The sequence below is a fragment of the Streptomyces sp. NPDC048416 genome (assembly GCF_043200435.1).
In the GTDB taxonomy this organism is placed as follows: Bacteria; Actinomycetota; Actinomycetes; order Streptomycetales; family Streptomycetaceae; genus Streptomyces.
In genome coordinates, this window is the sequence record NZ_JBICXU010000007.1 from 224,964 (window position 1) to 306,663 (window position 81,700).

Sequence of the window (81,700 nt, forward strand, 5' to 3'; positions counted from 1 at the left end):
GGGTGCTGTTCGACAACTCCAAGGCGGAGACCGCAGGCAACGCCGACTGGATCATCAGCACGAGCCAGCCGGACCCGCTGGCGCAGAATCCGTCCCCCGGCGCCGAGAAGGACTGGACCGGCGCCCTCTCCTCCTGGGGCGTGGCGCTCCACAAGACGGGCGCCTACGCCCTGAAGACGCTGCCCTCGGGCAACACCATCACCTACGGCACGTCGTCCGCGCTCGACCTGAAGAACTTCGACACGTTCGTCATGCCCGAGCCGAACGTGCTGCTCAGCGCGGCCGAGAAGACCGCGGTGATGCAGTTCGTGAAGAACGGCGGCGGCCTCTTCCTCATCTCCGACCACACCGGTTCCGACCGCAACAACGACGGCGCCGACGCGGTGAAGGTCATCAACGACCTGATGTCCAACAACAGCGTCGACAGCACCGACCCGTTCGGGTTCTCGGTCGACTCGCTCAACATCGCCACCGACAACCCCCGGGCCGTCAGCAACACCCAGGACCCGGTCCTGAACGGCTCGTTCGGCAAGGTGACCGGAAGCATCATCCGCAACGGCACGACCGTGACCCTCAAGCCGGCCGACAACGCGGCCGTCAAGGGCGAGGTCTACCGCACCGGATCGTCCGGGAACACCGGCGCCTTCTTCGCCACCAGCACCTTCGGCAGCGGCCGCGTCGCCTTCTGGGGCGACAGCTCGCCCATCGACGACGGTACGGGCCAGTCCGGCAACACCCTCTACGACGGCTGGAACGACCCGGCGGGCACCGATGCCGCGCTGGCGCTCAACGCCACCGAGTGGCTGTCCGGCGCGGCCGGCGACGGTGGCACCACGTCGTGCACCGCCGCCCAGCTGCTCAGCGATCCCGGCTTCGAGTCCGGTGGTTCGGGCTGGGCGGCCACGAGCGGCATCATCAACACCGGCGCCGGTGAACCCGCCCGCACCGGCGCGTACAAGGCGTGGCTCGGCGGCAAGGGGACCGCGCACACCGACACCCTCGCCCAGACGGTCACGATCCCCGCGGGCTGCGCCGCCTCGCTCGGCTTCCAGCTGCACATCGACACCGCAGAGACGACCACGAGCACGGCGTACGACAGCCTCAAGGTCCAGGTCGTGAACGGCAGCGGAACGGTCCTTTCCACCCTCGCCACGTACTCCAACCTGAACGCCGCGAGCGGCTACGCGCCACGCACCTTCGACCTCGGTGCCTACGCGGGACAGCAGGTGACGCTCAAGTTCACCGCCACGGAGGGCTCCAAGCTCCAGACGTCGTTCGTCCTCGACGACACCGCTCTGACGGTGAGCTGACCCGGCGCGCCGCCCGGGTCACGGCCCGGGCGGATGCGGTCAGGCCCGCAGGCGCACCGGCAGCGACTCGACTCCGTACACGATCGACAGCTTGCGGAAGGCCAGTTCCTCGGCCGGTACGGCGAGCCGCAGGTCGGGGAAGCGGCGGACCAGGGCGGGGAAGGCGGCGCGCAGTTCCATCCGGGCCAGTTCGGCGCCGATGCAGCGGTGGATGCCGTAGCCGAAGGCGAGATGGCCGCTCGCCTTGCGGTGCGGGTCGAAGCGGCCGCCGTCCGCGGTGAAGGAGGCGTCACGGTTGGCGCCACTGAGCGAGCACAGCACCATGTCGCCCTTGGGGATGCGCACGCCCGCGATCTCGACGTCCTCGCGGGCGAAGCGCGGGAAGGCCAGCTGCACGACGGTGAGGTAGCGCAGCGCCTCCTCGACGAAGGTGGCGGCGGCCGCCTCGTCGTGGGCTATTCGCGCGAAGGCGTCCGGGTCCTGGAGCAGGACGAGGGAGCCGAGCGCCAGCATGCTCGCGGTGGTCTCGAACCCGCCGGTGAGCACGCCGTCGGCGAGGCCCGCGAGCTCGTCGTCGCCGACGCTGTCGCCATGCTCCTTGACGATCATGCCGATGAGACCGTCGCCCGGGGTCTCACGCTGCTTCTTGACCACATCGCGGAAATAGGACAGCGAGGCGGACATCGCGCCCAGCGGTGCCGTGGCCCCGGCGAACAGGTCGAAGCGCTCCATGGCGAGCTGCTGGAAGTCGTGGCGGTCCTCGTAGGGCACGCCGAGCAGCTCGCATATGGTCAGCGACGGGATGGGCAGCGCGAACGCCTCGACCAGGTCGACGACGCCGCCCGCCGCCTCCATCGCGTCGAGCCGTTCCTCGACGAGGGCGTCGATGCGCGGGGTCAGGCGGCGCAGCCGGCGCATCGTGAACTCGGGTGTCAGGATGCGGCGCAGCCGGGTGTGCACCGGCGGGTCGCTGAACCCCAGGCCGCCGGGGTGCTGCTCCTCGACGACGCCCGCGTTGCCCGCGAGGTGGGTGAAGTCGTTGCTGAACCCGTCGGCGGAGCCGAGGACGGCCTTGACGGCGTCGTGGCCGGTGACCACCCAGGCGTCCATGCCGAACGGCAACGGCACCTTGCTGACCGGCTCGTCGGTCTGTCGCGCGGTCAGCTCGGGAACCGGGTCGAGCCCGTCCCGGCGAAGCGGCATGAGCAGTGCGTCGGGCAGCAGCGAGATCGTGGCGGGGCCGATACCACGCTTCTGGATCCTGGCAAGGTAGGTGCGCCCGAGCCACATCGTGACGCGGGAACGGAGATTTACCCTCAAGGCGGACTCCAAGGACAGGTTGTGCGGCCAGGACACCGAGTACGGACCGGGTCGCTCAGGATAAGTGGCCCGGGGCCGCTCGCGATCCGGCAGGGGCGCAGCTCACATGCGCTTCGCGCCAGTGACGGCCGCGTTCCGCTCCGGCGCGTGGCCGGCGGACGTCCGGATGGAGGTCGATCCGGCCCTTCGCGGAGTGCGACCGTGGAGGACGGCAGGAGTCAACTCGTCCGGCACACAAGCCGATTGACCCTGCCGGAGCCTCCGCCCGCCGCGGGAGGAACCGTGCCGCGCGCCGCCTCTACGCGCCGGCGGTCCGGCTGCCGCGTCACGTCCGGCGCTCCCGGCAGGTGCTGCGAAGCTGCCCGGCCCCACGCACCGGCCCGGCTTCCACAGGACCAGCGCGTCCCGCGGTGTATTCCTTCAGATATGGCACGTTTCCGACCGGGCACACACGTCGTACGCCGGCTCATCTCGCTCGCGCTGATCCTGCTGGCCGCCGTCGTGGGGGTGTTGCTCTACTACAACGAGCGCGATGTCCGCCAGCAGGAGTACACCGTGGGCGAGGCAGGGGCGGCGAACGGCGTGCTCATCGACACCAGCATCCAGAAGGTCGATCCCGTCGCAAGGGAGCTGACCCTGCGGGTCCTGGTGCTCCCGCAGGGCACGCTGCGGGAGCAGGGCGATCCGTACACGCCTGCCCTCGACCTGACGGTGGAGACGTCTTCGCTGATCCGCGCCGGCCTGGACTTCAAGGCCGGCCGGCCGGTCGCGTACGAGGACGTGAAGGTCAGCCTGGACGGCGGTTCCGTCTCGGACTACCCCTTCGACCGGTACGCGACGACCATCGGCTTCGCCGCCGAGGCAGCGGGGAAACAGGTGCCGGTCGCCGTCTCGCTGCGTGATGTCGACGCGTTCTTCAAGCCGAGCGTCGTCAGCCGCACCCAGGAGCACGGGCTCGCCTCGTTCGAGATCCGGGTCAGCCGCTCCCGGGCGACCTTCATCCTGGCCTGGTTCATGATGTTCATCATGTGGGGGCTCGCGCTCGCGGTGCTCGGCGCCACCTGGGTGATCATCGAGCAGCGCCGAGGGCTCGTGTGGCCCGCGATGGGCTGGATGGCGGCGACCCTGTTCGCCCTCGTCGGATTTCGCAACGCGGCCCCCGGCGACCCGCCGGTGGGCTGTCTGCTCGACTACGCGGCGTTCCTGTGGGCCGAGGCGATCATCTCCGCCTGCCTGGTGGCGGTCGCGGTCACCGGGATCCTCGCCGAGACGCGCCGCGGCACGGACGACGTCCTTGAGGTACAGGCCGACGACCACACCGACAGCCACGCTGCGGGCGACGGCGGGGACACCTCGGGCCACTGAGCGGCGGACGCCGACGGGGACACCTCGGGCCACTGAGCGGCGGACGCCGACGGCACGGAGCGTTCGGACCGGGGGTGCGGCGGCACCGAGCGTTCGGACCGGGGTGCGGCGGCACGGGCCTGCGGCCGCACCGGGCGGGTCCGCGCCCGCTCGGCGCATGCGCGGCCCGGACTGGAACCGCCCCGGCCGGAAGGAATCCGGCCGGGGCGGCTCGTTGCTCAACCAGGCTCCCGCACAGGGGAGTTGGACGTTACGCCAGCGTGGCGACGGCCTTGTTGAAGGTCGCGGAAGGACGCATGACCGCCGTGGCCTTGTCGGCGTCGGGCTGGTAGTAGCCGCCGATCTCGACCGGCGAGCCCTGCACCGCGATGAGCTCGTCGACGATGACCGACTCCTGCTCGCCCAGCGTCTTGGCCAGGGCCGCGAACGCCTCCGCGAGCTGCGTGTCCTCGGTCTGCTTGGCCAGCTCCTGCGCCCAGTACAGGGCCAGGTAGAAGTGGCTGCCGCGGTTGTCGATGCCGCCGAGCTTGCGGCTCGGCGACTTGTCCTCGTTGAGGAAGGTGCCGGTGGCGCGGTCCAGGGTGTCGGCGAGGATCTGGGCGCGCGCGTTGCCGGTGGTGGTCGCGAGGTGCTCGAAGCTGACCGCGAGGGCGAGGAACTCACCCAGGCTGTCCCAGCGCAGGTAGTTCTCCTTGACCAGCTGCTGGACGTGCTTGGGGGCCGAGCCGCCCGCGCCCGTCTCGAACAGGCCGCCGCCGTTCATCAGCGGGACCACCGAGAGCATCTTGGCGCTGGTGCCCAGCTCCAGGATCGGGAACAGGTCGGTGAGGTAGTCGCGCAGCACGTTGCCGGTGACGGAGATGGTGTCCTCGCCGCGGCGGATGCGCTCCAGGGAGAACGCGGTCGCCTCGACCGGGGACATGATCTCGATGCGCAGGCCCTCGGTGTCGTGCTCGGCGAGGTAGGTGCGGACCTTCTCGATGAGGGTGGCGTCGTGCGCGCGGCTCTCGTCCAGCCAGAACACGGCCGGGCTGCCGGTCGCGCGGGCGCGGGTGACGGCGAGCTTGACCCAGTCCTGGATGGGCAGGTCCTTGGTCTGGCAGGCGCGGAAGATGTCGCCCTCGGCGACCTCCTGCTCCAGGACCACGGCGCCCGCGGCGTCCACGAGGCGGACGGTGCCCGCGGTCTGGATCTCGAAGGTCTTGTCGTGGCTGCCGTACTCCTCGGCCTTCTGCGCCATCAGGCCGACGTTGGGCACCGAGCCCATCGTCGACGGGTCGAAGGCGCCGTGCGCACGGCAGTCCTCGATGACGGCCTGGTACACACCGGAGTAGCTGCTGTCCGGCAGGACCGCGAGGGTGTCGGCCTCCTGGCCGTCGGGGCCCCACATGTGACCGGAGGTGCGGATCATGGCCGGCATGGAGGCGTCGACGATCACGTCGGACGGCACGTGCAGGTTGGTGATGCCGCGGTCGGAGTCGACCATCGCGAGGGCGGGGCCTTCGGCGAGCTCGGCCTCGAAGGCCGCCTTGATCTCCGCGCCGATGTGCGGCACGTTGTCGAGGCCCTTGAGGATGCCACCGAGACCGTCGTTGGGGGACAGACCGGCGGCGGCCAGCACGTCACCGTACTTGTCGAACGTCTTCGGGAAGAAGGCGCGCACCACGTGACCGAAGACGATGGGGTCGGAGACCTTCATCATCGTGGCCTTGAGGTGCACCGAGAACAGCACGCCCTCGGCCTTGGCACGGGCGATCTGCGCGGTGAGGAACTGGCGCAGCTCGGCCACGCGCATCACGGACGCGTCGACGACCTCGCCGGCCAGGACCGGTACGGACTCGCGCAGCACGGTGGTGGTGCCGTCGGCGGCCGCCAGCTCGATGCGCAGCGAGCCGTCCTCCGCGATCACCACGGACTTCTCGGTGGACCGGAAGTCGTTGGCGCCCATGGTGGCGACGTTCGTCTTCGAGTCGGCGGACCACTTGCCCATGCGGTGCGGGTGGGCCTTGGCGTAGTTCTTGACCGACGCGGGGGCTCGGCGGTCGGAGTTGCCCTCGCGCAGCACGGGGTTGACGGCGCTGCCCTTGATCTTGTCGTAGCGCGCGCGGACATCCTTGTCCTGGTCGCTCTTCGGGTCGTCCGGGTAGTCCGGCAGCGCGTAACCCTGCCCCTGGAGCTCGGCGACGGCGGCCTTGAGCTGGGGGATGGAGGCCGACACGTTCGGCAGCTTGATGATGTTCGCGCCGGGCGTCTTGGCCAGCTCGCCGAGCTCGGCGAGCGCGTCGTCGATCCGCTGGCTCTCCTCAAGGAACTCGGGGAAGCTCGCGATGATGCGCCCCGCGAGCGAGATGTCACGGGTCTCCACAGTGACACCGGCGGTCGAGGCGTACGCCTGGATCACGGGCAGGAACGAATGCGTCGCCAGGGCCGGCGCCTCGTCAGTGTGGGTGTAGATGATGGTCGAGTCAGTCACCGGGTGCTCCGCTCCACGTCTGCAACATTGCTCGACATCAAGATATCTCGTGATCGCACCGGGCCACGACGGGACCCCGACCGGATCGCGATCCGCCACGTGGGACCGGCCGGCCGGCCCGGGGGCGCGTGGCCGGAGGCGGTGGGGGCGTCCGGCCACGCGACCGTGGGCGCCCCGCGGACGCGTGACCCCAGGCGGTGGGGCGTCCGGGCCCCTCCAGCCCCGGCGGTTCACGGACGCACGGCACGCGCCTCGAAGCGGCCGACGCCGAGCTCGATGACGAAGGAGACCTGCTGCCCCTCGGACAGCGTCTGCGTCTCGCCCTCTATGTCCTCGCGGCGCACATGAATGGCGTCGTGCTGCCCGAACGGCACGACGAAGCCGTAGCCCTTCTCACGGTCGAAGTACTGAACGATCCCCTCAGACCTCTCGCCCATTGCCTCACTCCTCGCGTGATCGTCGCTGTCCCGGCCGGTCGGGGGCCAGAGGCCGGGAACCGCGGAAAATCGGCCGGTTCACGGCGGTCCGGGACGGGCACGGCCCACCGCACCCGTGCGGCTCCTGCCCGCTACGAGGCTCCCGCCGCCCAGGAGGCCGCCCGGGGCACCGGCCAGCAAGGGCACACCGACGAAGCGGACAAGTGCCTCACTGGTAGGTATACCGTCGCGCCCTGCATTTGATGCCTCCACGGGCGTATGGGGAACGGGGCGGGGGCCGGTCGGCGACGGTGCGGCCGGGGTGGGGGGAGTGAGGCGCTGCGTCACGGGGGGGGGCAGCGGGCCGGGCGCCGGCCGGCGCCCGGCCGGGTGGTCAGGGGGTGGCCGCGGGACGGTGACCGGCGCCGGGCCGGGCTGTCAGGGCGGGTGTCCGACGGGGCAGTGGCCGAAGCCGGGCCGGGTGGCCGTCGGGGCGGCGGCCGGAGCCGGGCTGCCGACGGGCGGGCGGCTCGCGAGGGCCCCTGCCCAGCTGCGGGAGCTGGGCCGCAGCCGGAGCCCGGCCGCCGACGGACGGGCGGCCCACGAGGGTCCCTGCCCAGCTACGGGAGCGCTCGCGCCATGGGGCAGGATGGCAGCCCGTTCCGAGTGGTGCCTCGGCCAACGGGGCTCCACGCAAGACGATCTGACAGGTGACAAGGTGACGACACATCACACACGGCGAACGACGGCGCCCTCCGTTCATCCCTCGCTCCCCTTCCCCCGCCGCCCGGAGGGTGTGCGTTGAACCGAGGCGTTGTCCTGCACGACTGGGTCGCGGCGTCCATAGCGATGGCCGCCGGCATCGCGGCCGGCCTGCTCCTGCGCGTCCTGCTGAAGTGGCTCGGCAAGCACGCGCTGAGGACCCGCTGGAGCGGGGACGACATCATCGTCGATGCCCTGCGCACCATCGCGCCGTGGGCGGCCGTCGTGGCGGGCACGGCAGCGGCCGCCTCGGCGCTGCCGCTGACCACACGGGTATCGGGGATCGCCAACCACACCCTGACCGCCCTGTTCATCCTGATCACCACCTTCACCGTGGCCCGGGTCGTCGCGGGGCTCGTGCAGTCCCTTGCGCAGTCACGGACCGGGGTGGCCGGCTCGGCCACGATCTTCGTCAACATCACCCGCGTCGTGGTGGTCGCGATGGGCATCCTGGTCGCGCTCGAAACCGTCGGCGTGTCCATAGCGCCGCTGCTCACCGCGCTCGGGGTCGGTGGTCTCGCGGTCGCCCTCGCGCTCCAGGACACCCTCGCCAATCTCTTCGCGGGTGTGCACATCCTCGCGTCGAAGACCGTGCAGCCCGGTGACTACATCCGGCTCAGCGGGGGCGAGGAGGGATACGTCGTCGACATCAACTGGCGCAACACCGTGGTGCGCAACCTGTCGAACAACCTCGTGATCATTCCCAACGCCCGGCTCGCGCGTACCAACATGACCAACTACACGCGCCCGGAACAGGAGTTGTCGATCGTGGTGCAGGTGGGCGTCGGGTACGACAGCGACCTGGAACACGTCGAGCGGGTGACCCTGGACGTCGTCGACAGCGTGATGACGGACATCTCCGGAGCACTGCCCGGCCACGAGGCCGCGGTCCGCTTCCACACGTTCGCGGAGTCCAGGATCAACTTCTCGGTGATCCTGGGTGTCGGTGAGTTCAGCGACCAGTACCGGATCAAGCACGAGTTCATCAAGCGCCTGCACCGCAGGTACCGGGCCGAGGGCATCTCGATCCCCGCTCCGGCCCGTTCCGTCTCCTTCCAGCGCGACCTGCCCGACGCGTCGCACTTCCCCCACCAGCGCGAGGCCCCGCCCGCGCGCCTGCCGGACACCCAGCACTGAGACGCCCCGGCCACGACCGCCTTGATCGCCCGTACGGGACGAGGACCCGGTCGTGGCCGGGGCTCGCGGGGGCCGGCCCGGCCGCAGTTCCGTTGGTGCGTCGGCCCGGCCGCCGCCCCCGGGGCCCGGTGGTAGCGTCGTGACATGACCCCGGAAGACCTCGCCAACCTCGTGCACCTGCGCCGGGCGCGGGATCTCATCGACCGGGAGTACGCCAGACCCCTGGACGTGCCGACCATGGCCCGGCACGCGCTCATGTCGCCGGCCCACTTCTCCCGGCAGTTCCGTGCCGCCTATGGCGAGACCCCTTACAGCTACCTCATGACCCGCCGGATCGAGCGCGCGATGGCGCTGCTGCGCGGGGGCATGAGCGTGACCGACGCGTGCATGGCGGTCGGATGTACCTCGCTCGGCTCGTTCAGTTCCCGGTTCACCGAAATCGTGGGCCGGACGCCGAGTGCGTACCGTGGCCAGGACCACGAGGCCGTGGCGGCGATGCCCGCGTGCGTGGCCAAGGTGCACACCCGGCCGATGCGCAACCCGCCGGGCAGAATCCGAGAAGCGGACGACAATCCCGCCGCCTAACGTGGACGGCATGAACATCGCACTCCAGTACTGCCACGTCACCGTCAACGACCCGGACGAATCGCTCGGCTTCTACCGCGACGCCCTCGGGCTCGACGTGCGCAACGACGTCGCCTCCGGCGGCTTCCGCTGGGTCACCCTCGGCAGCGCGAGCCAGCCCGGCCTCGAAATCGTCCTGTCCGAGCCACACGCCGGCCGTTCCCAGACGGACGGCGACACCCTTCAGGAACTGCTCGTCAAGGGCGTCATGCCCTCGCTCGTCTTCAGGACGGACGATCTCGACGCGACGTTCGAGAAGGTGCGGGCCTCGGGCGCGGAGGTCCTTCAGGAGCCCATCGACCAGCCGTGGGGGCCCCGCGACTGCGCCTTCCGCGACCCCTCCGGCAACATGGTCCGCATCCAGCAGCAGGCCACCGCGTAGCGGCGTAGCGGCGTGAAGCGGTGACGGCGTGGGAAGCGCCCGCTGCCTCGTGGCCGGAGCATGCTCACTACGGGCGCCTGTGGGCCACCTGTGGGCGGCCGTCGGTCGCTCAGGACAACGAGCCCGGCGAGTGGGCGGCGACCGCGTCGAGCAGTTGCCTCTTCGACGGGTTCACCATCGGGCGCCCGGCGACCGTCACGGTGGGTACGGTCTCGTTCCCGCCGGCGACCGAGCGGACGAACGCCGCCGCGTCGGGGTCCCTCCAGATGTTCACCTTGACGTACCGCAGCCGTGTGAAAAGCAGGCGAAGCCGGAGTTTTATGCAGTACGCGCACATGGGGCGCCAGTACAGGACCACGCCACCCTGATCGTCAGGCACGAAACGCCCCCTTTGTTGCCGTACACCGTGATCAGAGCGTAGACGACGCCAAGGTCGCAGGGCCGGGGCGCGGCGGGCCGGGGGCGATGCCGATGCCGGTGCCCCCTAGGTCGGGTCGCCGGCGTTCAGGACGGCGAACAGACCGCGCGTCATGGTGCCGTCCGACAGGCGCCAGGAACCCGAGATGTGGCCGGTCACGTCTTCCGCGAGGGGCGAGGGGACGTCCTGGGCGGGCCGCAGAACGCGGCGCAGGCGGAGTACCCCGCCCTGCGGGAGTCCGAGCGCGGTGCCTTCCCGGTCGTCGATGACGGAGTCGGTGGCCTTGGCTGCGGCGGCTGCGGCCGCGACGGCGGATCCGTCGCCGGCGCGGGAGCATACGAGGTCATGGTCGGGGGTGTCGCTGATGTTCTGGTCCTGGGCCTGGACCCGGCCTTCGATCAGGGCGAACAACTGGGCCACGGCCACCGGGTCGTGGCACGCGTCGTAGGCCCAGCGCCGTCCCAGTACCCCGTGCTCCATGGTGCCGACGAGGGCGTGCTCCGCCCCGTCGAGGGGGGCGCCGCGATAGGTGAGCGGGACCAGGTAAGTGACGGGCTGCGCACCGGAGTTGTCGGTGGTCACGATGAACTCGATGCCCACCTCGCCCCGCGGGTCGTCCAGCCGGAAGCCGCCCGCCTTGGCCAGATCGGGTTCCCCCGCGCCGTGGAACCACGGGCGCGTGGGGAGCCAGGGGGTGAGGAGTTCCAGCTTGGTCGGGTTCAGGGACGTCGGATGGATGACGGACATGCTGGCGACCTTTCGCGGCGGGCGACTTCGGGCGCTGTCCACCTTGCCATCCCGCCGGCCGCCGGACCGGTCGCGTCCACGCGGCGGGCACCACGGCCGGCCTTTGCAGGGACGCGCGCTGTCAGTCCCCCGTGCCGCCCTGGTCGGGGATCCGGCCGCAGAGCCAGTTACCGGGCTCTGCGGGTTCGTCACTGATCCAGAACTGACGCCACAGGAGCGCGAACTCCGTACGGTCGAGGTGGCCGTCGCCGTTCAGGTCCAGCAGCGCGAAGACACCTGTCATGTCCACGGGGCGGCCGTTCCATGTCTCGACGAGCATGCGGTGTTCGTCGGCGGAGATCTGTCCGTCCCCGTTGGCGTCGACGGCGTCGAACAGCGTGTCCGCCGTCGCGGTGACCTCCGCGACCCGCTCGGGCAGCCTGTCCACCAGGCTCAGGAACTCCGCCATGTCGACCGTGCCGTCCCCCCTGGCGTTCCCCGCCTCAAGGAGCGCCGCCCACCAGCCCATCAACAGCGCCTCGACCCTGGCGTGCAGCGCCGTTCCGGGGGCCACCGCGGGCAGCCGGCGCCAGCGGGCGACGAGCGCGGTGAAGTCCTCCTCGCGCAGGCAACCGTCGCCGTCCGCGTCGAACGCGGCGAACATTCCTCTGAGCTTGCGCTGCTGAAACACGCTGGCCATGTGCGGGCCCCCTCGACGCCGAACCGGCGGACAGCGGCAACTATAGGGCGGGGCCCCACATCCGCCCCACGGGCACATGTGCGCGAAGAACACCCCGACGACCCACCGCCCTGGGCGACCGCGGCCATCCGCGACTGTCGTGCGGCTGGGCTGCGGCGGTCGGCGGCGGTCGTCGGACGCAAGGAGGCCGGGGCACCCGGGGCCGGAGCGGCCACCCCCGCCCGGGCCTCCACGGGCCCGAGAACACGCCCCTCCCCCGGCGTCCACGAGCCCGACGACGCGCCCCTCCCCCGGCGCGGCACGCAGGGCGGTCCCGGGACTGCGCCAATCGGCTGTGCCCTCGCTCACACCGCCAAAGCACGCACTTCACGCCCCCAACTCGTGGGTAATGTAGCCGTGTTGTGGCCCACAACTACTACCCACGGAGGACAATCGTGTCCGGTTCCGTCATCCTGGCTGGGGCACGTACCCCCACCGGTCGTCTGCTCGGGGCTCTGAAGGACTTCTCCGGTGCCCAGCTCGGGGGCATCGCGATCAAGGCGGCCCTTGAGAAGGCCGGGGTGGCGCCCGAGCAGGTGGAGTACACGATCATGGGGCAGGTGCTCACGGCGGGCGCCGGCCAGATCCCGGCCCGCCAGGCCGCGGTGGCCGCCGGCATCCCGATGAGCGTCCCCGCGCTGACCGTGAACAAGGTGTGCCTCTCCGGCCTCGACGCGATCGCACTGGCCGACCAGCTGATCAGGGCGGGTGAGTTCGACCTCGTCGTGGCGGGCGGCCAGGAGTCCATGTCACAGGCCCCGCACGTGCTGCCCAAGTCGCGTGCGGGCTTCAAGGCCGGCGACGTACCGCTGATCGACCACATGATCCACGACGGCCTCTTCTGCGCCTTCGACCAGGTGGGCATGGGCGTCTCGACCGAGAAGTACAACAGCCGCTATGCCGGTGTGACCCGGGAGAAGCAGGACGCGTTCGCCGCGGCCTCGCACCAGCGGGCCGCCGCCGCGGCGGCCGAGGGGCGGTTCGCCGAGGAGATGGCGCCCGTGACGGTCCCGCAACGCAAGGGCGACCCCGTGGTGTGCGAGACCGACGAGGGAGTGCGCCCCGACACCACGGCGGAGGTCCTGGCCAAGCTGCGTCCCGTGTACAGCGCCGACGGCACCATCACGGCGGGGACGGCGTCCCAGATCTCCGACGGCGCGGCGGCCGTGGTGGTGGCGAGCAAGGCCAAGGCCGAGGAGCTGGGCCTGCCCTGGATCGCCGAGATCGGCGCGCACGGCGTGGTGGCCGGGCCGGACGCGAGCCTGCACGAGCAGCCGTCGAACGCGATCGCGGCGGCACTGACCAAGGCCAAGCTGCGGGCGTCCGACCTGGATCTGGTAGAGATCAACGAGGCGTTCTCCGCGGTCGGCATCGTCTCCACCGAACAGCTCGGCCTCAGCTCGGACATCGTGAACGTCGACGGCGGCGCCATCGCGCTCGGCCACCCCATCGGCGCCTCCGGCGCCCGGCTCATCGTCCACCTGGCCTATGAACTGCGCCGCCGCGGCGGCGGTCTCGGCGCGGCGGCGCTGTGCGGCGGCGGCGGACAGGGCGACGCCCTGTTGATCCGCGTACCGTCCGCCTGACACCCGCCGTCCGTCCGCCACTTCGGCCCGTCCGCAGCTCGGCCGGCCGGGCCGGCGCGGGCGCGAGCGGGAGGAACCACGAGGCCCCTTGGGGCGGCCCATGATGGCCGCGCCAGGGGGCCGTTCACGATCCGCCGCCCGGCGGGCCGCGTGGCGTCCCGGCCGGAGATCACGGGGCGGGCGTGACCCGGTCCTGTTGCGTCTGCCCGGCGGAGGAGACCGGCACGGCCTTCGCCCGCAGCGCCCGCCCGGCGGCCCGGCTCGGCCCGTCGGCACACGCCGCCGAACTGCACGCGAACTGGCGTGGCTCCACCATGCAACTCGTCGAGGACGCGGGCCACTTCGACATCGTGGAGTCGCCCGAGGTTCAAAAATCATCTCCGCGTACCTGCGGAGGGTGGAAGAGACAGAGTTAAGGGGCATTCAATTGGACACCGACACGACGGAGAAGCTGCGCCGGCTGGCCTTCACGCCGATGCGGACGCAGCCTCCGAACGCCACCCGGCCGATCCTTGACCAGGCCGCCAAGGAGGTCGAGGTCGTCGACGGCGGCAAGGTGGTCCACTACCTCTGGGGCGAGGGAGAGCGGCGGGTCCTGCTGGTCCACGGCTGGGCCGGCAACGCCGGGCACCTCACCGTCCTTGCGGACGCTCTGGCCGAGGCGGGCTGCTCGGTGGTCGTCGCCGATCTGCCCGGCCACGGCGAGTCGGAGGGAGCGGAGTCCTCGGTCATCCACTTCGCCCGGGCGATCGAGGCGGCGAACGAACGGTTCGGCCCCTTCCACGCCGTCGTCGCCCACTCGATGGGCGCCGCGGCCACGACGTATGCCATGGCCCGCGGGGTCGCGCTGGAGCGCGCCGTGTTTGTGAACCCCATCAGCAGCTACACCAGCCTGTGGCGCCGCTCCGGCGAGGTGATGCAGGTGTCGCCCGAGGCCATCGGGCTGGTCCGCTCGCGTGCGGAGCAGTGGCTCGGGGTCTCCTTCGACGCCATCGAACCGGCGCTGGCGGCACCGGAGTTCACGGCCGGGTTGCTGGTCGTCCACGACGAGAACGACCCCGAGTCCCCCATCACCGACAGCGAGGCACTGGTGGCGGCCTGGGGCCGGGCGGAGCTGATGCGTGTCCAGGACCTGGGCCACACGAAGGTGCTGCGTGACGAGGCCGTGGTCCGGCGCGCCGTCGCCTTCGTGACGGCGGACGGCGCGGGCGGGCGTGCGGGAGCGGCGGGAGCGGGAGCGGGAGCGGGAGCGGCGGGGCACTGACGCACCCGGGACCGCGAACGCGTCCGAGACCGCGGGCTCTCCCGGGGCCGCGGACGCGTCCAAGGCCGCGGGCTCTCCCAAGACCGCGGACGCCCCCGGGGCCGCACACAGGTGGGCCCCACACCCTTTCCTGCGGTGTGGGGCCCACCCGTCGTCATACGTTGACGACCGGCCTGCGGCTACCAGCGATACCAGCGGCCGCTTCCACCCTTGGGACGGGCAATGAACCCGACCAGCCATACGACCAGCACAATGACGGCGATCCACCACAGTGCCTTCAGAGCGAAACCCGCACCGAAGAGAATCAGAGCCAGCAGAAGAACGAGAAGCAGGGGAACCATAGTTATCAACCTCCAAGCCACCGAATGCCCCGCGCTCACCGGCCCACACACCCGCAACGGGTCTGTTTGTGAACCCCTTCTGCGGGAAGTCTCAGCCGCGCGAGCCGCAGCCGGTCACCGTCGACCGCGGTGACCCGGGTGCCGTGGCCGCCGCCGACGACGTGACGGCTGTCGCCGTTGGCGGGCAGGACCCAGTGGGAGGTGAGGCTCGTCCAGGTTCAAGCCTTCGCACGTCGTCGGCGGCCGTGGTCAAGCGACCAGTTCGGCGGCCGCGGGCAGGGCAGTTCGGCCGCCGAGGGCTTCGGAGAACTGGTCGACGACCTGTGCCAGGGCCTCGGCGGGGCCGGGCGCGACGATCAGTGCGCCGTCAGCGCCCACCGCGAGGTCCTTGTCGAGCGTGAACCAGCCCTGGACGATGTGCGCGGCGCCCATGGAACTGAGCACCGGGCGCAGCGCGTAGTCGATCGCCAGGACGTGCGCGGTGCTCCCGCCGGTCGCCAGCGGCAGGACCGTCTTGCCGACGAGGCCGTACTGCGGCAGGAGGTCCAGGAGCGACTTCAGCAGCCCGGAATAGGCGGCCTTGTAGACGGGCGTGCCGATCACGACGCCGTCAGCCCGGGCGAACAGTTCGGTCGCCTCGACGATCGCCGGGTGCCGGAAGTCGGCGCCGAGCAAGGCCTCGGCGGGGATGTCGCGGATGTCCAGGGGGATCACATCGTGTCCCTGTGCCGTGAGCCGCGCGTCCAGGTGGCGCAGCAGGCGAGCGGTACGAGAGGTGATGGAGGGGCTTCCGGAGACAGACAGGACGGTGGCCATTGCGGATCCTTCGGGAGCGTGCGGGCGTGAGGTAGGTGTGGGACTGGTTCGGGGCCACGTACTGCGGCGTACCGCGGCCCGGCGTCCTCGGCGGCTACGTACTGGTCTTGGACAGTCCACGCGGGCTGATCCCGGCCTCGGTCACGGCCTCGTCGGATGAACCTCCAGCGCTTCAGCACCTTGTGATGTGTGCCGTTGTCGATGTCGAGGCAGAGGCAGTGCAGAGGCAGAGGTCGATACCGAGCACCGGTGGCCCTGGGAGCAGCCGGGGGTGACGGCGCTTCAGGGTGCTGGGAACCAGGTGGTCAGCAGGTGTGATGACGCCGGGGCGGGGACGGGGCGGGGCGGGGCGGCGGCAGCGCGCGTCAGGTCTCTCAGAACCGTTCGTACGCGCATCGGCGGGCACTCGGTGTGCGTTCAGCGCCCGCCTACGACGGCGCCGCAAAGGGTGGACCTCGGCCCCGACGGGGTCACCGAGAGAGGGACGGGCCGGTCAGACGGCCCGCTGCCGCGTCAGGCGCAACACGCCGCGGACCACACCCGACCGAAGTCGATGTGGTCACGGGTGACCAGGCGCTGCTCGGCATTCATGCGGCTAATTGAGCAGCACATCCCGCTTCTCGTCAACTACGGCCCGGATGCCGGACCAGCACCCCAGCAGGTCCTGCGCGCGGTCGCCCCATGCGTGTGGATGCCCCATGCGTGTGGTGCGTGTGGTGCGCCCATACGGTCGCTAACGGATGCTCCGCCACGCCTCCCTGCATTTCCCATCAATTTACTAGGGAAGCATTGACGGGCCGCCCATCGGGTGCGCAGGATGATGCACATGGCCCACACACAGCAACGACTCGTTCGTCGTCGGCATGTCGACTTTGGTCACGTCGTCAGCGCCGCCTGCTGTCGCGCGTAGAGGGCACGCCGCTCACACGGTGCGCGTGCCGCTCCGCTCCTTCTCTCCCACCCCAGGCGATCAGGCACAGCCACCCGTGCGCCCGATGGCCCGACGCACCCCTGAAGGACGACCGCCATGACCACGGCACTTCCCACCCCCGCCACAGCCCTGCCTGCGCCACTCCCCGACATGCGCCATCTCCGCCTCGTGGGCGACACCGCGCAGTTCGGCGACGAGGAAAACGGTTCCGCTCCCCTGGTCGGCTACCTCGTGCTCGTCCCCGAGGGCACCGATCCCGCCCAGCTCTTCGCGAAGGGCGTGACACGACCGGACATCCGGCCGCTCGCCCATACCGACGCACCTGTCGTGCGGCGGACGGGAGTCGGCCACGTGCGCATCGATCCCGCGCGACATGCCGCAGAGCTCGACGGACGTGAACTCGACCTCACCTACCTGGAGTTCGGCCTGCTGGCCCATCTCGTCCGGCATCCCCACCAGGTGCATTCACGCGAGCAGTTGATGGCCGACATCTGGGGCTACGACCACATCGGCGACGGCCGCACCGTGGACGTCCACGTCGCGCGGCTGCGCCGCAAGCTGGGCACAGCCCACCGGCACCGGATCGTCACCGTACGGCGCGTGGGCTACAAGTACGTGCCCGATCGGCAAGAGGACTCCACCACCGCACCCTGCCACCGACCTTGAGGAGACAGCCATCATGGGCGTTGCCACTGCGCCGTCCGGACCCGCCTCGGATTCCGACCGGATCGGGCCCGGCCGTGCGCACTGGCTGCGGGTGGCCCGTGAGACGGCGGACGACCTGGCCACGGACGCGGTGGCCAGGGAGCAGGCGGGCAAGGCCCCGTTCGACGAGGTGGGCGGGTTGCGCGAGGCGGGGTTGCTGACGCTCCTCATACCGGCCGGGCTCGGGGGAGGCGGCGCGGACTGGCCGACGGCCTACGCCGTCGTCCGGGAGATAGCGGCCGCCGACGGCGCGATCGGTCAACTGCTCGGCTGTCACTACTTCTTGTCGTGGAGCGCCCGGTTGTTCGCCGAGCCCGCCCTGGCCGCTCAGGTCGAGCGGAAGTTCGCGGCGGAGCAGTGGTGCTGGGGTGGTGGTTTCGCCCGTCAGGAGCTGCCGCTGACGCTGGTCAGGAAGGGCAGTGGCCATGTGCTCGACGGCCGGCAGAGCTACGCCACGGGGGTTCTGGTCGCCGACCGTCTCGCCGTACGGGCCGAGCGGGCCGACACCGGCGAACCAGTCGCGGTCGTCGTCGATTCCGTCCGCCGCGGCGTGCGGATCAACGGCGACACAGACACCTTTGGCCAGCGCCTCGCGGCCGGCGGGAGCGTGGAGTTCGAAGCCGTTCCGGTCGCCGCCGACGACGTACTCGGCTCCCTGTCCGCGGACGACGACGTTCTGTCGCCGCTGTCTGCTCTGGCATCGCCGGTCGGACGTCTTCTCTCGGCGCAGCTTCTCCTCGGCATGGCTGAGGGGGTGCTCGCCGAAGCCCGCGAGTACAGCAGGGCGGGCCACGCACCCTGGCACCCGGACTGGCCGTCCGGCTCCCCCCAGGATCCCCAGGTGCTGACCGCCTACGGAGAACTCACCCTCCTCACCCGATCCGCGTCGGCGCTCGCCGATCAGGCAGTGGACGGCGTGGAAGGCGGGCTGGCACGAGGCGAAGACCTCAGCTACGACGAGTACGCGGAGATCTCCGTCCTCGTGGCCATGGCCGAAGCCGCCGCTTCCAGGGCAGCGCAGGAGTCCACCGCGCGCGCCCTCGACATCATCGGCGCCCGCTCCGCGTCCTCGCGGCTGGGCTTCGACCGCTTCTGGCGCAATGTCCGGACGCACACCTTGTACGAGCCCGTCGCCCACCGGCTCCGCGACGTCGGTGACTACTTCCTCAACGGTGCGCACCCCCCCTTCGTCCTGCCTTTCCGACCTTGAGGTCCCGGGGGCCCGCATCTGCGGCGAGGCGCCCTCTCCAAAAAGCCCAGAAAGCCCGCCCCAAGGGCGAATTGGCTCGATTTTTCGCGGCCGGACTCGGTGTGATCGTGATCCGTCAGCACTCTGACATCCACGCCCATGTGAACGCCGCATTTCACTTGCATGGCAGTCGGTTCAGGATATGAGACATACCTGCTCGCGACGTTGACCTGGCCGGATTTCGCTGCAACTCTCTTAGCTGTGAGCAACTTCGGGAATCTCGCCGCGCGCCTGCACGTCGATCTGCGACGTCAAGCCAGCGCCATCTGTGCCGTCGGCCGCTGAACCGCTGACGAGCGCCCCTTTCTCCCGCTCCTTTTCGGAGTCGGCTGCTACGACCATGCCACTTCCGTCGTAGATCACTTAGATCACCGATTTCTCGCAGGCGTTCCTTACGAGGTCTCCTTCCAGCCGGTTTCCTGCTTGCCGTGCTCAACTGCCGAGCGCTCCTTTCGGCTGTGAATTCTTCCTGCCGAAGAACCCCTACAGGCATCACTTCTCACCGTTTCGGGCAGCACGTCCGCCGGTTCCGCAGTCAGTCCCCATTCGTTTGAACAGGACCTTTCCATGGCCACTACGGCATCGACCCGACGCCAGTTCCTCTCTTTGCTCGGACTTTCAGCGGTGGCCGTGAGCTGCGGCACCGCAACCGGAGCGACCTCCGGCAAGGGACAGACCAGAACGCTCCGGTACCAAGGCTGGGCGGGTCAGGTCACGCTGCCGGAACTGGCCGAAAATCTCGGCTATCTGGAGGACGTGAAACTGAAGTGGGTCGGCAACACCATCAGCGGGCCACAGGACATCCAGTCCGCGGCCACGGGCCAGATCGACTTCGGAGGCGCCTTCAACGGCGCAGTTGTCAAACTGGCCGCGAACAACGCCCCCATCAAGGCGGTCATCAGCTACTACGGCTCCGACAAGTACGCCTACAACGGCTTCTACGTCCTCAAGGACAGCCCCATCCGCTCGGCCCGTGACCTGGTCGGCAAGAAAGTCGGGATGAACACCCTGGGAGCCCACTCCGAGGCCATGCTCGACATCTATCTACAGCGGGGCGGTCTCTCCCGGGCGCAGATCGGCAAGGTCGAGCCCCTTGTGGTGCCTCCGGTCAACACGGAGCAGTCGCTGCGTCAGAAGCAGATCGAGGTGGCCGTGCTCGGCGGCATTCTGCGCGACAAGGCCCTGGCAACCGGGGGCGTCCGTCCGCTGTTCACCGACCATGAACTGCTCGGGTCATTCAGCGCCGGCACCTATGTGATGACGGACCGCTTCCTGAAGCAGAACCCCGAAACGGCCCGGATTTTCGTCACCGCCGTGGGGCGGGCCATCGAGTGGTCCCGTTCCACTCCGCGCGAAGAGGTCATCGCCCGGATGACGGACATCGTGAAGAAGCGCGGCCGCAATGAGGAGACCGCACCCCTGAAGTACTGGTGGTCCTACGGCGTCGCCGAAACGGCGGGCCGGATCACCGGCGCGGAACTCCAACTGTGGATCGACTGGCTGGTCGGGCGCGGGGACATCCAGAAGGGCCAGGTCACGTTGTCGGACCTCTTCACCAACGAGTTCAACGGCAACCAGAAGTCCACCGCCACTGCGCAGAGCGGGAGTTGACCCCATGCCCGAATCCACCACGGAACCCCTCACACCCAAGATCGTGTTCGAGAACGTCCGGAAGGACTTCACCCTCAAGGACCGCACGGGGGCTCGGCGGACAAGCCGGTTCACCGCCCTCGACGGCATCGATCTGGAGATAGCGGCCGGCGAGTTCATCGTCCTGGTCGGCCCCAGCGGCTGCGGGAAGTCGACGCTGCTGGACCTGCTCCGCGGCCTGACCAGGCCCACCGGCGGACGCATCCTGCTGGACGGCGAACCCATCACAGGACCCGGCCTCGACCGAGGCGTCGTGTTCCAGCAGTACGCGCTGCTGCCGTGGCGCACGGCCCAGGGCAATGTCGAGTTCGGCCTTGAGGCCATCGGCGTCCCGCGGCGTCAACGCGCCGCACAGGCCCGGGAGTTCCTGGACCTGGTTGGTCTGTCCGGGTTCGAGGAGCGCCATCCGCATGAGCTGTCGGGCGGGATGCGACAGCGGGTGGCGATCGCCCGCAGCCTCGCCTACGACCCCGATGTGCTCCTGATGGACGAGCCGTTCGCCGCGCTGGACGCGCAGACCCGGGAATCGTTGCAGGACGAACTGGTGCGCATCTGGCAGCGAACCGGCAAGACCGTCGTCTTCATCACGCACGGCATCGACGAGGCCGTCTACCTGGGCCAGCGCGTCGCCGTCATGACGTCGAGGCCGGGCCGCATCAAGCAGATCGTGCCGGTCGCCTTCGACTCCCGTACGGCGACGGCCGACCTCCGCTCAAGTCCCGAGTTCACCCGACACCGGCACGAGATCTGGTCATTGCTGCACGACGAGGTGGCCAGGGCCCAGCAGTTGGAGAAGGAGGAGGTTTCCGTATGAGCACCACAACCGGCACAGCCACCGAGAAGATCACGGCGCCGGACTCGGTGAGCGCCGCCGAGTCCGTGTCCGTCCCCGGCCCCGGTCCCGCCCCCTCCTCCGTCACGTCCGCGGCGTCCGTGCCGCATGACGCATCACAGTCGGGAGTGCGCCGAGTGCCCTCCGCGGCGGCCCGGCTCCGCTGGGCGGTCCGCCGACTGCCGCACCTGCTGCTCAGGGGGGCGACCAAGTCCGTCGCGATCGTGGCGCTGCTGCTGCTGTGGGAGACCGCACCGCGGCTGGGCCTGGTCGACCGGATCTTCCTGCCGCCGTTCAGCGGGGTCGCCCGCGCCTGGTGGGAGCTGGCGTCCGGCGGTCAGCTCGCCGACAACGCACGCGCCAGTCTGGTCCGCTCGTTCAGCGGATTCGGACTCGCGGTGGCCGTCGCCGTGCCGCTCGGCCTGCTGATCGGCTGGTACCGGCCGGTCGCCGACATCCTCGGACCGCTCCTTGAGGTGTTCCGCAACACCGCCGCCCTGGCCCTGCTGCCGGTGTTCGTACTGCTGCTGGGGATCGGCGAGACCTCGAAGATCTCCATCGTGGTGTATGCGTGCACCTGGCCGATCCTGCTGAACACCATCAGCGCGGTCCGCAACGTCGATCCGACCCTGCTGAAGCTGGCGAAGTCGATGAACTTGTCCGCGCCCCGGCTGTTCCAGAAGGTCATCCTGCCCTCCTCGGTGCCGGTGATGTTCACCGGCATCCGGCTGGCGGGATCAGTGTCCATCCTGGTGCTGGTCGCCGCGGAGATGATCGGCGCCAAGGCGGGCCTCGGCTATCTGATCAACGCCTCGCAGTACAACTTCGCGATCCCGCAGATGTACGCGGGCATCATCACGATTTCCGCCATCGGCGTGGCCTTCAACCAGTTCCTGGTGGCCGTGGAGCGGCGGCTCAGCTCCTGGCGCGTGCCCGTCGGCGGCTGACCGGGCCGCCTTCTGGTCCCGCAGCTTCCCGCGTCTCTTCGTGCCCCTTCCCCTTCCCCTTCCCCTTCCCCTTCCCCTTCGCCTTCGCCTTCACCTTCACCCGATCGTCTCGTCGGCCCTGATCCGAGGAATCCCATGACCGCGACCAGCCCCCGCCGGCTCCACCTCAACGCCTTCCTGATGAACGCCGGCCACCACGACGCCGCCTGGCGCCATCCCCGTACCCAGCCCGAACGGGTCACCGATCTGCGCTACTTCCAGCAGCTCGCGCAGACCGCCGAGCGTGGCCTGCTCGACTCGGTCTTCCTCGCCGACGGCCTCGCCCTGTGGGGAAAGGTCCGGCACAACGCCCTCGGCGGCTTCGAACCGCTCACCCTGTTGTCCGCCCTCGCCGCGGTCACCGAGCACGTCGGCCTGATCGCCACCGTCTCCACCACCTTCAACGAGCCCTTCCACACGGCCCGCAAGTTCGCCTCCCTCGACCACATCAGCGGCGGCCGGGCCGGCTGGAACATCGTGACCTCCGGCACCGTGAACGAGGCCCGCAACTTCGGGCAGGACGAGCACCTGGAGCACCGGCTGCGCTACGAGCGGGCACGGGAGTTCGTCGAGGTCGCCACCAAGCTGTGGGACAGCTGGGAGGACGAGGCGATCCTGCTCGACCGTGAACGCGGCATCTACGCCGATACCGACAGGGTGCGGGAGATCAACCACCGCGGAGAGCACTTCGGGGTGCAAGGGCCCCTCAACGTACCGCGCACCCCCCAGGGATACCCGCTGCTGGTACAGGCCGGTTCGTCGGAGGACGGCAAGGAGTTCGCCGCCCAGTACGCCGAGGCCGTCTTCACCGCGCAACAGACCCTCGCCGACGGCCAGACCTTCTACAAGGACCTCAAGTCCCGGCTCGCCCGCTACGGCCGCACCGGCAGCGAGCTGCTGGTGCTGCCCGGCATCGCCCCCGTCATCGGCTCGACGGAGGCCGAAGCCCGGGCGCTGGAACAGGAGTTGACGAACCTTCAGGTACCCGAGTACGGGCTCGCTCAGCTCTCCGGGATGCTCGGCACCGACCTGACCGGGCTTCCCTTGGACGGACCGCTTCCCGAACTGCCCGAGGAACGGGACATCAACGGCAACAAGAGCCGCTTCACGCTCGTCGCGGAACTCGCCCGCCGCGATGGCCTCACCCTGCGCGAGCTCATCGCCCGCCTCGGCGCCGGCCGCGGCCACCGCGTCTTCGCCGGCACCCCCGAGCAGGTGACCGACCAGCTCGAAGAGTGGTTCACCCAGGGCGCCGCCGACGGCTTCAACATCATGCCGCCCCATCTGCCGGGCGGCCTTGAGGACTTCGTCGACCACGTCGTCCCGATCCTGCAACGGCGCGGCCTCTTCCGCACCGAGTACACCGGCCGCACCCTGCGGGACAACTACGGCCTGGCCCGCCCCGCGAACCGGCTGGTCGCGGCCGCAGCAGCAGAAAGCCGGCCCGCATGACCGGGCTGGGCCGCGCCACGGACTGCGCAGGATGCGGATCCGCGCCCAACGGGCGGGACCCGCGCCCTCGCCACGGCTGGGGAGAAGGCCACACACCGGGCGCACTACGGACCCTCGGCCCTCGCCTCGACCGGGGAGAAGGCCACACACCGGGCGCACTACGGACCCCCGCCCCTCCCCCGCGCCCTCGCCTCGGCCGGGTACGAGGCCACGCACCGGGCGCACTACGGACCCCCGCCCCTCCCCTCGTACCGCCGGGGCCCGAAGGAACCTCCCTCCCTGCCCACCACCTCCTGATGACCCACCTGATCGCCTCTCCGCCGATCACCTCCTGAAGGGAACACCCGCACATGACCACCAGCACCCGGTTCGCCATCCGCAGGATCGCCGGCCGTATCGGCGCCGAGATCCACGGCGTGGACCTCTCCACCGACCTCGACCCCGCCCTCGTCACCGAGATCAACTCCGCGCTCCTGGAACACAAGGCGCTCATCTTCCGTGACCAGAACCTCGACGACGCGGGCCAGCTCCGCTTCGCGTCCCTCTTCGGCGACCTCACCAGCGCGCACCCCACCGTTCCCTCCGTCGACGGCCAGCCGCAGATCCTGCCCGTCGACGGCGACGAGGGGATCCGCGCCAACCAGTGGCACACGGACGTCACGTTCGTCCGTACTCCCCCGAAGGCGTCCACGCTGCGCGGCATCGTGGTCCCGCCCTACGGCGGCAACACCCTCATCGCCAACTCGGCCGCCGCGTACCAAGACCTCCCCGACCCGCTGCGCGAGCTGGCGGACAGGCTGTGGGCTGTGCACACCAACGACTACGACTACGCCGCTCCGAAGAGCGAGAAGGCGGCCGAGCACCGCAAGCGGTTCGTCTCCCGGAAGTACCGCACCGCCCACCCGGTCGTCCGCGTCCACCCCGAGACCGGGGAGCGCGGGCTGTTCATCGGTGGTTTCGCCCAGAGCATCGTCGGCCTCGGCGCATCCGACTCCCGGGACCTGCTGCGCATCTTCCAGTCGTACGTGACCCGCCCCGAGAACACCGTGCGCGTGGCCTGGACACCGGGCGACCTCGTCCTGTTCGACAACCGCATCACCCAGCACTACGCCCCCGACGACTACGGCGACCTGCCGCGCCTGCTGCACCGGGTGACCGTCGCGGGCGACGTTCCTGCCGGTGTCGACGGCACCCTCAGCCACGTCATCGAGGGCGACGACGCCGCCCACTACACGCCCGTCGCGGCCTGAGCGCCCGGGCCGCCGGGCAGGGGACGCCCGCCCCCTGCCCGGCGGCCCGCCTTCAGCGGACACCGACGGAAACCGTACGGAATAATGCACACATGAGGATTTCAGCCAGGGCGGACTACGCCGTACGTGCCGCGCTGCAGCTCGCCGCGTCACGGGATGACGGGCCACTGAAGGCCGAGGCCATCGCCGACGCCCAGGACATCCCGCACAAATTCCTCGAAGGCATCCTGAACGACATGCGCCGAGGCGGTCTCGTGCTCAGCCGGCGCGGCGGCAACGGCGGCTACCGGCTTGCCAGGCCCGCCGAGTCCATCAGCATCGCCGACGTCATCCGCACCGTGGACGGACCGCTGGTCTCGGTACGCGGGGTACGCCCCCCGGAGCTGTCCTACACCGGCCCCGCCGAGTCGCTGCTCCCCCTGTGGATCGCCCTGCGGTCCAATGTGCGCGAGATCCTGGACGGCGTGTCGCTCGCCGACGTGGCATCAGCCCAACTACCCGCCGCCGTCTCGTCGTTGAGCGATGCTCCGGACGCCTGGCTGAACCCCTGACACCTTGAACACGTACGGCCCATCTCATCGCCCATCTCATAAAGCGAGATAGCAGCGTCCGCCATACGAACACTCTCTTGGGGTCGGCGCCGCCTTCTGCCACCATCCCTAGCAACCGGGTAGGAAAACTAGGAATAAGAGGGGGCCATGGGAACGCTCGACCCCACAGGCCGGACCCTGCCCCTTCTGGCCTCGCGTCGTCACATCGACCTCGGCCGTACGTCCAGCGCCCTCTGTCGGCCTTCCTGACGCCGTGAACCCGGCTCCGCCCGGACCAGCACCGGCTTCCTCGCCCGCTCCGCCTCCGTAGGCCGGGTGCGGGACGTGCCGGATGCCCCCCGCTGACGACTCCCCCACGTTCCGCTTCCCGGCCCGCGACGGCATGTGTGCCGCCGAGGCCGTGCAGTGGAGTGCCGGCGCGTGCCGCCGAGCAGTACGCCCCACATGTTCGTACCTCTCCGATCACCCACCCCTGAGAGGACACAGCCGTGTCTGCCGCAAGACCGCTCACCACCCTGCGCACCCTCGCCGTCGTGGCCGCCCTGCCCCTCCTGCTCACCGCCTGCGGCTACGGCTCCAGCGAGGACGGCAAACAGACCGAGGTCGCGGCAGGCGCCAAGAAGCTCTCCGCCGACGAAGTGAAGATCGGCTACTTCCCCAACCTGACACACGCCACCGCTCTGGTGGGCGTCCAGGAAGGTCTGCTCCAGAAGGAGCTCGGTGGCACCAGGATCAAGACGTCCACCTTCAACGCCGGGCCCTCCGAGATCGAGGCGCTGAACGCCGGGTCCATCGACATCGGCTGGATCGGCCCCTCGCCCGGCATCAACGGCTACACCAAGTCGAACGGCAAGAACCTGCGCATCATCGGCGGTTCCGCCTCCGGGGGCGTGAAGCTCGTCGTCAACCCGGACAAGATCAAGTCCCTGGACGACGTCAAGGGCAAGAAGATCGCCACGCCGCAACTCGGCAACACCCAGGACGTCGCATTCCTCAACTGGATGGCGGACAAGGGCTGGAAGGTCGACCCGCAGAGCGGCGCGGGCGCCGTCTCCGTCGTCCGTACGGACAACAAGATCACCCCGGACGCCTACAAGACCGGCTCCATCGACGGCGCCTGGGTGCCGGAGCCGACCGCCTCCAAGCTGGTCGCGGAGGGCGGCAAGGTGCTGCTGGACGAGGCAGATCTGTGGCCGGACAAGAAGTTCGTGATCACCAACATCATCGTGTCGCAGTCCTTCCTGAAGGATCACCCGGACGTCGTCGCAGCCGTGCTGCGCGGTTCGGTGAAGACCAATGCGTGGATCAACGCCAACCCGCAGAAGGCGAAGTCCTCCGCGAACGCGGCGCTGAAGAAACTGTCGGGCAAGGCTCTGCCCGCCGAGGTCATCGACCCGGCGTGGAAGTCGATCACCTTCCTCGACGACCCGCTGGCCGCCACCCTCAACACGCAGGCGGAGCACGCGGTGAAGGCCGGCCTGCTGAAGAAGCCCGATCTGAGGGGCATCTACGACCTCGCACCGCTCAACAAGATCCTCAAGGCCGACGGCAAGAGCGCGGTCGACGACGCCGGGCTCGGCGCCGGGTGAGCGGTCCGCCCGACCTGGCTCTCAGGTCGGGCGAAGCGGCGGAGGAGGGCCTGCCCCTGGCAAGCACCTCGTCGCGCGGCCTGCCTGGCCGCCTCGCCCCACCCTGTGGTCGGCCCCCGTCCGTCAGAGCTCGGTGCCGGGTTGGAACCAGGTGGGGCTGTCCGTCCGTGCCTGGTTGATGCGGAAGAGGTCGGTCTCGCCGAGCGTCGGCAGGGCCTCCATGGCGAACCAGCCCACTTCGAGGGATTCGTCGTCGTTGACGCGGGCCTCGCCGCCGGTGGCGCGGCAGCGGAAGGCGATGTCCATGAACTGGCACTGGTCACCGTTGGGGTAGGTGATGGGGCTGCGCGCCGCCTCCACGAGGACCACCCGCTCGACGACGCACCGTACGCCGGTCTCCTCGTACACCTCGCGCGCCGCGGTGTGCGCGGGCTGCTCGCCGGGCTCGGGTATGCCGCCGATCGTCGACCACTGGCCGTTGTCCGCCCGGCGGCCGAGCAGCACCCTGCCCGCGTCGTCGAAGACGATCGCGCTCACGCCGGGCAGCAGGAGCAGCCGGTGCCCCGCGACGGCGCGGATGTCCTGGATGAAGTCGGGAGTTGCCATGCCCCGACCCTAGGGGGTGTCTGGTGGATCATGGCCGGGGGTGCGGCGCCTGGCACGGCACCTCGCGGCGTTGCCGAAACGCCCCGATAGCTCCGCTATCACGACGTTCCGGCGCCTTGCGATGCACCGCACCAGGCGCCGCACCCTGACCGACCCTGATCCACCAGAAACCCCCTAACGGCCGCACGGAGTCGGCCGTCAGCTCCGGGTGCCGCGACGTCCGCGCGCGGACTTGGTGATCGCCCAGGTCAGGCCCGCGGCGGCGAGCGCGACCAGGGCCCACTCGGGGAGCGTGCCCAGCCTGGTCGCGGGCGTCTGTGAGGAACGCAGCGGCACCTTGGCGACGAGGGAGGCCGGGGTGAACATGGCGGTCTTCTGGACGACCTTGCCGTCCGGCATGATCACGGCGCTGACGCCGCTGGTGACCGGGACGGTGACGGTCCTGCTGTGCTCGACCGCCCGCACCCGGGACATCGCGAGCTGCTGGTAGGTCATCTCGCTGCGGTCGAAGGTGGCGTTGTTGCTCGGCACCGAGATCAGCTGGGCGCCCGCGGTGACCGTGTCACGCACCGCCCAGTCGAAGGCCGCCTCGTAGCAGGTGGCGATGCCGACCTTGGTGCCCGCCATGGTGAACACGCCCGGCTTGGTCCCCCGGTCGAAGTCCTGGCGGACCATCGAGGTGTAGCCGGGGGCGAAGGTGGAGATGAAGCCGCGCAGCGGGATGTACTCACCGAACGGCTGGATCTGCCGCTTGTCGTACGTGGCGACGGGCCCCAGCTTCGGGTCCCACTGGACCTGCTCGTTGTAGAGCTTCGTGCCGTAGCCGCCGACCACCGCGCCGACGGAGATCGGCGCGCCGATGGTCTTGGCGGTCTGGTCGATGACGGCGCGCGCGTCGTCGTCCGCGAAGGGGTCGACGTCGGAGGAGTTCTCCGGCCACAGGACGAAGTCGGGCTGGGGCTCCTTGCCCGCCTTGACCTTGTCGGCCAGGCGCAGCGTCTCGCGTACGTGGTAGTCGAGCACGGCCCTGCGCTGGGAGTTGAAGTCGAGGCCGAGCCGGGGCACGTTGCCCTGGATCAGGGCTACGGTCGCGGTGCCGTCCTCGGCGGAGTCACTGACCAGGCCGCGGGCGCCGAAGGAGGCCCCGACCGGCACGACGACCGTGAGCAGTGCGGCCACCGCGGCGCCCTTGCGGACGCTTCCCGTACTCCGCAGGCGCAGCACCTGGCGCACGCATTCGTACAGGCCGAAACCGCACAGCGCCACGGCGAAGCCCAGTACGGGGGTGCCGCCCAGGGCGGCGAGCGGCAGGAAGGTGCCGTCGGCCTGCCCGAAGGCGACCTTCCCCCATGGGAAACCGCCGAAGGGGGCACGGGCGCGGGCCGCCTCGGCCGCGACCCACAGGGCGGCGGCCCACAGGGGCCACAGGGAAAGCCTGGAGACCACGGCGGTGCCGGCTCCGGCCGCGCCGATGAACAGGGCCTCGATGGCGGCGAGCCCGAGCCACGGTCCTGGGCCCACCTCCACGCCGGTCCACACCAGGAGCGGGAGCAGGAAACCGAGGCCGAAGAGGTAGCCGAGGCCGAGGCCCGCCTTCCAGCTCCGTCCGCGCAGGGCCCAGCCGAGGACGGCGAACGCGGGAAGTGCCAGCCACCACAGGGGCCTGGGCGGGAAGCTCAGATACAGGAGCACCCCGCCCAGCGCGGCCACCGCGGGCCGCACGAGGCGCTTCAGCAGGCGTCGCAGCCGTGACGTGACGGCAGGCTGCGGACCGAGCTGGTCCGGCGTGGTGGTGGGGGTTTCGGTGGTGCTCACGCCGCGGAGTCTACGGCGGGTCGCTGTGTGCGCGGGAGTCCGGCCGATGACCCGTCGCGGGGACGCGGAACGTCAGGCTCCGACGGCCTTCCCGGTGCCGAGCAGCCGCAGCCGGTCGCGGATGACCCGCACCGCCGCCTCGGCGTCGTCGACGGTGACGGTGAAGACGCGCCCGTCGCCGAGCTTGACCGCCATGCCCTCACCCCGGCGTACGACGACGGCGGTGCCGATCTCGGGCCGCCAGCGGTAGCCCCAGCCGCCCCACTGGCGCGGAGTGACCCGCGGGACGAAGTCGGCCCCGACCACATGGTCGAGGCGAATGGTGCGGCGCGGCAGTCCGATGTGGCCGCAGCGCACCTCCAGACAGTCGCCGTCGACCTTGACCGCGACATGGACGAAGGCGAGGGTGCCGAACAGCATGAGGAGCCCGGCGGCCAGACAGCCGACGACGGACATCAACAGGGCGATGACGCCCGAGGTCCAGTTCGAGTCGACGGCCAGCTCGACACCGAGCGCGATGCACGCCGCGCCGCCGCCCGCGAGGAGCCACTGGACGCGGTTGGTCGCCCGGCCGGTCCAGACCTCCGGCGGCTGCGCGGTGGCGCCGGATCCGGGGCGGGACTCGGGGGGCGTGGGGTACTCCGGGGACGGTTCCCTCATGGCTAGCAGCGTACTCAGGTTCCGCCACCACGGCACCGCTCAGCACTCAGTGAGCGGTGCTCACCGTCTGGAGCAGGCGACCCTCGGGATAGGCGAGGGCTTCATCGGGCAGGACGCCGGTGCGCCCGCTGAGCAGCACGGTCAGGCCCCCGACCTGGGCGGCACCGGGCGCCGGGGTGATCCCTGCCCGGCGCAGCGCCTGCGCGGCCACGGCCTGGGCACTGCCGAAGAACGTGAGCGGGCCGCCGTCGGGGCGCAGGGCCGTTCGGATGCGTCCGGCCACCAGCTCGTAATGGGTGCAGCCCAGCACGACGGTCCTCACGCCGGGCGGGGTGAGCGCCGCGGCCGCGGCGACCGCCCGGTCGATCGCGGTGTCGTCGGCGCGCTCCACGGCTTCGGCGAGGCCGGGGCAGGGCACCTCCGTGACGGGGACGCCGTCGGCGAACTCGCGGATCAGTCCCCGCTGGTAGGTGCTGCCGGTGGTGGCCGGGGTCGCCCAGATCGCGAAGGGCCCGCCGCCTGCCGCGGCCGGCTTGATGGCGGGCACGGTGCCGATGACCGGGATCCGCGGTTCGAGGGCGGCGCGGATCGCGGGCAGCGCGTGCACGGACGCGGTGTTGCAGGCGATGATCAGCGCGGCGGGGTCAAGGGCGGCGGCGGCCCCGGCCACGGCGAGGGCGCGCTCCGCGATGTTCTCGGGCGTGCGCGGCCCCCACGGCATGCCGTCCGGGTCGGACGAGATCACGAGTTCGGCGTCGGGGCGCAGCCGGCGCACCGCGGCGGCCGCGGCGAGCAGGCCGATTCCGGAGTCCATGAGCGCGATCTTCACCCGGTCACCATAGTCGACCGCTTCCAGGACTTCGGCGGAGGTCCGGTGCGCAGCGAGGGCCGTGGGGCAGACTGCGGCGGGTGAGCGCCCTCGTATGGATCGCCGTGGTGTCCCTGGTCGTCTGGCTCTGGCTGCTGCTCGGGCAGGGCTTCTTCTGGCGTACGGACCAGCGCCTGCCACCGCGCGCGGACCTCGTGGACTGGCCCGGCGTCGCGGTGGTGGTGCCGGCCCGCGACGAGGCGGAGATCCTGCCACTGAGCCTGCCCTCGCTGCTCGCGCAGGACTATCCCGGGCGCGCGGAGGTCTTCCTCGTGGACGACGGGAGCACGGACGGCACCGGCGCGCTGGCCCGCGCCCTCGCCGAGCGCCACGGAGGCCTCCCGCTGAGCGTCGTCTCCCCCGGGGAGCCGGAGGCGGGCTGGACCGGCAAGCTGTGGGCGCTGCGCCACGGCATGGCGCTCGCGCGAGAGCGCCGCCCGGAGTACCTGCTGCTCACCGACGCCGACATCGCGCACGCCCCGGACAGCCTGCGCGAGCTGGTCGCGGCGGCTCGCGGCGGCGGCTTCGACCTGGTGTCGCAGATGGCGCGGCTGCGGGTGGCGAGTGGCTGGGAACGGTTGATCGTCCCGGCGTTCGTCTACTTCTTCGCCCAGCTGTATCCGTTCCGCTGGATCAACGCCGCGAGGTCCCGTGCGACGGCCGCGGCGGGCGGGTGTGTGCTGCTGCGCACGGACGCCGCCGAGCGGGCGCGCATTCCGCAGGCGGTGCACCAGGCGGTGATCGACGACGTGTCGGTGGCGCGCGCGGTGCGCAGGTCGGGCGGGCGGGTCTGGCTGGGCCTCGCGGACCGGGTGGACAGCGTGCGCCCCTATCCGCGTCTGGCGGACCTGTGGCGGATGGTCTCGCGCAGCGCGTACGCACAGCTTCGGCACAACCCGGTGGTGCTGCTCGGCACGGTCGCGGGTCTCGCACTCGTCTATCTCGCGCCGCCGCTCACCTGCGTCGTGGGCCTGGCGGCCGGCAGCGCGGGGGCGGCATGGGCGGGCGGCCTCGCCTGGCTGGTGATGACCGGCACGTATCTGCCGATGCTGCGTTACTACCGCCAGCCGCTCGCGCTCGCCCCGACGCTGCCGTTCACGGCGCTGCTGTATCTCCTGATGACCGTGGATTCGGCGGTGCAGCATTACCGCGGCCGGGGCGCGGCCTGGAAGGGGCGTACCTACGCCCGGCCCGAGGCCGCTCCCGAGCAGCCCTGACCGCGGCTCAGCGGTGACCGCGGCTCAGCCCTGATAGCGGCTCATTTGCGGCCGGGCGTCCAGTTCATGCCCCAGCCGTAGGTCTGGTCCACGGTGCGCTGCGGGCTGACGCCGCGCGCGGGCACCAGATAGCGGGCCTCGCGCTGGACGATCAGATCGCCGCCGTCGTTGGTGATCAGGGCGAGCGCGCAGACCGTGGAGGGGACGGTGCACTCGTCGAGGAAGAACTCGACCGGCGCGCCGAACTGCGGCTGAAGGGTCACCGTGGCGTGCAGGTCGGCGAAGCTGCGGGCGCCCTCGTAGATGGTGACGAAGATCAGGAGGCGGCGGAACTTGTCCTTCTCGTCGAGATTGACGGTCAGGTTCTCGCCGGATTCGACGGCGCCGGTCCTGTCGTCGCCGTCGAGGTGGATGTACGGGGGCCGGTTGAGCGCGCCGAACGCGTTGCCCAGGGCTTGGACGACGCCTTTGCGGCCGTCGGAGAGCTCGTACAGGGCGCACAGGTCGAGGTCGAGATCGGAGTGGTTGGCGGTCGCACGCCCCAACTTGGCTCCCCAGCCGCTGAATTGCTTGCGCGTCTGCCAGTTGAGGTTGACGCGCATCGCCCCGGAAGTGCCGCCCTGTTTGGCGAGCGAGACCCGGGGCGCCTCTTTGGTGAGGGTGACTTTGGAGAGGCGTACGGGTGCCGGGGGCGTCGACGGCGGAGCCGTGGGCGCCGCCGGGGCCTGGGCGGTCGACGCGGGGGGCTGGAAAGACGGGCCGGAGGGAGCCGGGGGCGCGACGGGCTGGGACTGGGGCTGCCGCTCCGGCTGGGACCGGGGCTGCGGCTGGGGCTGCGGCTGGGGCTGGGGCTTGTCGACGGTGATGCCGAAGTCCGTGGCCAGACCTTCGAGTCCGCTGTCGTAGCCCTGGCCGACGGCGCGGAACTTCCAGGCGCCCTGGCGGCGGTAGAGCTCGCCGAGGATGAAGGCGGTCTCGACGGTGGCGTCCTGGCTGGAGAAGCGGGCGAGCTCCGTGCCGGTCGCGGCGTCCAGGACGCGGATGCCGAGCCCGGGGACCCGTCCGAACGTGCCGCCGTCGGCGGACGCGGCCAGCACCACGCGCTCGACGGCGGGCTCCACCTGCGCGAGATCAATGACCAGGGTGTCCGTCACCGCGTCGGGCTGCGACTTCTTGCCTTCGTGGCGTACGGCGCCCGAGGCGTGGGCCGGCTGGTTGTAGAAGACGAAGTCCGCGTCGGAGCGGACCCGGCCGCCGGCCAGCAGGAGGGCCGAGGCGTCGACGTCGGGAACGCCGGGCCCGGATCGCCAGGCGAGTTCGACGCGTACCGAGTGCGCAGGCACCGGGACATTGGCTCCTTTGAGCATGGACATGCACTCCCCCATCACTCGCCCCGGTGCTGGCGCGCCGCGGTACCGAAAGTTTTCCGCCCCGCCAACCTAATCCCCGGCCGCCCTCCCGGCACCTCTGCCGCCGCCCGCCGCCACCCCGCTCGACGTCGGCCGCCGGTATCTGATCGCCCCTGGATGCGGCCCTCGTTACCGGCCCACCGCTTTGTGTTCTCGCAGTCCATACGCGCCGCGGCCGGCCCGCCCTCGCTCGCCGGAGCGAGCCGGGCGGCGCCGGCGCGTGGGGTTCGGTGCCCCCGAACTCGCCGCGGTCAAGGCGGAGTTCGGGGCGTTCGACGCACAGGCCGACTGTCAGGCTTCGTCGGCCACGCGCGCCCGGGGCTTGCGTGTCAGTACGGTCGCGGCCAGCGCGGCGGCGATGACGGCGCACAGCACCATGAGCCGGGTGGCACCCGTGAACGAACTGCCCAGGCTGTCCCGGAGCAGGTGCACGGAGTTGAGACCCATGGCCAGGGAGTGGATCGCGACGGTGCCGACCGCGGCCGCCGCTCCCACCACCCAGGCCCACAGCGGGTCGTACAGGGGCAGCAGGCACGCCAGCGTGAGGCAGACGACCGCGATGGCCAGGGATCCGCCGGCCGCGAGATCGCCGGAGCGCAGGTCCCTCAGGTCGGTCGGCAGATGGATCGCGGCGATCACCAGGAGCGCGACGGCAGCGGGCCATCGCAGCACCGACCGCACGGCACGCGAGGCGGAAGGACCCGACGCGTCGGCCCTGGCCGCGACCGCCGCCTCGGAGGCGCGCGGCGCTCCGGCCGGGATGCGTGGGGCCGCGTCCGGGACGGGCGGCAGGGCAGTCTCCGGGCCGGAGAAGGCCCCGGCCGGCTCGGCGAAGGGCCGCTCCGGCTCGCTGAAGCGTTCGGCCGGCTCGATCGTGTCCTGCGCGGCCTGCCGTTCGGACCGCTTGGCGGACCCCGGCGCGAAGAAACGCGCGGCCGAAGTGGCCGGCGCGGCATCCTCGGCGTCCGCGACAGCATCGGACGGGACGGACGGCGCCGTGGCCACCTGCCCTTCGGCCGGCACGGTCGCGTGCAGGGGGGCCTCGCCGTCCGTCGGGGCGAAGCTGGCGATCAGCGCCGCCACCTCCTCGATGGGGCGCTCCATCGCGGCGGCGTGCAGCGCCGTACCGGCGTCCTCGGCGGTACTGGGCGGCTCCTGGAGCAACGCGATCAGCTGGTGAACCTCGTTGACGGAGCGGGAGACGGCGGCCAGACGCAGCGCCTGGTCACCGGGCCTCGGATACTCGCCCGCCTGGTTCAGGAGGTGTACGAGTGCGGCGACCTCGCGCATGGGGCGGGAAGTGGCCACCGTCCGGAGCAGCAGCAATCTGGGTTCGTCACCCGGACCTATGGGGATCTGCTCGTCCTGCGAGGGGCTGTGATCGGATGACATCACTTGGTGTCCTTTGTTGTGCCTCGACGCGACGCCAGCGACTTCCGGCTGTCACGGTGCGTCATGGGATACGCACATACAGCCTCATATGAGCCCAAAAGAGGTGGGCCCGCCATTCGGGCGGCGGATTCGGGGCCCAGTGGGGTGGTGCGTCCGGACGAAGGACCTCGCGTCCCACCGCGCGGTCCGGACGAAGGACCTCGCCTCCCACCGCGCGGTCCGGACGAAGGATTACGCGCCCCACCGCGCGCCCGTGGCCCTGAGGTTCGGGGAGTTCACAGATTTATCGGCCATACTTTCGCGCGTGGAGCAGCGATCAGAACACCAGTACATGCCCCTGGCCGGCGCCGCGACGGATCCCGCGTACGTCCCCGGCCTCGTACCGGCGCCCGCGATCGCCCCGGACGAGGGGCACGCGTCCGATGCGGGCACCGAGACGGACGCCGCACCGGAAGCGGGCGAGAACGCGGGCGACCGGAAGGCCGTCGAGCAGGAACCTGCCCAGGACGGGGCGGCGCCGGCCGACGAGGACGCGGAGCGAGCCGGCAGCGAAGCCGACGAAAACGACGGGCCCGCGTGCGAGATGTCCGATCGGCAGGGGTCGATCGTCGCCGACCGCAAGGGAGTCCGGCTTCAACTGGGCGACGAGGAGGCCGAGTTCCGATGGGACGAGGTCAGCGCGGTCGAGTACCGCGCGCCTCGGTGGTCGCGCCGCTTCGAGATCGTCGTGTACACCTCCGCACCCCGACGTTTCTCCCACGACGTCGAGGCCGCCGACCGTGCGGGACGCGCTCGGTGGGCCGAACAACTCGACGCGGTGCTCGACGCGTACTTCGAGGACTGACCGTACGTCCAGGACTGACGCGCGCGCCTCATACACGTGCTCGCCGACCGGCGACAGCGCCCTCGCACGACGTGCCTGGTGTCCGCTAGCGTGAAGTCTCTGAGCAGCCGGGGAAGCCCGGGCGTCACCGCGCTCTCTCCGATTCCGCTCGAAGGAAGGCGTACACCGATGGACAGGCTCCAGACCGCCCTGGAGAAGGCGCTGACGATCGGCGGAGCCACCGGTGTGGCGATCGTCGATTTCAAGCAGCGCAGGGTCCTCGGCTCGATGGACCGCGGCAGTGGCCTGGACATGGACAAGGTCGCCTACGGGGACAGCGACGTCATGCGCGCCAAGCTCTACACCCTGGAACTCCTCGGCTACGCCCCCGACAGCGTGGAGGACATCCTCATCACGCTCGGCACCGAGCTGCACATGATCCGCCCTCTGCCGCGCCTGCGCGAGGGCGGCCTGTTCATCTACCTCGTCCTGGACCGGGCCAAGACCCAGCCCCTGGACGAGATCCGCCGCCAATTGCACGCCCTGGCGCCCCTGTTGGAGCTGTGACCGCGAGTTCACCAAAGGACGGGAGTCGGTATCCCGCGGCCCCGCATCCCGAGTCCCGCGCCCCGCATTCCCGCATCCCGACGCCCGGGCCGGGCGGCGAAATCGCCCCCCTCGGCGCGCGCCAAAGGATGTCGCCGCTCGTAGACCTTCCGCCACTTCCCGTAAACGCGCCGCTACGGAAAGCCCCCTGCCAGTTGACGGCTCATTGATGAAGTTTCGCCAGGTCAGACAGGCAGAACCAGCATAAATCGGATCGCCCCGAGATTGGGACTCCCCAATGACCACATCGTGGGCTTAACTTATGTGCCATGACCTCCCCCCGCTCCACCTATGGCGGCGGTTACTACTCCGCGCCGTTCTTCCCCGACACCCCCATCTACGACTCCCTCGTCGCAGAACGGGGTACGCCTCAGATCGCCCCGATCCGAGTGCCTTCCCTCTACGACACCGGCAGCAACTACCTGCCGGCGCTTCCGTCGGCGCTGCCCGCCCTGCCGGCCGCCCCTTCGCAGCAAAGCCCCTCCTACGCCACGTCGTACGGGTACCCGCAGCAGATGCAGCAGCCCGTTCCGCTGCAGCACGCGGGCACGCCGTACATCCCGCAGCAGCCCTCGGCGCCTCGCGGCTACCAGGGGCAGCAGGCGATGCCGCAGCGCCCCGCGCCCGGCACCGGGTACGAGGCCATGCGGCCCGCCGCGCCCCGGCCCGCGCCCGCACCGTACGAGGATCCGTACAACCGGCCCTATCAGGGCACCGGGTACTGATCGAGCCGGGAGCGGACCGGTCCGGACACCTGTCCGAGACGGCTGGCACGATGTGTTCATGAGCAAGGGACTTGAGGCGGTCGTACGCGGGATCCACATCCATCCCGTCAAGTCGGTCGGGGGATACGACAGTACGCAGGCGGCGGTCGAGCCCTGGGGGCTCGCCGGGGACCGGCGCTGGATGCTTGTGGACGCGGACGGCACGGCCGTCACCCAGCGGGAGCAGCCCACGCTGGCCCTGAGCAGTGCCGCCACACTGCCGGGCGGGGGCGTACGTCTGTCGGCGCCCGGGCGCGGTGAACTGGTCGTGGAGCGGCCGCGGACGACGGCCGCCGAGAGTGTCACGCTCTTCGGCGGCACGTTCGAGGCCGTGGCCGCCGCCGACGAGGCGCACCAGTGGTTCAGCGCCTACCTGGGCGCCGATGTGCGCCTGATGCATCTCGACGACCCGGCGCGCCGCAGGGCCATCAATCCCGCGTACGCGCCGAACGGCGAGACGGTCAGCTTGGCCGACGGATTTCCGCTCCAGATCGCCACACGCGCCTCGCTGGACGCCCTCAACGCGTTGATCGCGCAGGGCGATCACGCGGCCGAGGGGCCGTTGCCGATGAACCGGTTCCGGCCCAATGTCGTCCTCGACGGGACCGAGCCGTGGGCCGAGGACACCTGGGAGCGGATCGCGGTGGGCGAGGTCTCCTTCCGGCTGGCGAAGCCGTGCGGGCGGTGCGTCATCACCACGACCGACCAGGCCACCGCGGAGCGCGGCAGGGAACCGCTGCGCAGTCTGGCCCGGCACCGTCGCGTCGGCAAGGCGCTGGCGTTCGGGGTGCTGGTGATCCCGGAGACCACCGGCATCCTTCGCGTGGGCGACCCGGTGAAGGTGCTCGCATAGCTCTGCGCCACGCGGGAACTCCTGTGGGTAGCAGATGCGTTGGACAGGGCAAGCCGGGTGGAGCAGGTCCCTGTTCGTGCCGTCCGGCGCATCCCGTCCTGTCGGGGCGGCTTGGAGGCGGAAGGGGGCGAGTGGCCCGTGCGAGCGGTGGCGGGAGTGTGGCGCTGGCGGCGCAATCCGCTGCGCCGCCGGACCGATTTCGTGGAGGCCTGGCTGGCACTCGCGGCGTTGCTGCTCATGGTGTTCGCCGCGCCTGCCGTGGGCGCCGTGTGCGGTTCACTCACCGATACGACGCTGCGGCGAGCCGTCGCCGAGCAGCGCAGGCACCGGCATGTGACCGCGGCCGTGGTGGTGCGCGTGGCCGAGCGCCGCGCTCCGCCCGCCGAGCCGGACGGCGCGCTGGGCCGGGCGGCCCGCGCCGGAGTGGTCGCGCGGTGGGCTGCGTTCGACGGCAGTCGGCACAGCGGCACACTGGTCGCTCCCACCCGGGCGCGGGCCGTCGGCTCCACGTTCCCGATATGGACCGATGATCACGGGCGCCCGGTGCCCCGTCCCATGGCGCTGTCGGCCGCCCGTACGCATGCCGTGTTCGCGGGGATCTGCGCGGGCGCCACGGCCCTCGGGCTCATCGAGGGCATACGGCGGCTGATCGTACGGATCCTGATACGCCGTCGGTATGAGCGGCTGGACCGGGCGTGGGCCCGATACGGTCCGGACTGGGGCCGCACGGGCGCGGGCAGCTGACCGGTCAACTCACCGGCTCCGCGCGCGCTACGGTGGACCATCAGTCGCACAGACGACGTCACGGTCGAGGCGTGTGCGAGGGCGTACGCACGAGGTGGGGGCACGACAGCACCATGGCTCAGGGCACGGTCCAGGTGACGCACACGGGCACGTCGAGGTGGCGCCGCCGCACGGGTGAGTACGCCTCCCTGGCCGCGGCCGTGGAGGCCGCGGGCGACGGCGACGTCCTGACCATCGCGCCGGGCACCTACCGGGAGAACCTGGTGTTGCAGCGCGCCGTGACGTTGCGCGGGCCCGAGGGCGCGGTCGGTTCGGTCCGGATCGCGCCGGCCGACGGGGTGGCGCTGACCGTGCGCGCGTCGGCGACCGTGCGGGATCTGTACCTGGAGGGCCAGGACGCGGCGGCGCCGGCCCTGCTCGTGGAGGACGGCACGCCCGAGCTCGTCGACCTGCGGGTGGTGACCCGCTCGGCCGTCGGCATCGAGGTGCGCGGCGGGGCGCGGCCCACGGTGCGGCGGTGCACGGTGGACAACCCGGGCGGCGTCGGGATCGGGGTGTTCGACGGCGCGGGTGGCCTGTTCGAGGAGTGCGAGGTCGTGGCGGCGGGCCAGTGGGGGGTCTCGGTGCAGGGCGCCGGCCACCCCCGGCTCGAACGGTGCCGGGTGCACCATGCCGGCGGCGCTGGTCTTGCGGTGAGCGGCGAGGGCTCGGGGCTCGAAGCGCTGGGCTGCGAGGTGTACGAGATCAAGGGCGCCGGCGTGCAGATCGCCTCGCGCGCCACCGCCCACCTCACCGACTGCACGGTGCACCGCACTTCGGCCGACGGCATCACCCTGGACACCGACGCGGTGCTCACGCTCGCCGACTGCGACATTCACGACATCCCGGAGAACGCGGTCGACCTGCGGTCGCGTTCGGTGCTCACGCTGACCCGGACCAAGGTCCGCCGCTTCGGCCGCAACGGCCTTTCGGTGTGGGATCCGGGCACCCGCGTCGACGCCAACCAGTGCGAGATCCACGACAGTACGGGCGACTATCCGGCGGTGTGGGTGAGCGACGGCGCGGCCGCGGTCCTCGACAGCTGCCGCGTCCATGACGTACCGGACGCGATCTTCGTGCTCGACCGGGGCTCGCGCGCCGATGTCGTCGACAGCGATCTCACCCAGGTGCGCAACACCGCCGTGTCGGTGAGCGACGGGGCGACCGCGCAACTCGACGACTGCCGCATCAGCCAGGCCTCCACCGGCGCCTGGTTCCGTGACCACGGCAGCGGCGGCACGCTGGCGGGCTGCACCATCGACGGCGCCCAGACCGGCGTCATCGTCACCAAGGGCGCCGACCCCCGCATCGAACGAGTCACGGTCACCTCACCCGCCGAGGCCGGTTTCTACGTGTCGGCGCAGGGCCGCGGCACCTTCCACGGCTGCCGGGTCACCGGCAGCGGCGGCTTCGGCTTCCACGTCATCGACGGCTGCCGTACGACGTTGACGCGCTGCCGCACCGAGCGGTGTGCGCGCCGGGGTTATGAGTTCTCCGAGGACGGCGCGGTCGTGGAGGACTGCACGAGCGACGAGAGCGGTGCGAAGTCCACGATGGCCGAGCCGGCCGCCGTGCAGAGCGCGACGCAGACGATGGGACTGCTCTCCGCCGTCCCCGGCCCCCGTCCCGAAGAGCCCGCGGCCACTGACCCGGTGACCGAACCCGCGCGCAGTTCGGGGGCCGTGCTCGGCGAACTGGACACGCTGGTCGGCCTGGAGAGCGTCAAGCGGGAGGTCCGGGCGCTCACCGACATGATCGAGGTCGGGCGCAGGCGGCAGCAGGCCGGGCTCAAGGCGGCCTCGGTCCGCCGCCACCTGGTCTTCACCGGCTCCCCCGGCACCGGAAAGACCACGGTGGCGCGCCTGTACGGGGAGATCCTGGCCTCCCTCGGCGTGCTGGAGCGCGGCCACCTCGTCGAGGTGTCGCGGGTGGATCTGGTCGGCGAGCACATCGGCTCCACCGCGATCCGTACCCAGGAGGCCTTCGACCGGGCGCGCGGCGGAGTGCTCTTCATCGACGAGGCGTACGCCCTGTCCCCCGAGGACTCCGGCCGCGACTTCGGGCGCGAGGCCATCGACACCCTGGTGAAGCTCATGGAGGACCACCGTGAGGCGGTGGTCGTCATCGTCGCCGGGTACACGGCGGAGATGGAGCGGTTCCTGAGCGTCAACCCCGGTGTGGCGTCCCGTTTCTCACGGACCATCAGGTTCTCGGACTACTCGGCGGAGGAGCTGCTGTGCATCGTGGAGCAGCAGGCCGACGAGCACGAGTACCGGCTCGGCTCGGGGACCGCCGAATCGCTCCTGAAGTACTTCACTGCGCTGCCCAGGGGCGCGGCGTTCGGCAATGGGCGCACCGCGCGTCAGACGTTCGAGTCGATGGTGGAGCGGCATGCGGGCAGGGTCGCTCAGCTCGCCGATGCCAGCACCGACGATCTGACCCTGCTCTACCCCGATGATCTGCCCGAACTGCTCTGATCAGTACGCTGGTTCGGTAGGGCCTGTGCCAACTCGGCCAGCAGCAGGGCCCGTTCGCGGGCGAACGCGGGATCGGCCTGGTAGTCGGAGTGGCCCAGGATGGGTGCGGGCAGCGGGTGTTCGCGGGTCCGTCCGTAGGCGACCGGGTCGAGCAGCGGGCCCTTGTCGACGTCGTCGCCGGTGCGCACGGGACCGCCGATCGGGTCGGTGGCGCGCCACAGGTTGCGCCAGCAGCGCACCTCCCGGTGCAGGGCTTCGAGCGGGGCCGGGCCGAAGTAGCCGGGGAACCAGCGTCCGTACAGTCGCTCGACGGGGCAGCCGTAGGTGAGCAGGGCGACCCGGCGCCGGGTGGCGGCGGGCAGTTGCCACACGGCGGCCGCGGCCAGCACGCTGCCCTGCGAGTGGCCGGAGATGACGAGGCGGCCGCCGGTCTGCTCGGTCCAGGTGTTCATGCGCCAGGCGAGGTCCGGGACGGCGCGCTCGGCGTAGCAGGGCGGTGCGAAGGGGTGGGCGGCGCGCGGCCAGAACGTGCCGACGTCCCACAGGATGCCGACCGTGCGCCGTGCCGCGGCGTCCTTGTAGGCGCGCCGGCCCCAGGTGACGAACAGCAGGAATCCGAAGCCGGTGAACCAGGAGCCCAACGACTGGGCGGCGTCGGCGCCGAAGGCGAGGGGGTCGGGTGCGGCGTCGGCCGCACGGGCCGGCACCTCGCTGGTCCACCAGGCGCCCGCCAGGGCCGCGGCGCCGAGCAGCAGGGACGCACCGGCGACGATGCCGAGGAAGAGCGGGGCGTGGTCGGTGAGTCCGGCCATCGCGCGGGCGGCGGCGATCGTGCGGGTGCGCACGGTGTCGGGCTGCTCGGTGGGGTAGTCGGCCATGACGCGCGGCTCGTCGGCGCGGGCGGTGCGCCAGGTGCGCACGGCGAAGAACACCACCACGGGGACGAGCAGGACGACCAGCGCGGGGATCACCGAGGCCTGCCACGTCAGCAGCGGGGGCGGCCCGTGGTAGGCGGAGCGGTTCATGCCCGGGGTGGCGCCGTGGTCCACCCAGTCGGCGACGCGTTGGGCGACACCACCGGTCATCACACCGCCGAGGGCGCAGGCGAGCATGGCGACGGCGGGTCCGCCGAGGCCGCGCAGGGCGGCGCGTTCCTCGGGCGCCCCGCGTCGCAGGCGCCGGGCCACGGCGGCGAGGGCGACCACCAGTGTTCCCTGGGCGAAGGCCAGGGCGCCGAACGCGTGGCCGCCGGGCAGGGTGCCCGCCGAGGCCCAGCCCGCACGCCCCCAGCAGGCGTACCCGAGCGCGAGCGCCAGCAGGGTGAGCGAGGAGAGCGGCAGCCAGGAGGTGAGGGCCTTGTCGAGCCGCCCGTCGGGATGGGATTCGGTGCGTCCGCGGCGGCACACCACCCACACGACGACCCCTCCCGCGAGGACGAGGGCGGCTTCCAGGAGAAGGCCCAGCGTCGCGGCGGCGCCGGTGTGGGTGCGGTCGTGGCGGGCGGTGGCGAGCGTCACGGCGGCCGCGGTGGTCAGGAACCCGGCGGCGGTGTGAGCGGCCCGCAGCCGGGCCACCAGACGCCTGCCGTACCAGAACCCGGGCCTGCTGAAGGCGGGTTGGGAAGACTGGGGGTCGTCGGCGGGCGCGGCGTCCAGCGGTCGCTGGGACTCGTACGCGCTCCAGGTGCGGTTGGAGAGGTACCAGAGCAGGGCGACGAGGGCGGTGGGCACCAGGGCGGCGACGGCCAGGCGCCGGCCCGGCTGCGACCACCAGCCGTGGTGCGCCACCGAGGTGAAGCCGAACCAGTACCACGAGCGTGAGCAGTCCACGGCTCCCGCGCACTGCCATGCGGTGAGATCGAGCGCGACTTCGCAGGCCGCGGCCACGAGCAGCACGGTGAGGCTGAGCGCGAGCAGCCGCACCAGCACCCCGTACAGCCGGATCGCCCCCAGCGGTTGCCTGGCGGGCGGCCGCATCCAGTGGGCGAGGTTGATCACCATGAAGGGCAGCAGGAGCAGCCACAGGGCGCGGGCGCTGTTGCCGGACGTCAAGTTGCACCAGACGTACGCCTCGGGCACCGGCCGGCCTCGGTAGCGCTCGGGGTGCGCCTCGGCGTCGACGTCCTCGGCGCAGCGGTGGATCGCCGCGGTGTCGTCGCCGGTGACGCGCACGGTGCGCGGGTCGCCGAGCATGGCCTGCGGTGTGGTGCCTCCGACGCCGTGGACGAGCAGTTCGAGGGCGGGCCCCGCGCCTTCGGCTGGGGCGGCGCCGGCCTGGGCGGCGGGAGTGGCACGGGACACGTGGGGGCTCGCTCTCGTGGGGCAGGATCGGCGGCGCGGGTGGCGGGCAGCATCAGGATCCCGGATGCGGGGGTCCTGGTGCAGTGCTCTCACGGAATCTCCCCGTGACAGGATGGGGTGCCGCAGCCCGGGGGCGCAGGTGTGCCCGGCGAGTGTGTTCGACGACGTGGAAGGGACCGGCCCGGCAGTGAGCGACCACCAGAATCTGCTCGCGGAGCAGCGCCGTGCGCTGATCCTCGACGAGGTCAGACGGCGCGGCGGGGTCCGGGTCAATGAACTCACCCGGAAACTCAACGTGTCGGACATGACGGTCCGCCGGGACCTGGACGCGTTGGCACGCCAGGGCATGATCGAGAAGGTGCACGGCGGCGCGGTGCCCGTCGCGGAGGCGACGGCGCACGAGCCGGGGTTCGAGGCGAAGTCGGCCCTTGAGCTGAGCGCCAAGCAGGACATCGCGCGGGAGGCGGCCCGGATGGCCGTGCCCGGCAGCGCCATCGCGCTGGCCGGCGGTACGACGGCGTACGCCCTGGCCCAGCAGCTGGTGGACGTTCCGGAGCTGACGGTGGTGACCAACTCGGTACAGGTCGCCGAGGTGTTCCACGCCGCCCAGCGCTCGACGGCAGGGTCCGGGCCCCGGCCCGGGGCGGCGACGGTGGTGCTGACGGGCGGGGTGCGCACGCTGTCCGACACGCTGGTGGGGCCGGTCGCCGACGCCGCGATCCGCTCCTTGCACTTCGATGTGCTGTTCATCGGGGTGCACGGCATCTCGGCGGAGGCCGGGCTCTCGACGCCCAACTTGGCGGAGGCGGAGACCAATCGCCGGTTCGTGCAGTCGGCCCGGCGGGTCGTGGTGATCGCCGACCACACCAAGTGGGGCACTGTGGGGCTGAGTTCGTTCGCGACGCTCGACCAGGTCGATTCCCTGGTGACGGACGCGGGCCTCACGGACCGGTCCCGCGCGGAGATGGCGGAGCATCTGCGGGATCTCGTGGTGGCGGGGGAAACCCCCGACGGCGGCGGCGCCGAAGACATCTGACGGCCCGGCAGTTATGGTGTGCGGGCTTCCCCCGCGCCGGTCCGCACGCGTCGGCAGCCGGCCGGCAGGGGCGTGCGGGACCCGGCACATCCGACCGCCAGGAGGTATGCGTCATGGCTCGCCGACTCAGGCCCGTGGAACTCGACTTCGCCGCGTCGGCGCCGGTACGCCTGGTGTTCACGGCCCGGCTCTCGGCCGGACCGGATGCCGTGTACCGCGCGCTCGCCGACGAGGTGTCGTCCACGCCCGTCTGGTTCACCTCGGTCGCCGCGGCCCGGCCCCTTCTGGGCGGAGCCGGTCGCGAGGTGCGGCTGCGGGGCGGGGTGTTCTTCCGCGAGACGATCATGGCGACGGTCCCGGGCGAGCGCTACGCCTACCGGATCGACGAGACCAACGCCCCGGGCGTGACGGCCATGCTGGAGGACTGGCGCCTCGCGGCCGCCGGCTCCGGCACGGTGGTGCGCTGGACGATGGCGAGCGAGGGGCCGACGCTGTTCCGTCTGACGATGCGGGCGGCGAGGCCGGGCGTCGGCCAGTCCTTCAGAGGCGCGATGCGCAACCTGGACCGCCTACTGACGACCGCGCCAGCGCGCTGATGTCTGTCAATTCCCGTCAGCACAAGGGGTGATGACGGTGAGTCAGCCGCCCATCTGTAGCGACCCCGCTCACCGCGCCGCTCGCGCGCACGGGGCAGTGGGGCCTGTGGAGCGCACCGGGCGCTCACTCGTCGTCGCGTACCGGGACCACCGCCACCGGGCACTCCGCGTGGTGCAGCACCGCATGGGCAACGGAGCCCATCAGGAGGGAGCCGGGCTTCAGCCGTCGACGGTGGCGGCCGACCACGATCAGGGCGGCCGATGCCGAGGCGTCGACGAGGTGGCCCGCGGCGTCGGCCGGTGCGATCACACGGTCCGTCTCGACGCCGGGGAAGCGTTCCTCGAAGGGGCCGAGCCGTTCGGCCTGCTCACGCGACTCGTCCTGTTCGACGGGTTCGTACTGGTCCCGGTCGAGCGGCGCGGGCGGGAACTCGCCCGCGACCACGAGTGCGGCAGGCGGCGGCCCCGGATAGGCCGTGAGCACCTGAAGGGGCACGCCCCGGGCCGCGGCCTCCACGAAGGCGAATTCGATCACCTCGTCGGTGGTGTCGCCCAGGTTGAGGCCGAGCACGACCCGTCCGGTCGTCGGCTCGTCCTTCCCCGTGCGGGCCAGGCGCGGCACCACGACGACGGGGCAGGGGGCACGGGTGGCCACGGCCAGGCTGTTGGAGCCGAGGAGCAGGCTGGCGAAGCCGCCGCGCCCGCGCGAGCCCATCACCAGCATCCGCGCCCCGGCGCCCAGGGCGTGGAGCGCGTCGGGCACTTCGCCCTCAAGGGAGTCGAAGCGCACGGACGGCAGACCGTCGCGGCCCGAGAGCGCGGCACGGACCCGGTCGGTCACCGGATCGTTGAGTTCCGGGCCCGGCCCCAGCGCGGACCTGCGGGCCGACCAGAGCTGCGTGTGGTCGGGCAGGACATGCGCGATCACCAGGTCCGCCGACAGTCTGAGGGCGGTGGGGACGGCCCATTCCAGGGCTCGCAGGCTGTGGTCGGATCCGTCTACCGCGACGGCTACCGGGCGCGTGTCCATGTCTCACCCTGGCACGCGCCACGGCGTCCCGCACGGGCAGGAACGCCCGGTACGGCCGGATCACCGCACTCCCCACACCCCGGTCTCCAGGAACGTGTCGAGGGTCGCGGTGTACGGGGCGATGTCGAGGCCCTGTTCGGCGAGCCAGGTGTCGGAGTAGTACTTGTCGAGGTAGCGGTCGCCCGGGTCGCAGAGCAGGGTGACGATGCTGCCGGTGCGGCCCTCGGCGACCATTTCGGCGACGATCCGCAGGGCGCTCCACAGGCCGGTGCCGGTGGAGCCGCCGGCCCTGCGGCCGATCGCCTTCTCCAGGGTGCGCACGGCCGCGACGCTCGCCGCGTCCGGCACCTTCATCATCCGATCGATGGCGCCCGGCACGAAGCTCGGTTCCATACGGGGCCTGCCGATGCCCTCGATGCGTGAGCCGCAGTCACTGGAGGCGAGCGCGTTGTTCTGGGTCCAGCCGTCGAAGAAGCAGGAGTTCTCCGGGTCGGGGACGCAGATCATCGTGTCGTGCTGCATGTAGTGCACATAGCGCGCGATGGTGGCCGAGGTGCCGCCGGTACCGGCGGTGGCGACGATCCAGGCGGGTTCCGGATAGCGCTCCAACGTCAGCTGCTGGTAGATGGATTCGGCGATGTTGTTGTTGCCGCGCCAGTCGGTGGCCCGCTCCGCGTAGGTGAACTGGTCCATGTAGTGCCCGCCGGTCTGGGCGGCGAGCGCCGCGGACTCCTCGTACATCTTCATCGAGTCGTCGACGAAGTGGCACTGGCCGCCGTGGAATTCGATCAGACGGCACTTCTCGCGGCTGGTGGTGCGGGGCATGACCGCGATGAACGGCACGCCGATCAGCTTGGCGAAATATGCCTCGGAGACGGCGGTCGAGCCGCTGGACGCCTCGATGACGGGTTTACCCGGCCGGATCCAGCCATTGCACAGGCCGTACAGGAACAGCGAGCGCGCGAGGCGGTGCTTGAGGCTGCCGGTGGGGTGCGTCGACTCGTCCTTCAGGTACAGGTCGATGCCCCATGCCTCGGGCAGCGGAAAGCGCAGGAGGTGGGTGTCGGCGGAGCGGTTGGCATCGGCCTGGACCTTGCGCACGGCTTCCTTCAGCCAGGCCCGGTACTGCGGATCGCTGCGGTCCACATCGATGGTTTCCATGCCACTCCTCATCGTGTCTGCGTGCCTCCCCCATGTCCGACAATACCCCTCTCACCTGCGCAAACGTTCCCTTTGGGTATCCATAGGAGTGGCTTGTGGGGCGGGTGGTGACCGCTGGACGACGCTGGCCCGGACCCGATCCCCTTCGCACCCTGGTGCGTAGGCTCGACGTTGTGCAGACTGCCCACCAGGAACGGTGCGAAGGGGGCCGGACGGTCATGGCGGAACCCGAGTTCAGTGCGAAGGGCGTACGGATCGAGCGATGGACGCGCTCGCTGACGAGAGCGGGCGAGGTGCTGATCAAGGACGGCCGGCTCGCGCTGCTCACCAGCAACGGGCGCGAGATCGACAGCGCACCCGTCGATTCGGTCAGCACGGGGCGGCCCTGGCTGCCCTGGCTCGCCAAGGACGACCGGACGGTGGCGCGGTTGAACGGCACGCGCTACCGGCTCACGATGGGCGGGGAGCCGGGCCGTTCACGCGGACCCGATCTGACCCAGCGGTTCCTCCAGGCCATCCGGCAGACGACGCACGGCGCGCACAGCTGAAAGGCGTGTGGCCCAGGGGGCGTGAGTTGCGGAGTGTCCCTCCCTGGTCCACGCTGGTGTCACATCACTGAGGGTTTACCGACGGTCACGCTTTGAGCAGGGCCGCCGGACCAGACAGCTACTTCCGGACCTATTCGGGGAGTCGCAACCGTGATCAGCCAGCCAAGCAGGCAGTGCACGGTGGAGCTCCAAGCCCTGCCGTCGCGGATCGGTCAGGTCCGCAGAATCGTATCGGCGCAGTTGCGCTACTGGCATCTGGATCCGTTGATAGACGAGGCGGCGCTCTGCGTCACCGAGTTGCTCACCAACGTCCACCGGCACGCCGAGCCGGACAAGATGTGCACCGTGGAGATCGAGCTGCTGCTCGACCGCCTCACCATCTCCGTGCATGACCATGATCCGACGCTTCCGGCGGTGCGCAAGGCCGATGCCCTCGCCACCAACGGCCGCGGGCTCTCCCTGATCGCCTCGGTCAGCGAGGCCTGGGGAGTGCGTCCGCTCGGTGAATCGGGCAAGACCGTGTGGTTCACGCTTGCCGCCCCCGCGCCGGCCGTGAGCCTGACGCCTTACCCGCTGTATGAGACGACGGCCGCGCCGGCCTTCAAGGAGAGCCGTCCGCGACCGGTGCGCGAGCGGGTCACGACCGTCGCACGCTCCCCCGTCGCGGGCTGACCGGGCCCGCCTTTCGGCGGGCCGAGCGGGCGGGGTCAAGCGGGCGGGGCGGGCGACGACGCAGCGCCTTTGCTGTCGGTCGCAGCGTCTTGCCGTTGGACACAGCGCCTTTGCCGTTGCGGCCTGCCATGACGCGTGGCGCGTCCGTCGGACTCGGCCGAACGCCCCGTCGCCCGGCGGCCCCGGCGACACTCAGGCCGTCCCGTTCCTTCCGGGGCCGGCGAGGTTCGCCCGGCCGAAGTGCTCCTCCAGGACCGAGACCCGGCGCCAGTACTCCTCCTCGTCGATCTCACCGGCGGCAAAGCGCCGGCCGAGTACGGCAAGGGGGGAGCGGTCGTCGAGCGGCGCCCGCCACGGTCCGCGGCGGCCCCGCCATCCGGTGCGGCGCAGCACGGTGACGACGGTGAGGATCACCGCCGCCCAGACCAGCGGGACAAAAAGGACCCAGGGTCCGGGCCCCGCAGAGGCCAGAACGTTCATCTCACTCAGCTCCTTCGGCGGTCGGTCGCTTCGATGCCTCAAGCCTTCCTCCGACACGGGTGCGTGTCGTCGTACGGGCGGCGGCAGCCTGCATACGACCGCGGGAGTAGATCGGCACGGACCTCCGCCGTGGATTCTGTACCTACTGGTATGTACACTGCCTTTATGAGCACACCGGAGCGTCTGATCGCGGCCACGCGCGAGCTGTTGTGGGAGCGCGGGTACGTCGGCACAAGCCCCAAGGCGATCCAGCAGCAGGCCGGCGCCGGTCAGGGGAGCATGTACCACCACTTCACGGGCAAGCCCGATCTGGCGCTGACCGCGATCCGGCGCACCGCGCAGGACATGCGGGCCACGGCCGAAGGTACGTTCGGCGGCGACGGCACGGCGTACGAGCGCATCGCGGCGTACCTGCTGCGCGAGCGTGATGTGTTGCGCGGCTGTCCGGTGGGCCGGCTCACGATGGACCCGGAGATCATCGCCAGTGCGGAGCTGCGCGCGCCTGTCGAGCAGACCCTCGACTGGCTGCGGGGGCGGCTCGCCGCGATCGTCCAAGAGGGCCTGGACCGGGGCGAGTTCGCCCTGCCGTTGGTGCCGGCCGAGATCGCCGCGACCGTGGTCGCGACCGTCCAGGGCGGTTACGTACTGGCTCGCGCGTCGGGCTCGCCGGACGCCTTCGACGCCGGGGTACGGGGTCTGCTCGCGTTGCTCGCCCCGCCGGCCAACGCGCGCTGAACCGACGCCCGTTGACGCCCGCCGCCTCATCCATGCCGCGCCGCCCGAGGAGTACGCGATGCACGCCCTGCAGTACGAGATGACGTTGCCCGCCGACTACGACATGGGGATCATCCGCAGACGCGTCGCCGGCCGCGGCCACCTCCTGGACGACTTCCCCGGGCTCGGCCTCAAGGCGTATCTGATCCGCGAGCGCGCCGCCGGGTCCCCGGTCAACTCCTATGCGCCGTTCTACCTCTGGACCTCGCCCGAAGGCATGAACTCCTTCCTGTGGGGCCCCGGGTTCCAGGGGATCGTCGACGACTTCGGGCGGCCTCGGGTACGGCACTGGGCGGGCGTCGCCTACGCCGAGGGCCCCGCGTCCAAGGCTTCCCCCGCCGCCGCGACCCGCCTGTGCGTCCCGGTCCCCGAGGGGGTCGAACCGGGCTCCTTCGTGGCGCGTGAGGCGGCGGTGGCACCGGAGCCCGGCATGGTGGCCTGCGCCGTAGCCATCGACCCGAGCCGCTGGGAACTGGTGCGGTTCACGCTCTGGGAACAGCCCGCCCCCGACGCGGCCGGCGACCGTTTCGAGGTGCTGCACCTGTCGGAGCCGGGGCGTGCGGGACTGCGTCCGGGACGGCACTGGTGAGCACGGTAGGCACGGCGCTCCGCGACCCGGCCCGCGTCTACGCCTGGTGAGAGAGCGCTCCCTGCGGGTCGTCAAGCACCGGCTGCCATGCCAACTCGGCCGCTCCCACCAGGCTGTTGTGGTCGAGGGAGCAGGCGAGGATCGGGACGCCGCCGCTCTGGCCCCACAGGCTGCGGTCGGCCACCACGGCGCGCAGCCGGTCCGGGTCCGCCTCCAGGAGCGCCTTGTGCAGGCCGCCGAGCACGATGCGATCGGGGTTGAGGATGTTGACGAGGCCGGCGAGGCCGAGGCCGAGCCGGTCGATCAGCTCCTCGGCGCCGCGCCGCACCGAGACGTCCGCGTACTCGTGGCGCAACAGCGCCCGTGACTGTTCGAGGAGCGAGACCTCGGGCCCGGGCGTGCGGCCCGCCGCCGTGAGGAAGGCGAGCGGGTCGGCTTCGACGTCGAGACAGCCGCGGCTGCCGCAGTAGCAGGGGCGTCCGTCCGGGTTGACGGTGAGGTGGCCCACCTCAAGGGCCAGGCCCGAACTCCCGGTGTGCAGGCGGCCGTCGAGGACGAGCGCGCCGCCGACGCCGCGGTGTCCGGTGGCCACACACAGCAGGTCCTTGGCGCCGCGGCCCGCGCCGTGGCGGTGCTCGGCGAGGGCGGCGAGGTTGACGTCATTGCCGGTGAAGGCCGGTCCTGTGATGCCGGCCGCGCGCACACGTTCGGCGAAGATCTCGCGGACCGGGGCGCCGGCCGGCCAGGCCAGGTGCAGCGGGTTGAGTGCCGTTCCCTCCGGTTCGGCGACGGCGGACGGCACGGCGAGGCCGGCGCCCACGCAGCGGCGCCCGCTTCCTTCCAGAAGGGCCGCTCCCGCCGCGACGACCTCGCCGAGCACCTGGGCCGGGTCGGCCGAGACGATGACGCACCCGGGGTCGGTGGCGACGATCTCGCCTCCGAGGCCGACGAGCGCGGCCCGGAAGCCGTCGGCGTGCACCTGGGCGGCGAGTGCGACGGGTCCCGTGTCGTGGACGGCGAGACGGTGGGAAGGACGGCCCTGGGAACCGGCCGCGGCGGGCCGGGAGTCGACCCGGATGAGGCCGAGCGCTTCGAGTTCGGCGGCGACGGCGCCGGCCGTGGCGCGGGTGACGCCGAGCTCGGCGGTGAGGACGGCGCGGGTGGGGGCGCGGCCGGTGTGCACCAGTTCCAGGGCGGGCCCGAGCGCGCCGCGGCCCCTGTCCAGCCTGCTCCGGGTGGTGGTCACCTTGCCGTTCATGGGGGCGAGTCTCCCATGATCCCGACGGACCCGGCCCCCGCTCCCGGCCCGCGCACCGCGACCGCGCGCCGCGACCGCGCGCCGATCCGTGACGGCCCGCGCTCCCCGCCGGACCCGCGCCGCTTGAAGAGCACCCCCCGCTGCCCCTATCCTGAGTTTGTGCCGCTACTAAACAAAGTACGGACGGCCGCTCCGGGGGGCCCTGGCTCACATACCGCCGCACCCACCCTGTTCCGCCTCCGCTCCGCCCTGACCATGTTCTTCGCGCTCGACGGCTTCCTGTTCGCCGGCTGGGTGGTCCGCATCCCCGCGATCAAGCAGCAGACCGGGGCCTCAGCGGGCGAGCTCGGGCTCGCCCTGCTCGGGGTCTCGGGCGGCGCGGTGGTGACGATGGTGTTCACCGGCCGCCTCTGCCGCCGCTACGGCAGCCATCCCGTGACCGTCGCGTGCGGTGGCCTGATGGCGCTGGCCATCGCGCTTCCGCCGCAGACCCACTCCGCGCTCACCCTCGGCCTGGTGCTGCTCGTGTTCGGCGCCGCGTACGGCGGTGTCAACGTGGCCATGAACAGCGCGGCCGTCGACCTGGTCGCGGCGTTGCGCCGCCCGGTGATGCCGAGTTTCCACGCGGCGTTCAGTCTGGGCGGGATGGTCGGGGCGGGTGTCGGCGCGCTGGTCGCCGGGGACCTGTCCCCCACCGCGCACCTGCTGGCCCTCACCGGGGTCGGGCTCGTGGTGACCGCGCTGGCCGGCTGGGTGCTGTTGCTCCACCCGGCGCCGGTGCACGCGAGCACACCGCACGCCCAGGGGAAGCGGCTGGACGGCCGGGCCCGGCGCCTGGTGCTGCTCTTCGGCGTGATCGCGCTCTGCACCGCGTACGGCGAGGGCGCCATGGCCGACTGGGGGGCGCTGCACCTGGAGCAGGACCTGGGCGCGGCGCCGGGCATCGCGGCGGTCGGCTACTCGCTGTTCGCCCTGGCCATGACGGCCGGCCGGCTCTCGGGCACCGCACTCCTGGAACGGCTCGGCCAGACCCGCACGCTGGTCGCGGGCGGGCTCACGGCGTGCGCCGGGATGCTGCTCGGCGCGCTCGCGCCGCATGTCTGGCTCGCCCTGGCCGGCTTCGCCGTCATGGGCCTGGGCCTTGCCAACATCTTCCCCGTCGCCGTCGCGAGGGCGGGGGCGCTGGCCGGGCCCGGCGGCGTGGCCGCCGCGTCCACCCTCGGCTACGGCGGCATGCTGCTCGGACCGCCCGCGATCGGGCTGCTCGCCGAGTGGGCATCGCTGCCGATCGCCCTGACCACGGTCGCCGCGCTCGCCGCCGGTGCCGCGCTGATCGGCTACGCCGCCCGTCACGCCACAGCCGCTCAGGCCTGAACCCGGCAGACTCCTCCCGGTCCTCGACTGGACACCGACATCAACACGACAGCATCAACTCGGCGCAGGAATGAGGGAGTTGACGCCCGTCACGGATCGGGACCCTCAGCTGGGGCAGCCCCACGGCTCCACCGAGGACCGCACCTCGGGCCTCGGTCCTGTCCGTGAGCATCCGGGGGGCATTCCGCGCTGAAGGGGCAGCACCTCGGCGTGGCGGGGGTGCGCGCACATCGCGAGAATGTCCCGCCGCCCCTGCACGACCAGAGGAGTTCGGGCTCGTCAGCCGGCGTATCGGCATACCGGCGTATCGACACGGTAGCCGAGCCGGACGCCGTCGTTACGCACGCATTGCGCCCTACATCCCATGCACGCGCGCTGTGGGGCGAGCCGAATCCCGCCACGGGAACGGAGGGCCGCCGGCCGGCGGTTGCTCCCCGGTCGCCCCTGCTGTGAAACTTCGCCCATGGGGACACGGAGCCGGGCCGAGCGGGACGCCATCACCATCGAGATCGGATACGCACTGGCCAGCGCCCTGTTCGCGGCCGCGGTGGTGTTCGGCGCGATCGCCGGATCCGGCTACGCCCTCGAACTCCCCTACCCACTGCGGCGGGTGCTGCTCCTCCTGGGCGGCGGCTGCGCCCTGATCGTGTTCGTGTGGCGGACCGTGCACGTCCTGTGGCGCTTCCCGCACGACTCGGACCGCGTGCCGCGTCAGCCCAGCCAGCCCGGGCGTACGAGCCCCGACTCGTAGGCCAGCACGACCAGTTGGGCCCGGTCCCGGGCGCCGAGCTTCACCATCGCGCGGCTGACGTGGGTCTTCGCGGTCAGCGGGCTGACGACGAGCCTGCGGGCGATCTCCCCGTTGGACAGCCCGATGCCGACCAGCGCCATCACTTCCCGCTCCCGGTCGGTGAGCGCGCCCAGGGCGCCTGCCGCGGCCGGCTCCTTCGAGCGCGCGGCGAACTCGGCGATCAGCCGCCGGGTCACCCCGGGCGAGAGCAGGGCGTCGCCGTCGACCACCGCACGGACCGCGCGCAGCAGCTCATCCGGCTCGGTGTCCTTCACCAGGAAGCCCGAGGCGCCGGCGCGGATCGCCTCGAAGACGTACTCGTCGAGCTCGAAGGTGGTGAGCATGATCACCTTCACCTCGGCCAGGTCCGCGTCCGTAGTGATCCCGCGGGTCGCGGCGAGACCGTCCAGCCGGGGCATCCGGATGTCCATCAGGACGACGTCAGGCCGCAGTTCGCGCACCAGGCCCAGGGTCTGCTTGCCGTCGGCGGCCTCCCCCACCACCTCGATGTCGCCCTGGGCGTCGAGCAGCGCCCGGAACCCCGCCCGTACCAGGAGCTGGTCGTCGGCGAGCAGCACGCGGATCACGTCGTCTCCTCGGGGTCGCCGGGCGGCGCATGCCGGGCGACGGGGTCGTTGGCCGGGGCACGCCGGGCGGCGAGGTCGTTGACCGGGGCACGCCGGGCGCCGGGGTCACGGGGTGACGAGAGCGGGGTGTCCCGAGCGACGGACAGCGGCAGCCGGGCGCTGACGCGGAAGCCGCCGTCCGGGCGCGGCCCCGCGTCGATCGTGCCACCGAGTGCGGCGGCCCGCTCGCGCATGCCGATCAGACCGTTGCCGCTGCCTCCCGCATCGCCGCCGGACGAAGGCCCCGCGTCCTCGACGCGCAGCACCAGGGCGTCCGCTTCGTAGTCGACCGCGAGGTGAGCGGTGCGCGCGGCGGAGTGGCGTACGACATTGGTCAGCGCTTCCTGGACGATCCGGAAGGCGGCCAGATCGGCGCCGGGCGGCAGCCTGCGCCGCTTCCCGCTCGTCGTGGTCTCCACGGTGAGCCCCGCGCTCTGTGCCTGCTCCACGAGTTCGGGCAGCCGGTCGAGACCCGGCGCGGGCGAACGCGGGGCCTCCCCCGGCGCGCGCAGTGTCTCCAGGACCTGGCGCACCTCGCCCAGCGCCTCCTTGCTCGCGGACTTGATGGTGGTCAGGGCGGTACGCGCCTGCTCCGGGTCGGAATCGAGCAGCGCGAGACCGACCCCGGCCTGCACGTTGATCACGGAGATGCTGTGGGCGAGCACGTCGTGCAGTTCGCGGGCCATCCGCAGCCGCTCCTCGTCCGCGCGCCGCTTGGCGGCGGCGAGCCGCGCGGCCCGCTCCTTGGCCCATTGCTCCCTGCGTACGCGCACGACTTCGGCGATCGCGACGACGGCCACCGCCCAGGCGGCGATGCCCAGTTCCTGCCCCCAGGGCGACGCGGCGTCGTCTGCCGGAGGCAGCCAGGGGTAGAGCCAGTGCGCGACCAGGAGGTGTCCCAGCCACAGCACGCCGATCGCGCCCCACGCCTGGCGGCGGCAGCCTGCGGTGACCGCGGCGAAGCAGCCGATCGCGACGGGCAGGAACACCGGTCCGTAGGGGTATCCGGCGCCGAGGTAGAGCAGGGCGGCGGCCGAGGTGGCGAAGACGGCGACGACGGGATGGCGCCGGCGCGGCAGCAGCGCCGCGCAACAGGCGACGAGCAGCACCTGCCCGTAGACGTCGAGCGGGGCGCGCTGGAGTTGCGCGCGGCCGACGACGTGGGAGCCGGCCAGCACGACCACGGTGACCACGGCCGTCGAGACCCACGGAAGCCGGCCGCCGTGGCCTTCCCCGCCGCCCGGCCCCCGCACCCAGCGCGGCGGCCCCGGCGACCCCCGCCGGGGCGACGGACCGCCGAGGCGGGAGCCCCGCTGCCACTCGCGCTGCCCGCCCGCACGCCGGGCCCGGCGCGGGAGCGGGCCACGGGCGTCCGCGCGCGGTGGCTGCTGCTGTTCCATATTGGCCACGCTAGACCCGGGCGGGCGCCCCGGGCGTCAGCCGTGCGACGTGATCACCCGTACTACGCGGGGAGTACGAGCTACGCGAAGAGCACGAGCTGAGCGGGAGCAGGAGCTGAGCGTGGAGCACGAGCTGAGCGGGGAGCACGAGCTAGGCGGGACGCACGACCGAGGCGGGGAGCACGAGCTAGGCGCGACGCATGAGCTAGGTGCGACGCATGAGCTAGGCGGGACGCACGCCAAACCAGGAGCACGAGCTACGCGGGACGCACGGGCTACGCGGGGAGTACGAGGCCGACGGCGCGGGCGAGCTCTCCTGCGGCGTGCGTGAAGAAGGCCTCGCGGTCCTCGACGACCCGGTGGAACTGGCCGAACGCCTCGAACGAGATCAGCCCGAAGAGCTGCGACCAGGCGGCGACCAGGGCCACGGCCGCCGCCGGAGGCAGGTCGGGCGCGAGGTCGGTGGCCATCCGACCGGCTTCGGCGCGCACCGGCGCGGCGAGCGGCGGCGGCGCGATGCCCTTGCTCTGGTGCGCGTCCCGGACGATGGAGAGGAGGACGAGCCCGACGCGCGATGCGGGGCCGATCGTCGCCTCGGTGGCGGTGTAACCGGGTACGGGCGTCCCGTAGATCAGAACGTACTCGTGCGGGTGGGCGAGCGCCCAGGCGCGCACCGCGTGGCAGACGGCGGTCCACCGGGTCGCGGGCGACGTGGTTCTGCGCCGCTGGGCGAGGGCCTGCTCGGCGGCGTCGCCCACGGCGTCGTAGGCGTCGACGATGAGAGCGGTGAGCAGGTCGTCCCTGCTGGGGAAGTAGCGGTAGAGCGCCGATGAGACCATGCCCAGTTCACGCGCGACCGCACGCAGCGAGAGCTTGGTCGCACCATCCGCCGCCAGCTGCTTTCTCGCCTCGTCCTTGATGGCCGCGGTGACTTCGATACGTGCCCGTGCGCGGGCTCCCTGGACGGTGCTCATGCGCCCCAGTGTGCCAGCCGGGAGAGCACTGGCCAAGAACGCGACTGGCGCACTCGAATGAGAGCGCCGAACATTAATGAGAGCAGTGCTCTTGTCGTGGAGCACGACTTCGGTGCACACTGCTCACGAACGAGAGCACCGCTCTCTCAGCCTCAGGGGAGACACCCGATGTCCGCATCCACGCATGTCCAGAAGCCCGGCTGGTTCACGGTCAACGTGCTCAACAGGACCGTCGCCTGGGTGGCCCGCCGCGGCATCAGCGTGTGGGGTTCCCGTGTTCTCGCGGTCCGCGGCCGCAAGAGCGGCGAGTGGCGGCGCACCCCCGTCAACCTGCTGACCTTCGACGGCGAGCAGTACCTGGTGGCTCCGCGCGGGCACGTCCAGTGGACACACAACATGCGGGCGGCGGGCGGTGGCGAACTGCACCTGGGCAGGAAGAGCGAGGCGTTCACCGCGGTCGAGGTCACCGACGACGACAAGCCCGCCGTGCTGCGTGCCTACCTCAAGCGCTGGAAGGCGGAGGTCGGCGTGTTCTTCAACGGCGTGGGGCCCGACTCCAGCGACGCGGAACTGCGCCGCATCGCCCCCGACCACCCCGTCTTCCGCGTCATCGTCACCCGGTGACACCGCCCGCGGGGATCTGCCGGGGCCTGTGGCCCCCAACAGATCCCCGCGGCTCGCGGGGACGCGGGGCGTCCCGAAGCCGGGCCGAACCGAAGCCGCGTCCGGTGCCGCCGGGCGACGCGGGGCGCCCCGAAGCCGGGCCGAACCGAAGCCGGGCCGAACCGAAGCCAGGGCGGAACCGGAGCGTGTCCGGTGCCGCCCGCGTCGCGCCTCAGCGGTCGACGGCATCCAGGGCGCGCCGGGCCATCGGGTGCGTACGCACCAGGCCGGCCAGTGTGGTGGCGCCGCGGGTGATGTCCGCGAACGCCTTCCACGCGGGCCGGAACCCGGTGATCGCGGCGTGCAGCAGCAGCGGGCGCTTCTCGAAAAGGGTCAGCATGCGGCGGCCCACCGCCATCTCGACACCGAGCCCGGCCTTGATGGCGAACGCGTAGTTCAGCGCCTGGCGGCGCGCGTCGACGGCGTCCTGCGACTCGGCGATGCGCACGGCCCATTCACCGGCGAGGCGACCCGAGCGCAGGGCGAAGGAGATGCCCTCCCGCGTCCACGGCTCCAGGAGACCCGCCGCGTCGCCGCAGACCAGGACCCGGCCGCGGGACAGCGGCGAGTCGTCGCTGCGGCAGCGCGTCAAGTGGCCCGAGGAGATGGCCGGTTCGAAGCCGGCGAGGCCGAGGCGTGCGATGAAGTCGTCCAAGTAACGCTTGGTGGCGGCGCCTTCGCCACGGGCCGAGATCACGCCGACGGTCAGCGTGTCGCCCTTGGGGAAGACCCAGCCGTAACTGCCGGGCATGGGGCCCCAGTCGATGAGCACCCGCCCCGCCCAGTCCTCGGCCACGCTCGGCGGGACCGGGATCTCGGCCTCAAGCCCGAGGTCGACCTGATCGGTCTTCACCCCGACATGTGCTCCTATGCGGCCCGCACTGCCGTCGGCGCCGACGACGGCGCGGGCGAGGACGGTCTCGCCTTCGGACAGGACGACGGCGACGGTGCGCCGGTCGGGAACCGCCGAACCGTGCTGCTCGACCTTCGAGACGGTCACGCCGGTGCGGACCACGGCGCCCTCCTTCTCGGCGAGCGCCACCAGGCCCGCGTCGAACTCGGGCCGGTTGATCAGACCGAACAGCATCTTCTTGGACCTGCGGGTGCGCGTCAGCTTCCCGTTCAGGGAGAAGGTGACCGCGTGCACCCGGTCCTGGAGCGGCAGTTCGAAGCCGGTAGGCAGCGCGTCGCGGGAGGGGCCGATGATGCCGCCGCCGCAGGTCTTGTAGCGGGGCAGTTCGGCCTTCTCCAGGAGCAGCACCGTGCGCCCCGCCGCGGCCGCCGCGTGAGCCGCCGATGCCCCCGCGGGCCCGGCGCCGACCACCACGACGTCCCAGACGGGTCCTGTGGCCGGTTCCGTCACCGGCTCGGCGGTGGGCTCGCCCTGGTGCTCGTCCAGGGGGCCGTCCGTCCCGGTGTCTGCGTTCTCGCTGCTCACGATGTGCCTGTGCTCCCCATCAGACCAGTTCCCGTATTGACGACCGCATCCTACGGGGCCCGGTCCCCGCCTTCCTGTCCTGGCCCGCTGTGGGAAGATCGGCCATATCTTCGCCCTACACACGTGCACCCACGTCTGTGTATCTACAACGTCGCACCCACGAGGAGCGTGCCCATGACCGCACATCCGATCGCCGAGACCATCGCCTCGCTGATGCCCCGGGCCAAGACGGAGCTGACGGAGCTGGTCGCTTTCCAGTCGGTGGCGGACGAGGCGGTGGCGCCCAGGAGCGAGTGCGAGGCGGCCGCGAACTGGGTGGCCGACGCGCTGCGCGCCGAGGGCTTCCAGGATGTGGCGCTGCTCGACACCCCCGACGGTTCGCAGTCCGTGTACGGGCTGCTGCCCGGGCCGGTGGGCGCGCCGACGGTCCTGCTGTACGCGCACTACGACGTGCAGCCGAAGCTGGACGAGTCCGCCTGGGTGACCCCGCCGTTCGAGCTGACCGAACGCGACGGCCGCTGGTACGGCCGGGGCGCGGCGGACTGCAAGGGCGGGTTCATCATGCACCTGCTCGCGCTGCGCGCCCTCAAGGCCAACGGCGGCGTCCCCGTGTCGGTCAAGGTGATCGTGGAGGGCTCCGAGGAGCAGGGCACGGGTGGTCTCGAACAGTACGCCGAGGCACACCCTGAGCTGCTGACGGCCGACGCGATCGTGATCGGCGACACCGGCAACTTCCGGGTCGGTCTGCCCACGGTGACCGCGACCCTGCGCGGCATGACGATGATCCGGCTGGGGATCGACACGCTTGAGGGCAATCTGCACTCGGGCCAGTTCGGCGGCGCCGCCCCGGACGCGCTGGCGGCGCTCATCCGCGTACTGGACTCGCTGCGCGACGAGCACGGCCAGACCGTGATCGAGGGCCTTGCTGCGGACAGCGCGTGGGACGGTCTCCAGTACCCCGAGGCGGAGTTCCGTCAGGACGCCAAGGTCCTGGAGGGTGTGTCGCTGCCCGGCACCGGCACCGTCGCGGACCGTATCTGGGCCAGGCCGGCCGTCACGGTCATCGGCATCGACTGCCACCCGGTGGCCGGTGCGACGCCGTCCATCCCGGCGACCGCGCGGGCCCAGATCAGCCTGCGGGTGCCGCCCGGTCAGGACGCGGCCGAGGCGACCAAGCTGTTGCGCGCCCACATCGAGAAGCATGTGCCGTGGAACGCCCGCGTCTCCTTCGAGCAGGTCGGCCAAGGCCAGCCGTTCCGCGCGGACATCACGAGCCCGGCGTACACCTCGATGGCCCGGGCGATGGCGGAGGCCTACCCGGGTGAGGAGATGCAGTCCTCGGGCATGGGGGGTTCGATCCCGCTGTGCAACACCCTGGCGGCGCTGTACCCGGCGGCGGAGATCCTGCTGATCGGTCTCAGCGAGCCCGAGGCGCAGATCCACGCGGTGAACGAGAGCGTGTCGCCGCAGGAGCTTGAGCGCCTTTCGGTGGCGGAGGCGCACTTCCTGCTCAACTACGCGGAGTCCAAGCGCAGTTGACGCCGACGGGGATGTCGGCCGGGCTTACGCGCTCGGCGGACATCGCCCAGAGCGAAGATCCATGCGACGGCCGGCGTCGGGGACGTACGTTCGCCGCATGGATCTCGTAGAAGTCCTTCCCCGACTGCACATGTTCCGCTTCCCCATCGGCCAGGCGTATCTGTGGCGCGACGAGGACGGGTTGACCCTCGTCGACGCGGGTGACGTGAACGCGGCGGGGCCCATCGAGGACGCGGTCCGCGGGCTCGGGCTCGACCCCGCCGCGATCAGGCGGATCGTCATCACGCACGGCCATCGCGACCACTACGGCGCGGCCGGCGAGCTCGCCGGCCGGTGCGGCGCCGAGGTGATCGCGCACCGGCTCGACGCGCCGGTGATCCGGGGCGATGTCCCGGTGCCCGAGCCGGTGCTCCTGGACTGGGAACTCCCTTTGTACGAGCATGCGTTGACGGTGCCTCAGGCGCCGCCGACGCGGGTGGTCCGCGAGGTCGGCGACGGCGACGCGCTGGGTTTTGGTGACGGAGCGGTCGTCGTCCACTCCCCCGGCCACACCGCCGGCTCGATGGCGGTCCATCTGCCGCGCCACGGCGTGCTGTTCACCGGGGACAGCGTGGCCGGGGTCGGCCGGGTGATGGTGGGTGTGTTCAACACCGACCGGGAGCAGGCGTCGGCCTCGTTCCGCCGTCTTGCCGGACTCGGCGCGGACACCGTCTGCTTCGGGCACGGTGATCCGCTGACCGAGAACGCGGCGGCGGTGATGAAGGCCTCAGCCGACCGGGACTCCGGCCTCCAGATTGAGCACGGTTGAGCGTTCGCGCGCCCGGAGCGCCCAGCGCAGCCGTTCGAAGCGGGCGGGCGGCAGCAGTGTCGCCGCCTCCTGCTCGCTGACGAAGCGCCAGCCGCGCAGTTCGGCGCCGGGCAGCAGCACCTCGCCGGCCCGCGCGCCGTCGAGCGTGCCGCCGTCGAACAGAAGCCGCAGGCCGCCGTAGCCGGGAGGTCTCGGCGGCTCCCAGTCGATCACCAGCAGCCGCGGCACCCGGTCGAGCCGGACGCCCAGCTCCTCCTCGACTTCCCGCACGCCCGCCCGTGCGGGAGCCTCGCCGCGTTCGACGACACCGCCGGGGAACTCCCAGCCGGGTTTGTAGGTGGGGTCGACCAGGAGCACCCGGTCCTGTTCGTCGAAGAGGAGCACCCCGGCGGCCAGCGTCTCCGCGCTGGGCTCCGGGGTCTGCACGATGTCGCAGACGCGGGCCGCCCCGGAGCGGACCGCGTGGGCTATGCGTTCGGCGGTCTCGCGCGGGGTGAGCGCGCTGTTGTCGACGGCGTGCGCGTCGGCGGCGATCCAGCCGAGCGCGCGCCGGAAGGGCTCGATGTGCTCGTACGCCCAGGTGCGGACCCTCTGTCCGTCGGCCTCGGGGTCGTCGGGGAACTCCACGCGGGCCTCGATCCGCGCCCGCAGGATCGTTTCCTCCTGGATCAGCACCACATGCCGTACGGGTATGCGGCGGGAAGCGAGCCCGCCGAAGATCTCATCCCGGTACTCCTGTCTCAGCAGTGTCATCGGCACCACGAGTACGCCGCCGACCTCGGCGTGCAGCGCGGCGGCGCCGTCCACCACCAGGCGCCGCCAGATCGGCAGGTCCTGGTAGTCGCTCACCTGCGCAAGGAGTTTCTGCGGCAGCAGATGCCGCAGCGCCCCGCCCATCACCTCGGGGTCGTAGAACGTGCTGTTCGGGATCAGGTCGATCAGTTCGCGCGCGGTGCTCGTCTTGCCCGCGCCGAACGCACCGTTGACCCAGACGATCACGGTTCCCCCTCTTCATAGCCCCCAGTGGACTGCCCGCAACACCCTGCCACGGAAACGCGCGCCGGTCCCGGGGCCTCCTCGGTCACATCACAACTGTGGCCGGGCTGTTGCCTGCCGGGTGCCACCAAGGGGCCCGCCGCGGCGTCCTGATGGATGAGCACCGGCCACGGGGGGCCGTGACGCCGACGGCGCGGACGTCGTTGTGCGGGTGCCTGAAGAGACAGCAAGGAGGCGCGCCGAAATGCGTCGTACGGTACTGGAACGATTTCCCGCGGGCGATCCGCGCGGGCACTGGCCCGCCGAGGCGTTCGCGCACGACCGCAGGAACGAGGGGCTGGCCGCGGAGGTCGTGATGGACCTGGAGAGCGACGCGTTCCTCGTCGTCGTCACGCATCCCGTGCCGGAACGCGTCGGCTGACGCGAGCGTCAGGTCCGGGCGTACCGCACGCTCAGAAGTCGCCGTAAGCGACCTGCCAGGTGGGCAGCCCTCTACGGCGCCACAGGGCGACGACCCGGTCGCGGTCGTCGAGGCTGACGCGCACGGTGAACCGGTGGCGGACGTGCGCGTCGAACAGATCGGCTTTCACGAGGTCGTCGCGCCGCCCGTCGCCGGCCGCCCGCATCCACAGTTCGTCGTAGGGCACGTCATGTGCGGCGAGCCAGGCCTGCGTCTTGGCGCGGAATTCCTCGCTCCGGCCGGAAAGCAGCACCACCTTGTCCCCGTGCGCCTGCCGGAAACCGATGAGGGCGTCGCGGACGGGGCTGTTGAGGCCGTCCTGTTCGCACCGGGTGAAGTCGTACGGGTTACGGCCGAGGTTGAGGGCGAGCGTGCCGTCGATGTCGCACATCACGGCGCTCGGCAGAGCCCCGTCCGGAGGTCGGGCCCCGTCCGGAGTTCGGGCCTCGTCCGGAGTTCGGTCCTCCGTCGGATCGTGGGCCTCGGCCGGATTGTGGGCTTCCGCCGGAGTTCGAGCCCCCGCCGGATCGTGGGTCTCCCCCGGAGTCCGGGCCTCCCCCGGATCCTGGGCTTCCACCGGATCGTGGGACTCCGCCAGAGTTCGGGTCTCCCCCGGAGTGCGGGCCTCCCCCAGAGTTCCGGCCTCCCCCGGATCCTGGGCCTCCCCCGGATCCTGGGCCTCCGCCGGAGTTCGACCCTCCGCCGGAGTTCCGGCCTCCCCCGGAGTTCCGGCTTCCCCCGGGTCCTGGGCTTCCACCGGATCGTGGGACTCCGCCGGAGTTCGGGTCTCCCCCGGAGTGCGGGCCTCCGCCGGAGTTCCGGCCTCCGCCGGAGTTCCGGCCTCCCCCGGAGTTCCGGCCTCCCCCGGATTGCGGGCCTCCGCCGAAGTTCCGGCCTCCGCCGAAGTTCCGGCCTCCCCCGGAGTGCGGGCCTCCCCCGGAGTGCGGGCCTCCGCCTCCGTGAGGACGACCGTGTCGTTCAGCCAGGCGTCGGTGAGCCGCCAGCCGCTCCGCAGGGCCTGGGCGTGCTTGTCCGCGAGGAGGCGGATGACCGCCTCGCCGACCGGGTCGGCGCGGGCCGCGTCGCGGCGCAGGCACTCCTCCACGGGTACACCGGTGAAGTCGTGCACGACGAACCGCGCCCGGCCCGCCACGGCGGCCTTGAGACGCCCGGGGACGTGCGGCGTCAGATGCGTGTTGTCGACGACGACGTCGAATCCCGCCGCGATCGTCTCGCGCACCGCGGCGTCCTGGACGGCGAGGACGCTCTGTTCCGCGGTGCGCGACCGCTCCCGCCCGGCGCCCGCCCGGTCGAACATGGCGCGCAGGTCGTCGAGGTTGACCCGTCGGCATTGACCGCCGGATGCTTCGACGAGCTCCCGGGCGGCGGTGGTCTTGCCGGATGCGGGAAGTCCGGTCATCACGTGCACGGTGGGCATCGCGGCGTTCCGCCTTCTTCGTCGTACGCGAACGGACCGGAGGCGGCCGGCGCCGTGGGCCACCGGGTCAGGGGGCCGGGCCGCCGCGCCCGTCGAAAGGACGGCAGACGGAAGGCGTCCGCACGCGCACGGTGCGGTCGAGGACGCCGCGCGCCGGGGCGCCGGACTGCCATGGACGTGCTGAAGCATAACGTCCGGTAACCGGCGCCGACCCGGTGAGTCCGGCGACACCGCCGGGAGCTCCGCCCCCCCCTCCTCGCCCTTCGGCGGCGGCCCCGGCGTCACCCCTCGGCCGAGTGCCGTCGCGGCAGCGGCAAGACGGTGCAGGGAGGGTCAGGGCGACAGCGGCCGGCCCGCCAACTGACGCGCTCCGTACGTCACTTGAGCAAAGCCGCCTCGCCCACGCGGCGCGCCGACGTCGCGGCGGCGGCCGCTCCCACCAGTCCCGCGTCCGTGCCCATCAGAGCGGGGGCGACGGTGAGGCGCCGGACGAAGGAGAGCGTGGCGTAGTCCCGCAGGGCCCGGCGCAGGGGGGTGAAGAGGACGTCTCCGGCGCCGGCCACTCCCCCGCCGATGACGGCGATCTCGATCTCGACGAGCGTCGCGGTCGCGGCGATACCTGCGGCCAGCGCCCGGGCGGCTCGCTCGAACGACGCGACGGCGACCGCGTCCCCGGCCCGTGCGGCCGCCGCGACGGCGGCCGCCGAGGTGTCGCCGTCGGGGCCCGGACGCCAGCCGTCGGCCAGGGCGCGTCGCGCGATGTTGGGGCCGCTGGCGATCCGCTCCACACAGCCACGCGCCCCGCATGGGCAGGCTTCGCCGTCGAGGTCGACGCTGATGTGGCCGATGTGGCCCGCGTTGCCGGTGGGGCCCGGGTGCAGTGCGCCGCCGAGCACGAGTCCGCCGCCGACGCCGGTCGACACGACCATGCAGAGCGCGTTGTCGTGGCCGCGGGCCGCGCCGAGCCAGTGCTCGGCGGCGGTCATCGCGACGCCGTCGCCGACCAGTTCGACGTCGAGGCCGGTGACCATCCGCACCCGCTCGACCAGCGGGAATCCACGCCAGCCAGGGATGTTGACGGGGCTGACCGTGCCCGCCGACGCGTCCACGGGCCCCGCGCTGCCGATGCCGACGGCGCTCGCGCGCTCCCACAGGGGGGATCCGGCCAGTTCGGCGAGGACCGCCTCTGCTGCGCGCATCACCGTGTCGCCGTCCTCAAGGGCGGGAGTCGGCCGCTGTGCCCGCAGAAGAAGCCGGCCGTCGGCGTCCACGAGGGCTCCGGCGATTTTGGTGCCGCCGATGTCGAGCGCGGCGACAAGGTCGGTGTGCATCGAGGTCGGATCTCCTGGTGCGAGACGGGTAACAGCAGGTCAAGATGAAAGTCTCCCCGTATGTGACAACGTTGTCCAGGGCCTATGCTCGACGCCACACCACCGCCGTGGCACGCGAGCGCGCCGGACGGCTCCCGACGACGACAGGACAGCGCACTGTGGCCGAGAACGCCCGCCACCCCGAGCACCGCTATGGCAACCGTCCGACGATGAAGGACGTCGCGGCGCGCGCCGGAGTAGGCCTCAAGACGGTGTCCCGGGTGGTCAACGGCGAGGCCGGGGTGACCCCGGACACCGAGCGCCGGGTCCAGGAGGCCATCGAGGCGCTGGGCTTTCGTCGCAATGACAGTGCGCGGGTGCTGCGCAAGGGCAGGACCGCGTCGATCGGGCTGGTGCTCGAAGACCTCGCGGACCCTTTCTACGGGCCGTTGAGCCGGGCCGTGGAGGAGGTCGCGCGGGAGCACGGGGCGCTGCTCATCAACGGTTCGAGCGCCGAGGACCCGGATCGTGAGCAGGAGCTGGTGCTGGCGTTCTGTGCCCGCCGGGTCGACGGGTTGATCGTGATCCCCGCGGGGTCCGACCACCGCTATCTCGAACCGGAGATAAAGGCGGGTGTGGCGACGGTGTTCGTGGACCGGCCGGCGGGGCGGATCGACGCCGACGTGGTGCTGTCCGACAGCTTCGGCGGCGCCCGTGCGGGCGTGGCCCATCTCGTGGCGCACGGTCACCGCAGGATCGGCTTCATCGGTGACCTGCCCCGCATCCACACGGCCACCGAGCGCCTGCGCGGCTATCGCGCGGCGATGGCGGACGCGGGCCTGGCGGTCGAGGACTCCTGGGTGTCGCTGGGGCCGACGTCCCCGGAGCGCGTGCGGGACGCCGCCGAGTCCATGCTGGCCGGTCCGGACGGTGTCACCGCGCTGTTCGCGGGCAACAACCGCGTGACGGTCGCGGTGGTGCGGGTGCTGGCGGGCCGCGAGCGTCCGGTGGCGCTGGTCGGTTTCGACGACATCGAGCTCGCCGATCTGCTCGGGATCACGGTCATCTCGCAGGACGCCGCGACGCTGGGCCGCACGGCGGCGGAACTGCTCTTCCGGCGGCTCGACGGAGCCGATGAGACGCCCGCGCGCGTGGAGCTGCCCACGGTGCTGATCGAGCGGGGGTCGGGCGAGATACGGCCGCCTGCGGACGCGTAGCCCATGGATCGGGGCGGGCGCGGCGGGAAGCGCGGGGTGCGGGGTGCGGGGTGCGGGGTGCGGGGTCAGCAGACCTTGAGGCCCGGCACGGGCTGGTTGTTGTCGCCGCCCTTCACGTAGACGACGCTGACGTACACCTGGGTGTGGCCGCTGTCGTCGTCGGTCCTGGCCCACCAGGTGTTGGTCCACTTCCCGTACGTCTCGCGGCGGCCGAGGTCGCTCTGGCAGTAGAAGTAGTTGGCGCCCGCGTTGAGCACGCCTGCCGCGGCGCCGTCCTGCCGGATCGACTGGGCGGTGCGCCACACCTGGCAGGTGAACCTGCCGCCGGCGATCGGCGAGCAGCTGCCGGCCGGGGGTGCGGCTCCGCCCGCCGTGCCGCCGGGGCCGGTCGTGCCGGGAGCGCCGGGGGCGCTCTTCTTCGGGTCGGGTGACGCGGTGGCCCCGCCCTTGGCGTCGCTCGTCCTGCTCGGGTCGGGCTTGGCGGACGACTTCGCGCTCGAACGCGCCGTGGGTGCGGGCGAGTTGGGCGTGGGTCGTGCGGAGGAGCCGGGCGTGGCCAGGCCTGCCGCGCCGACCTGCTCGTCGGCGGCGCCCGGTGTCGCGTCGGCCGCCGCCCCGGCCGCCCGCTGGGTGCCGCTCGTGTCCCCCTGGCCGAGGAGTGCGTATCCGAGACCGCCGCCGGCAAGCAGGACCGTGGCCGCGCCGGCCGCGATCCATGCCGTGCGCCGGCCGCGCCGCGGGGACGGTCGCGCGGGTGCGATGTCGCGCACGACCGGTCCTGAGGTGTCGTGCCGCTCGGGCGCCGCTCCCGGGACCGGCCCGGCCATCGGTGCGGCCATCGGTGCGGGCGCCGGTCCGAAGCCTTCGGGCCGGTGGGGCAGGGCGTCGCGCACGGTCGCGCTGCGGGGAGCCGCGGCGGGCGGCGCGGTGGCGCGTATCGGTGTGGTCCGCACGGCTGTCGGCGCGGTCGCGCCCTGGCCGGCGGCGACCTCCATGAGCAGCCGGGCCGCGGTCTCAGCGTCGGGCCTGGCTGCCGGGTCCTTGTCCATCAGGCGCGCCAGTACGGGGCCGAGCGGGCCCGCTCGGCGGGCCTCGGGCAGGGGCTCGACCACGATGGCGTTGAGCGTGGACCAGGTGGAGGTGCGGCGGAAGGGTGCGGCGCCCTCGACGGCCGCGTACAGGGTGGCGCCGAGCGCCCAGATGTCGGAGGCGGGCCCCGGGTCCTGTCCCTGGGCCCGTTCGGGCGCCAAGTAGTCCAGGGAGCCGACGAGTTCGCCGCTGCGGGTGAGCTTGCGTATGGGGGTCCCCCCGGCCGAAGGCTGGGGGAGGGTTCCCGAGCCGTCGCCCGGGTCGTCCATGGCGGCGATGCCGAAGTCGGTCAGGACGACGCGGCCCGAGGTGTCGAGCAGGACGTTGCCGGGCTTCACGTCGCGGTGCAGGACGCCGACGCGGTGGGCGGCCGCCAGTGCTTCGAGGACCTTGGCGCCGATGGCCGCGGCCTCGCCCGGCTCAAGGACGCCGCGCTCGCCGAGGACGTCGTCAAGGGAGGGTCCGTCGATGAGCTCCATGACGATGACGGGACGGCCCTGGTGTTCGGTGACGTCGTGGACGGCGACGACCGAGGGGTGGCGGATGCGGGCCGCGGCGCGTGCCTCGCGCTGCATGCGCAGCCGGAGGTCACCGAGTTCGGGCGCGGACGCGTCGTTGTAGGCGCGCAGTTCCTTGACGGCGACATCGCGGCCCAGGACTTCGTCGTGGGCGCGCCATACGACGCCCATGCCGCCGCGGCCCAGCTGCTCGACGACCCGGTACCGGCCGGCCAGTACTCGGCTCTCCCCCGTAGACACCGCTGCCCCGTTCCCCTGTGACGATGTGGTCGCGTACAGAGTACGGGGCGGGTGTGACGGCGCTCCTGGGCGTCCGGTCCCGGTTCGGCTACGGGGCGGTGACGGTCAGGCTGCCGCGGCGGGGCGAGGCGAACGCGTCGAGGTCGGCGCGGGTCAGGCCGGTCAGGCGGGCCACCTCGGCGGTGTCCAGGGCGCCGCAGTCCAGGCCGCGCAGCAGGTAGCCGCTGAGCGCCTTGGCGGTGGCGGGTTCGTCCATGACGTCGCCCTCGGTCTTGGCGACGTACGCCGCGAGGCGTCCGGCGGCCTGCTCCAGGCCCTCGCGGTAGAAGGCGTACACGGCCGCGTAACGCGTCGGCAGGTGGCCGGGGTGCATGTCCCAGCCCTGGTAGTAGGCGCGGGCCAGGGCGCGGCGGGTGAGGCCGTAGTGGAGGCGCCAGGCTTCGTGGACGTGCTCGGTCGAGCCGATGGGCAGCACGTTGGTGGAGCCGTCGGAGACGCGTACGCCGGTGCCGGCGGCGGCGACCTGCATGACGGCCTTGGCGTGGTCCGCGGCGGGGTGGTCACTGGCCTGGTAGGCGGCGGAGACGCCGACGCAGGCGCTGTAGTCGAAGGTGCCGTAGTGCAGGCCGGTGGCGCGGCCCTGGGCGGCGTCGATCATCCTGGCGACGGCGGCGGTGCCGTCGGCGGCCAGGATGGACTGGCTGGTCTCGATCTGGATCTCGAAGCCGAGCCGGCCGTCGGGCAGGCCGTGGGTCTTCTCGAAGGCGGCCAGCAGGCGCACGAAGGCGGTGACCTGCTCGGGGTAGGTCACCTTCGGCAGGGTGAGGACGAGCCCTTCGGGGAGGCCGCCGTGCCGCATGAGGGTGGTGAGGAAGACATCGGTGGTGCGGATGCCGCGGTCGCGGACGGCGGCTTCCATGCACTTCATGCGGATGCCCATGTAGGGGGCGGCGGTGCCGTTCGTGAAGGCTTCGGCGATGAGGCGGGCGGCGCGGGCGGCGTCGGCGTCCTCCTCGGCGTCGGGCCGGGGGCCGTAGCCGTCCTCGAAGTCGACGCGCAGGTCCTCGATGGGCTCGCGGGTCAGCTTGGCGCGCACCCGGTCGTACACGGGCGCCGCGAGCTCGTCGGAGATGCCGAGCACCTTGGCGAAGGAGGCCGCGTCCGGGGCGTGCTCGTCGAGGGCGGCCTGTGCCTGGTCGCCCCAGGAGCGGATGGTGCCCGCCGCGAAGGCGTCGCCGGGTACGTAGACGGTGTGGACGGGCTGGCGGGTGCCGGGGTCGCCCGGGTATCGGCGGGCGAGCTCCTCGTCCACGGCGACGAGCGAAGCGCTGATCTCCTCGCTCACGACGCCGGCGAGGCTCGTTGCCACCTGCTCCTGCTGACCCATCCTGCACCCTCCACACGGTCGAAACTTTTCCGCTTCACGGAATCAATAATCCGTATAGCGAAGTTAATGGGCGGCTTCCCTCGCGTCAATGGTTGTCCGAAACGACCGGGGGCCGCGCGGTGAGGATCACCACGCGGCCCCCGGCCGGACAGATGTCGCAGGTCAGCCCTTGCGGGCGGTGACCTCTTCGGTCAGCTGCGGGACGACCTGGAACAGGTCGCCGACCACGCCGTAGTCGACCAGGTCGAAGATCGGGGCCTCGGCGTCCTTGTTGACGGCCACGATGGTCTTCGAGGTCTGCATGCCGGCCCGGTGCTGGATGGCGCCGGAGATGCCGTTGGCGATGTAGAGCTGCGGCGAGACGGACTTGCCGGTCTGGCCGACCTGGTTGGAGTGCGGGTACCAGCCGGCGTCCACCGCGGCGCGCGAGGCGCCGACGGCCGCGCCGAGCGAGTCGGCAAGGGCCTCGATGATCGCGAAGTTCTCGGCGCCGTTGACGCCGCGGCCGCCGGAGACCACGATCGCGGCCTCGGTCAGCTCGGGGCGGCCGGTCGACTCGCGCGGGGTGCGCGAGGTGACCTTGGTGCCGGTGGCGAGCGCGGAGAAGGTGACCGAAAGGGCCTCGACGGCGCCCGCGGCCGGGGCGGCCTCCACGGCGGCCGAGTTCGGCTTGACCGTGATGACCGGGGTGCCCTTGGAGACACGGGACTTGGTGGTGAAGGAGGCGGCGAACGCGGACTGCGTGGCCACCGGGCCCTCGTCGCCGGCTTCGAGGTCGACGGCGTCGGTGATGATGCCGGAGCCGATGCGGAGCGCGAGGCGGGCCGCGATCTCCTTGCCCTCGGCGGACGAGGGGACGAGCACGGCGGCGGGCGACACGGCCTCGTAGGCGGCCTGGAGCGCGTCCACCTTCGGTACGACGAGGTAGTCGACGAACTCGGGGGCGTCGGCGGTGAGGACCTTGACCGCGCCGTGCTCGGCGAGCGCGGCGGCGGTGTTCTCTGCGCCCGCGCCCAGCGCGACGGCGACCGGCTCGCCGATGCGGCGGGCCAGGGTCAGCAGTTCGAGGGTGGGCTTGCGGACGGCGCCGTCCACGTGGTCGACGTAGACCAGAACTTCAGCCATGGGACTTCAATCTCCTGCAAGTGCGAAGAAAAGGCGGGCAGTTGAGGGGCAGGCTCGGCGAGCCGCAAGTGCGGGCGGCCCGGTGTTCTCGGGCCGGGGCACTTAGATGAACTTCTGGCTCGCGAGGTACTCGGCCAGCTGCTTGCCGCCCTCGCCCTCGTCCTTGACGATCGTGCCGGCCGTGCGGGCCGGACGCGCGGACGCGGAGTCGACCGCGGTCCAGGAACCTTCGAGGCCGACCTCGTCGGCCTCCAGGTCCAGGTCACCCAGGTCCAGCGCCTCGACCGGCTTCTTCTTGGCGGCCATGATGCCCTTGAAGGACGGGTAGCGGGCCTCGCCCGACTGGTCCGTCACCGACACGACGGCCGGCAGCGAGGCCTCCAGCTGCTCGGACGCGGCGTCGCCGTCGCGGCGGCCCTTGACGGTGCCGCCCTCGACCGAGACCTCGGAGAGCAGCGTGACCTGCGGGACGCCCAGTCGCTCCGCGAGCAGCGCGGGCAGCACGCCCATGGTGCCGTCGGTGGACGCCATGCCGCAGATGACCAGGTCGTAGCCGGTCTTCTCGACGGCCTTGGCCAGGACCAGCGAGGTGCCGATCACGTCGGTGCCGTGCAGGTCGTCGTCCTCAACGTGGACGGCCTTGTCGGCGCCCATGGAGAGCGCCTTGCGCAGGGCGTCCTTGGCGTCCTCGGGGCCGACGGTCAGCACGGTGATCTCCGCGTCATCCGCTTCGTCGGCGATCTGCAAGGCCTGCTCGACCGCGTACTCGTCGAGCTCCGAAAGGAGGCCGTCGACGTCGTCGCGGTCGACGGTCAGGTCATCGGCGAAGTGCCGGTCGCCGGTGGCGTCGGGCACGTACTTCACACAGACAACGATCCTCAAGCTCACGCCGGCTCTCCTACTGCATCGTCATTTCTGGGCTGCCTTGATGCACGCAGCATAGGCGCCTGATGGGGCGGTTTCCGGTCGGGGCGACCGGCGCTCCGATCGAAATATTACTCGTCAGTACACCCAGCTTGTTCCCCGTAAGCAAGCGCTTTGAACTGTGACGTTGCCAACGCTGAGTAATCGCTCCTGTGAGGAACTTTCAGTCACGCAGCGCGTTGAAGCGGCCCTGGTGGTAGAGCAGGGGCCGGCCGGCGGCGCCCGCCGGGTCGCCCGCGACCACCTGGCCGAGCACGATGCGGTGGTCGCCCGCCGGGACCCGGGCCACCACCTTGCAGACCAGCCAGGCCAGGACGCCGCCGAGCACGGGCACGCCCTCGGGGCCGGTGTGCCAGTCGGTGGGCGGGCCGAACCGGTCGGCGCCGCTGCGGGCGAAGGTGGCGGCCAGGTCCTGCTGATGCTCGCCGAGTATGTGCACGCCGACGTGTCCGGTCTCGGCCACGACCGGCCAGCTGGAGGAGCCGGTGCCGATCCCGAAGGAGATCAAGGGGGGTTCGGCGGCCACGGAGTTGAGAGAGGTGGCGGTGAAGCCGACCGGGTGGCCGCCGCGCTGGGCGGTGATCACCGCGACGCCCGCCGCGTGCCGGCGAAAGACCGACTTCAGCAGGTCGGGAGAGGCTGTTCGGGGGGTACCGAGCTCGGGTGAGGCGGTCATGGAACTGTCCTTCTGCGGTGAGTGCGACAAGGGCTGCGGGTCTTCAGCAGCCCGGACAGCGCGCGCTCGCGTCGCGAGCGGGGTCCCCGTGGGCGCGCCCCTGGAGAACATGGAGAAGGAGGTCTCTCGGCACGCCGTCAGACTGTCGAGGTGCCGCTTCCCCAGTCAAGTGCCTGCCGGGATGTGGGAGATCACTCACTGCGCGGCGCGGCGCCGGGCGCGCCCGGGACCTCCTCGCACGCACCGCGGGTCTCCTCGCACGCACCGCGGGTCTCCTCGCGCGCGCCGGGGGCCTCCGCGCGCCGTTCACACCGCCTGCCCGAGCGCGGCGATGACGTCCGCGCGGCGCGGCTGCCCGCTCGCCCGGCGCACGATCACACCGTGCGCGTCGAGCACGAGCACCGTCGGAGTGCGCTCGATCTTCAGCTCGCGTACGAGGGCGAGCTGTTTCTCGGCGTCGATCTCCACATGGGCGACGCCGTCCACCATCGCGGCGACCTCCGCCAGGGTGCGCCGGGTCGCCCGGCAGGGCTGGCAGAAGGCGCTGGAGAACTGCACCAGCGTGGCCCGCCGCCCGAGCCCGGTCCCCAACTCGGCCTCGCCGAGCCTGTGCCCGCCGTCGTCCTTCACGCCGTCTCCCACCGCCCGCGCCCTCCCCGCCTCTTCACACGGCCACTACCTGCCCTGTCGTACGGTTGCAGCGCGCATCGGTCCGTATTGATTCCCGGGACTCGGGCCTGCGAAGACGTGATGAGAATTACGCCCGCGCCCGGTGTCAGGACTGGCCGGTCCGGCGCGCATCGGGCACCATCTGTGCCCAAAGCCTAAAACCTACGGCTGCGTAACTTATTTCTCCGGGAGCACCCTCCCCGGGCACACGAAGGGTCTCCCCTGAGATGGCAGAACTCGTCTATCGACCGGTCATCGGCGCCGCACGCGCGATGTTCAAGGCGCTCGACCTGAAGATCGACACCCAGGGTTCGGAGAACATCCCGCGTACCGGCGGAGCCGTGCTCGTCAGCAACCACATCAGCTATCTGGACTTCATCTTCACGGGCCTCGCCGCGCTGCCGCAGAAGCGGCTCGTGCGGTTCATGGCCAAGGAGTCGGTGTTCCGGCACAAGGTCTCCGGCCCGCTGATGCGCGGCATGAAGCACATTCCGGTGGACCGCAAGCAGGGCGAGGACGCCTACCAGCACGCGCTGGCCTCGTTGCGTTCCGGTGAGGTGATCGGTGTGTTCCCGGAGGCGACGATCTCGCAGTCCTTCACGCTGAAGAGCTTCAAGTCGGGCGCGGCAAGGCTGGCCCAGGAGGCCGGCGTACCGCTGATCCCGATGGCCCTGTGGGGCACCCAGCGGGTCTGGACCAAGGGACGGCCGCGCAACTTCAGGCGCAGCCACATCCCGGTCACCATCCGTGTCGGCGAGCCCGTGGAGGCACCCGCCGACCAGTACGCGGGCGCCATCACACGGCGGCTGCGCGAGCGCTGCCAGGAGCTGCTCGAAGCCGCCCAGCGCGCCTATCCCGTACGCCCCAAGGACGCCGGCGACACCTGGTGGGTGCCGGCGCACCTGGGCGGCACGGCCCCGACGCCCGAGCAGGTCAAGAGCCGCGAGGCGACGGGCTGAATCGTCACTCCCCCACGGTCGCGGCGACCGGGGCGTGGACGGTGACCCGCGCCCCGGGGCTGAACTTCTCCAGGAGCTCGGCCAGTTCGGCGCCCGCGGCGACGAGGTCGCAGTGCGGCGCCATGCCCTCCAGGAGGAAGAGCGCGTTGGTGGTCTCCTCGGTGAGCCTGGTGCGTACGCCCTGACGCCAGTTCCAGCGGCGGCAGGTGACGCCCTCGTCGTCGCGCCACACCACTTCGCCGGCGTCGGGGTGCTCGATCGTCTCCTCGCCGCCGGCGACGGTGTGGAACGGCTCGTCGCCGGCGGCCCGCACCAGGCGCATCGACCCCTTGATGTGGTCCGTGTCCTCGCCGCCGACCGGCACCAGGTGGGCGACGCTGATCGCGTTGTACACGTCGACGAGGCGGTTGATGCGCGGCAGGCCGCCGTCGGCCAGGGCCCGCTTGGCGAGCGCTTCCGCGGAGTTGCGGGTGCGGTTCGGCTTGGAGCCGAAGGCGGTGTACGCGGCGCGCCAGGCGGCCACATGGGGGTCCTCGTGCGGGGCCCGGCCGGCAAGGCGCTCGGTGAGCCGACGGGTGGCGTCGTCCAGCAGCGCCGAACTCGCCTCGTCGCTGGGCGCGTTGACGAGTCCGTAGGCCTCGACTGCGACGTGGGTGAAGCCGGGCGCGATGGCCAGGACGTCGTCGGACACGGTGAGCGTGAGCGTCATGACGGGGGGTGCCTCACAGTTCGGTCGGGTAGATCGGCCACAGCGCCGAGCGGTCGGGCGCGGTGCGCAGAGCGCTCAGGACCGCCGGATGGGGTACATCGTAAAGCGCCGGATAGTCCAGTTCACTGAACTCCGGTCGAACCTGCCATGCCAGGCGCTCCTCGTCGAGCGAGAACTGGGCGTCGACCCCCGGCTTGTTGCCCCGCGCGTCCACGCGCGCCCACGCCTCGGTGCCCGGCAGCCGCAGGGCGACGAGGCCGTGCACGAGGGGGTGGGAGCCGTCGTCGTCGGCGAGCCTTTGATAGCAGAGCGCGGCGGGGATGCGTTCGGCGCGCAGCAGGGCGGCGAGGGCGTGTGATGTGGCGCAGCAGATGCCCGTACGCGTGGCGATGACGTCCGAGGCCCGCCAGGTCACCCGCGGGTCCCCGGAGTCCTGGGAGTGCGCGATCTCGTCCCGTACGAAGGTGTAGGCGGCCTTGGCGTATGCGTATGCGTCGGCGGCTCCGGATGCGAGGCGGGCGGCCGTCTCGCGGACCAGCGGGTGGCGATGGTCGATGACGTCGTCCGCGGCGAGGTAGGCCGAGAGTTGGGGGGTGCGCTGGGTGAGCTCCATGGCACGGGAGCGTACGAATGCGGCCGGCCGCGAGTCAATGACTTTACGGCCGACCGCATAAATATTCGGCATGTCGCGTGCTAGCGCGCCATTTCCTCCTTGAGTGCCATCAGGAAGCCGTCCACGTCGTCCTCGGTGGTGTCGAAGGAGCACATCCAGCGGACGTCTCCCGCCGACTCGTCCCAGAAGTAGAAGCGGTAGCGCTGTTGCAGGCGCACGCTCACGTCGTGCGGGAGCCGCGCGAACACCGCGTTGGCCTGCACCTCGTGGAGGATGTCCACCCCGTCGAGCTGGCGCACCCCTTCGGCGAGGCGCTGGGCCATCGCATTGGAGTGGCGGGCGTTGCGCAGCCACAGGTCCTTGGCGAGCAGCGCCTCCAACTGCACCGACACGAAGCGCATCTTGGAGGCGAGCTGCATGGACATCTTGCGGATGTGCTTCATCTGGCGGACCGCGTCGGGGTTCAGGACGACGATCGCCTCGCCGAAGAGCATCCCGTTCTTGGTGCCGCCGAACGACAGGACGTCCACGCCGACCGCGTTGGTGAAGGTGCGCATCGGCACGTTCAGCGAGGCGGCCGCATTGGATATCCGCGCCCCGTCGAGGTGGACCTTCATGCCGCGCTCGTGGGCGTGGTCGCAGATGGCCTTGATCTCGTCGGGCGTGTAGACCGTGCCCAGCTCGGTGTTCTGGGTGATCGAGACGACCTGCGGCATCGCACGGTGCTCGTCCTCCCAGCCCCAGGCCTGCCGGTCGATGAGCTCGGGCGTCAGCTTGCCGTCGGGCGTGGCCACGGTGAGCAGCTTGAGACCGGCCATGCGCTCCGGGGCGCCGCCCTCGTCCACGTTGATGTGCGCGCTCTCGGCGCACACCACGGCGCCCCAGCGGTCGGTCAGCGCCTGGAGGGCGGTGACGTTGGCGCCGGTCCCGTTGAACACGGGGAAGGCCTCGGCGCTCGCGCCGAAGTGGCTGTGCATGACGCGCTGGAGGTGGTCGGTGTAGTCGTCCTCGCCGTAGGCGATCTGATGGCCGCCGTTGGCGAGGGAGAGGGCGGCGAGGATTTCCGGGTGCGCGCCGGCGTAGTTGTCGCTGGCGAAGCCGCGCACCGCCGGGTCGTGGTGCGCTCGCGCGTCCGTCCTCACGGCTTGGGGGTCAGCCACAGGCGCTGTCCGTTCACTTCCTGGGCGGGCTTGTCCCAGACTCCGGCGATGGCATCCGCCAGCTCCGTGACGTCGGTGAAGCCCGCGAACTTCGCATTGGGTCGCTCGGCGCGCATCGCGTCGTGCACCAGTGCCTTGATCACCAGGATCGCAGCAGCGGCCTGCGGGCCGTCGGCGCCCTGGGCGATCCCCGCCTTGCGGAACGCGTCGCCGAGCGCGAGCGTCCATGCCTCGGCGGCGGCCTTGCCTGCGTTGTACGCGGCGTTGTTCGCGGTGGGCTTGTGCGCGCCGGACTGGCTGATCAGCACGAACCGGCCGCGGTCGCTGCGCAGCAGCCCGTCGTGGAAGGCGAGGGAGGTGTGCTGCACCGTCTTGACCAGCAGCTTCTCCAGGAGCTCCCAGTCGGCGAGGTCGGTCTCGGGGAAGGAGGTGCTGCCGCGCCAGCCGCCCACGAGGTGGACCATGCCGTCGACGCGTCCGAAGTCCTTCTGGATGCGGTCGGCCCAGTCGCGCGTGGCCTGGAGGTCGAGGAGGTCCACGGTGTCGCCGGTGACGGTGGCCCCGCCGTGTGCGTAGCGCGCGGCGTCCACCGCCTCGGCCAGGCGCTCGGCGTTCGCGTCGGAGCCCACGACGACCGCGCCCGCCTCGGCGAGCCGCAGCAGGGCGGCCCGGCCTGCGGGCCCTGCCGCGCCGGCCACGGCGATGACGGCGCCGTTGAGAGGTCCGTTGTTCATTTTCCTCGCCCCTTCCGAACCTTCCGTACGAGAGCTCACGCGGCGGCCTCGATGGGAGCGGAAGCGGCGGTGATCCCCTTGGTGGAGGCGATCACGTTCTTCAGCTTCTTGGAGAGCGCCTCATAGAACATGCTGAGCGGAAACTCGTCGGGAAGCACATCGTCGACGAGCTTGCGGGGCGGCTGCGTCACGTCCAGGGCGTCGGGACCCTTGGCCCAGCGGGATCCCGGGTGCGGGGCGAGGTAGGTGGAGACCAGGTCGTACGCCGCGAACCAGTGGACGAGCTTGGGCCGGTCGATGCCGTCGCGGTACAGCTTCTCGATCTCGGCGCACAGCTGGTTGGTGACCTGCGGGGCACGGTCCCAGTCGATGTGCAGCTTGTTGTCGGTCCAGCGCACCACGTCGTGCTTGTGCAGGTAGGCGAAGAGGAGCTGGCCGCCGAGCCCGTCGTAGTTGCGGACGCGGTCGCCGGAGACCGGGAAGCGGAACATCCGGTCGAAGAGGACCGCGTACTGCACGTCGCGGCCGTGCCGGTTGCCCTCGGCGTCCAGCTTCACGGCCTCCTTGAAGGCGGTGAGGTCGCAGCGCAGCTCTTCGAGGCCGTACATCCAGAACGGCTGGCGCTGCTTGATCATGAAGGGGTCGAACGGCAGGTCGCCGTGGCTGTGGGTGCGGTCGTGGACCATGTCCCAGAGCACGAAGGCCTGCTCGCAGCGCTTCTGGTCGGCCACCATCTCCCGGATGTCCTCGGGCAGTTCGAGCCCGAGGATGCCGACGGACGCCTCGGTGACGGCGCGGAAGCGGGCGGCCTCGCGGTCGCAGAAGATGCCGCCCCAGGTGAAGCGCTCGGGGGCCTCGCGCACGGCGATCGTCTCGGGGAACAGCACCGCCGAGTGGGTGTCGTAGCCCGCGGTGAAGTCCTCGAAGGTGATGCCGCAGAACAGCGGGTTGTCGTAGCGGGTGGCTTCGAGCTCGGCCAGCCACTCGGGCCAGACCATGCGCAGCACGACGGCTTCGAGGTTGCGGTCCGGGTTGCCGTTCTGCGTGTACATGGGGAAAACGACCAGGCGCTGGAGTCCGTCGGCGCGGTCGGCGGCCGGGTGGAAGCACATCAGCGAGTCCAGGAAGTCCGGCACGCCGAAGGCGCTGTCGGCCCATTTACGCAGGTCACCCACCAGCGCGCGGTGATAGGGCTCGTCGTGGGGCAGCAGCGGCGACAGCTCCTCCACGGCCGCTATCACCTGGTCGACGGTGGCCTCGACGACGGCGCGGGGCGGTGCGCCCTCGGCGTCGAAGTCGATGGATCCGTCCTTGGACTGCCAGGGCCTGATCTCCTCGACGGCATTCTTGAGCGCGGGCCATGCGGGGTGATCGATCACCCGCCGGTCGGCTGTTGCGCCTTCCACGGCCGGATCCTGCACAAGAATTTCCGTCATGTCACTTCCTCCACAGGAGAACCTAGCGTCAGGACACCGTATCCGTGTTCGGTTCTTCCGCTCAAGAGGGGGATCAGTAAATTATCCTGCGCACCTTCCGCTGAACCGCTCTTCTTCCTGCGCTGGCGCAATGGTGCGGCGATGGCTGCGGTATGGCGGAGCCATCACCGCAGCGACCCCGACACCGAGGGCCCATGGCCCGGTGGGGCCCGCGGCGCCCGACACGCACGGCACCGGGGGCCGGGACCGCGACGACCTTGGCCGGATCCGGGCCCGCGCACCGGCGCGACGCCGTCCAGTACGCCGTCCAGTACGCCGTCCGGTACGCCGTCCAAGCGCCGCTCCGGCGGTGGAATCCGCCAATCCGCCTGCGCGGATCACGGACGATCTCACGGGCGGGGAGGGGGTTGTATCCGCGTCCCGCGCTCACTTCAATGCGCCCTATGGCCAGTCGTCAGGTTCCCCACGGGCAAGAGACCGAGCGGCCGTTGCCGCCGACGGCATGGGCGGTGCTCGGCCTGCTCTCGTTCCCCGGTGAGCGGACCGGGTACGAACTCAAGAAGTGGGCCGACGCGTCGCTGCGCTTCTTCTACTGGTCTCCCGCGCTCAGCCAGATCTACGCCGAACTGCGCCGCCTGGAGGCCCGCGGGTACGCCACATCGCGGCGCTCGGGGCCCGAGGAGCCGCGCACCAAGCGGCGGTACGCGATCAGCGCTGCCGGCCGCAGCGCGCTCGCCCGCTGGGCGGACGCGGCCGACGCGGGCGGCCCACCCGTCCTCAAGCATCCCCTGGTGCTGCGGATCTGGCTCGGCCACCTCGCGGCGCCCGAGCGGCTGCGCCGCCTCGTCGAGGATCACCTGGTCCGCACCGAAGTCCAGCTGGAGGAGGTGCGGGCCGCGCTGGCCCGCACCGAGGACCACCCTCACTGGGCGCATCCGCGCATCGCGCTGCGCTGGAGCGAGCTGCGGGAGCTGGCCGAGCTTGAGCTCGCGCGGGCGATGCTCGCCGACCTCGACCGGCTGGCGCCGCCCGAGGGTGCGGAACCGGACCCGGGCGACGGATGGCCCGGCCCGGGACGAGACCGGGACGCCCGGCGCGTCAAGGGCGAAACGAATCGCCCACGGGCGGGTGACGCGAGGTGGCAGAGCAGGGGTGTCCGCAGGTAGGACGGACTCCTTCCGTCCCTCGCACGCATCCCGGAGCCGCGCCCATGAGCACCCGCGCCGTCCTTGTCGCAGCCATCGTCACCGGCTTCATCCTCGCGATCGCGTCAACCCGGGCGGACACTCCCGACGGCCCGCGCGAGCCGGGGTCCGTAGCGGTGGCGGGCCGTTAGGCTGCGCCTGCCGCGTGCGCACGGGACCGCTTCGCGCGCGCATACCGCCGTCGACGGAAGCGAGGCCTGTCTTGACGTTCCTCACCATCGGTCATCGCGGGGTCATGGGTGTCGAGCCGGAGAACACCCTGCGTTCCTTCGTCCGCGCAGAACGCGCGGGCATGGACGTCATCGAACTCGATCTGCACCTCAGCAAGGACGGCGCCCTCGTCGTCATGCACGACGCCGAGGTCGACCGCACCACGGACGGCAGGGGCCCCGTCGGGGAGATGACCCTCGCCGAGCTGCGCGAGCTGGACGCGGGTCAGGGCGAACGCGTCCCCGTGTTCGAGGAAGTGCTCGACGCGGTACGGACCCCGCTCCAGGCAGAGATCAAGGACATCGCCGCGGCCCGCTCGCTCGCCGAGGTGATCGAGCGGCGCGACCTGGTGGGCCGGGTCGAGGTCCTGTCGTTCCACGACACGGCGCTCGCCGAGATCGCCTCCCTGGTGCCCGGCGTACGCACCGGGCTCGTGGACGACGACTGGGGCCACGACGTCGTCGACCGGGCCCTGGCCGTCGGCGCGAAGAGCCTGGTCCTGAGCATCGGCCGGCTCACCCTGGAAACAGTCGAGCGGGCCCACGCGGCCGGCCTCAGGGTGATCGGCTGGACCGTGAACACCCAGGACCACCTGCGTCTGGTGCGCGCCCTGCAACTGGACGGCGCCACGACCGACTATCCTGAGATCCGCCGCACCGGCCGCTTCACCGCGTAGCCGCGGCTCAGCCCAGCGGCTTGACCAGAAGCTCGAAGGCAAGATCGTCGCGCTGCGGCAGCCCGAAGCGCTCGTCGCCGTACGGGAAGGGCGTCATCCTTCCCGTACGGCGGTAACCGCGCCGCTCGTAGAAGGCGATGAGCTCTTCGCGCACCGAGATCACCGTCATGTGCATCTCGCTCACCCCCCACTGCGTCCGCACGACGCGCTCCGCCTCGGCGATGACCTGCTTCCCGAGACCCGCGCCCTGGAGCGCGGGAGAGACCGCGAACATGCCGAAGTACGCCACGTCGCCCCGGTGTTCCAGCTGGCAGCAGGCCACCAGCACGCCGTCCCGCGTCACCGTGAGCAGCTTGCTGCCCGGCGTCGTGATGACCGCGCGGACCCCGTCCGGGTCGGTGCGCTGCCCCCGCAGGATGTCCGCCTCGGTGGTCCAGCCGGCGCGGCTCGCGTCCCCGCGATAGGCCGACTCGATGAGCGGCACCAACGCCTCGACGTCGGCTTCCGTGGCGTCCCGGTAGCTCAGCTCCGCTGCGGCGCGGGCGGCGGTGTCCATGGTGCGGTCTCCCTGCTGATCGGTTGCGCTGGGCGGCGCCTTGAGCGTAACGCGGGGGCCGGGCCCCGCGAGAGCGGCAGGATCCGGACGAAAGGCCCTAGACGAGTCATTCCGAATGCTGACGGTGCGTCCGGGAACGCGGACAGGGCGTCCAAGATCGTTGTGTGACGAACAACCTGGACGCCCTGCT

The 81,700-nt window shown here is 71.5% G+C and carries 80 protein-coding genes (1 of these 80 running past the window's edge); 41 read left to right on the forward strand and 39 right to left on the reverse strand.

The genetic code is table 11. The annotated features are described in order from the left end of the window. Window positions 1-1,310 carry the 3' portion of a hydrolase gene (locus ACGFW5_RS12520; protein WP_393834155.1) on the forward strand. The gene continues 151 nt to the left of window position 1, outside the view, so only the last 1,310 of its 1,461 coding nucleotides appear in the window; its start codon lies beyond the left edge, outside the window; it ends in the stop codon at window positions 1,308-1,310. A gap of 39 nt (window positions 1,311-1,349) precedes the next feature. On the opposite strand, the gene ACGFW5_RS12525 is transcribed toward ACGFW5_RS12520, so the two are convergent. Beyond that, entirely contained in the window at window positions 1,350-2,600 is a 1,251-nt protein-coding gene (locus ACGFW5_RS12525; RefSeq protein ID WP_393834246.1) for a cytochrome P450, read from the reverse strand. A gap of 456 nt (window positions 2,601-3,056) precedes the next feature. Here ACGFW5_RS12525 and ACGFW5_RS12530 point away from each other — a divergent pair, with 456 nt between their 5' ends. After that, on the forward strand, window positions 3,057-3,995 hold the full coding sequence (locus tag ACGFW5_RS12530; protein WP_393834156.1) for a DUF4436 family protein: 939 nt from the start codon (window positions 3,057-3,059) through the stop codon (window positions 3,993-3,995). A 250-nt stretch (window positions 3,996-4,245) separates the two neighbouring features. On the opposite strand, the gene ACGFW5_RS12535 is transcribed toward ACGFW5_RS12530, so the two are convergent. Both ACGFW5_RS12535 and ACGFW5_RS12540 read right to left on the reverse strand, forming a co-directional pair. Beyond that, window positions 4,246-6,468 carry an NADP-dependent isocitrate dehydrogenase gene (locus tag ACGFW5_RS12535; protein ID WP_393834157.1) on the reverse strand — a complete coding sequence of 741 codons (2,223 nt, stop codon included), beginning with the start codon at window positions 6,466-6,468 and terminating at the stop codon, window positions 4,246-4,248. Window positions 6,469-6,698: 230 nt separating this feature from the next. Beyond that, window positions 6,699-6,905 (reverse strand): cold shock domain-containing protein, encoded by a 207-nt coding sequence (locus ACGFW5_RS12540; RefSeq protein WP_393834158.1) that lies wholly within the window; start codon window positions 6,903-6,905, stop codon window positions 6,699-6,701. A gap of 780 nt (window positions 6,906-7,685) precedes the next feature. Between ACGFW5_RS12540 and ACGFW5_RS12545 the strand changes: the two genes are divergently transcribed. The 3 genes from ACGFW5_RS12545 to ACGFW5_RS12555 all read left to right on the forward strand — a co-directional run bounded on the left by ACGFW5_RS12545 (window position 7,686) and on the right by ACGFW5_RS12555 (window position 9,789). Further along, window positions 7,686-8,783, forward strand: coding sequence for a mechanosensitive ion channel family protein (locus tag ACGFW5_RS12545; protein ID WP_393834159.1), 1,098 nt, complete (start codon window positions 7,686-7,688; stop codon window positions 8,781-8,783). Window positions 8,784-8,927: 144 nt separating this feature from the next. Then, complete coding sequence (locus tag ACGFW5_RS12550; RefSeq protein ID WP_393834160.1) at window positions 8,928-9,368, forward strand: helix-turn-helix transcriptional regulator; 441 nt, start codon at window positions 8,928-8,930, stop codon at window positions 9,366-9,368. A 10-nt stretch (window positions 9,369-9,378) separates the two neighbouring features. Next, complete coding sequence (locus ACGFW5_RS12555) at window positions 9,379-9,789, forward strand: VOC family protein (protein ID WP_393834161.1); 411 nt, start codon at window positions 9,379-9,381, stop codon at window positions 9,787-9,789. 109 nt (window positions 9,790-9,898) lie between these two features. On the opposite strand, the gene ACGFW5_RS12560 is transcribed toward ACGFW5_RS12555, so the two are convergent. The 3 genes from ACGFW5_RS12560 to ACGFW5_RS12570 all read right to left on the reverse strand — a co-directional run bounded on the left by ACGFW5_RS12560 (window position 9,899) and on the right by ACGFW5_RS12570 (window position 11,633). After that, window positions 9,899-10,168 carry a glutaredoxin domain-containing protein gene (locus ACGFW5_RS12560; RefSeq protein ID WP_393834162.1) on the reverse strand — a complete coding sequence of 90 codons (270 nt, stop codon included), beginning with the start codon at window positions 10,166-10,168 and terminating at the stop codon, window positions 9,899-9,901. 105 nt (window positions 10,169-10,273) lie between these two features. Next, on the reverse strand, window positions 10,274-10,954 hold the full coding sequence (locus ACGFW5_RS12565) for a 1,4-alpha-glucan branching protein (protein WP_393834163.1): 681 nt from the start codon (window positions 10,952-10,954) through the stop codon (window positions 10,274-10,276). Between the two features lie 121 nt (window positions 10,955-11,075). Next, window positions 11,076-11,633: an EF-hand domain-containing protein gene (locus ACGFW5_RS12570; RefSeq protein ID WP_393834164.1), complete on the reverse strand. Its 558-nt coding sequence runs from the start codon at window positions 11,631-11,633 to the stop codon at window positions 11,076-11,078. Window positions 11,634-12,067: 434 nt separating this feature from the next. On the opposite strand from ACGFW5_RS12570, the gene ACGFW5_RS12575 reads away from it, so the two are divergent. Together ACGFW5_RS12575 and ACGFW5_RS12580 are read left to right on the forward strand one after the other, a co-directional pair. Continuing rightward, entirely contained in the window at window positions 12,068-13,258 is a 1,191-nt protein-coding gene (locus ACGFW5_RS12575) for an acetyl-CoA C-acetyltransferase (protein ID WP_393834165.1), read from the forward strand. Between the two features lie 427 nt (window positions 13,259-13,685). Next, entirely contained in the window at window positions 13,686-14,522 is an 837-nt protein-coding gene (locus ACGFW5_RS12580; RefSeq protein ID WP_393834166.1) for an alpha/beta hydrolase, read from the forward strand. A 179-nt stretch (window positions 14,523-14,701) separates the two neighbouring features. On the opposite strand, the gene ACGFW5_RS12585 is transcribed toward ACGFW5_RS12580, so the two are convergent. Together ACGFW5_RS12585 and ssuE are read right to left on the reverse strand one after the other, a co-directional pair. Then, a complete protein-coding gene (locus tag ACGFW5_RS12585; protein WP_161252934.1) occupies window positions 14,702-14,863 on the reverse strand; it encodes a hydrophobic protein in 162 nt (53 codons plus the stop codon). 249 nt (window positions 14,864-15,112) lie between these two features. Then, window positions 15,113-15,679, reverse strand: a complete 567-nt coding sequence (gene ssuE, locus ACGFW5_RS12590; RefSeq protein WP_393834167.1) for an NADPH-dependent FMN reductase — start codon at window positions 15,677-15,679, stop codon at window positions 15,113-15,115. Between the two features lie 1,027 nt (window positions 15,680-16,706). Here ssuE and ACGFW5_RS12595 point away from each other — a divergent pair. Further along, window positions 16,707-17,276 (forward strand): winged helix-turn-helix domain-containing protein, encoded by a 570-nt coding sequence (locus ACGFW5_RS12595; RefSeq protein ID WP_393834168.1) that lies wholly within the window; start codon window positions 16,707-16,709, stop codon window positions 17,274-17,276. 13 nt (window positions 17,277-17,289) lie between these two features. Further along, complete coding sequence (locus tag ACGFW5_RS12600) at window positions 17,290-18,525, forward strand: acyl-CoA dehydrogenase family protein (protein ID WP_393834169.1); 1,236 nt, start codon at window positions 17,290-17,292, stop codon at window positions 18,523-18,525. Window positions 18,526-18,759: 234 nt separating this feature from the next. On the opposite strand, the gene ACGFW5_RS12605 is transcribed toward ACGFW5_RS12600, so the two are convergent. Continuing rightward, complete coding sequence (locus ACGFW5_RS12605) at window positions 18,760-18,927, reverse strand: hypothetical protein (protein ID WP_393834170.1); 168 nt, start codon at window positions 18,925-18,927, stop codon at window positions 18,760-18,762. A gap of 204 nt (window positions 18,928-19,131) precedes the next feature. Here ACGFW5_RS12605 and ACGFW5_RS12610 point away from each other — a divergent pair, with 204 nt between their 5' ends. The 8 genes from ACGFW5_RS12610 (at window position 19,132) to ACGFW5_RS12645 (ending at window position 26,874) form a co-directional block, all read left to right on the forward strand. Beyond that, window positions 19,132-20,175 carry an ABC transporter substrate-binding protein gene (locus tag ACGFW5_RS12610; protein ID WP_393834171.1) on the forward strand — a complete coding sequence of 348 codons (1,044 nt, stop codon included), beginning with the start codon at window positions 19,132-19,134 and terminating at the stop codon, window positions 20,173-20,175. A 4-nt stretch (window positions 20,176-20,179) separates the two neighbouring features. Next, window positions 20,180-21,028, forward strand: coding sequence for an ABC transporter ATP-binding protein (locus tag ACGFW5_RS12615; protein ID WP_393834172.1), 849 nt, complete (start codon window positions 20,180-20,182; stop codon window positions 21,026-21,028). After that, window positions 21,025-21,993, forward strand: a complete 969-nt coding sequence (locus tag ACGFW5_RS12620; protein WP_393834173.1) for an ABC transporter permease — start codon at window positions 21,025-21,027, stop codon at window positions 21,991-21,993. The genes ACGFW5_RS12615 and ACGFW5_RS12620 overlap by 4 nt, the downstream gene beginning before the upstream one ends. Before the next feature lie 135 nt (window positions 21,994-22,128). Beyond that, window positions 22,129-23,484, forward strand: a complete 1,356-nt coding sequence (locus ACGFW5_RS12625) for an LLM class flavin-dependent oxidoreductase (protein WP_393834174.1) — start codon at window positions 22,129-22,131, stop codon at window positions 23,482-23,484. A gap of 350 nt (window positions 23,485-23,834) precedes the next feature. Then, window positions 23,835-24,734 (forward strand): TauD/TfdA dioxygenase family protein, encoded by a 900-nt coding sequence (locus ACGFW5_RS12630; RefSeq protein WP_393834175.1) that lies wholly within the window; start codon window positions 23,835-23,837, stop codon window positions 24,732-24,734. A gap of 92 nt (window positions 24,735-24,826) precedes the next feature. Continuing rightward, window positions 24,827-25,285, forward strand: coding sequence for an RrF2 family transcriptional regulator (locus tag ACGFW5_RS12635; protein WP_393834176.1), 459 nt, complete (start codon window positions 24,827-24,829; stop codon window positions 25,283-25,285). A gap of 147 nt (window positions 25,286-25,432) precedes the next feature. Next, window positions 25,433-25,534: a putative leader peptide gene (locus tag ACGFW5_RS12640; RefSeq protein ID WP_393834177.1), complete on the forward strand. Its 102-nt coding sequence runs from the start codon at window positions 25,433-25,435 to the stop codon at window positions 25,532-25,534. Window positions 25,535-25,773: 239 nt separating this feature from the next. After that, a complete protein-coding gene (locus ACGFW5_RS12645) occupies window positions 25,774-26,874 on the forward strand; it encodes an ABC transporter substrate-binding protein (RefSeq protein WP_393834178.1) in 1,101 nt (366 codons plus the stop codon). 123 nt (window positions 26,875-26,997) lie between these two features. On the opposite strand, the gene ACGFW5_RS12650 is transcribed toward ACGFW5_RS12645, so the two are convergent. The 4 genes from ACGFW5_RS12650 to ACGFW5_RS12665 form a co-directional block, all read right to left on the reverse strand. Next, complete coding sequence (locus ACGFW5_RS12650) at window positions 26,998-27,480, reverse strand: NUDIX domain-containing protein (protein ID WP_393834179.1); 483 nt, start codon at window positions 27,478-27,480, stop codon at window positions 26,998-27,000. A gap of 198 nt (window positions 27,481-27,678) precedes the next feature. Next, on the reverse strand, window positions 27,679-29,295 hold the full coding sequence (gene lnt, locus ACGFW5_RS12655) for an apolipoprotein N-acyltransferase (RefSeq protein ID WP_393834180.1): 1,617 nt from the start codon (window positions 29,293-29,295) through the stop codon (window positions 27,679-27,681). Between the two features lie 72 nt (window positions 29,296-29,367). Further along, window positions 29,368-29,955 (reverse strand): hypothetical protein, encoded by a 588-nt coding sequence (locus tag ACGFW5_RS12660; protein WP_393834181.1) that lies wholly within the window; start codon window positions 29,953-29,955, stop codon window positions 29,368-29,370. 46 nt (window positions 29,956-30,001) lie between these two features. Next, on the reverse strand, window positions 30,002-30,784 hold the full coding sequence (locus ACGFW5_RS12665) for a glutamate racemase (RefSeq protein WP_393834182.1): 783 nt from the start codon (window positions 30,782-30,784) through the stop codon (window positions 30,002-30,004). Between the two features lie 80 nt (window positions 30,785-30,864). Between ACGFW5_RS12665 and ACGFW5_RS12670 the strand changes: the two genes are divergently transcribed. Continuing rightward, on the forward strand, window positions 30,865-32,040 hold the full coding sequence (locus ACGFW5_RS12670) for a glycosyltransferase (RefSeq protein WP_393834183.1): 1,176 nt from the start codon (window positions 30,865-30,867) through the stop codon (window positions 32,038-32,040). Between the two features lie 41 nt (window positions 32,041-32,081). Here ACGFW5_RS12670 and ACGFW5_RS12675 read toward each other — a convergent pair whose 3' ends face one another. Then, window positions 32,082-33,425, reverse strand: a complete 1,344-nt coding sequence (locus tag ACGFW5_RS12675) for a TerD family protein (RefSeq protein ID WP_393834184.1) — start codon at window positions 33,423-33,425, stop codon at window positions 32,082-32,084. 315 nt (window positions 33,426-33,740) lie between these two features. Beyond that, window positions 33,741-34,841, reverse strand: a complete 1,101-nt coding sequence (locus ACGFW5_RS12680) for a hypothetical protein (protein WP_393834185.1) — start codon at window positions 34,839-34,841, stop codon at window positions 33,741-33,743. Window positions 34,842-35,145: 304 nt separating this feature from the next. On the opposite strand from ACGFW5_RS12680, the gene ACGFW5_RS12685 reads away from it, so the two are divergent. From ACGFW5_RS12685 to ACGFW5_RS12710, 6 genes are all read left to right on the forward strand, one after another. Then, window positions 35,146-35,685, forward strand: coding sequence for a hypothetical protein (locus tag ACGFW5_RS12685; protein ID WP_393834186.1), 540 nt, complete (start codon window positions 35,146-35,148; stop codon window positions 35,683-35,685). A 168-nt stretch (window positions 35,686-35,853) separates the two neighbouring features. After that, window positions 35,854-36,231, forward strand: a complete 378-nt coding sequence (locus ACGFW5_RS12690; RefSeq protein WP_393834187.1) for a hypothetical protein — start codon at window positions 35,854-35,856, stop codon at window positions 36,229-36,231. A 308-nt stretch (window positions 36,232-36,539) separates the two neighbouring features. Further along, complete coding sequence (locus ACGFW5_RS12695) at window positions 36,540-36,995, forward strand: DUF6643 family protein (protein WP_393834188.1); 456 nt, start codon at window positions 36,540-36,542, stop codon at window positions 36,993-36,995. 58 nt (window positions 36,996-37,053) lie between these two features. After that, complete coding sequence (locus ACGFW5_RS12700) at window positions 37,054-37,887, forward strand: MOSC domain-containing protein (RefSeq protein WP_393834189.1); 834 nt, start codon at window positions 37,054-37,056, stop codon at window positions 37,885-37,887. Window positions 37,888-38,025: 138 nt separating this feature from the next. Further along, entirely contained in the window at window positions 38,026-38,631 is a 606-nt protein-coding gene (locus tag ACGFW5_RS12705) for a hypothetical protein (RefSeq protein ID WP_393834190.1), read from the forward strand. 113 nt (window positions 38,632-38,744) lie between these two features. Then, on the forward strand, window positions 38,745-41,147 hold the full coding sequence (locus ACGFW5_RS12710; protein ID WP_393834191.1) for a right-handed parallel beta-helix repeat-containing protein: 2,403 nt from the start codon (window positions 38,745-38,747) through the stop codon (window positions 41,145-41,147). Here ACGFW5_RS12710 and ACGFW5_RS12715 read toward each other — a convergent pair. Continuing rightward, complete coding sequence (locus ACGFW5_RS12715; protein ID WP_393834192.1) at window positions 41,117-43,447, reverse strand: hypothetical protein; 2,331 nt, start codon at window positions 43,445-43,447, stop codon at window positions 41,117-41,119. The two genes, ACGFW5_RS12710 and ACGFW5_RS12715, sit on opposite strands and share 31 nt — an antisense overlap. A 187-nt stretch (window positions 43,448-43,634) precedes the next feature. Between ACGFW5_RS12715 and ACGFW5_RS12720 the strand changes: the two genes are divergently transcribed. Together ACGFW5_RS12720 and ACGFW5_RS12725 are read left to right on the forward strand one after the other, a co-directional pair. Continuing rightward, the gene (locus ACGFW5_RS12720; protein WP_393834193.1) at window positions 43,635-44,483 is read left to right on the forward strand and encodes a DeoR/GlpR family DNA-binding transcription regulator; all 849 of its coding nucleotides are present in this window, start codon (window positions 43,635-43,637) and stop codon (window positions 44,481-44,483) included. A gap of 113 nt (window positions 44,484-44,596) precedes the next feature. Beyond that, window positions 44,597-45,079, forward strand: coding sequence for an SRPBCC family protein (locus ACGFW5_RS12725; RefSeq protein ID WP_393834194.1), 483 nt, complete (start codon window positions 44,597-44,599; stop codon window positions 45,077-45,079). Between the two features lie 124 nt (window positions 45,080-45,203). Here ACGFW5_RS12725 and ACGFW5_RS12730 read toward each other — a convergent pair whose 3' ends face one another. Then, the gene (locus ACGFW5_RS12730) at window positions 45,204-46,109 is read right to left on the reverse strand and encodes a universal stress protein (RefSeq protein WP_393834195.1); all 906 of its coding nucleotides are present in this window, start codon (window positions 46,107-46,109) and stop codon (window positions 45,204-45,206) included. 60 nt (window positions 46,110-46,169) lie between these two features. Beyond that, entirely contained in the window at window positions 46,170-47,270 is a 1,101-nt protein-coding gene (locus ACGFW5_RS12735; RefSeq protein ID WP_393834196.1) for a PLP-dependent cysteine synthase family protein, read from the reverse strand. Between the two features lie 218 nt (window positions 47,271-47,488). On the opposite strand from ACGFW5_RS12735, the gene ACGFW5_RS12740 reads away from it, so the two are divergent. Then, window positions 47,489-47,818 carry a hypothetical protein gene (locus ACGFW5_RS12740; protein ID WP_393834197.1) on the forward strand — a complete coding sequence of 110 codons (330 nt, stop codon included), beginning with the start codon at window positions 47,489-47,491 and terminating at the stop codon, window positions 47,816-47,818. 150 nt (window positions 47,819-47,968) lie between these two features. Then, on the forward strand, window positions 47,969-48,490 hold the full coding sequence (locus tag ACGFW5_RS12745; RefSeq protein WP_393834198.1) for an ATP-binding protein: 522 nt from the start codon (window positions 47,969-47,971) through the stop codon (window positions 48,488-48,490). A 192-nt stretch (window positions 48,491-48,682) separates the two neighbouring features. Here the strand turns inward: ACGFW5_RS12745 and ACGFW5_RS12750 are convergent, their stop codons facing one another. Continuing rightward, complete coding sequence (locus ACGFW5_RS12750) at window positions 48,683-48,970, reverse strand: SHOCT domain-containing protein (RefSeq protein WP_393834199.1); 288 nt, start codon at window positions 48,968-48,970, stop codon at window positions 48,683-48,685. A 165-nt stretch (window positions 48,971-49,135) separates the two neighbouring features. Between ACGFW5_RS12750 and ACGFW5_RS12755 the strand changes: the two genes are divergently transcribed. Together ACGFW5_RS12755 and ACGFW5_RS12760 are read left to right on the forward strand one after the other, a co-directional pair. Next, window positions 49,136-49,705: a TetR/AcrR family transcriptional regulator gene (locus ACGFW5_RS12755; protein WP_393834200.1), complete on the forward strand. Its 570-nt coding sequence runs from the start codon at window positions 49,136-49,138 to the stop codon at window positions 49,703-49,705. Between the two features lie 58 nt (window positions 49,706-49,763). Next, window positions 49,764-50,333 carry a DUF4865 family protein gene (locus ACGFW5_RS12760; protein ID WP_393834201.1) on the forward strand — a complete coding sequence of 190 codons (570 nt, stop codon included), beginning with the start codon at window positions 49,764-49,766 and terminating at the stop codon, window positions 50,331-50,333. A 37-nt stretch (window positions 50,334-50,370) separates the two neighbouring features. Here ACGFW5_RS12760 and ACGFW5_RS12765 read toward each other — a convergent pair whose 3' ends face one another. Then, window positions 50,371-51,591, reverse strand: a complete 1,221-nt coding sequence (locus ACGFW5_RS12765; protein WP_393834202.1) for an ROK family protein — start codon at window positions 51,589-51,591, stop codon at window positions 50,371-50,373. A 159-nt stretch (window positions 51,592-51,750) separates the two neighbouring features. Between ACGFW5_RS12765 and ACGFW5_RS12770 the strand changes: the two genes are divergently transcribed. Both ACGFW5_RS12770 and ACGFW5_RS12775 read left to right on the forward strand, forming a co-directional pair. Further along, the gene (locus tag ACGFW5_RS12770; protein ID WP_393834203.1) at window positions 51,751-52,965 is read left to right on the forward strand and encodes an MFS transporter; all 1,215 of its coding nucleotides are present in this window, start codon (window positions 51,751-51,753) and stop codon (window positions 52,963-52,965) included. 463 nt (window positions 52,966-53,428) lie between these two features. Further along, window positions 53,429-53,716, forward strand: a complete 288-nt coding sequence (locus tag ACGFW5_RS12775) for a DUF6332 family protein (RefSeq protein ID WP_393834204.1) — start codon at window positions 53,429-53,431, stop codon at window positions 53,714-53,716. Here the strand turns inward: ACGFW5_RS12775 and ACGFW5_RS12780 are convergent. The 3 genes from ACGFW5_RS12780 to ACGFW5_RS12790 form a co-directional block, all read right to left on the reverse strand. After that, on the reverse strand, window positions 53,677-54,342 hold the full coding sequence (locus ACGFW5_RS12780; protein ID WP_393834205.1) for a response regulator: 666 nt from the start codon (window positions 54,340-54,342) through the stop codon (window positions 53,677-53,679). The two genes, ACGFW5_RS12775 and ACGFW5_RS12780, sit on opposite strands and share 40 nt — an antisense overlap. Then, window positions 54,339-55,781: a sensor histidine kinase gene (locus ACGFW5_RS12785; protein ID WP_393834206.1), complete on the reverse strand. Its 1,443-nt coding sequence runs from the start codon at window positions 55,779-55,781 to the stop codon at window positions 54,339-54,341. The genes ACGFW5_RS12780 and ACGFW5_RS12785 overlap by 4 nt, the downstream gene beginning before the upstream one ends. Before the next feature lie 275 nt (window positions 55,782-56,056). Continuing rightward, window positions 56,057-56,755 carry a TetR/AcrR family transcriptional regulator gene (locus ACGFW5_RS12790; protein WP_393834207.1) on the reverse strand — a complete coding sequence of 233 codons (699 nt, stop codon included), beginning with the start codon at window positions 56,753-56,755 and terminating at the stop codon, window positions 56,057-56,059. A 168-nt stretch (window positions 56,756-56,923) separates the two neighbouring features. Between ACGFW5_RS12790 and ACGFW5_RS12795 the strand changes: the two genes are divergently transcribed. Further along, the gene (locus ACGFW5_RS12795; RefSeq protein WP_393834208.1) at window positions 56,924-57,379 is read left to right on the forward strand and encodes a nitroreductase family deazaflavin-dependent oxidoreductase; all 456 of its coding nucleotides are present in this window, start codon (window positions 56,924-56,926) and stop codon (window positions 57,377-57,379) included. Between the two features lie 211 nt (window positions 57,380-57,590). Here ACGFW5_RS12795 and ACGFW5_RS12800 read toward each other — a convergent pair whose 3' ends face one another. After that, on the reverse strand, window positions 57,591-58,856 hold the full coding sequence (locus ACGFW5_RS12800) for a geranylgeranyl reductase family protein (RefSeq protein ID WP_393834209.1): 1,266 nt from the start codon (window positions 58,854-58,856) through the stop codon (window positions 57,591-57,593). 174 nt (window positions 58,857-59,030) lie between these two features. Here ACGFW5_RS12800 and ACGFW5_RS12805 point away from each other — a divergent pair, with 174 nt between their 5' ends. Both ACGFW5_RS12805 and ACGFW5_RS12810 read left to right on the forward strand, forming a co-directional pair. Continuing rightward, window positions 59,031-60,395 carry a dipeptidase gene (locus tag ACGFW5_RS12805; protein WP_393834210.1) on the forward strand — a complete coding sequence of 455 codons (1,365 nt, stop codon included), beginning with the start codon at window positions 59,031-59,033 and terminating at the stop codon, window positions 60,393-60,395. A gap of 97 nt (window positions 60,396-60,492) precedes the next feature. Continuing rightward, window positions 60,493-61,203 (forward strand): MBL fold metallo-hydrolase, encoded by a 711-nt coding sequence (locus tag ACGFW5_RS12810; protein ID WP_393834211.1) that lies wholly within the window; start codon window positions 60,493-60,495, stop codon window positions 61,201-61,203. Here ACGFW5_RS12810 and ACGFW5_RS12815 read toward each other — a convergent pair. After that, complete coding sequence (locus ACGFW5_RS12815) at window positions 61,162-62,202, reverse strand: NUDIX domain-containing protein (RefSeq protein WP_393834212.1); 1,041 nt, start codon at window positions 62,200-62,202, stop codon at window positions 61,162-61,164. The genes ACGFW5_RS12810 and ACGFW5_RS12815 overlap by 42 nt on opposite strands. 241 nt (window positions 62,203-62,443) lie before the next feature. Between ACGFW5_RS12815 and ACGFW5_RS12820 the strand changes: the two genes are divergently transcribed. Continuing rightward, window positions 62,444-62,620, forward strand: a complete 177-nt coding sequence (locus tag ACGFW5_RS12820) for a hypothetical protein (protein WP_393834213.1) — start codon at window positions 62,444-62,446, stop codon at window positions 62,618-62,620. Between the two features lie 31 nt (window positions 62,621-62,651). Here ACGFW5_RS12820 and ACGFW5_RS12825 read toward each other — a convergent pair whose 3' ends face one another. Both ACGFW5_RS12825 and ACGFW5_RS12830 read right to left on the reverse strand, forming a co-directional pair. Continuing rightward, window positions 62,652-64,097, reverse strand: a complete 1,446-nt coding sequence (locus ACGFW5_RS12825; RefSeq protein ID WP_393834214.1) for an AAA family ATPase — start codon at window positions 64,095-64,097, stop codon at window positions 62,652-62,654. Between the two features lie 377 nt (window positions 64,098-64,474). Continuing rightward, on the reverse strand, window positions 64,475-65,428 hold the full coding sequence (locus ACGFW5_RS12830) for an ROK family protein (protein WP_393834215.1): 954 nt from the start codon (window positions 65,426-65,428) through the stop codon (window positions 64,475-64,477). A gap of 158 nt (window positions 65,429-65,586) precedes the next feature. Here ACGFW5_RS12830 and ACGFW5_RS12835 point away from each other — a divergent pair, with 158 nt between their 5' ends. After that, window positions 65,587-66,624, forward strand: a complete 1,038-nt coding sequence (locus ACGFW5_RS12835) for a LacI family DNA-binding transcriptional regulator (RefSeq protein ID WP_393834247.1) — start codon at window positions 65,587-65,589, stop codon at window positions 66,622-66,624. A 65-nt stretch (window positions 66,625-66,689) separates the two neighbouring features. Here the strand turns inward: ACGFW5_RS12835 and ACGFW5_RS12840 are convergent, their stop codons facing one another. From ACGFW5_RS12840 to ACGFW5_RS12865, 6 genes are all read right to left on the reverse strand, one after another. Next, a complete protein-coding gene (locus tag ACGFW5_RS12840) occupies window positions 66,690-68,471 on the reverse strand; it encodes a serine/threonine-protein kinase (RefSeq protein WP_393834216.1) in 1,782 nt (593 codons plus the stop codon). A gap of 88 nt (window positions 68,472-68,559) precedes the next feature. Further along, the gene (locus ACGFW5_RS12845; RefSeq protein WP_393834217.1) at window positions 68,560-69,858 is read right to left on the reverse strand and encodes a DUF6986 family protein; all 1,299 of its coding nucleotides are present in this window, start codon (window positions 69,856-69,858) and stop codon (window positions 68,560-68,562) included. 162 nt (window positions 69,859-70,020) lie between these two features. Beyond that, entirely contained in the window at window positions 70,021-70,983 is a 963-nt protein-coding gene (locus tag ACGFW5_RS12850; protein ID WP_393834218.1) for an electron transfer flavoprotein subunit alpha/FixB family protein, read from the reverse strand. A gap of 102 nt (window positions 70,984-71,085) precedes the next feature. Further along, window positions 71,086-71,871 carry an electron transfer flavoprotein subunit beta/FixA family protein gene (locus ACGFW5_RS12855; RefSeq protein ID WP_393834219.1) on the reverse strand — a complete coding sequence of 262 codons (786 nt, stop codon included), beginning with the start codon at window positions 71,869-71,871 and terminating at the stop codon, window positions 71,086-71,088. A gap of 199 nt (window positions 71,872-72,070) precedes the next feature. Beyond that, window positions 72,071-72,583: a flavin reductase family protein gene (locus ACGFW5_RS12860; protein ID WP_393834220.1), complete on the reverse strand. Its 513-nt coding sequence runs from the start codon at window positions 72,581-72,583 to the stop codon at window positions 72,071-72,073. Window positions 72,584-72,889: 306 nt separating this feature from the next. Next, window positions 72,890-73,213, reverse strand: a complete 324-nt coding sequence (locus ACGFW5_RS12865) for a TlpA family protein disulfide reductase (RefSeq protein WP_393834221.1) — start codon at window positions 73,211-73,213, stop codon at window positions 72,890-72,892. Window positions 73,214-73,479: 266 nt separating this feature from the next. Between ACGFW5_RS12865 and ACGFW5_RS12870 the strand changes: the two genes are divergently transcribed. Beyond that, complete coding sequence (locus ACGFW5_RS12870; protein WP_393834222.1) at window positions 73,480-74,211, forward strand: lysophospholipid acyltransferase family protein; 732 nt, start codon at window positions 73,480-73,482, stop codon at window positions 74,209-74,211. A 4-nt stretch (window positions 74,212-74,215) separates the two neighbouring features. Here the strand turns inward: ACGFW5_RS12870 and ACGFW5_RS12875 are convergent, their stop codons facing one another. The 5 genes from ACGFW5_RS12875 to ACGFW5_RS12895 all read right to left on the reverse strand — a co-directional run bounded on the left by ACGFW5_RS12875 (window position 74,216) and on the right by ACGFW5_RS12895 (window position 78,863). Further along, window positions 74,216-74,920: a B3/4 domain-containing protein gene (locus ACGFW5_RS12875; protein WP_393834223.1), complete on the reverse strand. Its 705-nt coding sequence runs from the start codon at window positions 74,918-74,920 to the stop codon at window positions 74,216-74,218. A 13-nt stretch (window positions 74,921-74,933) separates the two neighbouring features. Then, a complete protein-coding gene (locus ACGFW5_RS12880; protein ID WP_393834224.1) occupies window positions 74,934-75,533 on the reverse strand; it encodes a transglutaminase family protein in 600 nt (199 codons plus the stop codon). An 80-nt stretch (window positions 75,534-75,613) separates the two neighbouring features. Further along, on the reverse strand, window positions 75,614-76,675 hold the full coding sequence (locus tag ACGFW5_RS12885; protein WP_393834225.1) for a threonine aldolase family protein: 1,062 nt from the start codon (window positions 76,673-76,675) through the stop codon (window positions 75,614-75,616). Continuing rightward, a complete protein-coding gene (locus tag ACGFW5_RS12890) occupies window positions 76,672-77,427 on the reverse strand; it encodes an SDR family NAD(P)-dependent oxidoreductase (RefSeq protein ID WP_393834226.1) in 756 nt (251 codons plus the stop codon). The genes ACGFW5_RS12885 and ACGFW5_RS12890 overlap by 4 nt, the downstream gene beginning before the upstream one ends. Window positions 77,428-77,462: 35 nt before the next feature. After that, complete coding sequence (locus ACGFW5_RS12895; RefSeq protein WP_393834227.1) at window positions 77,463-78,863, reverse strand: DUF6421 family protein; 1,401 nt, start codon at window positions 78,861-78,863, stop codon at window positions 77,463-77,465. A gap of 443 nt (window positions 78,864-79,306) precedes the next feature. Between ACGFW5_RS12895 and ACGFW5_RS12900 the strand changes: the two genes are divergently transcribed. From ACGFW5_RS12900 to ACGFW5_RS12910, 3 genes are all read left to right on the forward strand, one after another. Next, window positions 79,307-80,029 (forward strand): PadR family transcriptional regulator, encoded by a 723-nt coding sequence (locus ACGFW5_RS12900; protein ID WP_393834228.1) that lies wholly within the window; start codon window positions 79,307-79,309, stop codon window positions 80,027-80,029. A gap of 44 nt (window positions 80,030-80,073) precedes the next feature. Then, window positions 80,074-80,199: a hypothetical protein gene (locus tag ACGFW5_RS12905; RefSeq protein ID WP_393834229.1), complete on the forward strand. Its 126-nt coding sequence runs from the start codon at window positions 80,074-80,076 to the stop codon at window positions 80,197-80,199. A gap of 71 nt (window positions 80,200-80,270) precedes the next feature. Continuing rightward, window positions 80,271-80,954 carry a glycerophosphodiester phosphodiesterase gene (locus tag ACGFW5_RS12910; protein ID WP_393834230.1) on the forward strand — a complete coding sequence of 228 codons (684 nt, stop codon included), beginning with the start codon at window positions 80,271-80,273 and terminating at the stop codon, window positions 80,952-80,954. A gap of 7 nt (window positions 80,955-80,961) precedes the next feature. On the opposite strand, the gene ACGFW5_RS12915 is transcribed toward ACGFW5_RS12910, so the two are convergent. Next, window positions 80,962-81,510, reverse strand: coding sequence for a GNAT family N-acetyltransferase (locus ACGFW5_RS12915; protein WP_393834231.1), 549 nt, complete (start codon window positions 81,508-81,510; stop codon window positions 80,962-80,964). Window positions 81,511-81,700: the final 190 nt, after the last annotated feature.

Excerpts from the sequence above, each read along its gene's own strand:
- ACGFW5_RS12525 (WP_393834246.1), bottom strand. The coding sequence starts at position 2,600 with ATGTGGCTCGGGCGCACCTACCTTGCCAGGATCCAGAAGCGTGGTATC.
- ACGFW5_RS12530 (WP_393834156.1), top strand. The coding sequence starts at position 3,057 with ATGGCACGTTTCCGACCGGGCACACACGTCGTACGCCGGCTCATCTCG.
- ACGFW5_RS12540 (WP_393834158.1), bottom strand. The coding sequence starts at position 6,905 with ATGGGCGAGAGGTCTGAGGGGATCGTTCAGTACTTCGACCGTGAGAAG.
- ACGFW5_RS12550 (WP_393834160.1), top strand. The coding sequence starts at position 8,928 with ATGACCCCGGAAGACCTCGCCAACCTCGTGCACCTGCGCCGGGCGCGG.
- ACGFW5_RS12555 (WP_393834161.1), top strand. The coding sequence starts at position 9,379 with ATGAACATCGCACTCCAGTACTGCCACGTCACCGTCAACGACCCGGAC.
- ACGFW5_RS12565 (WP_393834163.1), bottom strand. The coding sequence starts at position 10,954 with ATGTCCGTCATCCATCCGACGTCCCTGAACCCGACCAAGCTGGAACTC.
- ACGFW5_RS12570 (WP_393834164.1), bottom strand. The coding sequence starts at position 11,633 with ATGGCCAGCGTGTTTCAGCAGCGCAAGCTCAGAGGAATGTTCGCCGCG.
- ACGFW5_RS12585 (WP_161252934.1), bottom strand. The coding sequence starts at position 14,863 with ATGGTTCCCCTGCTTCTCGTTCTTCTGCTGGCTCTGATTCTCTTCGGT.
- ssuE (WP_393834167.1), bottom strand. The coding sequence starts at position 15,679 with ATGGCCACCGTCCTGTCTGTCTCCGGAAGCCCCTCCATCACCTCTCGT.
- ACGFW5_RS12595 (WP_393834168.1), top strand. The coding sequence starts at position 16,707 with ATGACCACGGCACTTCCCACCCCCGCCACAGCCCTGCCTGCGCCACTC.
- ACGFW5_RS12600 (WP_393834169.1), top strand. The coding sequence starts at position 17,290 with ATGGGCGTTGCCACTGCGCCGTCCGGACCCGCCTCGGATTCCGACCGG.
- ACGFW5_RS12610 (WP_393834171.1), top strand. The coding sequence starts at position 19,132 with ATGGCCACTACGGCATCGACCCGACGCCAGTTCCTCTCTTTGCTCGGA.
- ACGFW5_RS12615 (WP_393834172.1), top strand. The coding sequence starts at position 20,180 with ATGCCCGAATCCACCACGGAACCCCTCACACCCAAGATCGTGTTCGAG.
- ACGFW5_RS12620 (WP_393834173.1), top strand. The coding sequence starts at position 21,025 with ATGAGCACCACAACCGGCACAGCCACCGAGAAGATCACGGCGCCGGAC.
- ACGFW5_RS12625 (WP_393834174.1), top strand. The coding sequence starts at position 22,129 with ATGACCGCGACCAGCCCCCGCCGGCTCCACCTCAACGCCTTCCTGATG.
- ACGFW5_RS12630 (WP_393834175.1), top strand. The coding sequence starts at position 23,835 with ATGACCACCAGCACCCGGTTCGCCATCCGCAGGATCGCCGGCCGTATC.
- ACGFW5_RS12635 (WP_393834176.1), top strand. The coding sequence starts at position 24,827 with ATGAGGATTTCAGCCAGGGCGGACTACGCCGTACGTGCCGCGCTGCAG.
- ACGFW5_RS12640 (WP_393834177.1), top strand. The coding sequence starts at position 25,433 with ATGGGAACGCTCGACCCCACAGGCCGGACCCTGCCCCTTCTGGCCTCG.
- ACGFW5_RS12650 (WP_393834179.1), bottom strand. The coding sequence starts at position 27,480 with ATGGCAACTCCCGACTTCATCCAGGACATCCGCGCCGTCGCGGGGCAC.
- ACGFW5_RS12660 (WP_393834181.1), bottom strand. The coding sequence starts at position 29,955 with ATGAGGGAACCGTCCCCGGAGTACCCCACGCCCCCCGAGTCCCGCCCC.
- ACGFW5_RS12675 (WP_393834184.1), bottom strand. The coding sequence starts at position 33,425 with ATGGGGGAGTGCATGTCCATGCTCAAAGGAGCCAATGTCCCGGTGCCT.
- ACGFW5_RS12680 (WP_393834185.1), bottom strand. The coding sequence starts at position 34,841 with ATGTCATCCGATCACAGCCCCTCGCAGGACGAGCAGATCCCCATAGGT.
- ACGFW5_RS12690 (WP_393834187.1), top strand. The coding sequence starts at position 35,854 with ATGGACAGGCTCCAGACCGCCCTGGAGAAGGCGCTGACGATCGGCGGA.
- ACGFW5_RS12695 (WP_393834188.1), top strand. The coding sequence starts at position 36,540 with ATGACCTCCCCCCGCTCCACCTATGGCGGCGGTTACTACTCCGCGCCG.
- ACGFW5_RS12700 (WP_393834189.1), top strand. The coding sequence starts at position 37,054 with ATGAGCAAGGGACTTGAGGCGGTCGTACGCGGGATCCACATCCATCCC.
- ACGFW5_RS12710 (WP_393834191.1), top strand. The coding sequence starts at position 38,745 with ATGGCTCAGGGCACGGTCCAGGTGACGCACACGGGCACGTCGAGGTGG.
- ACGFW5_RS12725 (WP_393834194.1), top strand. The coding sequence starts at position 44,597 with ATGGCTCGCCGACTCAGGCCCGTGGAACTCGACTTCGCCGCGTCGGCG.
- ACGFW5_RS12730 (WP_393834195.1), bottom strand. The coding sequence starts at position 46,109 with ATGGACACGCGCCCGGTAGCCGTCGCGGTAGACGGATCCGACCACAGC.
- ACGFW5_RS12735 (WP_393834196.1), bottom strand. The coding sequence starts at position 47,270 with ATGGAAACCATCGATGTGGACCGCAGCGATCCGCAGTACCGGGCCTGG.
- ACGFW5_RS12740 (WP_393834197.1), top strand. The coding sequence starts at position 47,489 with ATGGCGGAACCCGAGTTCAGTGCGAAGGGCGTACGGATCGAGCGATGG.
- ACGFW5_RS12750 (WP_393834199.1), bottom strand. The coding sequence starts at position 48,970 with ATGAACGTTCTGGCCTCTGCGGGGCCCGGACCCTGGGTCCTTTTTGTC.
- ACGFW5_RS12755 (WP_393834200.1), top strand. The coding sequence starts at position 49,136 with ATGAGCACACCGGAGCGTCTGATCGCGGCCACGCGCGAGCTGTTGTGG.
- ACGFW5_RS12760 (WP_393834201.1), top strand. The coding sequence starts at position 49,764 with ATGCACGCCCTGCAGTACGAGATGACGTTGCCCGCCGACTACGACATG.
- ACGFW5_RS12765 (WP_393834202.1), bottom strand. The coding sequence starts at position 51,591 with ATGAACGGCAAGGTGACCACCACCCGGAGCAGGCTGGACAGGGGCCGC.
- ACGFW5_RS12775 (WP_393834204.1), top strand. The coding sequence starts at position 53,429 with ATGGGGACACGGAGCCGGGCCGAGCGGGACGCCATCACCATCGAGATC.
- ACGFW5_RS12785 (WP_393834206.1), bottom strand. The coding sequence starts at position 55,781 with ATGGAACAGCAGCAGCCACCGCGCGCGGACGCCCGTGGCCCGCTCCCG.
- ACGFW5_RS12790 (WP_393834207.1), bottom strand. The coding sequence starts at position 56,755 with ATGAGCACCGTCCAGGGAGCCCGCGCACGGGCACGTATCGAAGTCACC.
- ACGFW5_RS12795 (WP_393834208.1), top strand. The coding sequence starts at position 56,924 with ATGTCCGCATCCACGCATGTCCAGAAGCCCGGCTGGTTCACGGTCAAC.
- ACGFW5_RS12805 (WP_393834210.1), top strand. The coding sequence starts at position 59,031 with ATGACCGCACATCCGATCGCCGAGACCATCGCCTCGCTGATGCCCCGG.
- ACGFW5_RS12810 (WP_393834211.1), top strand. The coding sequence starts at position 60,493 with ATGGATCTCGTAGAAGTCCTTCCCCGACTGCACATGTTCCGCTTCCCC.
- ACGFW5_RS12820 (WP_393834213.1), top strand. The coding sequence starts at position 62,444 with ATGCGTCGTACGGTACTGGAACGATTTCCCGCGGGCGATCCGCGCGGG.
- ACGFW5_RS12825 (WP_393834214.1), bottom strand. The coding sequence starts at position 64,097 with ATGCCCACCGTGCACGTGATGACCGGACTTCCCGCATCCGGCAAGACC.
- ACGFW5_RS12830 (WP_393834215.1), bottom strand. The coding sequence starts at position 65,428 with ATGCACACCGACCTTGTCGCCGCGCTCGACATCGGCGGCACCAAAATC.
- ACGFW5_RS12845 (WP_393834217.1), bottom strand. The coding sequence starts at position 69,858 with ATGGGTCAGCAGGAGCAGGTGGCAACGAGCCTCGCCGGCGTCGTGAGC.
- ACGFW5_RS12850 (WP_393834218.1), bottom strand. The coding sequence starts at position 70,983 with ATGGCTGAAGTTCTGGTCTACGTCGACCACGTGGACGGCGCCGTCCGC.
- ACGFW5_RS12860 (WP_393834220.1), bottom strand. The coding sequence starts at position 72,583 with ATGACCGCCTCACCCGAGCTCGGTACCCCCCGAACAGCCTCTCCCGAC.
- ACGFW5_RS12870 (WP_393834222.1), top strand. The coding sequence starts at position 73,480 with ATGGCAGAACTCGTCTATCGACCGGTCATCGGCGCCGCACGCGCGATG.
- ACGFW5_RS12875 (WP_393834223.1), bottom strand. The coding sequence starts at position 74,920 with ATGACGCTCACGCTCACCGTGTCCGACGACGTCCTGGCCATCGCGCCC.
- ACGFW5_RS12880 (WP_393834224.1), bottom strand. The coding sequence starts at position 75,533 with ATGGAGCTCACCCAGCGCACCCCCCAACTCTCGGCCTACCTCGCCGCG.
- ACGFW5_RS12890 (WP_393834226.1), bottom strand. The coding sequence starts at position 77,427 with ATGAACAACGGACCTCTCAACGGCGCCGTCATCGCCGTGGCCGGCGCG.
- ACGFW5_RS12895 (WP_393834227.1), bottom strand. The coding sequence starts at position 78,863 with ATGACGGAAATTCTTGTGCAGGATCCGGCCGTGGAAGGCGCAACAGCC.
- ACGFW5_RS12900 (WP_393834228.1), top strand. The coding sequence starts at position 79,307 with ATGGCCAGTCGTCAGGTTCCCCACGGGCAAGAGACCGAGCGGCCGTTG.
- ACGFW5_RS12905 (WP_393834229.1), top strand. The coding sequence starts at position 80,074 with ATGAGCACCCGCGCCGTCCTTGTCGCAGCCATCGTCACCGGCTTCATC.
- ACGFW5_RS12915 (WP_393834231.1), bottom strand. The coding sequence starts at position 81,510 with ATGGACACCGCCGCCCGCGCCGCAGCGGAGCTGAGCTACCGGGACGCC.